Origin of the sequence: Mycolicibacterium wolinskyi, from assembly GCF_002101965.1 — a bacterium.
Lineage (GTDB): Bacteria > Actinomycetota > Actinomycetes > Mycobacteriales > Mycobacteriaceae > Mycobacterium > Mycobacterium wolinskyi.
This window is the reverse complement of the sequence record NZ_LQQA01000005.1, coordinates 169,223-282,961: the sequence shown is the minus strand read 5'-3', so window position 1 is coordinate 282,961 and position 113,739 is coordinate 169,223. Positions and strand designations below refer to the sequence as shown.

Genomic DNA, 113,739 nt, shown 5'->3' with positions numbered 1-113,739 from the left:
GTTTAGTCTCAGCGAGGGGGTTCCAATGACAAACTTCGACAACGTTCTCGGCTCGATATCGCGCGGCGGCCCGGGCGCCATCCGCTACGACGGAGACTCGCTGACCAACGACGAAGAGCACCAGTACCGCATCAACGTGGCCGAAATGCTCGAACACGACACCGAACTGATCAGCTTCCCGTCCGACGTCGGCTCCGGAGCGGCGATCGTCGCCGCCGAAGAGAAGATCAACGAAGTGCGGTCCTTGATGCTCAAGATCGCTGACGGCTTCCGCACTATCGGCGAAGCAGCCAAGGACGCAGCCCCAGCAATCCGCAGCGGAACCGCAGCCGACCCCGAAGTCCAGGACGCGCTACGGAGGTCCTCGGCCGCCTACGAGTCCATCAAGGACATCGTCCCACCCGAAGAAGCTGGCCCCAAGATCGACGGTTTCGAGCCAGATCCCGGCGTAGGCAAGCGCTCGGAACGCTCCCCGGAGCCTGAAGCGAAGCCGAAGGAAGAAGTTTCTCCACGTACGAACGTTTCTGCAGACCAGCCAGCTCAGCCCATGGCGGCCCCCGGACAGGGCCCGATGGCCCCTGGCCCCATGCAGGGCGCACCCGCCGCGCAGGGGCCCATGGCCGGCCCCGCAGGCGGGCCGACGACAGCGCCCAGCGCATTTGTCCCGGGAACTGGCCCTGACGGCCGCCCCTACGGCACGACACCGCGGCCCAATCGCCGCGGCGCTGAACCCGGACCGACCACCTACGGCTCCTCGTTGAGCGACGGTAGCGGCGGTGTCGCACCAATGCCGCTGGTCAACCCCAGCGTCACCGGCGGCCGAGTCGATCCCGCCCAGATCTCCGGGCGCACCGCATCCACCTCGCCATCAGCGGGCCTGCCGCCGCTGAAAACCGGACCGACCGGCTCCACCGGAATGATGGGAGGCATGGGCGCTATGCCGATGGGCGGCGGTATGGGCGGCCCCGGTGGATCAGCGCGCCCCGACCTGCCTCCGCTGCGCCGGGACCGCGCCTCCGAGCGCATCCTCACCGGCGAAGAGGCCCGGGACAAGGCGCTGGTGTCCCACATTCTGCGCGACGACGACCCGCCAGCAGGCGAGTACATCGACAGTGCCGAGCTCGCGGACCTGCTGCCCGACGAACGGCACCCGAGCGCGCCACAGCGCTCCGAGCCTGAACCACCTGCGCTCCGAGACGTGCCACCGCCCGCCCCGGTCGTGATGAACGTTCCACCGCCTGCGTCAGTTGTGATGGATGTGCCGCCGGCACCTGCGCCACCGCGCCTGCCCGGGCGCGACCAACCTGTCCAGTATCCGGGGGAACCTCGCGATGACGAGAAGTGGTAGACGAGCGGGCGTAGTTGTCGCCGCGGCGATCCTGATTGCCGCGGCGATGGTCATGCCGGCCCGCGCGGGCGCCACAGACTCAGACCGGACTTCTTTTCCGGGCGGCATCGCACCAGGAGCCACGATCGCCCAATCCACTGACGGCGGGTCCTTCACGTGCACGCTGGGACTCATCGCGGGAGACCCGGCATCTCACCGGCTGTACGGCATCACAGCGGGACACTGCGACCACACCGCCGAAGCTCGGCCCACCGTGCACTTCAGCGAGGCCGACAGTCCCGATGTCGCCCGGCCGCTCGGCACTTACATCGCATCCCGCGATACCGACGGCAGCACTCCCACCGGAAACGACGAGCTGCCGCTGTATACCGATGCCGGCGTGATCGCCATGCAGGACGGAGTGCGGATCGCCTCATTCAAGATCGCCGGCGTGTACCCCGTGCGCGGGGTCGTCGAGGACCGCAAGGACCTCCCATACGGCACCGAAGTGTGCAAATACGGCATGCGAACAGGCGAGACCTGCGGCCCGATCACGGTGGCGTCGAAGTACACCATCACTGCTGAAGTGCGTGCCATTCATGGTGACTCCGGTTCGGCGTTGTACCGCAAGAACAACGACGGCACAGTGGACATCATCGGCCTGGCCTCCAATGTGGACGACGAGACGGGCACTACCCAGTTCTTCTGGGTGGCGCCGGTCCTCAAAGCGCTCAACCTTCAAGTCTGCGGCTGCGGAGCAAACTGAGGGACCCCATTGCCTGACGACTTCGAGACCGACCCGCACTTCATCAACGTCGAGGGAGACCTGGGCGGTGACGACATGGGCGTGCTGAGCAGGAACGCGCTCAACCTGCACCTGCACGGGTGCCTCAACAGCATCTCGGACGGTCAGCCCGGGTTCGTCAGCGACGAGTACCTGAGTGCCCTCTCTGCCGAGACCACCATTGCCGCTGCCGAGCTTGAGACAGCCGGACTGTGGGAGCGTCGAGAGGGCGGCTACTTCGTGCTGGCTGACGAAGTACTCAAGACGGCCATCGGATACAGCGAACAGACGCGCGCACGGGAAGCAGAGTGCGCCGACCGCGGGCGGCACCTGCCTCACCAACCCGATGGGTCCGGGTGGATCGTCTGCACGCACTGCGGCGTCCCAACTGAACGGCCGGACGGTGGCCCCGTGGCATTGCCCAACGGCGGTCCTCTCGGGCCAGACCCGCGCCATTCGCACTGAGTTCGCCAGTTCCCGCGAACCGGCTTAGCGGCTGACCTTCAGCCGATTGAGCGCCAGCAGGCTGGCAAACGAGGCTGGGTCGGCATTGGTAATTGCGGAACAGAATGGCGCCCCGGCGGGGCATGTTCTAGCTACGCCCGTGTGATGCGGGAATCAGGCACAACGAACAGCGCCACGAAGCATGTGTAGAGATCACTGCGTACGGAGCCGCGATGTTCCGTGAAAACTAGCTTTGAGCAGTGTGTTGTAATGGGCTGTCCATGCCTGACCTGCCGGTCAATGGACGCAACAGATGGCACCATGGAAGACGCAACGAGATATACAACATGTCGTGCAACAGCATGCGCCACGATGCATGCCACATCGGAGAACTCTTGCTCGATTCGGCGGGACCTGCGGGGGATCTCGGCTAACTGGTCCGGGCGTGCGTAGGCAACCGAGCTTGAGCAGGTTTACCAACTCGCGCCCCGCACGTTGGCCGCATATGCCAGCCGTCGCAGGCGCCCCAGTTCCACGGCGGGGCGGTGATCAGCGGTGACGCCTACGCGCGGTCGAGCAGTGCGCGGGCATCTTTGATCAGCAGCAGCTGGTGCAGCTGATCGGTCGGTGAGGGCTCGAAGTCGAAGTGCGCGTAGAACGCCCGGGCCTGTTCGTGCAGGGCGTGCACCAGCAGTGCCCGCACCCCGATGATCTCCGCAGCCGCCACAGCGCGGGAGATCGCGTCGCGCAGCAGCGCAGCGCCTAGGCCCTGGCCTTGTTCCTTGCGGTCGATTGCCAGCCGCGATAACAGGATCACCGGCACCGGATCGGGCATGTTGCGCCTTACCCTCCCCGGCGTGCCAGCGCGCTCCACCGCCGCTGAGGCCAGTGCATAGAACCCGACGACGCGGCCGTCGCGGCACGTCACGAAGCACCGGGAGGCGCCCTCAACGTGGTTGGCCAGGGCGCGGCCTCGCAAGTATTCATCCAGGCTGGGTTCGCCGCTGTCGAACTCGGCGACCACGTCGTGTTCGCTGATCGGCCGTGGCGCGCTGTAGCCGCTCACTCGTCGAAGATCGAGGGCTCCGCGAACAACTTCGCCAGCCGCGGCTTGTGCGACACCGGCCGGTCCAGTACCGACACGAATTCCGACCAGGCCGGTGCGTCGAGCATGAACAGCCTGCGATCAGCGAGCACGTCGCGGGCATGTGCCAGCGTGGCGGTCACCGTGAAGTTGGTCAGATCGGTCCCCTCCACTTCGGCGGCGCGACGAATCAGCGCGTCTTGCTCAGCAGTCAGGCGCACCGCGAACCGTTCCGTCTTCGTAGCCATGCCATCCATTGTGTGCCTATCAGGCACACAACGCAACAGGGGTATTGATCACGCGCAAAATCAGCGCAAAACCTGGTGTGCACTGCCAGTTAGGACACGTTGAACGATGGGGCCACCGCGACGAGATCGTGGTCAAAGGTGGAACCAGCTTGGAAAAGCTACGGATCATCGAACGTATCTCCGAAGCATCCGCGCGGCGGCGAACCGTTGCGGGGGAGGGTGCGAAACCCGTACGCTTGTGTGCGTAGCCAGCCCATTGCGGTGGGTTTGGAAGTGAGCCACAGGATAACTCGCCGTATGGCGAGGCCTGTGGCTCGCGGCTTTCCTAGGGTCAGATTCTGTACGCCGATCGTTGACACCTAACCCGGGGGGATTTTGAGAGAGATCTATTGGCACGGCCTGGGCCCGTGCGCCGACCCGCTTTCAGAGCGAGAAATCCAGACAGCCGCGATGCGCGGCGAGCCTCCAGGTCGTGACCAGCCAGTCGATACGCCGAACTTTGTTTACGCCAGTCGATCCAAGGATGTCGCCGTTGCGTTCACCACACTCGGCGGTGGTCGAGCGGTGTGTCAGGTAGATCCCGGTGACCTGCCGGTAGAGGTGGACCCAGACTTCCCAGAGTTGGGGGTTCGTTTCCGTGGCGCTGTTCAAGTCGTCTCGACGGAGGTGTTCCGTGAAGCCGAACTGCCAACTGCCCGCGAAGTCGTGGAGATACTGGCCCACGGCTACAAATGGCCTGACGGCAGTTCGTGGTACTTGCCGAACGGATTCTTAAGAACTCCGCCGGCTGCCCAAGCTCTCGGCTACGCCGACGCTGATTTTGAGTGGCTGGGTCGTTGGTATCCGATCCATTTTCTGCATTTCGACCATGATGGGCGAATCACCGCGATGACCGACGACGGACACGGCTATGTGATGTTTCCTCCGGATCATCCAATGGCGCACGGCCGGGGTGGTGTGCCCGTCAGTCAACTGCCACATGCGTGGACGCGGCCTGGTTATTTTCCATCCACGGATATTGTCCAGGGGGGCCTAGGCATACGCCTGAAATGGAATCCCGAGCTGGCTGACGAGATTATCCACATGCCGTGGGAGTGGTGATTTTCCGTCCGCGCTTTTGCGGCCTGCCGAAACGGCTTGCGGTAGTCAGACCCGAGCTTGAGCAGGTTTACCAGCTTTCGCCCCGCACGTTGGCCGCATATGCCAGCCGTCGCGGGCGCCCCAGTTCCAACGGCGCCGAGCGGCTTCCTCGTCGAGCTCTTAAACCGCGGTGGGGAGGTGATCGCGGTGCAGGTGACGACCTATGCAGATGTCAGAACCGGCAGTTTCTCGTATCATTTTGCAGAGAAGGAGGTGACTGCCGATGTCCACTCAGTGCGATCGTCGCGCCGCGCAAGACGCTCGTCGAACATTGCTGGATTCCCGCAACCAGTTCTGGAAGACGACCGACATCGACGCACCACCCTCGACAGCGCAGCACCTGCTCGCCGAGCTGGTGCGTCAGGGAGAGCTGCGGCGCGTCCGTAAGGGCCTGTACTGGCGCGGGACTAAGACGCCGCTGGGCATGGCCCCGCCCCCGGAGGCGGCGCTGGCATTACAGCTGACCGGTCAGGCGGGAATCGGGCCGGCGGGGCTGTCAGCGGCGAACGCGCTGAGGCTGTCCACCCAGATTCCTCGCCAAGCCGAGTACGCGGTGCCCGCCCGCCCGCCAACCGATACCGAAACTGTGCGGTTCGTGAACCGTTCGGCTCGCCGCGGCCGTGCTGATTACGAACTGAGCCAGACCGAGGTGGCCGCCCTGGAAGTGCTCGACGGATGGGACCGTGTCATCGAGACCGGACCGCAGCAGGCGATGGGGCGGCTACAAGAACTCATCCGCTCGGGCGGTATCGACGCCGCGAGGTTGGCTGGTGCCGGCGACACCGAGCGCGCCTCGGCCCGGGCTCGGCTGCGTCACCTGCTGCGCCAGACTGGGCTGGCGGAACTGGCCGAGAAGGTACCGGCCGCTGACCCGCGGATCGAAGCGCGCGCGCTGGCGGGTCTGGCTGTCTGATCGTGGCGTTGTGGCGCGCCGAAGACTCTGAGGTCTTCGCCGCGACGATCGCGGCCGCCGCGGAACGCTTGGGCGTGCAGTCGTTGGCGGTGGAGAAGGACTACTGGATCTGCGAAGTACTGCGGACGATGGTGGCCTCTCTCGATCCAGCTGGCGAATTCGCGGCGGATCTGCGGAGGGAGCATGAAACGGCAATGGAGACGCTCTATTACGGGAGCAATCCGCCGTCATTCGACGATGTGATCGATCGGGTGCGCCATCACGCTGAGCTGCTGAATCCCTACCGCTAGAGGTGCCGTGTTGGTCATGCAGTGGCCAATCGCGGCACGGATCAGGAAACGATCACCTACGAGCGAAACGCTCGGAAGTTGTGTAGCGTGGGCACCATGCTCAGCGGGCCCGCCATCCTCAAACTCGACGCCGTGATGTGCCTATGCGCCGCCTGCGGCACAGCAATGCCCGCAGATCATGAGCGCACCGAGACGGATCCCACAGGCCTAGGGTGCAAACACTGCGGCAGCCTCATGCAAGGGCTGAACGGGCCAGAAGAAATCGCCCACCTGGTCGCTGCCAGTGACCCGCGTCAGCTGCGCGCTGAGCGCCTGCGCATCATCAAAGACTCGGCCGCGATCAAACAGGTACGGCTCCGCTCACGTGGCCTGAACCCCGACCAGAAAAACGAGCTCGCAGAGAGTCAGGACGCGCTGCGGGCGGCATTTCTCGCCTCGATCGGAGCGGTCCCCGTGCCCCTGACCTTCTATGCGGTCTGGCTGGACGCCTGGGAGCGTGAAGCCGGCCGCAAAGCTCAGGAATCCGAGCAGCCGTTTCGTGAAAGTGTACTCAACGACTACGGACACGAAGCGGCGCACTCGCGGCGCCGCCGGTTCTGGCTGGCAACCATTCCATTCCGTCGCGACGAAATGCTGCCTCTCTACGGCGCATCTCAAGTCTCCCTATTCCTGCCGCCGGCGGCGTCCGCAGAATTTCTCCAGCACCAGGACGAGCGGAGCGCGCCGCTGCTCGGGCACAGCTCAGTGCAAGGTTTGGTCGGCCGGAGCCGCAACCTGCACGCGTGGGCTCTCGGGGACAAACTCTTCCCGCCGACGGCCTACACCGATGTCGACGAACTCAGGTCGAAGCGACTCCGCATGCGCACGCTGCGACGCGCCTGGGCCCGGCCACTCCTGGCCGCGGCGAAACACCAAATCTCATGACCGACAACAGCGACGGTGAGATGGCCACCACTAGCGGGGATGAACTGTGGCCCATCGAGAAAGTCGCCGAGTTCCTTGGCTGCAGCCAATCCCGGGCCCGCGCCATCATGTCCAGCCGCGGAATCGCCCGCATCAGCGGATACCCCGCCGCGAAAGTGCAACAGGTGCAACGTCGGCAAGGTGCCCGCACCGACCTCACCGCGAGCCTTGACCGCGCCAGCGACTGACCTCGCAACTCAGCAGTACAGCGCGCAACGGGCCACGCCACGAAACCGGCCCGTGACCCCGTGGCGCGTCGCGGGGATATCGTCTGAAAAACAAGTCGTGACCATAGTGTTATCCCCGAGTCTCCGACTCCGGAGATGCGTCACAGACGCGCAACGACAGGCACTACGAAAGATGCAACGAGAGCTCCAACGGTGGAAGCCACAGAGAGGCCCACAGGCCTCACTACAACTTCGAAGTTTCGGCACCCGGATTCATCCGGAATGGAGCAGGGCGACGGCGAGCAGCGCACGAGGATGCGCTACGCAGGAGCCCGGATGACGCCTGCCTGATCGAGAACCCCGCAGCCAGTCAGCCCTTCGGCGGGTGGGGGTCGTGGCCGTAGGAGTTCTTCTCCGCGATGGTGCCGTCGACGTTGCGGATGGTGTGTTCAACCTTGCGGGCCTTGGCCATGTCGCGCCCGATTGCCTGTTGCTGGGCCTTGGTCCCGCCGGCGTGCGCCGCACGGCTGCTGCCCTCGACCTTGGACTTCCACACGCCATCCTCGTGGTAGGTGCTGATATCTCCTTTAGCCATCGTCGTCGCCTCTCAAGATTTGATCCCAGTGGTGAAGACCAGATACCCGGCCGAGGGCGTTTACATTCGCCGGACGGCTGCAGCGTGCGAAAGCTGAGGCGCGTTCGCACGCCTCGCCGAACTTGTCCCAGTAACTTCCGCAGTGTCAGACGTCAATGTCGTACAGGGATGATCTAGTCGGGGGCAACGGTCAGCTGTCGTGGCTGTCCCGCGGTTGCATGCTGTAGGTGTTGATCGGGTCACGCCAAGGCTTCGTGTCACCGCCGCGGTCGTCGCCTCCGCCCCACACGTACGGCATCTGCGGCGCGGCGGCGATCTTCGAGACGAACTCCTTGATCCTCGTGCTCATCTCGGGGAGCTCCACTTCGCCGCTGCGTTCCTCATGCCGGACCTGCGCGCGGTGTCTCATGCTCATCAGCTCGCTGTGCATGAGGTGGTCGGTGAATCCGAGGCCGGTCGCCTCCTCGGTGCCGAGCAGCTTGCCCTGGCCGCGCAGATGAGTAACCGCATCCTCGACGGTCTTCCGGGCCGTGTCGGCGTCGACCGCGGAGGATGTCACTGCGAACACCTTGCCGGTGTCGTTGAGGGTGTCCACTAGCGCTGTCTCCGGATCGAGCCCCGACGGCACCTCAGCGAACACTCCCGACTCTGAGACGGAGACGGTGTCGGTGCGGTGATCCCAGCTCGCCCGGTAGACGACGACGTGCTCAGGCGTGGCGGCACCGTCGATCACTACCTGGGCGGAGGCGGTGTCGCCGTGACCGTAGTCGGCGATGCGGCAGTCGAGTTCCTGGCGAACGTGGGCCCACCGTCGGGCACTGTCTGGGTCGGTGAACACGGCGCCCGGCTCGTCGTCGTTCTCGCTGGACTGCGAGCAGGCAGGGTCGCGGGCCACGAGGGTGAGGCTGTGGCCAGCCAAGATATCGGTGGAGGTCTCGGCGTATCCACCGGAGCGCAGAGCGGCGGCGAGCACGGCACCGTAGGGCAGATCGAGCGCGGTGGCGAGGGCACGGACGGTCTCCGCCCCGGGCATGCGGGAGGACCACCGGCTGAGGGTGCTGGGGGAGACGCTGAGGGTCTTGGCCAGATCCTCGCGGTTCATGCCCCGCGCCGGCAGGTGCCGGTCGATCAGCTCGGACAGATTGTCGAGTGTGTTTGCCACGCATGAACGATAACACGTAGCGTCAAGTGATTGCCTATTGCGTCAAGTGTGCCGGTAGTGGCGGGTACGCGACGCAAAGGACACTGACAGCTCGTTGACCGCCGAATGAATCACCGGGCGGTTCGAAGACGTACTCCGGCTCTACCCGCCGAGGCTTTGGCGCCTGGAGGAGCGGACCGTGTCGCCCTACAGCCGTCTTCACGCCGGGCCGTGTAACCAACGTGGCAGAACGCCACAGCTAGGCCGGTACCCGCACGTCGTAAGGAGACACGGCTCGTAGCCCCTTCCATGAGGCGTGGCGAAGTCCACCGCCCAGCCTGTATTCGCGGTAGGCGACCTCGCCGACATACGCAGGCTTCACCCACCGCAGGCCCGGCGATTCGTCGACGCCGCGGTCGACGACAGGATCTGTGCATTCGATCGCATGGAGCAGCTCGTAGAGATGTTGCCGGGTGGTGGAGCTGAAACCGGTGCCGACCCGTCCGACCACCACCAGTTCGCCGGCGTCGTCGCGACCCGCAAGCAGCAGGGCGCCAACGCTCTTGGAGGTCATAGGCGCCGACGCCGGCCAGTACCCGACGATCGCGAGCTCGGCCGTGGCGCGGACCGGGCACTTCACCCACAACGCCGATCTGCCGGAGCGGTACGGCGAGTCCAGGCGCTTGGCGACGATGCCTTCCATCCGATGGTCGGCGGCGATGCTCAGCATGTCGGCGGGGGAGATGTCGGTCCAGGCTCTGGGCACTGCCAACACAGGCCTGCGGTTATCGGTGGGGGCCAGGGCATCGAGTGCGGCACGGCGCTCGACGTAGGACGCGGCCGTGACGTCGTCGCCGTCGAGGGCGAGCACATCGAAAGCGACTAGTTGAACTGGCACCTGCCGCAGGAGCTCGGGTGTGGGTCGACGGTTCTGCGGCCAGCGCTGCTGTAGTCGCGAGAACGAGGGCAGACCGTCTGCATCAGGGGCGATGATCTCACCGTCGAGCACCGCGCGGCGGTGCCCCAGCGCGGCCGCTACCCCCGAAAGCTCGGGGAAGGCGCGCGTCACATCAGCGCCGGATCGGGAAAAGACCGTGACATCGCAGCCGTCAATGACCACGGTCGCGCGTTGGCCGTCGAACTTCCACTCGACGGCCCAGCCGGCGTCGCGTGGCGGCGACCCGAGGACAGCCAGCATCGGCGCAGGAGCTAAGCGCCGGCCGCGGCTGTCGGTTGTGACCACCTATCGACGGTACGCGCGAACAACAGTGCTATCGCGCCTGGTTGAATCGGTGACTGCGGCCGGGGTGCGCGATAAGACGGGGGCAATACCTTTACGCCGTTTCGGCAGTTTCGTCAAACAACCATAGGCGCGTTTTCTGGAATGCGGTTGTTTGATTTTTCTCTGCCACTAAGGTAATGGAATGCAGTCTATGTCGGTACCGGCGCGTCTGGTCGAAGCGGGAATCCCGGTGCTCACTGGCGACGCCCACAGCATCACCTACCGCCAGGGCGATCGCGCAGTCACCGCCGAAATCATCCTTGCCAAACACGTCACATCGCCGACGGCCGTGTTGGCTCGCGCCAATCGCCGCCCCGGCCGCAGGGTCATCGTCGCCTGCGAATCCATAACGCCGAAGGCGCGCTCGGCTCTCCTGGCAGATCCTGATGTGGACCTCAGCATCGCCAGCACCGGCGAACTGGTGCTGTCCGGAAGGACCTACCACGCCCCAGTGATCGCACGCCCACACCACGCCGCGGGCGAGCGCAACTGGCGGCGCCGCGCAGCCGAACGGGTATGCGTGCTCACCCGCGAGCGCCTGCGCCAGAACGACCTCGCACCGGCCCTCGCCGTGAGCCAGCAGGCGATATCCAAGATGGTGGAGAAGAATCCGTTACCGGAAACTCCTATGCACCAGCACGCACGTCGGAAACTCCTCACCGCGCTCGCCTCGGCGCCGGCCGACGACGGGATAGTCGAAACCTACTGGTACGGCATGGACCCCGTGCCAGAACAGGTCCGCAGCGCCAGTCGGCTCGGCGCAGAGCTGACCATCCGGGTACTGGTCAGCGGCGAAGTAGCCGCCGACGCCCTAGCGCCATGGCGCGTGCCATCACACGGCCTGATCTATGCCGAGGAACTGATCGACCTCACCGACTTGGGTCTGGTGCAAGCCACCGCCGAGGAAGCAACCTTGACCGTGCGCGTCCCCGCCGATCCCACTGTGTGGACCACCGCGGCGTGGTGGAATCAAGTCGCCGATGTGCAGGATCCCGGCATCCTCACCGCAGACCCGGTTGTGGTCTTGCAGGACATGAGTGCAGGCGCCGACGTCGGCGACGGCGCCCCCCAACGGCTCGGTGACTGGATCGCAACCCGGTGACCGCTGAACTATCTATCGTCCTGGCCAGCACCGCCCTGGCCGACGACAACGGGATGCGCGCGCTCAAGGACGTCGCCAGCGTGGCCGGCGGCCTGAACTACCGAGTGATCGGTGGCCACATGGTCCGGCTACTGCGCCATATCTACGACGTCCCGGGTATGCCACGAGTCACATCCGATGCCGATACCGGCATCGAGGAGCAGGTCGCGATCGCCGGCGAATTCCATGACCAACTCACCGCCCTGGGCTACACAGACACCAGCGGAAACCGATACGAACTCGGTGAGCGAGCGGTCGACCTGTTAGTGCCCACCGAGGCCAAAGCGGGCAAGCGGATCTTCGGCAAACGGGCCTTCGATGGGGCACCGGGGCTGCGTCTGGCGCTGGCTTCGCCGCCGATCCTGTTGACGGTCACAGCGCAGCTGACTGATGGCACACATCTGGACTTCGACGTCCCCGTTCCCGACGTCGAGGCCGCCTTCGTGATGAAGATGCTGGCATGGACAGTGCGGCACTCCAGCCGCGACGTACAGGACATCGCAACACTGCTGGAGATCGTTGCCGCCCAACCGGAGTACCGCGCATCGCCGTGGCGGATGAACGATCCCTCTGCCACAAAGATCGGCGAGCGCAAGGACGCCGCCCGAGCGGCGGGGCGGATGATCGCCAGTCCGCCGCGAGAGATTTCTGCGCGAGTGCGCGCTCTGCTGCAACGGTATGTCGCGGCGCCGCGATGACGAGCGCCGCTGCACTAGGCCAGAGCACTTGATGGTCGAGTCATTGTGGTGATTCGGGCACAACGAACCCCACCACGAACTGTGCGGTCAATCGGCATGGCGTCAAGCGATGGGGCATTCGGAAAAGAGCTATTGACCACTGTGTTTTAACGGGTGCAGACGATGGCCTGGCGGGCATTCAGGCACAACGAATAGGAAAACAACAAGCACAACGGCATGCCCGACGGAAGTCCCTACGGAAGGTGCAACATGCACCGCCACGCTGACGTCAGATCACGAGGTAGCCGAGTCGTTGAGCTGCACTGGCGATCCGCCGGGCCAGGCCGGGGTGGGTGAGGGGCAGCGACATTGCGGGCCGGGTGGGCATGGCGGTTGTGGAGGGGGCGAATAAGGCGATGCAGGGTTGGCCGGCGAAGCGGCTGTTGTAGCGCACGCCGTCGAGGTGGGGGAAGGCTTCGGTGATGCGGCGGGCCCAGCGTTGGGTAGTGGCGTGTGGGCCTGTCGATAGTGCGTAGGTGGCGCCGGCCCGGGTGGGCCATGCTCCGGTGCTGTCGGTGGCTAGGTCGAGGAGTTGGAGGTTGCGGGTGAATCGGAGGCCAGTCAAGTACGGGTTGCCGCGGAAGCGGTCGATGGTGCGGGTGGCTTGAAAGGCTTCTGCTAAGGCCGGTGTGGGTCCGGATGCGCCGTACCAGATGCCGACCCCGGGGTGGTCTCGTGCCGGGGGTGGATGGGGATCGAATCGCAAGTGTGGGCCGTGTTCCCGGAAGGCATTCCACGCCAGCACGTGATCCCCGGTGGTGCGGTGCACGCGCCACCACAACTCGTCGGTCGATACGGTGCGGTATTCGGGGTCTCGGATGCCGATCGTGCGCAGTTCTGCCAGGGGTGGCGGGCCGGGAAGCCGTGTGCTCACGTGGTGTACCAGTCGGTGGCCACGGCCGCGGCGACTGCTTGGTCGACGTCTCCGCCCGCACGCAGCCACTCCACGGGGGTCATCGGCCGGTCGTGGACGAGGTCGGGTTGGGGGGTGCGTAGAAATCCTGCGATGGCGACGGGATGCAGACCTTCGGGCAGGGCCTTGATGACTTGGTCGAGCCCTCGGACTTGCCGGGTGGGGCCGCCGTCGGCGTTGATTTCGAATTGCAGTGCCGGGAAGACCCAGCTCTGGCCGTCCGGGATGGCCCAAAGCTCGCCGGCGAGACGCTTCTGCCGCACGCGGGAGTCGCTGACACCGAGGCCTTTGGCGACCTCGTCGGCTGTGAAAGCGGTAACTGCGAGGTGTGCTGTGTGGCCAGCGATTTCGGTGCCAGCGGCGAGGTAGGCGTCGCGGTCTTCAGGGAAGTCAGCGTCGTCGAGGAGTCTGGCTTCGTCCTCGGTGAGGGCCGCGGCCCATGGCCGCAGGGCGGGCAGGACCTTCAAGGCGGCGACGAACTCAGTGGTGGTGATGTCGAAGCGGTCGTGGAGTAGTTGCTCCAGATCGGGATTCGCCTGCATGACACCCTCCTAACGACTATTAACATCATACTATTCGCGTTAGAGCAGAGTGTCGAGGCTGTAGTGCCACCGGGGGGGTGCGAAGCCGCACTGGTATGGCGATTGGGCCACAACGAACAACGCCATGAACTGCACGAGCAATCCCTTTGGCGCCGGGGGCGATGCGTGGTGAAAAACATAGGGTGACCGTGGCGTTTAACGCCGTCACACCACGGTCCGGCGCTGCGATCAGGTTGCAACGAGACGGGCAACGACAGCCACAATGAGATGTACGACAGCGGTCTCTACAGATAGCCCAACGGAGCCCACCACCGTCATGGCACAGTCCGGTCTTTCGGGACATATGTCCCGCGATGCTTGGAGGCGCCTGTTCTCCCTGGCTAAGCGCCAGGCGCCCCCGGTCGGCTACTTGGCCCGCCGCGCGTGATCGTAGATACGGGTCAGCCACACGCCGGGATCACGCATTGCCGACCCCATCTGCGTCGGGTCGACCGCCTGCTGACCGTCGACGTACCGATCGACCTGGTCGTGATACATCGCGACCGCATCGGCCTTCTGGCTCATTCCCGCGGCCCGCAGGGCAGCGGTGATCCGAGCGACCTTGCAGTCGCGTTCCCGCCTTGCACCCGCGGACTGATCGCGTTCAAGCGGACGTTTCTGCCCCGCCGCCAAATCGTTGAGTAGTTCATGCGCCTCGGCCACCAGTGTGTTCATGCTCTCGACCCTTGCAGAAGCGGGTGCACGGCCCATTCGAGCGCGAAAGCGCAGACCGAAATACCTGCTAACACGCCTGGTCAGCGACGTAGCCTTGTCGACCATGAGTAGGCACTCCAAGCGGCAGGGGGCGCCGTTCGTCTCACGAGACGCCGTGCAGTTCAACGAAGCGCTGGCCCGGCGTTTCCGCCTGCTGTCGAAGGCTGCGAGCGAGTACGACGCTGGCGACGACGACCAGGTCGTCATCATGGCCGCAATCCTGCGTGTGCTTCTCGCCGACCGGCTCATCGACCGAGTGACGCCACTCGACCAACTCGCATTCACGGATACATGCGATCGGCTGCCGGCCGACGCTGTCGCTGGTTATGGCTACGGGATCACCCGCATCAAGATTTTCGCCGGTCTGCAGAGCGGCGCGATCGTGGCCCCGCTGGACGGGGGATACCGCGACAAGCAACCTCCTTTGGCGCCGTTCAGTGAATGGTGGTCTAAGGACGCCGCGATATTTCCGACGAACCGACAGTTTCGTACCCGGGAATTCGTCGTATACGAGATGGCGAACACAGACGGGATCCACGTCGACCCCGACTTAGATGCGGACTACGACGCGCTGACCCGCGACAACCACGGATTCCAGATCAACGGGGTGACAGTTACCGGGAATCTGGCCAGCGCCTCCGTGCGCCAGATCGTGTGGGAAACGCAACACACTCTGCACCGGGCGCTCCCGTCACTGTGCGGACCCGATTTTCCGGGTTCGACCGACGACCTAAACGGTGACCAACTATTCCGGGTCGCGGCGAAACAGGAGAACCCCACCTGAACTCCGCAGGCGCCGCATCGGAGTGTTTGGGGGCACGCAACGCGGAAGCCTGAACCAGACAGAGCCGTTGCGTTCCGCAAAGGAACGGGAGCGTCACCGTTCTAGACTGCGAACATGCCTAGAGTCGGCGAGCTGGTCCGCACGACGACCGGGAAGTGGATGGTCTGGGCGCCGAAGCAATGCCCGGCCGGACACGAGCTCGTTCCGGGCCAGATGTCTGTGTTCTACCGGCCATGTACCGCGCACGGCGGACATCAAACGTGGATGTGTCCATGCGGGAAGACTGTGGCGGCCCCGGCAGTCACCGAACTGTGTGACCCACAAGGGCCGGCCCCGGTCCGTGAACTCTGAGCTACTCGCGGGCCAGGAGCCTCCTGTCGCATTCGCACGGGGAGGTGATTGACACCGCCCTCATGGCTGCGCCAGCCAGATCAGATCTCAAGTGGCTGAACCGTTTAGGCCGTCCCGCGGGGCGGGCACGGGGTTTTGCCGTGTCGGTTGCGTGGTCCAATTCGACAGCGGCGCAAGCCCTGCAGCTCATATCTGGCGCCACATCACACTTTGATCAACCGACGAAGAACTAACCCAAGCACCACGAGGAATGCAACCGTGTTTGGAAATGGCTTCTGCTTCAAAGGGTCTTGAGGGGACGGCTTGGCGACCGAGAACGCGAGCAGGACTGATATGGTGCAGGGCCCGAAGAATCCTGCTGTAACTGCTAGCAATCGAACTCCCAGCCCGTCTGCAAGGGCGCCGACGGCCAGCAAGCCGCAGAACACCGTCGCGCCGATTGCGACCGTGGTGATGGTGTAGGTGACGGCGGGGAGAGCGCCCAAAGAGGTTGGGATCTCTTCCTTGGGTGACATGGCCCGCATCGCCCGTGTTCGGCGACAGATTTCTGCCGATGACACAGCTACGACGAACAGGGCGATGCCGAACATCAGTATGGTGTAGTCGTTCCCGAACACGAACCTCAGGTAGTCGATTGTCGTGGCTGCAAGCAGAACCGTTGTCGTGGTGATGATCGCAGCGGTGAGAAATCCAGCCAAGGTGATGAGGTATTTGCGGCGTTCTGTCGCTTTAACGCCTTTCTGGTTGACGTGGTTGACCAGTATCCATCCAAGGCCGCACACGAACACGGACCCACCGACAGCGAGCATTCCGCTGGCCGCCATTCCCTGCGCCCAAACTACTTTGCAGGCATCGTCGCCTGGTGGCGGCGCTCCGGTGATTGCGCTGAATAAGTAGCTGTCCAACGCGTTGTCGGCCGGTGGCGATGCGCCGGTGATTGCGCTGAATAGGTAGCTGTCCAAGCCGAGCGTGAGGGCACCTGCGGAGAAAAGAGCCATGGTGTGCGTATCCAGTCGGTGATCCCGAATAGCTAGTACGGCGATCACAGTCACCATGAAGCCAGCTAACACACCCGCCAACTGTGAGTTCGACGCTGAGGAGGTAATGATGCTCCACCACGCCGTCGACTCAGATACGCACGCTGCCACGTCGCCCCTTCTCGGCAGAAGAGCGGTCAAGCCCCCATGGTTTTCTTGTTCCAATGAAATGTGAGCGGGTCGCTTGAGATCCAGCCAAGCCCGAACGTGTAGTACTCCGCGCGCAGGATCACCTTTTCTCCTTGGACGGGGCCTTTGATGATGGCCGAGTTGTGAGTGCCGCCCGTGGTGGAGGAATCGTTGATGGGGCAGACGAGTACTGGTGTGAGCGCATACAGGTCGACGGTGGCGTCGAAGTTGCCTGCAGCGTCCGACATCCATTTGCCTGCAACATCGCCTTTGCGGTCGTCAGTGCTGATTCGCACTTCAGTCCAGAAAAGGTCCTGCTCTACGACGTACTGGAATTTCAGCTTGAACACTGTAGAGGGCGGGAAATTTGACCCCTTGAGCTTCAGTTTGTCCTGGTCGAAGTCGGAAAGAATGGGTTTCGGAGCGAGTGTGGTGAAGGTTGCATGCGACTGCCCGCCGACCCCAGTCGAGTTACGTCCTTGCACGCTCCAGTGTGCCGATTGCCCGACTGTCAGCTTCCCTGCTGCGATCGTGTAAGTCGTCGAGGCAAGCCAGGTGGCCGCGGCCACTTGGCTTGAGCCCTGGGACACCGCGATGTCGAACGTGTCGGCCTTCCGTTCAGTTTGTGCGCCAGGGTCACTCCATGTGAACGTCGTGTTTGTCGGGACATTCTTGGCTCCGTCCGCGGGGGTGAGCAGCTTGGGCGGTAGGGGCCGTTGCTTGACGACCTCCACTGGTTGTCCTCGCCCGCTGTCGACTTCGCAAAAGTACTGCGCCGCGGCGACTAGTTGCCCAGTCTTGAGCATCCGGTTGAGAGCAACGTGCTCGATCCCGCCGTCTGCAGACTTCTTGGCGCCGGCGAGCTCCCAGGCAACTGCGTCCCGAGTCAAGGCCACATAGATATAGACGTCGGCCGTGGGGATCGCGCCTTCAATCAGGACTGACGTCGATTCGTTTTCGACTGGCTCGGGGAACTTCGGTGCATCAATCGGTGGGTGGGCCTTCACTTTTTCGTGGGGGCTCTCGGGGGCGCTGCCGCAGCCGACGGCCTGCACCCAAACTTCATCATCCTGCTTGAGCACGGGATCGACGTCGATGTTCCCCACGGAAGCGAGGAAGGTTTGGCGCTTCACCTCATTGGTCCAGCCGGTGCTGACAGAGCGTATGAACAGGCGGACCTCGGCACCGACGTGGACATCGGCCACCTTCACTGAACGAGCGCACGAATACAGGGGGCCGATCAACCGCGGAGTCAAGGTCACGGCCGGGTGCTCGTTAATCGTTACCGCCGCCGACTGCGGACTGGACTGACCACAGATCTCCTGAATCGCATACACACTGCCGACATCCAGCGGTGGCTCGACATCGCAGGAATGCACCGATTCCCCCAGAGTAGTGAACGTCCGAAACTCAGCCCCATTCAAAAAGACCCGGACGGTGACAAGACCTCGATCGTTGAGCCCAGCGACCGTGATCTTCGGATTGCCTTTGCAAAGCCCGTACACCGTTGGAGCGCCGGCCTCCGGTGGGCCGACGTTGGCTGTTGTCGGCAGGCCGTATCGCTCGCACGCTGGCATTGTCTGAGTGAGTGTGACAGCCGGCGGATTCTGACTGTCCCAGTGGAGAGGCTCAGGCAGGACGATCGTTGGGTTGGCGACATCAGCGCCAACCGAATAGTTCTGCCCGGTACTCAGATCCAGGGCCACTGTCGACCCGTCATAGATGCCTTTGAGTGATATCCGGTCTTCACAACCGCGTAGGGGCCGGTCCAGTTGCGGCGGCGGCAACGGTGCGCCGCGTTGCAGCGGCAGGGATTTGACCTCGAGGGTGGTTGTTGGACCCGGTCCAATCGGAGTTGTTTGTCGGAACTGGAGAGGTCCTGGGGTCGTCAGCTTGTCTGTCGATGCCACCCGGGCCCAACCAAGGGGAGCTTCGGCCGAACCAATCGGGATTCCGCCGAGAAGCACCTCAACCCTCGCGCCGGGCTCAGCGCCGGTGAACAGAAGATGCTCGCCACACTCCCACGGGTAGGTGTTCAAGGTGATGGCCATCAGCTTTGCCGGGTCAATCTCGCTTTGGTTGACCAGGTAACTCGACGCTTGAGGTGTCCAGTCGCTGCCGTCAGCACCCAACTCTTGTCGCGCTTGAAGCAGGTCTCCCGGGTGCAGCGCGATCCCCGGCAGAAACTCGATCCAGTCCGATCCGCCACCGACTGGAGGAGATTGAGCAATGTCTCTGGGATCCGGGCCGACCGCCCGTATGAATACGGTCGCGCCTGGCAAGGCCCCTGTCACATGCAGTCGCTGTGACCAATCCGAAATCGGCTGACTGATGACCGGTGATGCGAGTGCCATCTCGGTGCTCCCCCACGAAAACGGAACAATCCAAAAGCTCGTCAAGGCACCGAAAGCTCTGTCGCAGAGCGCGACGAATGTCGCTGTTTGATCCCCCAATCAACGGCCCAGCACCCAGTTGCGACGCCCAAAGTCCGGTGCTTCGACAGAGCGATTTTACGCCCGCAAATCAAATCGAAAGCGCGTTTTCCAGCGGCTTGACTGATCATGATCGCGGCCCCTGTTCGCTCGAACGGCGCCGCTGAGACAGGCCGACGCGCTCCGGGACGGTCTATGCCGTGCCAGCGAACGCGTTGCTTTGAACATCGTTTCGACTGGTCCGACGATACGAGCCTGGGTCGCGTTGGGCGCCCGTGCAGTATTTGCCGCACTGAGGACGGCAGCCAGGCGGCAGACCCGGCGCGGTGAGACGTACGGCAGCGCAGGGCTGAGGTCTGCATCTGCACGGAGTGGTGTGGCTCGACGGCCCGGTTACATAAACCTGCCATGGGCGAATCATCGCTTCGACGCTCGCAGGGAACCGCAACGAACTTCGCAACGAACTGGAGGACACCGGCCACCCGTCAGCCTGGGAGGCATCGTGAAAAACCTGCAGTATGCAGGGTGTTTCAACCGAGCACGGCGGGTGGCCGTGTCGTCCCCGCCGCGCAACGAACGTCGCTACACTTCCGACCACAACACGCTCCATGTACCTGACAACGTGCGTCGCTACAGCCATCGCCACGGCGGCACAGAAAAGGCGCCATACACGAAGAAAGGGGCTCCGATGATCATCTATGTGCGAGCCGACGCCGAATCCCCGCTGGCGCATGTAGCCCTCGGTGAAAGTCTTAGCCGGGTTGTCGAGATGCACCTCAAAGGGTTCCTGCCCTACGACGCCACCGTGTGGATCAACAGCGACCTTCCCGAACTCGGAATGTGGGTCTTGGCAGAGAAGTCGACGCACGTGCGCGTGCATCGCAGCGTCTATCCGGGATGGTTCCGGCTCACCCGAACAGCAGCCAAATACGCACGCACCTCGGCGCTTTCAGTGAACCAACCGGAGGCGACCTACTACATCGGAAACGTTCCCGGTTTCGATGAGGTGCATTCGACGATCGTCATCTCACACCCGGATCCGAGCGCCACCGTGGGAATCATCGCGAACTCAAACCACGTCACCGGTCACGGCGGAACCTACACCTTCGATCCGTTCACGGTCGTTGATCTCAACCACTACACGGCGCCGGCGTCGGCATCCAAGAACCCGGTCCAGCGGGCCCACGCCATGATGAACGGGGTCGCTCTGCTGACCTACGGGTACGGCGATAGCCGCAAGGAATTCGTGGCCGACAACATCGACAAGTACGCCGTCGACTTCACCAAAGAGCACATCGATTTCTTCCGAGAACTAAAGGACCGATCCGAGCAGTACGCCCAGGCGCAAGCCCACGAGATCCTCAAGAAGATAGTTGCGGAAACGCAAGATGTTGTCTCCGATGCCCTCGGCATCGGCGCCACGTCGGACGGCTGATAACCATCGCTGTGGGCGCTCGCCCAGGCTCTCCGCCAAACGCCACCGGTGTGCCGCAATGGTGTGTCGCAACTACGGAGTCGCGGCGCTGATGATCATGGGAGGCAGTAAGGGATCCGGCCGGGCGGCGCGGGAGGAATCATGCAGACCAGAATCACGCCACGAATGATCACGTTCGACACCGAGGACGAACTCGAGGACTACGTCGAGAGGATGAACGAAGCAGGCATTCGTCCCGATCTAGGGATCGTTGACGCCAACGGTGTCCAGACGCTCGCATGCCGCACGGCTCCCGGCGGCGACGGGTACGGATTCGTCTACTATGCGCCGAACGAAGACGACGGGAGCTTCCACTGCTGCGGCTGCCGCGAGTGCGATCCAGCGACGTGTGAGTACCGCCATCGCGACTGGCGGCCAACATTTCCGGTGGCGGCGCTGGTTGCGTTTGACGTCGGTGACACCGAGACCACCGACGGCCGAACGCTAGACAACCAGATCACACGATTTGGTGCCGACATCACTTCGACACTGCGGGCGCCCGCCCGCGAGCTGCCGGCGGCCGTCAGCCCCCGCAGCGCTAAAGCCAGCCTGCGCGGGCTTGTACGACGCAACGAGCAAGCACCCGCCGAGGTGATCGCCTTTCGGAAGCCCGGGATCTCCTGACCGCAGACCCGATAAGAACCCGTCCCGGTCTTTTTCGACGGACCAACCTGTCCCGCAACCGATTAGGAGACTCACCGAAATGGCCGCAATAAACCTCTTCGGCGCCGCGGTGAAGATTTCGCTGCTGCGGCACATGCTCACACTGCTTGAGGAGGTCAAGGAGCTCCCTCCCGACCAGGAAGTTCGCTTGTTGGAAATGCTGATCGGCATGTTCGACGCCTACCCAGAGGTGCACGGCACCGAACCAACCATGGCCAAAAACCTCACCGGAGGATTCCGCCACCAGTCGCCTGCACTTCATGCCGATGGTGCCTCGTCAGGCATCGACATGATTGCTCAAGAGATCCGGCGAGGAACTGCCGAACTCCAAGCCGAACACCGCATTCCGGTATTCGTGCAGAAGGCTGCCGATCACCTCGTGGCCTACCGACAGAATCGCCACCGGCGGGCCGAGGCCCGCCGGCCAGTCCCGCCCAGCCTCGATGGACTGGTCGTCGAGACGCGCGTGAGGCTCATCGACAGGGCCGATCGCCGCCGCCGTGGTGGTCCTGTTGTGGCGAGTCGCCTGTAGCCTGCTGGCGTACTCGGCATCCTCGCCGCGCCGATCACGAGACGGGTCCTCGTTCGCTGAACGGGTTATTGCGGTGGATTGCCCCGTCACGGTATCCGGCTGACTCCGCTTAGACCGAGGGCGATCGACGCCAACCGCCGTCTTGCATATGCTTGGCCTATGCGCAAAATAGCTGGTATGGCATCAGCATTCGCCATCGTCTGCTCCGCCATTTCAGCTTGTGGCAGTGAGGGCGGATCTGCGTCCCCCAGCGAGCCACCGCCGTCCACAGGGGCCGCGGCAATCGCTCCAGTCGCGACGTTCAAGCACCAACGAGCAGATGAGCCGATCGAGAACCTCGTCGCCAGCGGTTCGCACTGCTTCGACGCGAGCGCGGAGGCAGTGGCGGCCCAGCTGCGAGCCGTGGCATGGGTGGAGAAAGACAATGCCGAGAAACGTCGCGCGCTCGACGAAAAGGGCATTCTGATGCCGTACGGGTATCCGTTTTACGTGGGTGACGTTGAGCGCACCGACAATGGAACGTGCTACATCGTGGACGACAGCGGGCTACTTTGAATCACGTTCGCCGCGGATGGTCCGACGTAGCGGAAGTCGGTGCCATCTGTCCCCGCGAAGAGTTTGAACCGTAGGCAGATTGTGTCAGCGAGCGAATCGCGCTATCGGGCCTCGCATTGAACGCTGACGCCAGCCGACGCTTCCCGTCGCCGGCTGGGCTGCGACCCGGTGGCGCGCCGGGGGCGGAAACGATGTGGACGACGATGTTGCGCGCCGTGGTGGTGCGTGGCTCGTTCGAGGGTGGGCCCGGCCCTGCAGTGGGCGCTATGCGATCGCGCGGCTGGCAGGTTTGGGGTCCTGTTGGACCCGGGCGCGCGTGGTTACGTTCGTGTCGGCGGGTGGCTTCCAGAGGACCAGGTGTCGGGCTCGGGTCAAGGCGACGTAGAGCAGGCGCAGTTTCTCGTCGTCTTCGTCGTCGATTGGCTGGTCACCCATGTCGACCAGGACGCTGTCCCAGGTGCCGCCTTTGGCTTTGTGGACCGTGGAGACAGTGACATCGGCGTCCTGTGGTTTGGCCTCCAGCGCTGAGGCCAGCTCGGCGATCTGAGCGATGCCGTAGTCCAAGATCACTTTGACTTTGTCGCGCAAATCCTGGTTTTCGGGTTCGTCATCATCTAGCCATTCATTCCACAGGTCGAGGTCAGTGAAGCCCTGCAGGACCGTGTTCTTTGCTTCCTCGGCCCGGCCTGCTTCGACGAGTTGGACGTCCTTTGCGAGTCGTTGCAGCTCTTGGATGTCGATGGTGGAGTACACGCGTCGGCCGGCTTGCAACTGGGTCATGATGCGGTCGATGACCAGCGCGTTGGTGCGGCAGACGATCGCGGTCACCGCGGTGGTGTCAGCATCGGTGTAGCGGTGCCGCACCTGCCCGTTCTTCGGGCCGATACCTACGAGGCGGATTCCGCTGCCCGCGGGGTCGAGCGTATCGAGCACCTTGTTGGCTTCGGCGGCGATCGCCGGCCCGAAGCGCCGCGACTCCGTCAACGGCAGCGCAGTCACACCGGGCAGGGCGACGAATCCTTGCATCGCGTCGACGCTGCCGGTGAAGGTGTAGATCTGTTGGAATTCGTCGCCGACCAAGGCCAGCTGGACGCGGCCGCGTTGAGCGACAACCACCTCGGCGAGAACAGGATTCGCGTCCTGGCACTCGTCGTAGAGGAGGACGTCACCGGGGCTACCGATCGTCGGTCGGGTCAGCGCCCACGCCTTCAGGTAGTGCCCGTGGCCGGTGCCCAGCGGACTGGTCGGTGTGCACAGTTCGTCCCACATTCGTTGGCCGCTGGCGATGAGTTCGCGGCGCACGAGCGGGCGGAGTTGGGGTTGCAGCTCGGCCAGCGACGGCACGTGCTTCCAGGTGACCTCGTCGTCGGCGGACTGGCAGAACTTGTCAACTGTCTTGCGGGTCAAGGTGTAGAACCGACGCTGGACGGTGAACGAGGGGTCGTGGCGCGGAACGCGGATCCCGTCGTCGGTGGGCGTGACCGCATCGACGTCGATGGTGGCGGCCAGGCAACGAGAGGCCCGTCCGATGCCCAGCAGTCGCAGCTCCTCGCCGATTTTGAGATCGCGCCGGTTGAGGCGCTCGACCATGTGCCGAAGCGATGGTTTCGCGCGGCAGGCCCGATTGGCGTACGAGTGCGCGGTGGAGGCCCGGGCGTTGGTCAGCCCGTACTTCTTGAATGTCGCCTGTACCTCTTCGGCGTTGCGCTTGTTGAACGTGAGGTACCAGGCGGTCGCGCCGGGCCTGTGGCGGCGCTGGGCGTCGGCGATGAACGCCAGTGTGGTGCTTTTGCCGGTGCCGGCGCCGGCCTGGACGGCGAGGTCTTCCCCGCGCAGGTACGCATCGATCACAGCCCGCTGCTCAGCGGACGGGGTGAAGAGGACGGGCACGGTGTTCCTCCAGGTTGCCGGTGTGAATTGTTGCGCGTGGGTGTGACAGGTCCGGGTCAGCGGCCAGGCTTGGCGTCTGCGCTCTCGGAGGGAGCCTCAGTCGACGCGCCGTAGCGGGCGTCGGTTTCTAGGTCGTTGGCGACCCACTGGCCCTGGTCGGTGTAGAGCATTTCCAGGGGCAGGGTGATGGTTTGGAACGACGAGTCACTGACGTTGGCTTTGACGCTGGCCAAGACGTGCACGGTGCTCCCGGGTTCCGGATCTGCCGGCGGGACAGCGCTGCCGTAGATCGCGACAGTCTCGGTGCTCTCGTATGGGGATGCTTGGGCGGGTGCGCCGCCGCATTCGCAGTTGTCTCGGAAGCTGCCGGATACGGTGCGCCCGAGGCTCGCGTTGTCGCCCTTCTTGAGGTAGGCGTCTGCGAAGTCTCTGATGGCTTTGCCGAGGGCGCTGGAGGGGTCGATGGTTTCGGGGTAGCCGGTTTCGACGCGGAAGGGTGTCGCTGTGGGGTTGATTGGCAGTGGTGTGCGGGTCGCGCGGTAGGACACTCCGTGCTGAACGAACTGGACGCTGTATCGGCGCTTGGTTGGTGTGAGTTCCCCGGGGGCGGTTCCGATCACGTCGTAGTCGAAGATCCAGTTGCGGTCGCCGTCGGCTTCTTGGGTGTATTTCTCTGGCCCAAGGTCTTTTATGTCGGTGACGCTGAACGGTGTCGGCGGTAGCGGGATGCCGCCGGGGATGCTCGATATCTCGTCGATGCGTGCTTGCAGTTCTTGGCTGTTGGGCGTGGCTGATCCAGCGAGCCAGAGCACGAGAAAGTCGCGGCCGAATCTGGAGGCCTTGTCTGCCAGGGCGGTTTCGGCCGGAACGTCGACCGGGTTCGGAGCTGGCAGAGCGTTGATCCGCTCATTTCCGATGAAGGACATGACCAGCGCTGCCGGTCCGCATAGGACCGCGGCGACGTAGAGCCGCTTCTGCGTTTTCCGATTGAGCTTGCGTGCTTTGTCGAACAACCCCACGACGCGACTCCTTGCGATGGATCGATCCGGCCGGGAAGGTCTTTGTCCCGGCGAGAACTCATCATCACCGGCAATACGTTTGCGTAGTTGTGACACGCCACCGGAAATATCGCGCCACGAACGACGCCACGAACAGTGCCGTCCGGCACGGTCCTCGCCGGGCGCGGTGGGTTCGCCTAAATGGCGACCTATCAGCTTGTTTCGTACTGTCGGCTGGCTTGGTTGCGCGGTCGTTCGGGCGCAACGAAGCCCGCCACAGCTTTGAGTACCTCGCGGACTCCGAGCGGCGCAACAGAATGCGCCACGGTGAATGCCACAGCGGAGCGGTGTTGCGGACTGCTCCGGCGGCCAGCCGTATGGTGTCGCGGGCGGTGGCCGTCGCGCGACACACCCTTGTCGCCCCCAGGATTTGAAGAAAGTGGAGATACTGGCGGCGGGAGTGCCTATGACTACTGAATTTGTTGAGCGGTGGAAGTCCGGGACGTTGAGCGCTGACGAGCTCGACGCCCACTATTCGCGTGTCCTGAGTGAGGCTCGAGAATCGATCAGCGTTTCTGCGGCTCTCAGTGACGATGAGCGCCAGGCGGTCACGTCACGACTGGAGACACTCAAAGACATCGTTGACGGGGGATCGATCGGTGCGCTCATCGAGGGCTTCGCTGCCAAGGGAGGTCGACCAGTCCATGTACATGACGACTCGGTGGCGACGGTGTCCGTCGTCGACGACGACGAGGAGTATCGACGTCACACAGAGCAAGAGGCACGGCGCCGCGGCGTGTTCGCCGCCGAGTCGGCGGCCGACGCAGCCGCCACCATCACCGATTACCAGGGCCACGACGACCCCGCGGTCTTCGCGGTGACACCGGAGACCAGCGACCAGGAACCCGACGATGGCTCCGCAGACCCTGCAGGCTTCGCCCCGTACGAGAACCAGCCGATCGCCCCACCGTTGCCCCCGCAGGTGCCGCCGGCAGAACCAGGCAGCGGCCCGGCGATGCAATATCCCGCCGCCGCGGCCGTCGATGTGGGACAACCCCTCGACGGATCCGACGATTTCCACCTCGGCGAGAAGAAACCGCCTCCCGCGTACGTGCGGGCACCGATGGAACTGGCGCAGAAGGCATGGACACGTTTCCGCCGACTGCCGACGGCGATCCAGGCTGTTGCCGGTCTACTCGTCGCGATCCTGGTGGCCGTTGGACTGTTCGGCCGCGGCAGCACCCCTCCCGAGGCGCCGCCCAACAACGCCGGCCAAGAAATCGTCGTCAATCCCAACGGCCAGCAGCCGGCGGCCGATACCGGACTCGTCGAGCTGCAACCAACCGGGGGAGTCGGATCCAGCTGTGACGTCAAAGGGTTCGAAGCGGCCCGCGCGTTCGGCAAGAACAAGGGCGATGGCTGGGTGTGCACACGTGCCCACGGCATCGACAGTGCCTTCATGGAGATCGACTTCGGTCACGAGGTCACGGTGTGCAGTGTCGAGTTCATCCCGGGTCTGTGGCTGGACCACGCCGGCGGGACGAACGAATGGGACCTCCACAGGGTCGTCACACAGGTCAAAATCCTTGTCCCCGAAGGACAGCCCCAACCTGACCCGATCAAGATCACCGATCTATCGCCCGTGTCAAAGAAGCAGAAGTTCCCGAAATGCTTCAACGCAACGCGCATCAGCTTGATCGTCCAGGCCACTCAACGTCCCGAGCGTTCGACGCAGACGGTCGCAACGCCACAGGACAGCGACGATGTCGACAAGACGTTCGCGCTGTCAGCCCTGAAATTCATGGGGTATGACACCGCCCGACGGTGACCCCGATCTCTACCCGGAAACCCTACTGACAAGGCAGGAGAGCCCTTGATGCAAGCCACATTCCAGATCCCGCGAGTCATGGTCCGGCAGTACGCCGATGCCCTGGAAAAGTGGGTGGACTCCCTCAAATGCAACGTTGCGGGGGACACGGGCCGGGCCAGGGCGCACGCGACTGAGGCGGCAGGCAGATTCGACTACATCGCCCAGCAGCTCACCGTCGACGATGCCGGCACAGATCCGCATCCGGACGCGGTCATCGCACAGTACGCGATCCGCGAATACATGGAGCCCGACATCGCATCGGAGATCAAGACCAGCGAGCTGGAGGCGTTGAACCGCAATCGCAATCTGATCGGCACCCTGTATGAAGAGGCCGCGAAGTTCTACTCCTCCCGCAACGGTGGCCAACCGGTGGAGCGGCCCTATGCGACGTTCGGATGGAAGGACACCGGCACCCGTTGGGCATTGACCAGCCCCGCAGAAGCCAGGGCCGCACTGGCGCTGCGCTACGTCGAGACGAAGGACTTCGCCAAAGCCAGCGATCTTCTCGGGCGATTCGATTCCAACCTGTGCCCAGGCCTCGACGGCGCGCACATGGTCCTGCTCGCCCAAGCCGGACTGTGGGACACCCTGATCAACGTCGCCGGCGCAGTCGGCAGCCGATACAGCAACGAACGCACCCGGTCGCTGCAGCCAGGCGACCCGGACGCCCTGGGTCACACCATGAAACTGAACACCTGGTATCTGGCGATGTACTTCCAAGCCCTCGCCTATGCGTCGCTGGGCGAATTCAGCACTGCCGAGCCCATTTTCACCGAAGTTGAGCGCGCAACCACCATGCCGGTGCTGGTGTCCCTGTCAGCGTTCAACCATGCGCGGATGGCTCAGGCCCAAGGCCGCGACACCCTCGCGTCGGAGCTGCTGTCGGAGTCGCTGCGCATCCATCCGACCCAGCGCGCCCGGGCGGCGATGAGCACGGGGATCTTGCCGCTGCGGGTGACCAGTGCCGACCTGATTTCGCGTCGGCGTGACCGGTGGGACCCCGAGACCGAGCCTGACCCCGAGCTGGAGCGCAAGCAGCAGCGCAAGTCTGAGCAGGCGCGCATGCTTGAGCGCGCTGAGCTGAAGCTGCAGGAAATCATCGGCATGAAAGCGCTCAAAGCCGAGATGGAAGAACTGTCGTTCGCCGCTGCGGAGGAAGGGGTGCAGCGGTCCCGGGGCACGGGAACCAAAGGCGCCAACTTCAATTCGCTGCTGCTCGGCCACCCAGGCACCGGTAAGACAACGATCACTGAATACTTGGCGCTGGTGTTCTGCGCCCACGGCCTGGTCGACGAGCCCGAGCCGGTGGTCCTGTTCCGCGCCGATCTGGTCGCCGGATATCAGGGCCAGTCTGCGAACAAAACTCGTGACGCGCTCACCAAGTACACCGGCCGCTACATTCTGATCGACGAGGCATATGCGTTGGCTCAGCCGCCCGACGCTAGCGGTCAGGGCGTTGATCCATTCGGCGTGGAAGCGCTGGACACGATCGTGGCGATGTCTGAAGGTCTGTACCAGAAGAACACGATCATGGCGCTGGCCGGATATCCGGACAAGATGCGCGCACTGCTGGAGGTCAACCCCGGTTTGGGTGGCCGGTTCCCGCTGCGCTACGAGTTCGCGTCCTACTCCAACGAGGAGCTGTACGAGATCTTCGCTATCCGCGCCAACGAACGCGGAAAGGTCCTTGATCCCGACGTCAAGGACCTGTTCGTCGGAGGCGAGTTCGGAATCCTGCAGCGTGAAGTGACCCCGGGAACGTTGTTCGCCGACAAACTCAACAACGCTCGGCTGATGAGGGACCTGATTGAGACTGCGGGCCGGATCGGATCAACGCGGCGAGGACGAAGCGGTCGCGATGTTCACTCGTTCACCGATGCCGAGATCGCGCAGGTCACGGCCGAGGATGTGAAGGCTGCATTCTGGCGGCTGGTCGAGCCGAAACGGTATCTCCTCACGGGATAGGGAACGGGTAGGTGTTATCGCCGGAAGATTGCTGGATTGGTGTGTCGCAACTGTCGACTCGCACACCTGGGAATCATGAGTGCATGGTTGCGACTAGGGGCCCCAGCGTCCATGCAGGCAAGCATGACGCGGGCAAGATCTGCCCAGCCGTCACCTGAACAACGCGAGTGCACCCGCGGGAGGAGATCATGAAACGACATCCGGCAGAGGTCACAGCCGATCGGCTCGGCGAAGCCTACGAGAAGTGGCACGACAAGTTCGATGGCGCCGAGCTGGACATGATCAGTCAGCTCAAACACGCATTCGACCAGATCGCATCCGGCGAGCGCTGAACGACCGCAAGGAGGCGGCGATGGACGGCTGTAGGGCCGAGTTGTGCCCGATGTGGGGCGGTGATGACTGCCTGTGCGAGGTGTTCGACCTGGACCCTGACAAACCTCCGCGCAACGGAACATTCACGATCAATGTCCCGAACGACCCAACGTAGGGCCCGCCCAGGATGAGAACCAAGGAGTGCTACCTTTGCCACCGGATCGGGCAGCGTGCCTATGTGCCTATGTGCCTATGTGCCGTACGGCAATTCGGCGTGGCGATGCTCCCGAGATGATCTGTGTCGCAGCCGCATGGCGCGCCGCCAAGGGTGATGTACTCACTGAAACTATCGGCTCTTTCGGAGGTATGCCCCGTGGGCGAGTTGGGAAAGCAGATCGCGGAACTGGAAGATATGTGGAAGCACGCCTGCGACGTGGCAACCGCCAGCATCGGCCAGCCGGATCGAGCGCATAACGTGGCATACCGCAATGAGCTTGCAGCGCAACTGGAACGACTGAAAGCCGACCTGGGTGACTTGTAAAGGATGGCCATGGTGATGCGACTCGATGAGCAGGGCAGGTTGTACGCCGAGGTCGAATGTGAAGCGGCCACACGTATGACGTCGCCAGTGCGATGCAGCCACTGTTCCCGGCTCTATGATCTCGGGGCAGTGACGGTGACGGCTCGCTACGCCGACTGCTCGGTATGGAAATCGCCGTGTTGCGGCCGAACGGTTGACGACCGTGGTCGAGGCTTGAAGGCGTTCCCCGACTTCGAGCGGATCACACGGGTCTGCCAGGAGTAGGGGGTTCATCGTGGCTATGCAAAAGGGAACTGATCGGGCGCGGCGCGAGATCGAGACCCACGAGCATGAGGCTTGGCAGCTTCAGGAGAGCGCCCAGGGAGGCTGGTATTGCGCGGCGTGTGGCAGGCCCGTCGACGACGCTGAAGCGCACAAGCTCGCCGGTTCGCCGCTGGGCTCGTCGTAGGGCGCCGGACAGCACTGGACACACCGCCTGGTAAGCATGGTCCGCCACCCCGTCGGAGGATTACGGCTTGGGGCGCGCTTGCTCGATGATCTGGGCTGGTGTGCCGCACGCTTTGGGGTCGCTGATGCTCGGCCATCGGTTGGGCATGTGGTACTGGTCTGGGCGGCCGGGCAGTAGCGTGTGGCTGCCGGCGAAGTCGATCACCCGTTGGATCTGTTCGGGTGTGTAGCCGTTGGCAGCTTGGTTCAGTACGAAGTCGCTGTACGCGATGCAGACCGCTTCGTAGCCCGGTTTGATGGCTCCGGATATGCCCAGTTGGTTGGTCTTGTAGGTGAGCATGGTGTAACCGGCGGCGACGACTGCGGCGATCGCGGCGACGCTGGCTGCGATCGCGGTGATGATGGGCAGGCCGCGGCGACGGGCCGGGGTGTGGTGCGGCCGGTCCTGTAGCGTCAGGGGTTGGGGGAGCTGTGGTTTGGGATCGTCCATGGTTTTCCTTTGTGGTAGTGGGGCTTTGGGGTTCTTGAGGCGCTCATGGAAGGCTGGCGTGCCCTGGGCCCAAGGGGATTGACGAGGGTCGGCGGTTGCGGTGGCGGCTGACGAGTTTGCGTAGTGTTGAGGCCCTGTCAGCGTCGATCACGTCTGTCGGTAGGAGGCCGGCATCGCGGAGGATGTCGTGGAATTCCGGGGGTACCCACACGGTGGGGTCGGCGGAGGTGTAGGCGGTGATCCAGAGCTGGATCGGTCCTTGCTCGATGATCAGCGGGTACGTCGAATGCGGAGTGTCGACGATCCGTACGGCGGCGCGCATCGCCGCGCGTTCGGCGAGGGTTTCATCGGAGAACCCAGCGTCGCCGGCGGCTTGCAGTGAGGTGAAGAGCGTTCCGTGGCGCGTTTCCGGGCCTGGGAGCCAGGCTGGGGGATCATCGAGGTACTTCAGCCAACGCTGCCATAGCGTCAGGTCGTCGGGCGGACTTGGGTAGAAGCCATTGTTGACAACGTCGGGCGCCCGGAACGTTGCTGGTTCGTCGTCATCCGAAGCACCGTCGGTGACCAACATCTTGATGCGAAAACGATCGAGGTTGTCACCAAATGGCTCAGGGGTCGTAAGGCCGAAACGCGGCCACTGCAAACCTTTCTGGCGGAAGTCGGGATTGCCGTCGTCGTCGAAGATGACGTGGGATACCCGGTTGTAGAAGGCGACTTCTTTGGCGATTTCATCGTCGATCCCAACGCTGGAGAGGGCGCGGTGAGCGTTGCCGGGTCCTGTCCCCCCATAGCCCACTGTCGCGTTGGCAACGCCGATCCAGCTGGCCTCTTCGAGGCGCAGCATCAGATGGGGGATATGCATCGCGGACCCCCAGTTCGGGTTGGCGAACCGCGTGAACGGCTCACGGGAAAGGAACATCGTGTCCGAGTCGGCGAACGATGCCGCGATCTCGGTGACCGGGCCGCCGGCTTGAACGGCTTCGACGAGATCGCTGCCTGATAGGACGGGCAGGGGAGGCGCCGGTGCCGCCGCTCCCGCCGGCGTATCTGAGTTCGCTGCGGCGGCCATGAATTCGTTGAGGGTCGGTCGGGGAATGTTCACGCGACGCGCGATCTCGCTTACCGACATGCCGAGATCTTTGAGCGCGAGGGCGTCGCGGCCAATTGCTTCGGCTCCGTGGCGGGCTTTGGCCAGGTAGGCGGCGCGGGCTGCCTGTCGTGACTCAATCCGCGACAAGTATGCGTCTTCGGTTCCCGTCATAACTCTGATGGTACTACGTGACGGATCGCCGTCAGGTAGATCAGTGTGGCTGTGTGTCGGACTTTGCCGGTCAGGGTGCGGGCCGCCGGCGCGTAGACGTCGCGGCTGCCACGGCGGCGCGGCGTCGCCTAGACCTGCAGGGACCGGTCTGGGCGGCCTGGCGGTTAGCCTCCGCGCGGCGTTGGTGGCGAAGGATGTCCCGATTGGCGGTCTTGTCGCGGGGCCGTTGCGCGGCCCGGCGCGGCTGCTGTTGCGCTCGGCGTGGTGACAGCCGTGGTGCGTGTCGTTGTCCGGGGGACCCCCACAAATCCCTATTTTGTCCAGGCCAGCTGTGGGTCCCTGTTGGCCGTGAGCGTTGCTCGTTGTGCACTTCGTCGCACGCGTTGGTGAGGGCTGACTGACGGCCGAGTAGGGCGCGGTTTTCCAAAGGTGTGTCGCAACTACAGCCGCGCAGAGCCGGTGATGATGAGTGCTGCGCTGGATAGCAGCGGCCCGACTCAGTTGGATGGAGGACTTTGCATGACTGCAAATGTGTTGACGGTCAACGCGGTAGCGGCTACACAGTTTGTGGCTGCCCGCATCAGCGATGGGACGTCGAGCAACACAATCGGCAATCTTGTCGCCATGGCGGCGACGGTGATCGCAGCGGTCGTAATGGGGTTCACCCTGTGGTTCGCATTCGGGGCGTTCCGGGAGAAAAAGGGCAACTTCAAACAAGCCATGCCCGAGATCTTGGGAATCACTGCGACCGGCGTAATCCTCGGAGTCTTCGCCCTGAAACTGCCGAACATCTTCGGCTTCGGCAACACCTTTCTTTCCGACTTCCTGCCCTTCTGAACGCATCCCTTCAGACGGAGATACCAAGTGCGCGCGCGTATATGGAACGGGTCACCCAAGTTCGCTGTTGAGCTGGTGATCTTGGGGGTGCGTTTCGGCAGTGTGTGTTTGTCGCTGCTGGGTGCCGGCCTGGCGATAGCGGTTGTCATTGGGCTGCTGGCGCCGGGCCTCCCGGGTGCCATCGCAGCGGGTGTTAGCGCGGCCGTGGCGTTGGTGGTGACGATGCAGGTGGCCTATTGGCTGCACGCGGTGGACCGCAACCACACGCTCACCGAACCGCTCATTGTGGGGGCTCTCATTTCTGGTGCCCGGAACCGGACATGGATCAATCTCGATACGACACTGGAGGATTGAACGCAGTGGCTGACTACCCGATACGAATCGTTCGTCGTGCCGAGAACGTGGTCTACACCGCTGATGGGGCGGTGTATCTGAACTATCTCTTGCTCGGGCCGATGTTCAGTCCATATGACCTGTCGATGTTCATGGCCTGCCACCAACTCAACGCGGAGCTTTTCGCCGGCGTGGCCGAACTCGAACCTCCCGAGTACACCCTCGGCGGATTCAAGACACGGACATCTGCGCAATGTGTCATGAACCGCATCGTCGATGGCCTGCCGGACTACAGCGCCGACAGATACCCAGAGTTGCGCGATCACCTTGAGGCACTGCGTCGTGATATGGAGCAGGCCGGTGACGCCGAGATCGACCGGGTGTTCTGGTTGACGGTGCGGATGCAGACAGCGGTCAGCTTCACCGACCGTCTGGCGTCACGATTTTTCGAGTCCAATCCGCACGAGCATGTTAAGGATCGTGACGTCTTGGAGTTCCGCGCCAAGGTGGAAGCCGCCATTCCGCGGCCAATGCTGCCATGGCGGACGGTCCCCAGCGATCTGGAATGGGTGTACGAGCGCAGCCGGTTGCGTGGTGTCGAGGTCCCGGTGTTCGATTTGCCCACTCAGCCCACGTTGGACCGTCAACCGTACGCGGGTTCCACCACTGGTGATCGATCGTTCCAGCCACTGATTGTTGACGATGCCGCCGATAGCCGTGCGCTGTACACGCAGTTCCTTGACGATATGCGTGCGCTGTTGCCCAAGGACGAGTTCGAGAACCGTATGAAGCAGTACAAGCGTGCGTTCCGGTCCAACTTCAAGTCGCTGCGTGCAGGTGGAGCGTTAGCGGTGTCGCCGCCTGCTTCTCGGCATCCCGAAGCGCCTGATGGGACGGTGTCCTATCAGCAGGTTCTCGCGTTTACAAGCTTCCCGAAGACGCGGACTGCGAGTGTGAATGCGCTAACCGAGGTTGTTAACGAGATCGGCGGTGCGGATGGCGATTTCATGATCCGGATACAGCCAGCCCCAGAGGACACCGACGTTGAGAACCTGGAGGAATTGCTCGAAGATATCAACGTTTACGACTTGGCGAACTCGTCGACAGAGATTCGTGCCAGCCTTTACCAGGCGAAGCGCGAGGATCTGGCGTCCTATGCCGCGAATGCCCTTCATGACGAACAAGATCCATGCGGCCTACGGGTGACTGTGCTGGTGGCCTTCGGGTCGGCCAACCTCAACGATCTCAATGAAAAGGTGTCAACCACCACCAAAGAGGTCTACCGCCGAGGATTCGTCCTGCGCACAGTGCCCGGCGCGCAGCTGTCGTTGTTTAAGTCGATGTTCCCTTGCACACCGCAGACGGCGACTGTGCGGGCACTGCAGAAGAAGACCACGGCGTGGCGGCTGGCCGGGTTCATGCCGGTGCGCCGGATCGCCGCCGGCGATGGCATGGGGCCCCCGATCTTCTGGACAGACGAGAACGCTCTGCGCAAGCTGGCGCACCTGGACGTGTTGACCGCGACAACACGTGGAAACGGCTCAATCATGTTCTCCGGCGCGCAAGGCTCGAGCAAGACGTACACCGGCCACTTGATCCACTCGTGGCTCAACGACTTCAAGATCCCAGCGTGGATCCTCGATCCGCAAGGGGAATGGGCGGTAGCAGTGACCGCCTATGACTCGTATCGGATCGTGGACTTCCTGCATGGCAACGTGTACTGCGACCCGTTCCTGGTTTTCGCCGACGATCCTGACTACGCCGCGCGCGCGTTCATTGAGTGGTTCTCGCTGTTGTTCTCGGTCCGGCCAGGAACAGCTGCATCCTCGGAACTCACACGGATCGCTCAAGCCAGCTATAGACACGATTTCGGACTGCGAACGTCCCGAGATGTGTTGGTCCACATCGTGAAACACTCGAAGTACGAGTGGAAGGATCTCCAGCCAGTTGCCAGTGAGGCGCTGAGCACGCCGATGCTGCGCTGCATGATTCCGACTGACGAGCAGATTGCAGAAGGGAGGGTGTTCAGTCCGTCGGCGCGAAACATCGTTTTCATGGTGCGAGGACTGCGACTGCCCAAGCCTGACAAGCCGCGTGCTGATTTCGATATCGAGGAGCGATACACCTACATGGTCAACACGGCCGTGGCCCGAATGACCAAGTACTTCTTCGACCGGATGCCCGGCCCAGCAAGGTTCTTCGCCGACGAGCTCGCCTCCTACGACGATCAGGATCTGCTGTCGGATTTGATCGGTACCCCTGACCGGGAGGGCCGAAAGTTCGGCAAGGCGGTGTACGGGTTCTCTCAGCTGACCGATGAGCTGTCCAAGCGCCACTATCAGCGCATCAATACCAAACTCGTGTATCGGCAGGAAACGACTGCGAATGGCGCCGCGGCGCTCAAATGGGCAGACTACCCTGTCACCGAGCGGCTGCTCGAACGGCTGATCACTGATACGTCGCCCTTGGATCCAGATCCCAACCGCAAACGTAAGCCGGTGCGGGGCAGGGAAGGGGAGGGGTACTTCTCAACGCGCGGTATGAAGCTGCGGGTTAAGTCGCTCACCGAAGTGATGCCGATTCGCGCACAGAAGGCTGACAGCGACGTCGAGCGGATGGAGCGTTACGATGCGGCGACGATCAACGCGGCGAATTTGAAATCGCCTGCCGGCAAGCGGTAGCGGGCGCACCGTGTTTTTCGACTTCCAGGACTCCGACGGCACACCGCTGTCGCGGTACAAGGTATTCTACGCGGATCTGCTGAGCTTCAATGTGGCCCGCTCGGCGGCCAATGCCACGGTGATGGTCGTCTACAACCAGGCCGACACGTGGCTGGCCAGCGCCGCGCTGGCCGTGCTGTCGCTGATGTCGTCGACCAATACGGTGCTATCGGCGCTGGGCGACGTGTACCACGCTGTGTTCGGCCGGGTCTTCGAGATTGTTCCGCCGGCGGCGGTGATGACGTTGGCGCTGCTGGGCTACATCGCCTGGGCGTTTGTTGACCGGCGGGCCAATATCCGCAGCCTGGGCCAGGACCGTAACCGGATCGCGGTGGCAGTGGTGCTCACCGTGTTCTTCTCGTGGTTGCTGCGCAACCCGTTTTACCTGATGGACCGCGCGCTGACGTGGATTCCGAATCTGGTCACCGATTTCCTGAACGAACAGAGCGCTGCGGCCGCTGGCGCTGACGGGCGCGCTGGGGTTGGCGGTTACCTCATGGACTCGGTGATACGCCCGGTCACCCAATCGCTGATGTACGGTCGTCCGCTGACCGGCGAGTGTGTGCACGAGTTCTCCCGGGCCATGGACCGGGGCAATGCACCCGCGTGCGCGCCCGCTTTGGCGGAGGCGCCCCAAGGCGCAACTGTGGCCGCGGTCGTGCTGGGGCTGTTCTTCCTTGTGCTGCTCATCTACGGGCTGGTGTTGTTCGTGATGTACCTGTATCACGTGACGATGGCAGCGTGGAAATGGTTTGCGCTGCTGTACTTCCTGATCAAGTCACTATTCGACACTAAGGCGCTGGTTATCCCCAGCCGACTGGTAATAGTGGCCGCCGGCCACACGCTCGCTGCAGCAGTTGTCAACGTTTTCGCGGTAGTTGGCCCTGCCCTGTCGATCGCGATCGTCAATGCGATGACGGACGGCGAGCCAACGTTCTCAGTGATCCTGTACATGGTCGCCGTCATTGCGTTGTTCTTCTTCTGCCGAGAAGCTACCGGCGCGATACTACGGAGGACCGGTGCTATTCATGGCAGCCCCACTTCAATCCTCAACCGTGTCGTGACGCCACGGCCACTTCGCGAAACCGTTGCTGACATCGCATCATTCACGTCGCGCGTGGCTTCGCATGTGCCGATGTTTCCCGGCGCAGCGTTACTGGCTGCTGGGGCGGCCGCAGTCGAGGGCAAGCTGCGCCCCGGCAGTGCCGGCGGCCAAGAGGGGGAGGTTGGGCGTATGTCAGCTCTCAGTGATGCCGACCGCGAAACCATTGATGGCGCTATTGATGTGATCACCGTGGGAGGTGCCCGCGAGCGATCCGCGGAAACAGTTACCTGGCCTGCGCCCCCACCGCAGGTGCCGGACCGAAGCGCACCCGTCAACGGCGAGGCCGCACCTACTGACCAACCCCCTGGTCTGTCCCCCGATCTCGCGATCGCCAATTCAGAGCCAGCACCAGGGCGGCATCACGAACCCTCCACAAACAACGTCGATGTAGCCAGCCCAGTTGTGTTCGGAGGGTTGGGACCCCACCGGCTCGCCCCCGAACCTGGCCCTGCTGTGCACAACGGCAGCCCCGTAGGGGAGCCGCCAACCAGCGCCGGGACCGGCGAGGCGTCCGCGCGCGATGGTGACCACAGCGCAGAAATGCGCGCCTCGGATGTTCGCGCTAAAAGCGCAGCAGTGTTCGGTGGCCTCGGGTCGACCAGCGCGGAGGATCATTCTGGCAGCGACAACGACGTCGATGAACTGATAGCCCCCATGGTGCGCTCATACACCCCTGCGCCGCGGATGCGGGTCGCCGCAGCGACCAACTCGACCGAGGCCACGCCGCAGCGCGATGGGCGGGAAGCGGTGCGCCGATCTGCATCGGCTGCGGCCAAGCGGGAACGGGCCCGGTACGTACTAGCTGCCAGCGGAGCCACCGCGATTCCTGTGTCCGCGGACGGCGACCCCGGAATGAAGGTCTACATGTACAACGACGGCACCCGAAACGTCGTGGATCCGGCCGAGGGGGAGTACGTGATGGGCTCGCGGATCTGAGCGTCCGGCGTGTCCGCCCACGCGGGGACATATCGGGAGAAAATTCTGTCAACCCGAAACTCGTTAGGAGGAGCGCCATGTCAGACAAGGTCGATTACCGGGCGCTATACCGGCCCCAGAATCCACCTTCTGACGGCGGGGCGCAGTACCGTCTTCCCGTCTCGCCGCCGGCAGGGCCCGCTCCCGGGCCCGCTCATCCAGTTCCGGCCGCGCCGGTGCCTTCGACTAATGGCAATCATTGGGAGGGTCCGTCGGGCGGTGCTGCTTCGCCGGGGCTGGAATTCGGGGTGGCGCGACGCCCCCACGCCACCACTGGTGTGCGCGGCCGCCTCAACCGGATGCTCGGTACTCGCCTGCCGCCGACGGCTGCCGAGGAAGCCTACGAAGCTGAGCGCCGGTCCATTCAGGCGCCGGTGCCGACGATCAAATACGTCGGTGTGCTGCACGCGAAAGGCGGCGTTGGGTCTTCGTCGGTGTTGCAAATGCTCGGCAACACGCTCACCGACCAGCGTCGTGAACCGGTGTACGCGATCGACGCTGATTACGGGGGCAGTCTGCTTGGGCGAACCCTGGACGCTTCAGGGATGAACTCACCCAAGTCGACGCGGGCGCTGTACCGCTGGGACCCCATGGGTGGTGAGCATTTCGGTTCGATGTTCACGCGTACCCCGCAGGGGCTCATGGTGATCGGCAATCCGAATGACACCGAAGAGGACCGGATGACCGCACCGGAGTTCATGGAGGTGTTCAGGAAGTTTCCGAAAGAGGGACCGCTGCGGCTGATCGACATGCCGCATCGCGACAGTCCGCTGTTCGGGCCTCTGCTATCGGGGTTGAGCAGCATCGTCTTGGTTACCACGCCGGAGAAAGACGCAGTGAGGCTCTCGCAGAAGCTGATTGAGGCCATTCGTGGGCCTATGCGTCGTCCCGATCTGGTGGCATCGATGGTGGTGGTGGTCAACCACCGTAGCCCTGCCGATCCGCTGATCGACGAGGCCAGACTCGAGCCGGTGTTCGAAAGCGGGGATGACCGCGGGGCGGCGGCAGGCCTCAAGCGGGTGCTGTACACCCGCTATGACGAGCATCTCGCAGAAGGCGGCCCGGTGGATCTCACCCTCGTTGATGCCGATACCCGCAAGCGCTATGTGACCATCGCCGCGGCCGTCGTTGCCCGCCTGACCGTATAGAGGAACGGAGACCCAAATTGACTGATACAGCAATGGATACGCACGAGTCTGCGGACCTGAACGAGAATGTTCCGGCGCCGACCAACATTGAAGAGGTGTCCGACTACCTGGCTCGGATTTCGACCGAACTCAACGACCGCAAAGCCGCGGCCGAGCAAGCCGCCCAGCGGTTCGCCGGCGTCGAGCAGCAGGCGCAGGCCGAGATCGATGAGGTGACACGCAGGGCTTTCCGAGAGGTCCGTGAGGTCCAGCAGCGCGCCGAGGCCGAAATACGGGATGCACAAACACGTTTGACCGGTGAGGTTGAATCGGCGAGCAAGGAGCGTGACGAAGCCGCGGCCCGGTACGCCGACGCGATCGACAAGGTCGTTGCGTCCGGCTTGGTGGCGCGCAAGCTGCTGGCGTCCATGGGTTTCGCTGCTCCTCGGAGCAAGCCGAGGCCCAAGCCGGTGGTCTCGAAGATCAAGCCCAAAGACGTGGATGCCTAAATGGCGATCCAAGAGAAGGACAAGGTCCTTGTCAGCGTCGATGCCGACAGCGTCGTGGTCGATATCTCGCTCCCGCTGAATCGCCCGGTCAAGTCGTTGGCCTACACGGTGGCCAACTACTTTGTTCGCGACAAGGGGTACACGATTCCGTTCCTGGCGGATGAGTCCGCCGAACTGATGTTGACCCCAGAAATCGGCAGGCCCTTCCCGCCCGATGCCACATTGGCGGACATGAAGGTGTTCGACGGTGACACCCTGGTGCTGACGTCGACCGATCGCAACGAGTACTACCCAGAATTCACATCGAACCCGGCCCGGGCTGTGGCATCTACCCAGGAGAAGTTCTTTTCCCGGTGGACCAGCGAGTCGTCGCAGCGGTTCTACGGCATCGTGTCGCCGCTCGTGGCGGCGATGGCCGCACTGGTGGGGTTGTGCGGTGTGCTGTACCGAGGGATGGACTACCTGCGTTGGCCTCTGGTGGGCGCGGCCGGCGGCATGCTGGTGTTGTCGCTGTTCATCATGGTTGCGCTCAAACAGCTCTCGCGCGGCGGCATCGCGCCAGTGCTGCTGTCCTACTCGGTCACCGTCTATGTGTGCGCCTTCACCGTGGGCGCCGCGATCGTGCCCGGCGCGCCCGGGCGGTGGCATGTCGCATCCGGTGCGGTGTGCATCATCCTGGCGGCGTTGCTGCTGGCCGGAGCGATACGGGAGCCCTTGTGGCTGCACTACGGGGTGGGGGTGCCGGCCGCGGTCGTCACCGTCGTCATCCTGATCAACCTGGTGTGGTCTGAAAGCGGCAACGTCGTCGCGTCAGAGATCATGCTGCTGGCCTCTGCGTCGGTGTACTTCTGCGACAAGACCGCGATGTCTGGTGCCCGAATCAAGCTGCCCGGCATGCCGGCACCCGGTGAACGACTTCGGCTGACCAGAGCAATGGACGTGGTGGAAATGGCCCGGTCAGCATCCTCGGGGCAGAGTCTGACCAGCGAAGTCAACCAGGAAGCGCGCGCAGTCACGATGCACAACCTCATGGTTTCGGTGGCGGGTGGGTCCTCGGTCCTGGTGGCCGTGTCTGCGTTGGCGGCCACCGTGCTCGTCGACAGCGGCCACATGTGGATGCAGCTGGCATACGTGTCGACGGTGACCGCCTTGCTGTACCTGTTCGGCACGTGGGCCGTCGATCAAGGCCTGCGAGCGACCGTGATGTCGGCGGGTGTGCTGTCCTGGTTCGCCGTCATCGTCGGGCTGCTGTTTTCAGCTCACACGAGCCCGGTGATGATCGGTGCTGCGTTGGGGATCTCGGCGGTGTTGATGTTCGCGTTCGGTGCGCGCACCTGGCGCCAGGCGCCTGAGATGGCAGAGCCGTTGCGGCGCAAACTGCTGCTCTTGGAGGCGTCGCTGTACATTCCGCCGATTGTGCTCCTGTACTTCCTGGTCGACGGATACACGCGTATTCGTCAGTTGCACATCGGATTCTGAAAGTAGTCACGTCAGTGAAACCGTCGATTCAGGCCATGCGATCGCTGGTGGCGTTGGTGGCGGCCGAGCTCATTGTCGCGGTCTCTGCGGTGGCGTGGCCGGCCACGGCAACGGCAGAATTCGACCACCCGGGACAGTGGCAGTCGTCTGACCCCGTTCCGGCCGACGGGGCGCCGATGTCAGCCGTTGATGGGAAGCCGGTTCCGATGCGCCAAACCAAGACCTGCGCCACTTCAGCGGTGCTGCCAGACTCGCAGTTCTCGTCCATCCCGGCGATGAGCAAGGGTGTGTTTGACGTTCGTGAACTGCACAAGTACGCCACCGGTGCCGGGATTCGGGTCGGGGTGATCGATTCGGGGGTCAACCCCAACAAGCGGCTGCGGCATCTGGAGCCGGCCGGCGACTACATCGGCGACACCGACGGCACCTTCGATTGCGACCACCACGGGACGCTGGTAGCCGGCTTGATCGCCGCGGCGCCATCAGACACCGATGCGTTCGTGGGTGTCGCGCCCGATGCCACGATCGTGACAGTGCGACAAACCTCCGGGATGTATACCAAGGCCAACTACTACGATCCTGAGCCGTCGTCGCTGGACCTGCTCGCCAAGGCGATCGTGCACCTGGCCAACCTCGGCGCGAAGGTCATCAACATGTCAGTGACGGCCTGTGTGCCGGCTGGCACACAGATCAAGGAGATGGCCGAGCTGAGGGGCGCAATGCGCTATGCAGCTGTCGATAAGGACGTCGTGCTCGTCACCCCTGCCGGCAACGTCGGTGCCCAAGACTGCAAGCAGAATCCCCGCCCGGACTTGCCCGATCCCACGGACGGCTGGGGAGCGGTCGCGACATGGTCTATTCCGTCGATCGTCGACGAGTTCGTGCTCAGCGTGGGCGGATCGACCTTGGAGGGCGACCAGTACGTGAATACCCTGTGGGGCCCATGGGTTGATGTGAGCGCCCCAGGCATCAACATCATCTCGATTGATCCCGAAGGCCGAGAGAACGGCGGCCTGGTCAACGCCGAACTGACCACTGACGGCACCGGTCCGATATCGGGGACATCGTTCTCATCAGCGTTGGTGGCCGGCCTGGCCGCACTGATCCGCCAGGCGGACCCGTCGCTGAACGCTGCGCAGGTCCGCGAGATCATCGTCAACTCATCGCGGCGCACCGCCAGCACAATGGATCCCGTGTTCGGAATCGGACATGTCGATCCAGTGCGGGCGCTCACTGGGGTCGTCAAGCCCGGTCCGCCGCCCTCGCGCGCCATTCCAGACGTGTTCGCCGAGCCCGAACCGATCAAACCTGCCGTCATCGACAAAGGGCGCGCGGTGGGCCTGACCGTACTGGGTATCGGCATCCTCGCCGCGGTGTGCATGGCCTTGTATGCATACCTGAGAGCGGGTGTCGCAGACGACGAGAGGGGCCAGTAATGTACGGACGCCTGCTAGGAATCCGTTGGGAAACAAGGGTGCTGGTTGCCGCTAGCCTCATCATGCTGGTGCCCTTGATGGCGCTGGGGCACGTGCCCCCAATCGCGTTTCTCGCCATCGCAACCACGGCGATTTGCGTCGTCTTGACAGTGCTGGTGAAGTTTCGGGGCGCCAGCATGTGGCAATGGCGTCGAATCCGGCGCAACGGCAACACGCCAGTAGTGTTCTGCCAGTATGGATCTCACAACGGAATAGGGTGGGCCTGGGACGGCGCCGCGATGAATGTGTGGGTTGAAGTGTCACCAGCGCAACCCTTCGCGCTGACCACCGTCTCCTCATCGGGCGCCATTTCGGGAAAGCACATCGATTTGGAGCGGCTTGCCAAGAAGATGCGCCAGCGTGACATCGTGTGTGAGTCGATCCGAGTCGTCACACACGGGTACCGCACCGCCCTGCCCATCGGTCATTCAGCATCAGCTGCGGTCAGCGACGCGATCGGGCCGGTACCGGTGCACACCGGAGGCCGTACGTTCGCTGTCGTCACCGTGGCCACGATGAGCTCGCTGTCAGCGATTCGGGCACGTGCCAAAGACGGCGGGATCCCTGCCGCGGCGTGGGAAGCAGCGTCCAGGGTTCGGGTGGAGTTGGAAGCCCAGGGATTCACCGCCAGAATCATGTCCGAGAAAGCTCTGCGGGCCCTGGGCAGCGAACAAGCCGCACAGGTGGCCTCAGCGCTGGAACACATCCACTCGAATCGTCTCGGAGACGCATCCTCGGTCAAGGTGTTCAGCGTTGTCGCGCAGGGCAGTTCGTGGTCAGCCAGGTCACAACACTTGGCTCGACAGATCCCTGCGCACCGCATCTACGAGAACCTGGCCATCGTCCGCGAGAATGCCGGCACACTACGTGCCGGATACACCGCCAGCTACGTTTCCCAATCAGACCGGATCGTTCGGTCCCTCAAAGGCGCGGGACTGCGGGCAGCATCCAGGCAACAAGTCGGCGTACTGGCCCAGACGATGCCGCCGGCCGCCGGGCCCGCACCAGCGATCCCGCTGCACCCCATTGCCGATTCCGACATGCCCGTCGCGCACCCCGGAGGTGCCGGCATGTACCTGGGGTCCTCACCGGATCTGGGGCGATGCTTCCTGCGGGTAGATCCGGCGTCCGGGCGTGTCCTGTGGCTCGTCGGATCCCGCACCATGGCCCAGCACATGGTGCTGCGAATGGCGATCGGAACTGCGCCCATCACCGTCGAGATACTCAAACGAGCCGACGGCAGCCAACAATGGGAAGAATTCGTGCGACGCGTGAACTCGCCACTGCTCACGATCGGCGCCGCGGCCAACGCCGGCATCGTGGTCTGCCCAGCAGCAGAAGCAGAACGCCTCGCCGCGACCGGTGCAACGGTCATCGCCTTCGCCGACCACTTCACCGTCCAGCCGGAGTTCTCGATCGTGGAAAACAACGGGAGCCTTGTAGCCACCACCGGGCACAACCAGGTCACCGTGCCGTGGTCGATGACAGCCGAAGAACGGCGATACCTACCGGGAATGGAAGCCCGCGCTCGCAAGGCCGTAGAGGAGCCCAGGACTGAAGTGCGGCGCCCACGACCGGTGGAGGCGCCACGGCAGGACAAACCCGCGCCTGTCGATTCGCCGACGATGTTCATTTCGCGCGATGAACCAACGACGTTCATCAGGCGGGCCGACCCGCAAGACCAGTCGACGAGCCGATCATGAACCAGCCGCCGCGCGGAATGTGGTCCAGGCAGCGCCCGTCGCGCAGAAGCTACGGGCAGGGCAGGAGTGTCGTCGGAACCTACGGCAAGGCGTTTCGGTAGTGGAAACTGTCAAGCGGGCAGACCAGCTCGACGTCGGTGAGGAAATCCAACTGGACAACGGCATGTACGTTCAGGTGCGCGGAGTGCACCTACCGGAAACGGAGTGGAACCCGCATAAGACTGTCGTACGTGTCCTGTTGGGATCGACGGGGTGGCACTCCTGGCCAGCGTCCAAATCGGTCACCGTGATTAGCTAGCTCGGCTCAATGATCTGCATCATAGGCAGCGATGACCGCGGCGGAAATCCGGCCACGCGCCGAGACGGCATGGCCATTGTCCCGCGCCCACTGGCGTATCGCCTTGGCGCGCTGCGGATCCGGCGCCGCTGATTTGAGGGTGGCTTTGCGCGCAGTTGGCTTGCGCGCTGCAGCCTTCGCCTTGGCTCGCGGCGCTGCTTGGGCCTTGGCCGGCCGACGTGCGGGTTGGGCCTTCTTGCGCGCCGCCCGGGCTTCGCGGGCCTGGGCCTTCTTGGCCGCGGTGACCCAGCGAGCCATGTCCTTGTCAAACTCGGCAGCATTTTCGGCGTTAAGGACAAGCGAATAGTCCTTCCCGCGAATTGAGAACTCGACGATGTCAACCACTTCGGGATCGACGGGGACTTCGTCGAGATCATCGACGTACTCGACTGTCACAATTTTGCCCACGCAGCGTCCTTCGAGTCAGGGGTGTGCTATTCGCCGAGCAGCGTAACGCGTGCGGCTTGTTACCGCGGCTGCTGGCGGGATAGGTATTCGTTGAACGCCTGGACGTACATCGTTTGGCACACCCGCCGACGAGGACCTCGGCGAAGCTGCGTCTGCGTGGTGAGCTCGGTGGCGATGCGGTGCGCGCGAGTGGCCAGCCGGACGAGCGCACCGTTGTAGGGCGTTCCCGGGGTGATCTGGGGCCGATCAGGCGGCACACGCAGCGCGGTGGACAGGGCGTCTAAGAACTTGTCCGGTCCAGAGATTGCTAGGTGGCAGTTCCACAGGATCGCGGCCGCGGCCGCTGACCTGCCGAGGACGTCGGCGGTGTGAGTGGGACTGGTCGATTGGGGTGGGGCGAGAACGAATTGCGCAGTCATAGGCCGGCCACTTCTTTCTGGATTTGTGCGTTCGATTCTACGAGGCGGTGTGCGTGGGCGATCGCGTTGCGCATCCCCGAAGTTGTGTATCCGAGCTCCACGGCGACTCTGGACGCTGAAACCCCGGTTTCCCGGACAGTCCTTTCCACATCGAGCCACAATCGGGTGGCGAAAAGGCGAGTCTGAAACTGTGCACGGCTGCCGTCGAGGCACATCGCTGCGTACTGCTCGACGCGTGCCTTGAGATCGTTAAGGCGTTCAACCCCAACGGTTCTGCGAAACTCGAACTCTGTGTCACGGTCTCTCGCGTGAACGCCCTGCTTTGATGTGACCAGAATCGTCGGCGCAGAAGGGATTTGGTCGGCGAATCGGGCCACGGCGGTGTGATCGAGTGTCTTGCGGTCGATGTCGCGTCGGATCAGCGTCTTGGAGCATCCGAACTCATGCGCGATCACTCGGACCGGCCAGCGCTTTTCCCACAGGGCCCGGGCCAGTTCGGCGCGGTGAGAGGTGCGGTGGACCAAGGCTCGGACGTTGTCGGGAAGTGTCGCGTTCTTGTCGACTCGTTCTGTCACACGGGCATCCTGGATGCCTTCGGGAATGTAGGTCAGTCGAAGGGCCGGGACACTTCGGTGTCGGGAGCCGGAGTTGGGGTCGGTGCGTACGAAGTCGACCTCGAGCTTGTCGTATAGCGCTGGAAACACTTCGCCGACGAGTATCGCTGACCTGAGCGCATAGATCTCCAGGTCGGTGGGTTGCTTGACCAGAGGATGATTGCGTAGTGCATCAGGGACGACCAGTAGGTGCGGCTCGCCAGGAAGCAGATTTTTGACCAAACCCATTTGGGACACTTCCTGTTTGATCGCGTCAAGCCTGATCATCGCGGATCCTCCGAAGGGTCGCCCTACGCGGTGAATAGTACACAACAAGCCGTTTGGTGAACACAGTTTGAATGTCGCCCGTTGGAGCCTCTTTTTTTGGCTAGTGTTGGAGTGACCGATATTGATCTAGGCGTGCGGGCGGAGGTGTTGTTGTGACGAATGCGGAGCCGGGCCCAGCGCTAGTCGAGCGTGATGGCGCTTCTGCACAGTTCGATCCCAAAACGCCCGCGGACAAACAGCTCCGCGACTGGGGTTGGGACCCCAACAGCCTGAACCCGGCCCAGCTGGAGGTGATGGCTCGGCGCTACGCGCAACCCGAGACTCCGCTCATGCCGCACGTTGACTTCCTTGGGCGAGAGCTTGCGCCCGAAGAGCTGGGAGCCGACGATCTGGCCAACGCGTGGCTTCATGCGAACCCGGACGTCAACGGGGGCACCAAGTTTCTTGCTCTGATCGGAGATGAAGAGACTCGAAACAAGATCGCCGCGAAAGATGACCAACTCCAGAAGGTGAACGCGGCGACACTGGGTATCCGACCCAACGAGCTGGGGTATCGCACAGCCACGTTGAACGGTGCCGCGCCGGAGATCTCGAACATGGCCTCCGCCGCGGACAAACTCAAAGCCGCAGTAGACAAGGTCATTGCGGTACATGGCCGCGCCCGTGAGCTTTACAACGGCCAGTACATGTCGGACTGCCTGACCAAGACCGGCAAAGCGCGCCTGTCCAAGCTCGACGAGTACGTCAAAGCGCTGACCGCGGATGGCGGCGCAGCGCACAAGGCGATCATCGACACAGGTGCAGGGGCCCAAACTGCGTTTCGAGGATTCCACGACGTCGTCGACAAGTACCGCGAGGACATCGCGCGTTACGCAGTGACCACACGTCACGGCCCACTGCCGACGAGAGCCCCCGGGATGTACGGCCAAACATTCGGCCCAATTTTCGCGGGCACCCACGAGGTCGGCTTCGATGACACCGACCCCAAGACCAGCGTTGCTGCTGGTGCCGCGCAAGCGGCTGCAGCTGGAGACGCTATGGGAAAGCTGTTCGCAACGCCCGTGGAAAGCCACGCGGCGGTAGAGGTTGCCTTACCGCGACCCAACGCGCCGAGCAATCCCGGTGGTGGCGGCACTGCCGGAAGCAACAAAGGCCGATCCGGTGCAAGCCCGGCTGGCCCGAAATTGCCTGGGAATGACGGTAATCCGGGTTCTGGCGGTGCCTCGCTGTCAGACCAAGCGCCTCTTGCCGGGGTGGGAATGCCTCCCGCGCCGGGTGTTCCGCAAGTGCCGCAGATCCCGTCTGTCCCGCAGCCTCCGCAGTTCCCGCAGCTGCCCCTGGCCGGCGGACCGAACACAGAGCTGGCCGCTGACCACGCCGATCAGCCGCAACGTGACTCGTTGGACCCCGGCAAGGAACACGAACGCCGTACGTCCCCTGAAGCCCGGGCGGCCGACGCCGCCTTGGCGTCGCCGCCGGTCCTGCGGCCCGGCGACCCGGTACGGCAGAGCCAGATCGGCGCCGACATGAAGCCGCTGGACAAGGACGGCGACGGGCGAATGGACGCCGACGCGATCGCCCCGACGCAACACAACATGGACAAGGATCGCGACGGGCATCCCGACAAGGTGGCCACCGCGGTGATGATCGGCGGCTCCCCACACGCGGTATCGGTGGACGATCCACGGCTGCTGGAGATGATGAACACTCTCGGCGCCGCCACACCAGAACAACCGGTGGATGTGTTGGACGCGGCAGCCAAAGCAGGCATGCCGCTGTCGGGATACGGCCAGTTTCTCGATGATCCGATGAGCGCCAAGACCGGCGATGTGTTGACCGGCAGCAAAGGCACCGGATTTTACCTGGAAGGCGGCCAGGTCCTCATGGAGGACGGGTCAGTGAAACCGCTGATCGATGTGCTCGAATTCCGGCCGCCGCACTCGGGGTTCTTCCATCTGGACCTTCCCGAACTACCGCCGGGTGACGATGAATCAGACGGGAGCTCCATACCGCCATCGGCACCGCCGGCTGCACCGGTGGCGCCGCCATCATCGACTGTGCCGCCGGCAGCCGAGCATCAAGAACCGGCCGCTGCACCGCCCCCGGCTGAGCAGCCAGCACCGAGCATGCCGGCCCCGCAGTCGCCACCTGATGCAGCCGCAGCGCCGGTGCATCAGCTGAGCGCCCAAGCGCCGCCGCCGGAGTCTGATTTGCCATTCCCAGTCATCACAACCGAGTCCGCACCGAGGAGCTGGTAGGCCAACATGACAACATCGGTCGATCGTCAGCAACTGTTGGCTTACCTCGACATCCTCAATGCCCGACTGTCTGCCGTCGGCGACGTCAAAACCCGAATCCAAGAGTTCCGCAGCAAGGAGCAGCACGAATCATCGAGCGTGGCACTCCCTTTCCGTGGAACATCAGGAGTCCTCGGCGCCGGTGACGTCAAGATGTTGCGTGCCGTCGATGCGTACGCCGACCAAACACAGCAGGTCAGGGACAGTCTGAAGAACTTCCTTGACAGCACCGCAGGAATCGACGACGAGCACGGCGAACAAGTGAGTGAGGAGGGCCGCAATGAGCAGGTGTGGACTATCTGATCTTCACCCACGGCCCGGTGTGTCGCCCCCGCCTACCGGCTGCTCTGTGAGGATCTAACTGATGCGTAGGTCGACGATATTCTCCGGCATAGCCGTCGCCGTCTACTTGGCGGCGGTGTACCTGATGGTGTTCATTGTCGCACCAGCCAACCTGCTGGTAGCCGACTTCGTCGCCACCACTGGTATCGCGATACCGCACCCGTCGGGCTGGAACCGGGCAATGTTCGATAACTCTGGCAACCCCGTGCTGTACATGACCGCCACCGGGCTCGTGGCGCTCGTCGGGTACGGGGCGGTCATCGCAGGCTGCGCCTTCTACATCGGCGAGCACCAAGACGCCCGAGCTGAAGCCGATGGTGCGCAACCCGCGTCAACGGGACACCGGCGGGAGATGGCTTCCCCGCCTACGGCCGCCAGGCGCGAAACAAACACCCAGATATTGGAAGGCGATGGTTCACGTGGCGAATGATCAGCAAGTTCAGGTAGACCACGACGAGGTCAAGGAATGGGCCCGCCGTTCCGACGCCATCCACGACGAGTTCAACGAGGCCTTATCGCTTATTGACGAGGCGGTCGCAGAGATCATCGCAGAGGCCTCCAAGTACACCGAAAATGGTGCTCCTGCACCGATATACGTCAACACCGTCGAGCAGTCCAAGATCGCGGCCGGGCACCTCAAAGAGCAGATCGCCAAGCACCAGCAGAACATGAAGCAAGACAGCGAATCTGTTCTCAACTACTCCGAGAAAGTGAAAGAAGAAGCCGTCGAATCCGGTGCTCGCGTGGCCAGCACCGACACACACGTCACGATCTAGTGGAGGGGAGCAGCGGTGACCACCGACAGGGTTCAGATATCCGAGGAGCTCGACAGTAGGCTGCTGGCGACCGGCATCGGATTCGATGACGCGCAGCATGGACTCACCGGCTCAGGTGCCATGCCGACCGAGGGGATCGACCCCTCCTCAATCGCCGCGGCCGAGCAATCCCAACAGCAGACCAATGACCTGATCAAGCAGGGCAAGTCAGCGACGGAGAAAGGCCGCAACCTCGTCCGTGACGGGGAGGAAGAGGCCAGCGAGTCGGCCAAGGACATCGACTCGGTCGACGCAGCTACAGACAAGGACCTCAAAGACGGGCGCCCTGCGACCGAAACATCTGCCGATGCCGCCCAACCTGGCGGCCCGGCGAACGGCGGCCAACCCAGTCCGCTGGGTTCAATGCCAGGGCAAGGAATGCCGCAAATGGGCATGCCCTCCTACAACCCGGCATCACTGCCCACGCCGCCGATGGCCAGCCAGTTCGATATGAACAACGCGCCCAACCGCGACGCACTCAGGACCGCGGCGCGTGAGGGAGTCCGCGACGGCTCGCTGCCGGGATCGCGCGCAGGCCGCCACGACATCGACACCAGCGCCGGCAACACGGAATTTCAGAAGCGGGTTCTTGCCGCGATCGACGCCGCGCTCAATGCCGAACCCCCAATCCCGTATGCGTGGGGCGGCGGGCACGGTGGCGCACCGGGCCCCTCACAAGGCATCCGCGACGGAGGATGGGCCGACCAGAACGGCGACTACAACAAGATCGGTGTCGACTGCTCGGGCTTCTACCGCTGGATGATTTACGAAGCCACCGGGCAAGACTTGGCCAACGGCACCTCGGAATCGCTGTTCGCCTCCGGTGTTCCGGTCTCGAACCCGCAACCCGGCGATGCCGCATTCCCCGGGGATTCCGGCCGGCCGCCCAGCCACATTCAGATCTACATCGGGAATGGGATGGTCGCCGAAGCGCAGAAATCCGGCACCTTCCTGTTGACCAGTGAAGTGCGGCCGGGCACAGAGTTCCGCCGGTTCGCCTAGGAACACGGTGAGGCTGTTGACGATCGCCGCGCGCGATCCCGGGCGCGGAAGGCGTTCGTCGGCCATAACTGAGCACTGGAAGAAATGATGCAGCTTCCCGTGTTTCGGGCGTTCTGGGGCACCATGACCGGGTGGGTGCGCCGCGTTCCCCACTCCCTCATTCGAGTCCTGGCGGCCACGACCGTGGTCACCGGCATGGTGCTGGGGATAGCGGTCATGGTGACTTTGGCCGTGCAGGCCGGAATGACCGTCTTTGCGGGTGTTTTTTCCTCGCCGTCGATAGCGGTGATGGCCTTCCAGCCCTACGCCGACGGCCCTGTCCACATCGATGCGGACGAAGCGGCGCAGGCCAGGCGAGACATTCTCGCGGACAGCGGAAATCCGCTGCGATGCGTGGCGAGCGCGGACATGAAATCGGGTGCCCGGGCGGTGATGGTCTTCGTCGACGCCAGCGATCCCGGTGCTGCGAGTGGCGGCGGGCCCGCCGGCGCCGAGCCGATTCAGGTGACTGACAGCACGGCGGCTCTGCTGCCGCAGATCGAGCAGGTGATCGCCACTATCCCGACCGGCGCTGAGTTTTTCGAGGCCTACGCGTTCGTCGTCACGGCGCTCAACGGTGGTGTTGATTCCTGGGAACGCTTCGTTTCGGTTACAACCCAAATGTATTTAGGCACACCGAAAGACAGCGCCGCAGCCATGGAGACGGCGAAGGTGTTCTTCACACCGGATTCCGACTTCTCGGTCACAGAGGCGCTCTCGGCGGCTGTGATGCTGCGTTTGGCCTCAAACCGGATGGTCAGCGGTGAGCAGTATGCCGGCGCTCTCCTGGAAGCTGCGGTGAATCGCTGCACGAATGAGTAATGGGCTCCGGCGCGCCCCCCGACATTGTCTGGAACACCGGTACGGTCTGGAATGTGTCTGACGATGGACTTGCAAGCACGCCGATGATGCGTCTGAATCTGCCGGATGACGTGCCGTTTCCGGACAGGTTCACTATGGAGCACTGGCAGTATCTTCACTGGTCAGGCAAAGTGGCGCAGATTCCCTACCGCCTGGCGCCGTTCCCGCCGGTAGTGCACGATCCCGGCGACCTCCATGATCAGCTTGTGGCGTGGAACATCGTCGATCCGGTGACAGGCCGTGTCGCCGAAGACGCCGAACATCTCTTTGCTGATCTGACCCGCAACTACAGCCACGCGGTGTTCGGCCAGGTCACATTTCCGGCCAGAGCCCACGACCGCACCTTCGACTATCCCGCCGAGGCGAAAAACTGGGGTCTGTCGGACAAGGTGCACATCGTCCCGCAGGTCCCTTTCCTGGTCACCGTGTGTGAGAACAAGCGGGTAACCACCGCGGTGTCCACGGCAGCAGCCTTGTCGGTCAACACATCCGACTGTGACGCTCGCGATGTTCCAGACGCGTGCTTTTCCCGCGAAATTCTGCACATGTTGGATCCCACCGGAGTGTGGGGACCACGCAACATTCCGGGGATCCGGATTCCCCGCAGTGCCGCCGACGTTTTCGCGGCGGACCCCGTGCTGGGGCGCATCGACGGCTCTCGCGACGAGAAGGCCTTCGCCGCGGCGGTAGCGCGGGTGGCCAACGAGGCTGGTGTGCCCCGCGCGACGGTGAAGGTACTCGCCGATCTAGCGAAAGCCCCTGTCGTGGCGAGACTGTCGATGGTGGCTGCGCGTATCACCGCGACTGGAGAGGACATATCGATGGGCTCAGCGGTGGAAGTGTGGCTGCTGGGCGACGAGACCGGCGGAATGGTGGCGCGCGGGCCCGCGCGAGATCAAAGCGGGCACCTCATGGTTCGATACAGCCCAGCCACGAGCAAGGATCTGCAGGAGTTGATCAGCGGTCTGTTCGCCGAAACAGCAGTCGATCCCCGCGAGCTGTCCGCAGACTTGCGCAACGCCTGGCGCAACCACCTGACCCTCGGATAATTTACCTGCGCGCGAGGGTCGGTACCTGCCAGCGTAACTCCTCGCTTGCTGGCCGACTGCGCGGATTGGTGTTGATCTCAGCCGGACTGCCTCACGACGCCCGTTTGCAATGGTCAGGCGCGCAATTCGAGACCTGATTGCGGCCCTCAAAAGTCGTCCGCACAGCGGCAATCTGGACCGTATCGTTGGAAACAGGTCAGGAAGACGCAAACCACTCCCAAGGAGGATTCCAGTGCCGCAGCTTACCCAGCAGGACGCGACCCAGACTTTGCCGGCGGTTGCTCACCACCACGACTTGCTCGAACAGTACAAGCAGGGCACCCAGCGCTACTCCGGCCACATCCAGGAGACCATGGCGCTCAAGGGTGAAACCCGACAAGCTCTGCAGCAGAACGGTGAGCAGATCGCCGATGCCGGCCAGCGAGTGCAGGACAAGGCCGGCGAGCGTGTCGACGGTATCCGGCAGGTCACCGAGGTCGGAGCGAACACTGCTTCCGAGGGCGCGGGACACATTAGTTCGGTGGAGATCCCGGAATTCATCTGACACATCGGCTCAACGAAAATTCCTGAAAGGAAGTAGATCTCATGTCTGACGTAACTAGCTGGGACCCCTCCCAGGGGGCGGATCTGGTGTCGAGCCTCACCAATGAGGGCAACACTGTCATGGACCTCGGCGAGCAGCTCTTGCAGAGCATGCATCAGCTCACCGGGGATGGTCTGCTCGGCGCCTCGGGCGAAGGCGCAAACCAACTCGCGGCGGTGATCAATGGCACCGCGACTGCCGTCAAGGAAACCACCAGCGAGGTAGCCCGCCATGTGACCAATTACGGCGACAACATGACGCACATGGACGCCCAGTACGGCAACCAGATCGCCGGCGGCTAACTCGACGTCGCGGCGCCGGATTGATAGGCCGCGCCCCAGGAGCATGTCCCGGGGCGCGGCCTATCTGCATCTACGGCCGCCAAAATTGCGTGTTCACACAACGATTCGGCGTGAAGAGCGCAAAGGTGTGTCGGCCGTGGGAATAGCCGAAAAATCCTAAACTCACGATCAGTTGGGACCGATCGAGCGCATCGCGCTCACAGAGCGCAAGGTGACTTATGGGAAACAAATCAGCATCGGTGCAGGACCTCGAGAAGGTGCAGCGCCACGATCGCGCAGACAGCTGCTCAACGTTGCTCCACAGCGACAGCTACGCCAGAGAAATGTCTGACGCCCCAAGCATCTACACAGAGGTCACCGCAGAAGCACTGGATTCCCTCAATCGCGAATGGATCAACGGTTACGCGGCCGTGGTGTCCTACGTGTGCCGCCACGGCGGGCCACCGGCAACGTCGGCCAGAACCCACGGATTCGCCGTCGGAGCCTGGCTCGACACCCAGCACACAGCGCAACTGGCCAGCGTGCAACGAGCAGCCCTGATGGCCATCCCAGGGATAACCCTGTCCCGGTCACCGAAATCATCGATACGGACACGCTCGGTCGAACGCAACGCCGCCTGGGTCCGCATCCAAGCCTGGGCCCAGGCCCGCTACACCGAGCACCGGTGAGCCCGATGCAACTCGTGTACGTCCGCAACGCCAGGAAAGCGAAGTCGGCCCGCATGATTGCGTGCGGCTTCGCGGCGGTTGCCGTCGCAGCCCTGATGACCGGACCTCCGATGCCCGCACAACTGATACCGCTGGCTGGTATCGGCGCGGCAGCAATGTGGTGGGTTGCGCAGCGGCTGGCGGCGACGCCCGACCCCACCGGCCCTGCCCAGCTACTTGGTGACGAGCCGGCCACAGACGTCAACGACCTGGTATTGCCGTCCCGGTTACGCCACGATCCCACCATCGCCCGCGTTGTCCAGGTGTGCCAGGGAACGCTGCGGGATCAAGTGATCCTCGATGTCGACTCGGTCAAGTTCGACGGACAGCACGTGGTTGAGTTCGCGCTAAAGTGCGTCACCGCAGGCGGATTAGCATCGACCGGGCTGGCGACGAGAGTGCAAAACGCAGTCCGCAAAGCGGTCCCCGTAGCGTCAGGGGCAGCGTCATGGAAGATGACTCCCGACAGCAGAACAGACCGCCTCGTGTTCTCCGGTGTGGAGCAGATACCGCGCAAGGTATATCCCCCCAACTGGAATGTGGTCGGCACCCGCGACGAAGCTGGCAGAGTGGGACGCGACCTCACCTGGCGTCTTGGCGAGGCCGCTGACGGGCCAGTGGAACTGTCTGTCAACAAGTTCCCTCACGGCGTCGTGTTCAGCCCTACCGGCGGCGGCAAATCGATCTTCGTCAAGGCGAACATCGAACGTTTCCTTGCCGCAGGGGGTATATCCCTGCTCGGAGATGGGAAGGGCACTGACTACCCGACGTACCGCAACCGCGCGGGCGTTGTCGCGGTAGGGGCCCGCGGCGCAAACGGCATGGCCTACTTCGGGGTCATTGAGCTTGGCCATCGCATCATGAATCAACGTCTAGATCTCGGGCCGAGCAGAAAAATGGCCAATCCCGAGACCTGGGAGGATGTCCCGAGAGTTCTGCTGGTGCTCGACGAGCTCAAGTCGATGCTCGGCATTTGGGACAGCTCCGACCTCGATGCCGATGAAAAGCGATTCATCCAAAGCCGCGTCGACCAGATCGGGGCGTTGGGCCGCCAACCACGAGTGCACCTCTTGATGGCGACCCAGGACCTGTACGACAAGTCAATTCGCGGCTCGTGGCTCAACAACGCCCAGATGCGGGTATGTCTGGCCAAACCGGCAAAACGCGAGGTGCAGAAGGCTTTCGAACCATCTATCCAAGCGGAGGTGCTGCGCGTAGCGGCAGCGTTTGACGACTCAATCCGAGGGCGCGGCATGGTCGCCGCATACGACAGTGACTCAGGGGCCACGGCCATCAAGGAGTTCCAGGGTTACTACGGCTACGCGCCGGGCGAGGATCTCCCGAATGACCCAGAAGGCAACGCGAAGTGGCGTGACTTCAAATCATCGGTATCCGACCGGATCCCACGACTGCACCCACGCATCTGGTTCCGCCTGGACGAGCCGTCCATTCGGCAACAAGAGCTGGAGGCAAAGGAAGGCTCGAAACCGCTGGGGTACATCGATTTCGAACTGTTCACCCCGTCAGAGATCAGCAGGCTCGAAGTGGTGAACCTCGACCGCCAGGACGAATCGGGCGCATGGGTGCCAGATCCAGCGATGCTGCCCTACGATCCCCACCCTCTCAACACCGACTACGTCGGGCATCCACCGGCCGGCGCCGCGGCCGCCTTGCTGCCCCAGGAGATGTGACCGCGATGCTGTCCCGCACGTACGCCGCATCATCCTCAGGATCGTCCCCGCACCTCCAGGTGAGCATGCCCCCAGAAAGGACCGGTGTTTCATGACTTTCCCCAACTTCACGTCCAACGACAACACAGTGGTGTCCAGTACGGGTGTTCAGGTCGCCACTGAGCCGATGTTCGGTGGTCGGGACCTATCGGACGTGTCCGGCCCCAACGGGCTGTCCGGCCCAGATCTGTCGGATTTCGCATTCGTGGCCGGCTCAACGGCAGCCGGCGGATGGGCGGCGATCCCACGCGAAGCCAGTGGGGGCTCAGGTCGGCTCACCGACATGAAAGAGCAAGCGGTGCAGAACCTCACGGAACGGCATCAGCAAGCGACAACCGACCGTGACGATGCCCGCAAGTGGAGTCAGGCTGAAAAAGACGGCACTCTCGATGCCAAGGTGCGACAGCAGACCGCCGACGAGATCAAGCCGATCGCCGAACAGGCACGCAAGGACGCCGTCGCAGACCACTTGAAGGCGGCCGGGCCCAACGCCGCGAATCCAGAGGTGCAAAAGGAAGCGGACAAGGCAGGCAAGCTCGCTGCGAAGAAGGCCGCCGCGGACGCGGAAAAGGCACTGGGCAAGAAGATCGCCACCCGGGCCGCGGAGATGGCCGCGAAAAAGAGCGCCATGCTCGTGGCCAAACAAGCAGGACTTCGGGCAGCCGCACTGGCCGCAGGCGCTGCGATTCCCGGGCCGGGATGGCTCGTCGCTGCAGGATTCCTGGTCGGATCGCTGATGATCGATCCCCAGATGCGCAACATGATCACCGGGATCTTCTCATCGGGAATGGACGCCAATCAGCCCCCGGCGCCGCCGACCACTACATGGCTTCCCGCCACAGATGACAACCGCCAGAACGACATCAGACAGGCAGACGTCAAGCTCGCCGCGCTCAACGAGCACATCTCGGGGATCGATCCGGGCAGTCACCGCCTGTGGCATCTGCAGGATTCTCAAGTGCCCGCGCTGACCAACATGAGCGCGGGCGTGGCCAAGCTCAACGCAGCCACGGCCAAGGCAGCCGAAGCATCGGGCAACTACGAGGCGCTCCTCAACAGCGCCCCCGATCAATGGGGCGAAAAGCTGAAGGCGGCGCGTCGCAGTTCAGCTCAGGTGATCGCTGACTTCGGCCCCAAAGCTGGAGTTCCCATGGCCGCGGCGCTGACGGCGGCGGCCTCGGCCGGCAACGACGCCTACCAGCAGGTGCGCGAAGGAAACGCCAAAGCGCGCCAACAGCTGGCGAACTCGCACGGTCGATTCCTGGGATTCATCGGTGGCGGATACGGCGCCGACAACCTCTCAGCCAACATTCCTGCGATCGAGGACGCTGCGCGGGGAGTTGCCGAGGCCGACAACAGGATCGCCGAGGCGGTCAAGGACTGGAACACCGCGGCCGTGCGCGCCAACCGCGACGATGTGGTCGCCGCCGACGGCTTTGCCGCCGACCGCAAGGCGTCTCAGGTCAACGGCAAGCCCGAAGAGGAGCCACGCCTGGAGCCCAACCCGATCACCACGCCGTCCAAGGGCGACATCGACGATCCATTGCCCAAACCAGACCCGACGCCGCCGCAAGGTCTCAACAACCCGCTGGCGCCGTTGGCCAGCCCGCCGAACATGGGCGGCATGGGGCCGCTGGGGGGCAACCCGTTCGGCGGTGGCGGGCCTGCGGCCGGGCCCAAGCCGCTGGCCGACATCATGTCGAATCTGCCTGAGCCGCCGAAGAAAAAGGACGCCGGCGAGATCCGCGACGACGTCCTCCCCAAAGACACAGAGAAAGACGGCAAGAAAGGAAAGCTGGATGGCGAACTGCCTGGCGAATCGAAGCCCGGGCCGAAAATCGTGCCCGCCGCCGACACCCCGCCCGAACAGCGCCCGGGTCTCGGACGTCCTGGACCGGTGCCACCCACCACGCCGTCAGCAGTGGTGAACATCCCCGGTGTGGGTCCCGTCGACTTCAAGGACCCCAAGATCGCCGAACTGGTCCAGAAAATCACGGGCGCCGAAGACGGCGCACCGGTGACCGTGCGCGCCGGCGCACAGGAGCTGGGCATTCCGATTGGCGAGCCTGGAAAGGACATTGGCCCCGTCGTTCAGCCCGGCGAGCTGAAGCCGGGCCACATCGTGTCCAGCGCCGATGGCAAGGACTACATCTACATCGGCGAAGACCAAGTGCTGGGGGAGGACAAGAAGGTGTATCCCCTGTCCAAGGTGGCCGTCTTCGACAGCAACACCGATGGACTGTTCCGCCTTGACACCGGATTTCAGCCCGATCAGCCGGCTCCGCCGGCCGATGCAGCTGCACAGCCCAATCTGGCCGCCGCGGCACCAGCACCGGCCGGCGGGGCGGCGCCAGCTGAGCCCCAGCCTGTGATCGTGCCGGCTGACCCAGGCCCGTCCGGGACGCCCCCTGTCGACCCGCCGCCGCCCGGGTCGGTTCCCGGGCAGGCGCCGATCGACCCGAAGAACATTCTCCCGTAGGAGGTTTGAATGTCTGGCGATGATCGTCAATCCACTGCTGATCTTGCAGACGTTCTGCTCGATCTCGGGGCGGCGTTCAGGCGTGCCGTCGACGGTCTGACCGACCACGTTCGCCCTGACGGTATCGACCCGAGCACCCATGCGGCGCTGGGTGACTCCAAGGCCAAGACACAGGAGGCGTTGGACGACGGGGCGAAGGTGTCGGACAAGGGCCGCAAATTCACCAAAGACGTCGAAGAGCAGGCGCGCGAATCTGCCGAGGACATTAATGGTGTCGACGCGAAGACCGAGCTGTCATCGGGCCATGTTCCCGGCGGGGCGCCGGCCGGACAGCTGGCACCACCGGCGCCGTCGATGACGCCCCAGCCTCAGGTGTGGGGAATGGCTGCCCCATCGCAGCAGATGCCGATGCCGGCGATGGGTGGCGGTATGGGTGGTGGCGGCACAGGTATGGGCGGCGGCGGTGGCGGCTTCTCGTTCCCGAGCTTTTCCAGCGGCACCGGGTCAGTAGGCGGCGGTGGCAGTCAAAGTGGTTCTGGGGTGCGAGAAGCGGCGGCCCACACCCGGGTGGGAGGACCCGCCGTCTTTCAGAACCTCGATGCGCAGCAGGTGCAGAACGCCAAGGAGATCGTCAACGCCGGCTTGCGTCGCGGTGATGTGAGCCGCGATGACATTCAGATCGCGCTCATGACTGCACTCACTGAATCCGGGATCAGGCGCTTGGCGAACCCCGCAGTGCCAGAGTCGTTGCTGATCGAGAATGACGGTGAAGGGTACGACCACGACTCGACTGGCCCGTTTCAGCAGCGTCAGACCTGGGGTGACACAGCTGATTTGATGGATCCGGCGAGTTCGGCTGACAAGTTCTTCGACAAGCTCGTGACGATCCCCAACCGCGACCAGATGAGCATGGGCGCCGTCGCCCAGGCTGTGCAGGTCTCGGCGTTCCCCGACGCCTACGCCAAGCATGAAAAGCAGGCAGGGCAATTGCTCGACGCCATCTTCGCCAGCTAAGTGATGACGCAGTCGACACGGTGTGGAGGACGTTGATGAGTACAGACAACAACAGCGAGGCTGTCTCCGATGACGCCGCATTCGTGCACGATGTTGCCGACCGTTTGATCCTTGGCGGTGCGTGGACATGGGCGGATCACGGACTGCGGAACCAAGGCCCAGCTCCGGTTGACGGCGGCCGATGATGTCTAACCCGAGCAGCCCGACATGGCGCTAACGCCAGGCAAGCTGTGGGCGGTGTATGTCATCGCCGCCGTCCTGCTGTGTGGCGGGGTCACCGCAGGGGTTCTCATGAACCACAAAACCGAGACGCCCCCGGCTAGCCAGCCGCCTCCGCCGCCGAGCTCTGCAATCCGCGTCGGCACCCCGGCCACCCCCAGCTCGGTCTACCCGCAGCCCCAACAGCCGGCCGCGCCGTCATGTAGGTCCGTGACCGCAGTCGACGCACAAAACGTCTCGCGCCAGTTTGTGCTCGCTGTCGGCAACGCCTACGCGGAAACCCCAGAGGCGCGCCAATGCCAGGCAGCGACCGTGGTCGCACACTCCGATGTGAAAGACCAGGACTACACGATGACCTGCGTACCGGAATCGTCGCTGGTCAAGTGCACCGGAGGGCAGTCAGCGGTGATCGTTTTCCGCCCGGGCGCGTAAGTCGGCCAAACACGCCTGGGTGATTCCCGCGGCGCGTGCCCGCCCGTGGGTCAGCCGGTGCCCACAGACGAAACAGATTCCTGTCTGGCGGCCCCAGTCGGCGAGGTCACCCAGCGTGGCGACCGAGGCCTCCAGATAGACGCGGTACATGCTGACCTTCAGGTACTGCCAACTGTAATCCGATGTCGGATCGCGGAACGTGGCATAGAGGTCACCTTCGGGCGGCTGTATCACGCGGATGAGCTGGCCCTCATAGACGTAGAAGCCAGCATCTACATTCGCCCCACGGTCCCTCAATGCCTTTCCCGCGCGGGCAATTTCGCGCTGAGCCGCATAGACCCCGATAGTGCCGTCCCCACCTCGGGCGATATCGAGCTGGGTTGCAAGCAGCTGGATGGACTCCTCGATCTGCTCGGGTGTGGCCATCGGCGGTAGGGCGGGGATCGCCGAGACGTCGGCGCCGGTCTGCGCCAGCAGCCGCATCGCAGACACCCACTGGGAACGCAGGCGGGGCAGCTCAGCTCGCGCGCTGACCAGTGACGTCAGATGTGTGATGTGTCGCTCGGCCTTCACCGCAGGCCACGTGGCAAGAACCTCGGCCGGCGTCGACTCGGTGCCCAAGTCATGTTGAAGCGCGATGATTGCTTCGATTTGTTCCGGTGTGGCGCTCGATGCATTCACGATTGCACAAGGCTATCCGCCGGGGTTGGGCTCCTCTGCGGGCGGTGGCGGCGGTGGGGGTGGGGCGGTGACCGTCGCGGTGGCGGTCTGCGTGGCCGTCGCGGTGGCGGTAACCGTGGGCAGCGGTGGCGGGGGCAGATCGATCGTTTGACCGCCTGGAGCCCGTGTTGGGGTGGTGGCCGGAGCATCGTCGTTGGTGGCCGGTTGCACGGATTCGCGCAGCGCGGCGGTCAGCGACAGATCGGGACCTGTAAGCAGGAGGCTGGCAACGGACTCGGGAATGAGGTTGGGCGCCCCGGACAGGCCCAATGCACTGGCCGTCGGGGTGTAATTGCCGTCGGGGTCCGGGACGATGGCGTAAAAGATGCCCGAGTCGCTGATATAGCCGATTTGTTCTCGGGCTTCGCTGTAGGGCCCGTCTGCGGTCAAGCGGACGAACCATCCCTTGCCGGGGGTGGAGATGTACTTGCTGGCAAGTTCGGCGTTAGCCGGTCGCAGCAGACTCACGGTCGCAGCGCGGGCCTTGTCCGTGACCGGGATCGATGGCGCGGTGAGGATGTCGAGGGTGGCCGTGTTGGAACCGGCGGCCCGGTTCCACGAGTAGCACAGCGTGTCGGGGGTGATGATCGAAGGAACGGCTGGCGGGTAGTGATCCAGGGGGATCTCGGCTGCCCGGGTCATGTGGGCCACGGCTGCGGAGTCTTCGATGTTCTTCTGCGCGCCGCCGGCCGCGATGAGCATCCTGGCCACCGGTAGCGGGACATCTTGAATCCCAGCGTCTTCCACGGCGGCGTATCGGTCAGATCCATCAAGGTCCTTGTAGGCCAAGACATCTGCGTTGACAAAGCCTGGGACTGCCGCCGAAGGGCGGCCGGCTTGGGCGATGACGGGAAGCGTGAGCGCGGGCACTGGGGGAATGGCGTTGAGCAGGCCTGCAGAGACCACCATGGGCGCCTCGACGGACGTTGTGGGGATGCCAAGGGCTGAGTGCATTGTGTAGTCGGTGGCGCCGATTGCAGCGCGGGTGTTGCGGAACAACAGCCAGGGCTGCGGATCGCTTGGTGCTCGGACGATGACAGCCTTGTCCTGCCCCAACGAGGTTCCGCCCTGTCGGGTATCGGTTCCGGCGATCACTGTTGTCTGCAGAGATCCGGCTTTTGTCAGCGACAGGTTGGCCCGGCTGTCGTGCCAATCGCATACCTGCCACGCCGAATCAGACTCGGTGCGCTGCAGCAGCGAGTTGGGGGCGCCAGCGATACCCATGGGCATTCCCTTGGGGTACTTGCCGAGAATCTCGTCTTTGACGATCTTGGGGCGTTCGGCGGACTTGGCGATCAGATAGCCCGAGGCGGCGTTGGGCACTGGGTGGAGACGTTCAACATTGTCCGGCCCGGTGTAGAGGACGAACAGGCCACCCTCTTGGCCCATGAGGAACTTCCCAATCCCGGTGTCGGGCTGAGGTTTAATCCACGCCAAGAGCACGGCGATGAGGCTGGCGACGATGATGGTCGCGAAGCCGAACATGACCGAGATTTTGACCATCGCGAACGGGCTGGTGAGCGCCACTTCGTCTCGGCGGAACGCGGCCAGTCGCGTCATGCGAGCGATGTAGTTGCGCGCGTTGGCTTGCCCGGCGGTGGTGACCTTGCGGTGTGCGTCCTGGTCCGGCAATGGTGATGTCACACGGGCAGAATATGGGCGATTCGTGTTGTGTCGGGCGCCGCGCCGTAGAGTCTGAGAAACCCGCGCCTCAATTCCCAGTTATTCTTTAAGCCAGGTGAAGTGGAGGACGAATGTCCTCGGCGAGCAAAACTGAGGGGACGCCGCTATGCCTGTGGAACCGTGGGGTGCCTATCCTCCGGAAATGAATGCTGGCCGCTACGAAGGGCCGGGACCCGGTGGATGGATGGGCGCGGCCGGCGCCTGGACTGGAATGGCGGTCAACGCCGCAGCGGCCCTGGGGACGTTTTTCGCTCAGAAGTCAGATCTAGCCGCCCAGGTTTTCGGAGTCTCTTCTGCAGCTCAGCTCACCGCGGCCGCCGGCTACGGCGGCTGGCTGGGCATCATGCATGGACTGGCAGATGGGCAAGCGCTGGCACTGCAAGGTGCGGCTGCTGCCTATAGCCAGGGAAAAACCACCATGGTGCCGCTGGAAGCCGTGTTGGCTAACCGATCGGCGTACGCCGCGGCAGTAAGTTCGTCGATCCTTGGGCCCGCCGACCCGACAGCAGTCGCGCTGCAGGTGCAGTACGGGCAGATGCACGCCGAAAACGCGGCCACGATGATGGGCTATGACACCGCCGCTACGACCGCGACGTTGTATAAGCCATCGCCGCCGCCCCCGCCGCTGGTGACAGCGATGCCGGGGTCGCAATCCGCAGAAACCGCCGCGCAGACAGCGCAGGAACTTTCGGCCAAGAACGCCGCCGGTAAGCCCGCCGACATGATGACCAAGATGCTTCCCATGGCGCTTCAGGCGTTACCGCAGGCAGCCCAGATGCCGGCGCAGTTCGTTCAGATGATGTCTTCGCAGCTAGGGCAGGCATTCCAACCTGTCCAACAGATCATGAGTCAGATGGTGTCGCCGCTGGCTGGGGCTTTGGGCAACGGACTCGGTACCGGCGGCGCCGGCTTGGGATCCACCCCTGCGCAGACACGTGGCGGTGCGCCAGTGCGTGGAGGCCTTCCCCTGGGCAGCGGAACCGGCGCGATGGGCGGACTTGGGTCTCGCCTTGCCACCGGGGGAGCCGGTGGCCTCACCGGCGAGCTGCCCAAACCGACATCGACGGCAGTGCGGACCGGGCCCTCGTTCACAGGCATCCCACTGGAGAAGATGGCAGGAACCACCTTGTCGTCTGGCGCGGGCGCCGGCGGAATGGGTGGGGCAGTGCCGCCGCGGCGTCACCGCGACAAAACTGACAGTGGTGCCGAATACCAAGGTGGAGAGCACGTCTACCGCGCGAAGTCGCGCGACGGCCAGAACGAAAACCTCTCAAACCCCGAAGAAGACGCCCTCTTCGACTAACGCGGCCTTAGTTGCCAGGGATCAGGGAGAAGTCTGTCGGCGGGTGCGTGGGGACACCGAGACCGACCTCGGGATGCTCGGTCGGGCGGTCAGTTCTCGGGTATTCGATCCCCGACGGCGCAGATACTTGCTGACGCTGCTGGCTATGCGTCCCCGGGTTCTGCTGGCCCGCAGCCGGCATCGGGTCGTGGACGGCTTGGCCACCGACGACGCGCGGGGCACACCCTGACAGGCACACCACGGCTACGGCGATAGCGACAACCCGCGTACGCGCGCTGCGTTGAGTGGTGTGCATGGCCGTTATGTTACGCCAGCATCAGCTACGGCGTGTCACACCGAGGTTGCCGATCCGGCCATACAGTCAGCAACCGTGAGCACTGTGGAGTACAACCCTCGCGAAGCGAAACCGTTGCGGCCGCCGAGCAGCACCATTGTGATTGCATCGCCGATCAAGCGAGAAGAAAAAGGCAAGATCAGCCCTCTGAAGATCGTGCTCGGTGTAGCGGTCGGCGTGCTGATGCTCTTCTTCTTGTTCCTGATCGTTTCCGTCATGGGGCGTCAACCAAACCCCATGATGCTCATGGGCTACATGATGATGTTTGGGATGATGGTCAGCGCGGCCGTCGCTGGCCTGATGCAGATGTTGGGTGGCGGCGATGGTGATCTGGACCGCAAGCGCCAGAACATCGATCTGCAGTTGGCTGAATCCGCGGTCGATGTACATGAGACCGCCGGGGCCCAGCACGCGGCTGCGCTGCACTTTCACCCCAACCCCAGGAACATTCGCCGATTGGTCGAGCAGCGCGCGGCGACCTTCTGGTCAGGCGACGTCACCGCAGAAGTTGAGCAGGCGGTTCTGCGGATTGGCGTGGGAACCGAGCGGCTCAAGGTCGAACTCAAACCTGCCGAGTCCAGCGGTATCGATGAAGCCCAGGAGCACCTCTACGAGGAATACAGCGCTGTAGCCGTCAGCCGGTTCCGATCGCTGATGTCGGTCGTTCCGGAGGTGCCGTTGGCGCGTGAAATGAGCTCCCCTGCATACGGGTTCAGGGGCCCTGATCAGGAACGCATCAACGGACTCATCCGTTCGATGCTGCTTTCGGCCGCGTTCAAGTACTCGCCGAACAAGATCCTCATCGGTGTCATTTCACGGGACACCAAAGAGTGGGGCTGGACAAAGTGGCTGCCCCACAGTAGGAACCGGCTGCGTGAGCCGGGACCAGCCGGATACCGGCAGCTCGCCTGGCGCAACTACGAAGAATTCCTTGACGACATGTCAAGCCAATTCGACACGCTATACACCACAGGCACTCGGATGTATGTCATTGTCGATGACCCCGATCTGACTTTGCGGTTCCCGACCGGATACTCCGAAGGGATCCCGGGGGTGACTTTCCTTGCCGCCAACGTTCATTCGGACGCTGAGGTCACCCAACGCAGACACCGCATGCGTGTCGACGGGGACAGGCTCAGACTGCACCAGGCCGGCGCGGCGCGCGCCGACTACGTCTCGCGATTCGATGCCGAACTGGCTGCGCGTGCTATGGCCCCAATCCGGCCGCGCGGCTTCGGGTTCGACTCCGGCCAGCAGGAGACAGCAACTCCCGAAGCGCAGCCGATTGACGTGTCGTCGCTGCCCACGATCATGGATTATCTGGGCATCGGTAACGTCGAGGAATTCGACCTCAAAAGCCGGGTGTGGGATCCGGCCGAGTACACCGAAACATTGGAATCGATGTTCGGGTACGTCCTGGACGAAAACAACGAGCCGACAGGGGAGCTGGCCAAGCTCGACCTCTTCGAGGTGGCAGCTGGTGGCACCGGCCCGCACGGCATGGTGTCTGGCGGCACGGGTACGGGCAAGTCCTTTTTGATGACTGCGATCGTGCTCGGGCTGATCCTGGCGAATTCGCCGTCGAAACTGCGCATGATCCTGGCCGACTTCAAGGGCGGGGCGACGTGGAAGAAGTTCCAGGGCCGGATCGGCCACGAGGTCGCCACGATCACAAACCTGGAAAATGCGCTTGATCTGCTCGAACGCACCAAGGATGTGCTCGAGGGTGAACTGGAGTACCGGCAGAAGCTGATTAACAGGTACCCCGATGTGGAGAACATTCGGGAATACCGGGCGCGGGCCCGGACGCACCCGGAGATGGAACCGCTGCCGTTCCTGCTGTTCATCGCTGACGAGGTCCACGAGTTCCTTGAGAAGCATAACGAGTATCGCGCGATTTTCGAGAGGCTCGGTCGTGTTGGCCGTTCCCTTGGATTGTTGGTGGTCTTGGCATCGCAGTACCTCGACGAGAGAACTGTCGGAGATTTCGTCAAGCACGCCATGTTCGGCATCTCGCTTAAGGTCACCAAGCCGTCGGAATCGAAGACAGTCCTCAATGGGGAAGAGGGTGCCATTCGGCTGCCCTCGTCAATGATCGCGCTGTTCTACAAGACAGTGAACAAGCAGGACTCGATCTGGCAGCGGGTCATGGCGTGGAACTGGCAGAAGAGCTACATGCGGCCGCTAGTGGACACCGCTGCGCCCACTCCACCGGGTGAGACGGCGCCGGTCAGGCGCGGCGCCGAAGTCCATACCGAAGACGTCGCGGAGTTTGGCATGTACCACCGCCCCACCGTGGCCACCACCGAAGACGACCCCGAGCCGCAGCCGGTGCGTGCCGCACGCACCGAAGAGTCGGGCATGACCTTGGTGGAGGCCGGGATACGGCTAGTGGAACGGTGCAGCCAGTCGTATCAGATGCGGGAACTCTGGACAGAACCGTTACGTCACCCGCTGTCCATCCCGCACGTCGAAACGGGGTGGGCGCCCGAGCCGGGCAAGCTGCAGCTGCGAATCGGCGACGTTGATGTCCCTCTGGAGCACAGGCGTGAACCGATGGTTGTGGATTTCACCGGGTCGCTGTCAAACGCATACATCGCAGGTGGCACCCGGACCGGCAAGACCAACACGTTGCGCGCCATGATTGCGGCATCGGCCGCGACGTATTCGGCGGATCACGCGTCCTGGTACATCTACGACTACGCCGGCACCGATATGGCGTGCATGGCTACGTGGCCAAATGTGGGTGGTTACGCGTCAAAGACCGACGAGGACATGTTCTCCAGGCTTTGGGGTGAGATTAACCGGATCATCGATCTGCGGACCAAAGTCATTGGCAACAACAAACACATCCGGACCGTCGACCAGTACCTGGCGAGCAAGGACGAGTTGGGTGTGACAGGGGATCCCTATGGGCATATCTTCTTCGCGGTCGACGGCCTGGATCTGATTCTCGACGACTGTGGCCAGGACTACATGGACGCACGCGACGAGTGGTCGCAGCTGCTTTCGCACGCGCCGGCCGCTGGCGTGCACGTCGTGTACACCACTCGTGTGGTCACGGGGAGGATGCCGAAACTCGTTGAGAAAACAGATGTTTGCGTTTACCACAACATGAAGGACCCCCAAGTCGTTGATTCTGTGGTTCGCGCCGCGATCAAGTCGATCCCGGTCACGATGCCCGGCGGCTCGATCAACACTGAGCGTGTGGATTCCAACAACCGCCCACAGATCCTTCGAGCCCGTGTATTCATCCCGATACCGGAGCGCATCCAACCCGACTCAGAGCAAGATGGGATGCCCGTATTCACGGTCCGCGACTACAGCGCTCGGATCGAGGAAGTCGGCACCCAGAAGCGCACCAGCGCCCGGACCGTCGCACCACGGATCGACCAGGTGCCCACCGTCGTTCCGTACGCGAACCTGATTGCGGCATACCAGCACATCGAGTTCGCCAAGGTGCATCGCGGAGCTCGCGTGCTGCCGATGGGGGTCGACCGTTCCACTGGGCAAGCCTTGGCGATGAATCTGGCAGAAACCCGCCACATGTTCGTGGCCGGGGCCGGCCACGCCGGCGTCACCACCACGCTTCGGACAGCGATCAACTCGATCACCACGGTGTATGGCCCTGACGAAGCGACGATCCTGATTATAGATGGCCGAATGGGGCTGGCCGACATGATCGAGTCGCTGCAATCCAGCGGCTACATGCAGCCAGGCCGGTCTGCCTCCAACGTCGAAAGCGCACAGCCCATCATCGCCAATCTTGATCAGCTGATGAGCAGCCGGAAACCCCAGGGGAATGAATCGCCGGCACAGATCCGTGACCGCGAGTACGTCAAGGGCAAGGAAGTATTCGTGATCATCGACGGATTCGAGTCGCTGCGTTCCTTGCAAGCGGGCAACGCTGCACCGGGATCGCTCGAATGGCTCGGGCCGCGAATCCCGGTCATGGATGTCGGCGTCCATCTGCTTGTCGGAACTGACGGCGCCGGCCTGTCGCGCTGGGTCGGTATGAACAAGTTCACCGCAGCGCTGACATCCGGATCGAGTGTGCGGAACGTGTTCCTCAACGGAAATCCCGGCGAGGGCAAGATCCTTGTGCACGAGAAGGTGAAGTTCCGCAAGCTACCCGTTGGCCGGGCGATCTGGCACAAAGCCGGTGGGTCAGATGACCAGATCATCCAAATCGCCAACTCGGAGGCGGTGTACGAATGATGGCGCCAGTAGCCGCGGAACTCGCACGAGGTCTCGACGGCGAGCCGGGGCGAAATGCCCTGGGACGGAAAGAAAATCTGCGCGTGCCGTCACCGGAAAATGCTCAAGGTTGAAATGATGGCTATTACGTCGAAGAACCGATCAGACAAGGACGGCCGTTGATGACGACCCGTGAGTATCGTGGGGGCGCCTACGCACCGCCAAAGACGCACAAGCACATTAAGCGCACCAGGCTCGCGATCGCGACCGTGGTGATCGCGCTGCTGGCGGCCGCGGCCGTCGCAGTAGCTCTGTTCTGGCACACCCCTCCCCCCGACCACAGCGGCCGCGGCGCTGAAGCGGTCCATCGCCTGCTGAGTGCACAGGTGATCACAGCCTCGGGGACAGCACGCACCAAAGACGGTGTGCAACACCCATTCACAGTGGACATCAACACCCGCACGGGCGACGCGTTGGGTACCTGGGCATCGGGCACCGGCACCGCAGTCACCTACACGGTGGCGCGGCGGGCGCTGTTCGCTCAGGTCAACCCCGGAGCATGGACAGCGCTGGGAATCGATGCCACCTACCAAGGATGGGCTCTGGTGCCAGCGGCCCTCCTGGGCGAGACCCCGATCGTTTTCGACCCCACGGCATTGGGCGAAGCGGTGGATGCTGGGCCGTCCAGCTATGCCGGCAGCGAGTACACCTACCCAGGAGGAACCACAGTCCGGCTCCGCGACGGCGACGTCGAATCGGTGACATTCAAAGGCTCGGACTTCACTTTGGTTGTCCGCAATGATGAGACCGCGACAAAGCGGATCGCTGACAGCGCGCGGGAAGCGGCAGCAGCCCGGGTGGCCACGGTGAACGACACGCCGGCCGGATTCACTGTCACCTTGCCGGCCGGGGTGCCCGAACCGGCCCAGGAGCCGCCCGCCCCCGTCCCGCCGACGCCCACGACATCACCCGTCGCAGCGCCATGACCCCCCGTTTGAGGATGAGGAACACATGACCAGCCAAGGCAGGAATCTGGATGACCTTCTGGCCCTTCTTGAACAGCTGAAGGTCGACGAGCTTGCAGCCGAGTACGCCTACCACATGGCGGTTGGTAGATGGTCTGATAACCCTGGTGAGCCCAGCGACGGCGACTGCACTGCAGTGGTGTTGGAAGGAAAGCTGTTCTCGCTGTCGTTGACGGACACATATGCACGCGCACGTGATACGGAGTTCGTCAGCTTCACCGTGAACGCAGTGATCATGAACGCTTATCGGGTGTGGCGCCTCGATTACGACCGGCTTGTGAAGGAAGCGCAGACGCGACTGGCGACCGACCCCGAGGCGCGACAGTGGATACGCCAGGTTCTCGAAGCGAACGCGCAGAACTGATGAGCAGCCGCGCATCCCCTTGGCCGAAAAACGGGGTGCGTGTCGCAACACGCGCTTCCCCGTTGGCGATAGTTTCGGCATTCAACGGATTCCTACAGTGGGAGGCGCACTTTCATGGCAACACCAGGATATGTTGACGTCGAGTCGACAATCGAAAACAAGTTGGGCGACGGACGGATCAGCGTTGAGGCGCCGCCGCTGTCTACCGGAAAGCCCGAAACCTACGTGTTCCAGCGGTATCCGGTGGCGGTGCTCAAACCGATTTACATCCCCGCGACCACCGATTCCACCTCCTGCGTGAACGAAGACACAGCCAAACGGATGATCTCCTGGATCTCGGCGATATCTGTGGAAGTCAAGGCTCGGCAGCCCTACGACGTGTGGTCCACAGGCATCATGCGCCACAACCTCAACGGCGAGACCTATGACAGCCTGATGGTGTTCGCCGCGTTCGAGAACATCAAGTACGCCGATCTGGTTGACATGGCCGCGGTGTTCAAACGGTACGAACCCGACAACCTGATTCTTGACGACGGCCGGTACCCGGCGCTGGATGCCTTCATCCCCACCCCGGAGCTGGTGTCTGAAGTGTTCCGGTACGCAACGAAAATCCAGGCCGCCAAAGCCAAGAACCCGGACCTGAAGTCGTGGAAGTTCGACGACAATGCCCCGCAGCGGGCGCGGCACGCCGCCCCTGAACCGGCGCAAACAGCACCGGCTGCAACGCCTTCGGCGCACTCGGCGCCGAGTGGCGATATCGAGGCGTGGTTTTCCTGATTCATCGTCCTTAAGGACACCTGACTCCGAACAGCCACTAGAATTAGAGCCGTTGCTATCGGCGGGGCGTTCTCCCCGAAACCCATCACCCCCCAATGGGTTCCATGTCCCGGCGCCCCGCCGAAGCAACCTCTGCCCGGAGCGGTCGAAACGCGAAATGCGGCCCGTATGTACCGGTCGACCCGTCTCGTGCGGAGGGTAGGAGAAACGGAGGCTGACGTTGGCTACTCACAATGAGAGCCGTTTGCGCCGACGAAGGGGTTCGCAGCGATGTGTGGTGTGGATTGCTGCGGTATGGGCTGCGTTAGCGCTCGCCGCGTCGGCGGGGGCGGACCCCGTAGTAACTGTCAGATGCGTGGCGTACGAACACCAATCGCCTGATGCAGAAGGCGACGCAGTGTTCCTGGGAGTCTTCTACGCATCGGGGGCCAGCTATATGGAGGCCTTCGAGCGCGCAGATTACAACGCGTTTCGAGGACATCCCGCGCTCCCGCGACACATCACATGCAAGGAACTCACGAGAGGACCGTCATGGCAGACGGACCCTGAAACAGCACTCTGAGCGCGACGTTCGGGCTGCCACGTGCCTCGATGAAGTTTCGGCACAGGCGCCCACAATGCGCAAAATTATCGGCTTAGGAGGGACTGCGGCGTGAAGGAGCGCAAATAATGCTGACCCGAATACTCGTGAGCCCGTACAGGGTCCGAATGTTGGCATTCGGTGCAGTGTCGGCGGCGGTTCTGGTGACAGCGTTCATTGCGCTGGCCTGCGCCGGCGTCGTCTTCCCCGTGTGGGCTGTAGCGATCGCGATCCCCGCGTCCGGGGCGATTATGGGCGCGGTGCTGGCCTCCGTGACCCGCAGGCTAGCTGACCAGTACCGTGCAGCCTTCGGTGACGTGGCATCCCGCGCAGATCACGCTGCGGCCGTCCGCGCATCCATGAGTGGCCCCATCCCTGCCGAGGGCGACGTGTTGACGGCAGCTCGCCGCCTCGCGTGGTTGTCGGTGCGGCTATACCGTCAGGCCGGGATCTGGATGATCACCGGCGCCTGGCTGTGTGCGGCGTCGATCTTCGGCCTTGGTGTGATACCGGGAATCGCCACAGCCGATACCTCACTCGGCGCCATCGCAATCCTGTGGCTGCTCGCCGTGGTGTACGCGGGCGTCGCGGTGTGGATCCACTTCGATCGGCGTCGGGCAACGCGTCGTGCTACGCGGTTGGAATTGGACGCTGCATTCAAGACGGTGACTTATGAGACGTCGTAGATCGCTGCTGCTAAGCGCCGTCGCTGCCGCGGTGGTAGCCGCTGGCGGATGGGCCGGGTTGGACGCTGCTGTCGAGGGCGCGGCGGTCAGCGCAAGCCCGGAGGCGGCGCCGGCGAGCGTGGCTGTTGTCGACGACCTGCTATCGACTATCGCGGTTGTGCCCGAACGCTCCCGCAGTGGCGATTACCGTCGCGCAGCGTTCGGGGAAGCCTGGACTGATGACAACGACGCTCCTGGCGGCCGCAACCAATGTGACACCCGCAACGATATTCTGAATCGCGACTTGGTCGACAAGACCTTCGTGTCGATCAGCCGGTGTCCACGCGCTGTTGCGACCGGGGTGCTGCACGATCCTTACACGGGCACCACCATCAACTTTGTGCGCGGCAACAAGACGGGTGCAGCTGTACAGATCGAGCACGTCGTGCCATTGGCGTATGCATGGGACCAAGGGGCCCGGTCGTGGCCTCAATCGCTGCGTGTTCGGTTCGCCAATGATCCTGCGAATCTTCTTGCCGTAGAAGGTCAGGTGAACCAGGACAAACGCGATAGAGAGCCCGCGCGCTGGATGCCTCCGAACGTCGGTTTCCATTGTCAGTACGCGACGCGGTTCATTTCTGTGATGCGCACCTACGGGCTGGCCGTCGATGCGCCGTCGCTGCCGGTCTTGCGTGAGGCCGCGTTGACTTGTCCGACTAGCTGATGAGCGGTCCACTACTCGTACACAGCGCGTCTGGCCTGCGAATAGTATGAAGCGAATGGGAGATTGATCAGGATGACGGAATCCGCTGGGCCCCTGGGCGAATGCAAGTTTGCGGTTGAGGATCGCGTGAAGATCGACACTGGAGGGTTCGGCAAGGTCACTAAGACGATCCGCGGCGCCGACGGCTGGACGTGCATCATCTCGGTCCCCGGCCAGCGGCAGCGTACAGAGATCTTCGTTCACGAGTCTCGACTGACGCTGTGGACCCCATGACCTTGACGCGTGACCGGGTGCCCGCACGCACTGACGTGAACTGGCCAGCATGATGAATTCCCTTCCTGCAGGCTTGGCAGACCTGCTCCAGACCAACCCTGCAGCGACCGCTGTTGTCGGAGGAATTGGAGTCGCAGCCGCCACGTCACTGCTGCGGTTGATCCGCCGAATCCGACGCATCCTTTGGACCGTCACCGCGGTCGCAGCGACCGGCACACTGGGGCTGGGCGGAGCAGCGATGCTCCTTTCCAGCCTGAACACCACGCTCCTACAGTGAAATTGCCTCCAGACCCGGCAAGGACGACACGAATGCGAAATGCCACCATCAGCGCGCAAGCTCCGAGCTACGCCCCCGACGGTTCGCAGGGATATTGCCTGACCGTCACCGGTGAACGACCTGCCAGTGGCTGGACTGTCAGCGGTTGGATCCACGTCGGAGACGACGGCCGCACGGTGTACGCATCGATCGACGGCGCGCCGTCGCAGTCGGTAGGCACTGTGGCCTCACCCGCGGAACTGACCATTGACTGGATTGACCGGCACGCCGACGAGATCCAACGACCGTTCTGATGAGCCGCGCGCTTCCCTTGGTATGTTGCGCAGCGCCGCACCAGATTTGAGAACTCCGGATTAGCGTGCGGGCTGGTACGCGGTGGTCCGACTGTCCGGATGAAAGTAGGGTGGCCGCAGCGCACCGGTACCACGTGGCCCCGTGGTGGTTGTGACGTTTGTCAGGCAGCGCGGTGGTGTGGTTCGCCCGAGAACGCCAGGCTCATGTTCGTGGCCGGCTGACCAAACGTCCACGTCTGGAGTTTCGGTGACTTCCCAACTGCGAACCAAGCCTTCACCCACGGCGGTGTGCTTGCCGATGGACGACAGATCGTCGAGCAGATCGCGAATCGCCTCGGGATCACCGACTGCGCGCCAGGTCAAGTGTGTGGCGGCGTGCGCTGGTACGGGCACCATGCGGCGCTGGTAGCGGCCGGTGGTGTCAGAGACGGCCTTGCTGATTGTGGGTGCGAGCTGCTGGAGCCGGTGATGGTCGGTTCGGGAAACGCGCCAACGGATGTCAGGTTCGGTGACATCTTGTGTTCTGGGGTGCAGGTCAGCGAAGGTGGCCATCCAGTGCCAGTCGCTGTCGTGGTCGGGGTCGCCGCAAGTGGCCAGCGGCAACTGGAGTGTTTCTTGGGGCCCGTCAGACCTGTATGCGACGTGGTGGCCAGCTTCGCGAGCAGCCCATTTGCGTCGGTCCCACAGGACAGAGGCGAGCAATCCGTCAAGGGCGACGCCCCATGGCCGCGAAAGAACGATTCCATGCGGCATGGTGGCGGTGATCTGCAACGCAATCATGCGCGGTTCACGAGAGATTCGATAGTGCGGCAATCGCCTCGTCGCGGCGCTTCTTGAGCTCAGCACGCCAGTCGACCGTTTCGTCGGGGAACTGTCCACGTTTGACTTCGTGGCTCAGGTTGACGATGACGCGACCGTGGCCGGCAGACGCGCGACCGCCGAGATGGCCATCGCTGGCGAACGCGTCGAGGACATCGCGCATAAACGCGGCCTGGCAACTGGTCGCGTTGTTGAGGAGCACCCATGTCTGCAGACGGGTGCCCGCCGGTAGGGTTTCGACACCGAATCGCGTAAGGGGACTTGTCTTTTCGTCACGATCTTCGCAGGGTGGCTGGTCGAAGTTGGTGCGGTGATCAGAGAGATGGCCAAACCACTCGGCGCCCATCACCCGCACAGCAGGAAGGGGATCGGACTGGGGCGAGCGGTCCAAGATATGGGCGGTTTCGGCTACCTCCGGCACTACCTTGCCGACCTTCAGCAGCCCGGACATCATCCGGCCTGAAGCCGCACCGCCGAACACCGCGACGAGTGGCAGGAGATCTCTGAGCTGACGTATGCCCTCGTTGTCCAGTGGGGTTTTCGATTTGGCGAGCCGACCACCATTAGTGAGCAGATGGGCGGCGGGAACAGGTAGGGCGGCGTCCTCGTAATCGAGGGCCTCTGCGGTGAGCTCCTCACCGATACGGCGAAGGGCACCGCGGAAGCCGCCGCCGGAGACCATTGGAACCTGCAGTGCGATGTTGTCGGGGTCAATGCTCTTCTCGCGGCGAAACAAGGCGAAATTGCCGCTGGCGGCGGTGATGACCTCACGGTGCACGATCGAGGACTGGGCCACCATGTCGATCTTCCACTTGATTTTGGACAAACGGCTCATCGGTTTTGTGCCTTGCGTTCGGCGGAGACAGCCTCGGTGATGATCCGTACCCTCAGCAGCAAAGCGGGCAGGCTGGTTTGAAGGATGCTGAGCACAGGCAGCGGTGGCTCCTGCAGCAGTTGTGCTAGTTCTCGGCGTCGGTCGCTGTGTCGGGGCGCTGTCGCATCGAGCAATGATGAGGCGGTAGACCACCATTCGTGGAGTGTGGCCGAACGGTAGGACGCCACACGTACCCGAGAAACCAGTACATCGTCCCAGTAGGTTTTGCGGTGCTTTTCCTCGCCGATCCAGGTGTTGTCCCAGTCGATGCTGTAGTGCAACAGCAACAGCAACCGCTCTGCGGTATCGGCAGCCCGGTCCGCGGCCGCTGGAGATGGCACCGGTGCAGTTGAACCTGTTGGAGTGGTCATGGACTGCAACTCGGGCACCAGCGCCTGCCACCTACGAGTCGGGGTGAGCTCGACGTCGATCATGCGCGTCAGCGTATCCGCGGTGTGTCAGGCGTAGGGCCGAGAGTTCCGGCGGGTCTTATTTGCCGCGGCCTTTGTCGGCGTGTGCGTGAGTGTCCTGGCCGCAGCCCACAAAGGTTCGACTTTCCGCCATGGCTGCAGCGACGCCCAAGCGTCTAGGAACTGCGTCCAGCTGTCCCGGGGTTGGGTGGCCAATACGGGATAGGGCGGCATTTCCCGCATCAGGGTGCGGTCGATCTTCATCGCGATCTGCCGCTCACTCATCGAATCGGTCGCGTGCGCGTGCACCCATGCGGTAACGGCGCGGCGCACCAAGGCAAAATCGGCAAGGCGGCCGGCTGCAGTCGCGTTCCACATGGTGACCAGACCGTCGGTAGCCAGATGACCCCATTCGGCGGTCGCCAAGACGTGCCGACGCCGCGAGGACGGAAGTACCACGGCATGGGTATTCGGAAGAGCGCCAGCCGTCAGTAGGGGAGCCAGGCCAGCACCCTCGGAGTACTCAGTGACGGTGTCTGCGGTGATCACCATGGCCGGCACGACTATGGGTGAGCGGCTGTAGGCCCAGGCGCACGGCACGCACAGCCGGCGGGATCCGAAAGGCCATGCGTCGAAGCCGGTGAATTTCTCGGAGATGATGTGCGAGCTGGTCACCGTGGGGCCGTCCTCGCCGCACCGGCCGCAGCGGCCGGGTATGGGCGCGGGTGCGTTGACCGGAGGTTGTCCGGCAACAACCCACGCGGCGGCGGCAGGATCGGAAAGCATGCTGGCGGCCACAATACGGGCAGCGATTGCTACCGTAGGCAACACGAAACGCACATAGGGTTTGGGAGATGGTGTCCCAGGGGCGGCTTCGGAACGGCTGATGTCAGCCGCGCCGGGGCCGCCCCTCCTCGCTTTCGCCGACCACCAGCGCTGCTCGTTGATGATTCGCCCGGCGACCGGGGGCGGCGTGTCGCGCCATGCGAAACGGTGGATGGGTTGAATGGGGAAGTCCCCGGGCTGCGGCCGCACGGGAGGACATCAAGCCACGAGGATTGTGCAGTGAACGACGGAGCCTGAGACCATATGGGTGCCAAGACCGCCAGACCAAACCAGGAACCGGTGAAGCTCGACATCGAGGGCGGTTCGATCAGCGCGAGGGACATCAAGGCAGCCCGCGAGGTTGCCGAGTCGGCGATGACTGATGCGGCGTTTCACCGATTGGCCAGCCGTGTCCGCGACGAGATGCGCGATGCTGACTCATCGCTGACCCGTGCCACGCGCGACCGAGATCGAGCGACGCCCCGCGATGTCAGCCATGTGGATTCTCCACGTTTGCGAACGCAGTTGCCCTCACCCGAGGGATTCCGCTACTCGTTGAGCGGCCGGCAGCGCAAGATCCGTTCTGCCACAAAGAACAAAGTCATGGCCGCGGCTCCGAAATCGCAGCGCCGAGCGATACGCAGCATGCTGACCGAAGACGACCCTGGTGAGTGGCGACGGGTGAACAGTGCGCTGCATCGTGCCGCCGGCGATGTCCAGGAGCTCTCCGACGCCGACCGTGCCACAGTGCAGCGCCTCGACCGCGTCATACAGAGCTACGAGCAAGAAAACGACCGGATGCACACGGTGTATGTGGCGGTCAAACTGCCCGACACCCATCGTGACGTCGGTGACCCCGACGAAGTGCCCGACAACCTTCAGCCGGGCTCGACGGTGAGCTTTGACCAGTTCACGATCGCGCGGCACAACATGCATGAAACGCCCGGCCATGACAGTGACCGGTACCTCATGTTCGAGATAACGACCAGCCGGGGAATGTACTTCGGGCATTCCGACACCGTGGAAGACACCACTCACCTGTTGCCGCGCGGCATGACCTGTGAAGTGGTGTCCGCCGCGGAGTCGATCTACCAGGTTGGCAACAGCTACGGAAACCGACTCGTCCTGCAACTGAGGGAGCTGACGTGAGCAACAGGGAATGGGTGGTCCATCCGAATCGGTCAGAACTCGGACCCGATGAACCGGGGCGCAACGGCCACTTCCGGTCGGTGAGTCGTCCGCCGCGGCGCAAAACCACCAAAAAGAACAAGTGCCTGGCACGAGTGGTGTTGCCCGACAGTCTGTCCGATCTGGCGGATGAGGACGGGTCAAGGACCTTCGGCGGCTACGACTGGCTGTTCGTCGTCGGCGCGGCCCGCACATTCGCCCGCATCCACACCGACGTTGAGGTCCCCCTGCCGTTCGGATACAAAGATCGTGGCGTGTGGTGGTGGTGGGATGGCACCACCACCGAAGAGTCGATCCTGGACGGGCCAGACGCAGTGGGCTACGTCGAGGAGTATCTCGAACGACTCTTCCCGGGCATGCCAATCACGGTCACTGACGGGCGGGTCGCTAACGACGACACCGACAAGCCGTGAATGCAGCCCCCGGCCTCGACATGGCCGCTCTCCGTGCGATCGCGGCGCGCCGGCGCGGCACAGCCTCTCACCGGCATCTGCTCGATCGAATCGCCGAGCACCTCGACAAGCACGACGGATTCGTATCGTGGTCTGGCGGTAAAGATTCCACTGTCGTGGTCGACCTTGCCCGCCAGGTCGACCCAAACATTCCGGTCGTGTTCTTCGACTCCGGGTTGCAGTTCCCTGAGACGCTGAACTACCTCGCAGACCTCTCCGAGGCGTGGCGGCTGAACTTCGAGGTGATCCCGGCCGAACCAGACCTGCTGACCGTGATGATCGCCCTGGGCGGCTTCGACCACCACGCACCAGACAAACAACTGGGGGTCGAGCTGGCCGAGCTCATGATCACCGGGCCGGCATCAGCGGCGCACCGCCGCCACGGCCGCGGCTCGCTGTGGGGTGTGCGCGGGCAAGAAGCCCCAGGCAGGCGGGCACTGTATCGGCAACGCCTGGCCTCTGAAACCCGGGCACAGCCAGGGCAATCACGCGACGAGGTGCGGGCCGGCGCCGGTGGAGTCATTCGGCGCAATGACGGCACCGTGACCTACGGGCCGATCTGGGACTGGCAGCCCAGTCAGGTGTTTGAGTATCTGGCGGGCCGCGGTATCAAACCCAACCCGCTCTACGACAAGCTCGCCAAACTGGGCGCGCCAGAGCACCTGATCAGGGTCGACTCCATCATCGACGCATCGAAACTGTCCAACGGGCACATCGCCTGGTTTCAAAAAGGCTGGCCGGATCTGTTCGATCGGTTGGCGATCGCCCTGCCACGCCTGCCCGAATGGGCCTAACCGCTTGGCATCGCTGATAGCATTTGACCTGTAGGGCAGGCCACCAAGGCAGGTCCCCGTTCTCGCACAGAGGACCATGATGAGCATCGAATCGCCAGTAGCGACCCCATTCGCCGCTGGCCGCGAGGAGGGTGGCATCGCTATCACTGAGCAGCCGTTTGTTGAATACCTGTGGTCGGACCTGAAAGCTCGCCGCAACGCACTGAGCCTGTGGCCTGAAGATCTTGCCCCGCTGCTGGGCCTCGATCCTGCCCTCTACCTGACCTACGAATACGACAACCCGCAGGATGTACCTGATGCAGCCGCAGGCCGGCGCGGTGCGATGAAGGCCATACGCGCAGGAGCGGGAAGCCCGGACAACGTCCCAGCTCAGTTCATCGACGAACTGGCCGACATGGAAGAGTTCGTTGCCGACGAAGCAGAACGGCTGATCGAAACCGCACCAGACTCCGGCGTAGTGATACTCCAAGTTGCCATCGACCAGGAAACGTTCGCATCCGACTACCCAGACGCCTGCACACGACTACTCGAACATCCCTACCCGGTCACGCTGCAGCACGTCGCGGTCGGGCGAGCCGCGGCCGAACTAAGGCGCCGCGGCCGCGACGTCGAGGTCTACCGCGGCTTGCGGCGTTTCGATCTGGCCGCGGCGCGGGCCGCTGTCGGCCTCGGCAAGACCGAGACCGCCTACTTGCTGGGCATCAACGTGAAGTCCTACTTCGCGACTGAGCGAAAAGGCACGATACGCCAGGCCTCGCTCAACGATCTACAGAAGATCGACGACTTCATCACCGATACGGCCAGCCGGCTCGAAGTCAAGGAAGCGAACGGGGCCAGCACGATATGGGCCACCGATGACCAGAAGGAATTCGAGAAGGCCTACCCGACGGCCCTCATCGAACGCTCCGCAAATCCGTACCCGGTCCGCATGCTGTGGGTGGCCGCCGGCCGGCGCGCCGGCGAACTCGACGCGGCCGGCCAAGCCGTGCGGGTCGCCGCCATTGACTAGATGCGTTGGCCTACCAGTCTTACCGCTCAAGGCTGTTGCGAGAGCGTGAGAGTGTCGCCGTGGCCGAACTGACATATCCCGAGCCTGGGGTCACTGTTCCAGCCGCCGACGTATGGGCAGCAACTCCGGAGGGGTTTGACCGGTACGACCACACTGTGGCCATTGGGCGCGGCGAAGACGCGTGGGCGTTCGCCAGTGGCGAAGTACTTCAGTGGGGCGTGAAGCGGCGCAGCGGGTTCCGCATCAATCCCGATGTAACCGTGTCCGATGGTGTGGAGTACCAGATTTCAATTGGGCGTTGGCCATTCGTGGTACACGAACCAGTACGGGTGGTGGCCGTGGTGTCGCGTACTGATCGGTGCGGGTTCGCCTACGGAACCTTGCGCGGGCACCCGGTCTGCGGGGAGGAAGCATTCATCGTGCACCGCGATCGCGCCGGCACGGTGTTCTTGACGCTGCGCTCACTAACCCGCCCAGCTCCGTCAGGGGTATGGCGCGCGGTCTTCCCGGCGCTGCTGGTCGCGCAGCGGTTCTTTCGTCGTCGCTATGTGCGCAGTTTGAGGTAGGGCCCGGAGTGAGCCCGGGCCCTTGCGCCCGGCGAAAGCTGGTCGGATTACCGACAGCGGGCTGAACGCCCCGCTTAGCCGTTTCTCAAGGTGGCAATCAGCGCAGAACGGACCGCAGCGTTCTCGTCCGACGCCAAATCGACCAGGGCGCGCATGATGTCGGCCTTGCTCAGTGTTCGGCGGCCGGTTTCCCGGCGAAGGCTGTACTGCAGCTCGTCCCATTGGCCGATTTCGTCTTTTTCGAGCCTGATCGACCAGTTCGCCTTCTTGGGGTCCGCATCGGGCGTCGTCACGGTACAGATTCTAGAGGCTCGCACGCATGCGCGCAATCAGTATTGCGCGCATGCGCGCATGCATGTATCTTGATGCTAAGCGGCGGGAACGCTCAGCGTCATCCCCGCCAAGCAGGGAAGGGTTGGCCCATGAGTGCGACTGCGAGTCCGAATCGTTACCCGCGCAACTTCGTCACGAAGCGGGACATCGAACGCGGCTCGGGGCAGGAGCGCATCGTGGCCGCCGCGGCGCTCTATGGCTGGTCCGAGGTCGACTACCGCGCAATTGACAACATCCCTTCCAGCGAGCGCGCATGGACGAAAGGCGATCACGTCTTCTACGTCCGTCTCGGTGAGGCGGGACAGGTGCTAGCGGCGTGGGCCTACCGCGGCGCTGTCGAGGACCGGGCCGCGCGCTCTCGCGCCTCAGTCATCGGTGCCGTGACCGACGGGCAGCAGAAGGCCAGCCGAGCCGTCAACCTGCTTGCGGAGGCTGCGCGATGAGCGCGACAGCGTCGGGCATGACGTCATCAACCGCCAGAGCGGGGATCGGACGATCCGGGCAGCCCACCGCGGTCGATAAGTCGCCCGCACCTGTCAGAACCCAGGAGCATGATCGGACCAGGGCAACACCCGCGCACCTCGCGCTGCGGAACTGCTTCGTCTGCGGCGGCGCCGAGCACGCCGATACCGGCCACAAAGTGGCACGACAAGTTCGACGGGGCGGAACTAGACATGATCAGCCAGCTCAAACACGCCTTCGACCAGATCGCTTCGGGCGAACGCTGAGCCGACATAAGGAATTGCCTTCCGGCGCAAAGCCGCAACGCGAAATTATCGGCGAAGGGAATCAGCGGTGAAGCTGACCAAGAAGGCGTACGAGGAGCACCTGAACGAGTTGTATGGCGTCACAACTGAGCGCTGGGGTAACGGTAGATACGGTGCAAGTTCACGCCCGTATGGCACCTACTTTCGCAACGCTGACCCCGAGAAATTCAATATCGAGTACGAGGACTGGTGCGAGCAGCATCGCTCGTCGAACCCGACATAGGGGCTTCAACGAGCGCAAGGACGGGCACTTCGTCATCTGCGAGTGCGACAACTGCATATAGGCGAAAAGCGGTGAACCGCAGCGGATCACAACGCACAATTATCGGCAGACAAGGAGTACGGACATGAAGGTGCTTAACAAAGTCGAGTCAACCAATTTGTTGGGGTTGGCGCTCGTGGGCGTACGCCTTGACCAGGGAGATTATGCCATAGCCGCCGATATTCAGCGTGGGCTGGATGAAATGGGCTACGGGATTCACCGCAAGCCCGAGGCGACGTAAGGGAATGGCCGTGCGCGTGAAGGCATGTGGACACGTCTACTGCCCGGATTCCTGCGAAGCGGTAGAGCGCGAGTCTCGAATAAACGGTATTGATAATCAACAGATAAACGGTATCGTTAATCGCATGACCGAGAATCTGAATGTCACCCTCGTCGAGGGGCACCCCGTCCTCCGGTACAAATGCAACGGTTGTGGAAGCGCATTCAATGAGCGCGGCATCCGCGCCCATCAGTCCCACCGCCATCAGTGCATGGCATGCCGCCCAATCTGGAAGTCACTCAGGATCGGCGATCAGGTCCGCCATGCCGACCGTGCTGAGGCTGGCAGCATCGTGCAACGCGTCGCAGCATGGACGCCGAACGAGCTCACCACCCACGCGCCCGACGCGGGCATGGTGCAAGTGAAGTGGAATGGCGAGTGCCAGGCGCACTGGGAGTACTACGCAGAGTTGGTCCGCGCGTGACCCCGGCAGGCCGCCCTGAGGTGGGCAAGCCCATCAACATTCGCCTGGGTGATGAGTTGCTGGCCGAGGTTGATGCTTGGGCCGAAGGTCAGGGCATCAAGCGAGCCGAGGCGATCAGGAGACTGGTGGAGCGGGGACTAAGAAGGAACAGGCGATGAGCCGTAGGGAATCGTTGCAGTTCGAGAATCTGTCTCCAGGGTTCGGGCGCGCACTGGCGGACCTGGAACTCGCCAGGCTGACGTGAGGAGGAGTTATGACCCTGAGTGAGGCCCGCTACATCTGCGCGCACAGCGACCGTTACCACTATTTCGACGTGCATTACGCGATCAGAATGCTTGAGTTGGCAGGCGAGCGACCTGTCGTAAGGAGATGAAGATGAGCACACGGTATGAGCCGCCGATGATGACCTACGAGCAGTGGCTAGAAAAGTTGAGCGACGATGGAAAGTGGCCCGTCGAATCCACACCGGCAATCGCTGAGTCGTACCGCCTGTATGTAGCCCGATTCAATGCCGACAACCCGTCATCGGCGAAGTGAGGCAACTACATATAGGCGAAAAGCGTTGAACCGCAACACACAATTATCGGCACGATCAAAGGAGAAGGCGATGCCAGTATCGAGCCACCCATGTCCCGCCAATCGACTTCAAGCGATGGAGGCGGCACAGGAACATGAGGATCAACTGGACACGGCCATTCGGGAATCGGGATCGAACCCGCCAGGCCGTACATAGGGAAATGCGTTCAGGCGCAATGACCAAACGAGTCGTCATGAGCGATACACCCAACATCTACGCCCTGGGCGCCGAACAGGCCCGTCGCGATGCCAAAGAGTTCGCCCGGTTGGCCAAGTTGACAGAGAACGACAACGTGAAGGTTTGGCTCATCGCCGCCGTGTCGAAGGCGCTCGTCGCGGCGAAAGTGATGGACGACAACCCGGGCCTACGCACCGTACCCGCCGAGCCTGAACTGACATAGGGAGATCCACTGTGCCGCGAGTGATCCAATACGACCTCTTCGGCGAGGTCGAAGCCGCTGAGAAGGCAGCAGAGTCGGCCGCTCGCAGTGCGTCCATGTCGGCCATCGTATTCCTCACACAGACTCCGTGGCCCGACCTGATCGGCTGGTGGCTGCACCCCGACGCAATCGAATCACGAACCGATGGCGGGGCCAGCTACCGCAGCGGACCAAACAACACGCCTGGCTGGGCCTGGGCGAAACAACGTCGTGGGTTGCTATTCGAATCAAATACCACCTGGCCGGGATTCGACAAACGGCCACGCTGGTGCATCCCATGGACCGAGCTACGCACTCTCCGCGCCGAGCACCCCGATGTCACCGAAAGACTCCAGGCTCTTGCCGCCGGCCGCGGTCACCCTTGCTCACTGGGTTGGCTCTGGTGGACAGACCCACATGCCCTGCGGCCCGAAGGCTGGCACCCAAGCCGCCTGGACAGTGAACAGCAAGCGGACTACTACCACGGTTGCGCACGACCAGAAACCGCCTACACCGACCGACTCGATGCATGGCACCTGGTGCTCGACGTTGTGCGCAGCGCGACTCTCGCCGTGACCAAAAGACAGCCGACATAGGGGGAGATGAGATGACCCAGAGATACACCTCTGAGACGGCTCGCGCTCGCATGGCGGTAGACACCTGCCCGGAGTGTGGCCAAGGGCCGGAACGACATCTCGCGTCGAGCGCCTTCTGGCTGCCACGGAACTGCGACCTGACGAAGGCCGGAGTGGCAGACCGTATCGCCGCGTTCCGAGACGACGTGGTCAATTCTGAGCCGACATAAGGGCTTCAATGAGCGCAAGGACGGGCACTTCGTTCTAGGCAACAGCAGGCGATTCTAGGTCGACGTACCGGGCGTTTCGGTGACGATCCGAGCTGGCGAAGAGATGGCCGGTCAGGTTTGTCGGTGCGTCCTGAGAAGGTGAACGAGTGACGATGACGATGCTCGAACTGGTGGAGTTACGAGAAGCCGCGACCGCGCAGGCCGGTGAACACGGCGCAGATGAGAGCCATGTCGCATACCACCAGGGAGCTGCAGACGCGGTCCGTAGCGTTCTATTCGTCGTGGCCGCAGGGGAAGTCGTCACAATCGCCGACATCGAGGACCGCCTGGCCAAACTGCGGATACGAATCCAGCAGCCGTGGAGCATGCGCTATTGCGCCTACTGGGAAGGTGCAGCGTGGTCGTTGAAACACATTCTCGGCCGCTGGAAGACCAGCGCAGCGCAAGAGAGGTAAGCAATGGCACGGAACTACCGACGTGTTGAAGAAACCAGGGACACCGCTGGATACGCCGCGTGGGACTGCGATCACTGTGGAAAGGAAGTACGCAGGTATCGCGGTAGCGCGAATGCGGACTGCAGTAACTGTGGCTCATGCTACAACGCCAGCGGTCAAAGACTGCGCGCCGACTGGCGTGGCAATCCATCGAACCACGACGACTCGATCTCGGACTTGGATGGATTCGAGATCCAGCACTCCCGTCAGTAGTGCCCTGGCCAGGACGCCTGACCGGGGCACAACACACCTCACCGGTGGACCGGGGTGTGCCGCGACGGCGATTACCGACTCTTACACGCCCAGTGGATCGCACTGGCCAGGAGCGTTGACTGTGATGCCATGAAGCTCACGTTTGGGGTGTAGGTAGGTATTGCTTGCACATATGCGCGCATGTATTGAGCTGCGAACACCGCGAAATCTTCCCAGACCGGATTGCCACTTCCCCGACCTAACCGCTCCATATTGTTGGCGTAGCTGGTCATTATCGGCGCTACCGCATCCATGACTGCTTTCTGGTCAGTCGTCCATTCTGTGGCCGGAATCCGCGAGTCAATGCTGCGCCACCCTTTGGCTTCGGCGTTGAACTGCTCGACCATGGCTATCCAGTCGGCGCACGTCCCATCGTCACTGTGTAGGAACTGTTCCGGGACTGGGCTGCTGCCGGCGCCGGGTGCCTGAGCCCCTGTAGGGGGCGACGCCAACGCCACTACCGGCGAAGTCTGTTGTGCAGCCCGGTAGTAGATGGCATCGCAGACCCTGGTCAGTGCGCCGGTGAATTGGTTGGAGGCAGCGACGATCTCATTGTCATTGGCCGAGTAGGTCGGGATAGAGTCGATCACCGCTTGGGCATACGCGTTGAACTGGCCGTAAAGTTCCCACATCACTCGGCGAGGTGTCCGCTGAGCAAGGTTGGCCACCTTGGGAATCGCTTCCTTGAGCGAGACGCTTTGCTTCTCAAACACCGCACGCTGAGCGGGGCTCCATTCTGTAGCCGGCACCGAGTAGTCTTGCTTGTTCCATTCGGGCACAGCCACTTCCAGACTGTGAGCGACCTTTGTCCACGCCTCACATGTCGGGTCCTCCGTGACGATGTTGGCGGGTCCAGTGTCATTAGCGCTGGCGTACCCGGGGTTGGGGCTCGGCGCGTCTGCTTTTGCAGGACCGTTGGCGTCGTCGGGCCGCACGACCAGGACCGTGACAGCTACGGCGAGGGCCAGCGACAAGACGGCCACTAGTGCGCCCAGGATCCATTTGGCTTTCCCGCCGCCTTTGTTCGGCCCGGTCGGTCCCGGGACCCACTGCGGTGGGGGTTGCCATTGCCCGATCGGCGGCGTCGGTGAGTTCTGGTGCTGGCCCCAACGTTGACCTCTACCACCGGCGGGCGGCGTTGAACCGAACGGATCCGGCCTGGGAGGCACGCTCATCAGCGCACACCTTTCTACTGCGGTCAGTCGAGAAGAGTTCGGCACTGCCGAAAGCAGCACAGTCCATTGATTATCACGCCGCACGAGGTCGCTTCGGTCACCAATACCTAGGTATCTCCCACCGCGCTGCTCCACCACCGCCACGTCTGTGGTAGGCCCGGCCTGCTTCGGGCCAACCCTACTCATGCTTATTCGGTGCCTCGCCGATTGAGCGGAGGCTTACGAGCTCGCTCGGCTCACGCACGACGCCGGCAATGCGCCGGGCCGGCGGCTGATCCGATCCTGACAAACCCGCTAATGCGGCAGTGGCCCCCGCTCGGGGTGGCCGCTCAGTGAACTTTCTCGCCACCTCCCATACCCATGCCGGGTGGGGAGGGCGCGGCGTTGAAATCGTCTGTGGGAGCGCGTATTTCGGGCTGTTTGGCGGGGCTTTTTGTCGGTGGGGCGCTGTACAGTTTGTGGTGAAGGGCAAGCCAGTCAGGCGGGCCCACAAACTCCCGGGAGGGAATCGTTATGTCGTCGTCTGGAATTCGGCATGCCAAAAACCGTGCAAGCGGCAGGGGCGTCAAGCTGGCCACGCGGGCGATCTGCGCCGCGCAAACTGCCGCTGGGCTAGAGGCCGGCGGTGTTGCCGATGATCGGCAGCGCAAGGCGTTGGCGGCGTTTCCGGGTTGGGGTCCGGTCTCGAAGCTGTTTGACGCGCAACCTTGCGGGACGTGGGCTGCGTTGGCTGATGAGCTTGACGATGCGGTCGGTGAGGCGATGGCGAAGGCGGCACGCGTCGTCGACACCTCATTTTTCACCCCGGCGGAGCTAGTGGCTCATATCTGGGGACTGCTGCGTACCGCGGGGTTCACAGGTGGATCTGTGCTCGACCTGGGTTGCGGATCCGGCAACTTCCTCACACATGCGCCAACCGACCTGTCTATTGCGCTGACCGGAGTGGAGGCTGACCCGATCTCGGCGCAAATCGCACGTGCGTTGCATCCCAGCGCGAACATCATCACAGGTGATCTGCAGACGGTATCGCTGCCGCACAAGCGGTTTGACGCGTGCGTTGGCAATGTGCCGTTCTCGGCCGCACGAGTGCACGACAGCGCCATCGGCTTCTACGGGTCGCTGCACGGGTATTTCGTGACCCGAGCCGTAGCGGCGGTTCGCCCGGGCGGCTACGTCGTCGTAGTGACCTCGCGCCACGCAGTTGATGCAGCACAAGTACTGTCGGCAGACATCGGCCGCCACGCTGACCTCATCGCGGCGGTGCGATTGCCCTCGGGATACTTCCGCGAGTTCGGTACCGAGGTCGTCGCCGACGTGGTGGTCCTGCGTGTACGTGACGGTGATGACGATGTGCACGGCTGGCACCCAGCAGACGGGCAAGGGCGCACGCTGCTCACGGGCGAGGTGGGCAACCGCCACGTACACGAGTGGGTGAGTTCGTTCTGGGATGAACACCCGGAGTTGGTGGCCGGCACAATGCGCCTGACCGGATTTGACCGCCTTCCGTTGGCAGTCGACACGGACAATCCCAGCGCTGCGGTCGCCGCGGCATTCGCCGCCGTGGGGCCCCTGTTGGTGCCGTACGCCGCCGACGATTCGGCGGCGGTGGATCTATCCGACATACGGCTGACCGACGACCAGGGCCGCAAAGAGGGCTCATTGCACGTCGTTGACGGCCAGGTGGTGCGGGTTGTTGACGGCGACTTGGCGGTGCTGTCTCGCCCCAGCGCCGAGCTGCGCGCGCTGATCGGGTTGCGCGACGCGGCGGTCGCACTGGTGGAGGCAGAATCGGACCGGGACCGACCCGACGAGGCGGTCGAACCGCTGCGCGTCGCCTGCCGCGAGGCCTACGAAGCGTATGTAGCCCGTTACGGAGCACTCAATCGGGGCACCGTCACCGAGGGCAAACCGGACCCGGACACAGGGATGCCGCGCCTGGGATGGCGCACCCCACCGATGGGTGGGTTCCGGCGTGATCCGGACGCACCGATCGTGTTCGCTTTGGAGCTGTTCGACCAAGACACCGGCGAAGCGTGCCCGGCACCGATTCTGACCCGGAGGGTCAACAAACGCCCTGAACCTGTCACCCGTGCCGAAACGCCCGGTGAGGCGTTGGCGATCTGCTTGGGGGAGGGTCGGGGCCTGGATCTCGACCGCATCGGCGGGCTGCTCGGGGTGACCGACCGTGAAGAGGCGTTCGACGAACTCGGCGACCTGGTCTATCGGGATCCCCGCGACGGCCGGGCGCTGATCGCCCGTGACTACTTGTGCGGGGACGTGCGCGAAAAGCTGCGGGAGGCAATGGCGGCGGCCGCGGTGGACCCTCGCTATGAGCGCAACGTCACCGCACTGGAAGCGGTCCAGCCGCCGTGGCTGGGCCGTACCGAGATCCGTATCGAGTTGGGATCTCCGTGGATCACTGCCAGTGACGTCGCGGCGTTTTGTGAGGAGGTGTTTGGTGCGAAGGCCCGCGTGGAACACGTTGCGCCGCTGGCGGCATGGGAGATCACCGGTCGTGGTCGGCTTGCGCCCGAAGCGCGTATTGCATATTGCATCCCGCGCATGGACGCGTTCGACCTGTTGCAAACCGGTCTTAACGGTGCGGCTTCTATCTCTAGACAGAACTGTTGTTAGCGTGCTCCGACAGAGACGCATACACAGTGGTGATCGGGCAATTGTCTGATCGCGCTGTCAACAACAGCTCCGGTCGTACGTGTGTCGCTTCAATCGGGCGGGGTTTGCCTTTGGTGAAGGTGTGACATCCATCGCTTCGGATGGGAGCTACGGGGTCGACGTCAACGCCTTGGGTAGCGCACACTTTGGATTCCCTCACCGGCGACACGGCACTCTGGTGGTCGGCCAGCGATCCCGTCTGCACATCCACACAGGGTGTCGCGATAAGTATGTGCGCCTCGACAATGCTGAAATTGACCACCGCACCCTGAACGCGCGACGGCGGTCGAGCACAACGACACCACCGGAATGCGTGACGGGACAGTCAAATTCGCCAGGCGGCGAGCCGACACTAAGCAGGCACGGACGGCACGGTTGATGGTTATGGTCGTGCTGCTGCGCATCTGACTTGGACAAGTCTGGTGTTGGTCGCGATTCAGCGGGGCGATTACAGGCCTGCCGCCCGGTTCGGCTGATAGATCTTGGCCACGTAGGCATCGATGCTGAGAGCCGCGACAGTGCATGTGGCGTTGTTCGGGGATCGGCCGAGGCGTATGCCGGGGGATTGCCTGGCTATGCACCTATGCATTCCATGTCCACCCTGGCAGCGCCTCAAGCTGGGTAACTCTTTGCCGTGGCATGCGGCTACGGTCATAGGAGTCACGTTGGGCGCGTGCCCAGTCTCCGACGGGATAGCCGTCGACGGTGTAGCCCCGTGGCGGGTTGGCGTGTCCATGCTGTTCGGTGTAGCGGCGCAGCGTGTTTAGTCCGCGCTGCCATTGATCGTCGAGTGGTGACCACTGCCAGCCCGGCAACGCCTCCAGCGCGGTGATCTGTTCGTCGGTCAGGCTGCCCTGCCGGTATTGGTGGCGTTTGCGGGTGACCCACCACCCGAGCCGGAAGCCGTCGATGACGGTGTGTTGGCTCGGGGCTGCGTGACGGTTGTCCGCGGCATAGTGTGTGAGTGCTTCATAGCCGTGGGTCCACTGGTCGTGTTGTCGCCCCCAGCTGAAACCGGCGAGTTCTTCGAGTGCGGTGACGCGCTCGGCCGGCAATGCGTCGGCTCGGAAGTCTTCTCGGCAGCGCTGCAGCCACTGACCCAACGGATAGTCGTCGATCCGGGTGTCGCGGTCGACGTCATCGAGGCTGCCGTGACGCTCGATGAAGCGGTGAGCGGCCAGAATGCCGTGCCGCCATCGGATTTCGTCCTGATCCCAGGTCCAGTCCCGAAGCGTGCCCAGGAGCTCGATCTGTGTCTTGGTCAGTTGACCGTTGAGGTAGGCGCTGCGTTGTGCGGCCGTCCACGCCTGCAGATCGAGGCCGTCGATGACGGTCGTGTCGAAGACATGGGTGGTGCGATGGCTTCGGGCATAGGCTTGCAGGATGTCAAAGCCGTGGCGCCAGCTGCCGTGTCGGGAGAATCCCCAGTGCCAGCCCTCGATGCGCTGCAGTGCTTTGACCCGATCGGCGTCCAGTTCGCCGTTCCAGTAGGCGTCACGGCATTGCGCCACCCACTTTCCGAGGTCGACCCCGAATGCGCGGACCCGCTGTCCCACCTCAGCGTTGCCGCGCAGCTCACGGTAGGACTGAAGCGCCCGCAGGGACTTCGTCCATTCAGCCGTACCGGACGGGGTCTGGGCGGAACTCACGCGTAGATCGACGGCGCCAACCGGTATCCAGCGCCGCGGATCGTGCGGATGAACTCGCCGTGTTCGGAGTCGACGCCGAGCTTTTCGCGTAGCCGTTTGACGTGGACGGCCACGGTGTTGGTGTCAGAGACGCGACCCCAGACCGCGTCACTGATCTCCTCCGAGCTCACCACACGACCATGCTGTCCGATGAGAAACACCAACAGTTCCAGTTCACGCTGGGTGAGCTGGATGTCGCGGCCACGGACCCTGGTCTCGTACTTGTCGGAGTCGACATGAATGGGACCGGCGATGTGAATGTGGGCTTCGTCGCCGCGCTTGTCGCCGTTGAGCGCGAACGGCGCGATCGCGGCGATGTCGTAGGGCCGTGCGATGACCGCCGACGCGCCCGCTGCCAGCACCTGACGCACCAGGTCGTCGTCGCCGGGATCGGAACCGACGAGGATCGGCAAGTGCCAGCGGCTGCGCACCGCGCTGGCGATCGCCACCGCGTCCACGGTGTCGGTGTGGGCATGCAGCACCAGGGCGTCAGGCGGCTCGGCACCGACAGCGAGCAGCGCCTCGGCGCCGTCGCTGCACCACGTGGTAGCGATGCCGGCCCGGGCCGCATCGTCCATGAGCCGGGCCGCGATCGCCGGATCGGTATCGACGAGCACCATGCTGCCGCGTGTCGGCCCTACGGCCGCACGGAAGTTCGCTGACCCCGTTGTCGCGTCAGCGCGCCGCACCTCGATCGTCAACTCGTGTCGCCCACCCTTCTTGTCACGCTCCCCATGCCCCCTGCGCGTGACGTGCATGCGCTTGGATTGCTTAGCCGAAGCGGCCTGAGATGTAATCCTCGGTCGCCTTCTGGTTGGGGTTGGAGAAGATCTTCTCAGTGTCGTCGACCTCGATGAGCCTGCCCGGCTTACCGGTGGCTTCGAGGTTGAAGAACGCCGTCTGATCACTCACCCGCGCGGCCTGCTGCATGTTATGCGTGACGATGACAATCGTGTAGTCCAGCTTGAGCGTGGAGATCAGATCCTCGATCGCCAGCGTCGAGATCGGATCGAGCGCCGAGCACGGCTCATCCATCAGCAGCACGTCAGGCTGCACCGCGATGGCACGGGCGATGCACAACCGCTGCTGCTGACCACCGGACAGCCCACCGCCCGGCTTGTCCAGACGGTCCTTGACCTCGTTCCACAGGTTCGCGCCTTTGAGCGAACGCTCCGCGACCTCGTCGAGGGTCTTCTTGTTGCGCACGCCCTGCAACTTCAGGCCGGCCACCACGTTGTCGCGAATTGACATGGTGGGGAAGGGATTCGGACGCTGGAACACCATGCCGATGGTCTTACGCACACCCACCGGGTCGACCCCGGCACCGTAGATGTCCTCACCGTCGAGCAGCACCGAACCCTCGACACGGGCCCCGGGAATGGCTTCGTGCATACGGTTGAGCGTGCGCAGCACAGTCGACTTGCCGCAACCCGACGGACCGATGAACGCGGTCACACTGCGCGGCTGCACCGACAGCGCGACGTCGGCCACCGCATGGAACGACCCGTAGTAGATGTTGAGATCTTTGAGATCCAGCCGCTTGGCCATATCAGTGAACTCCTAAACCCTGTTACGCGTCAGGTATCGGTTGACGAGCGCAGCAGCCAGGTAGAGCGCTGCGACGATGAGTATCAGTGTGAGCGCCGCGCCCCAAACCCTAAGCACGCCCGCTTCTTCCGGGTTGATGAGTTCGGTGTAGATCAGCAGCGGCAGCGAGGCCATGTTGCCGTCGAATGCGTCGAAGTTGATTGACCTGCTGTAGCCCACCAACACGAGCACCGGCGCGGTCTCACCCATCACCCGCGCCAGCGCCAGCAGGATCCCGCTGAGCATGCCGGGCAGGGCTGTCGGGACGACGATCCGCACAATCGTCTTCCACTTCGGAACGCCAAGCGCATAGGAAGCCTCGCGAAGTTCGTCGGGCACCAGCTTGAGCATCTCTTCGGTATTGCGCACCACCACCGGCAGCATGAGCAGCACCAAGGCCAGCGACACGGCGAACGCGCTCTGCGGCAACCCGAGCGTGCTGATCCACAACGCGAAGATGAAGAGCGCGGCCACAATCGAGGGCACACCCGCCAGGATGTCGACCATGAAGGTAGTGACCCTGGCAAATGTTCCCCGACCGTACTCCACCAGATACACAGCAGCCATGACCCCGAGCGGAACCGACAACACGGCCGCGATCAGAGCCTGGATCAGGGTGCCGTAGATCGCGTGGTAGACACCACCGGCGAACTCTTCGGGCAGCACACCAGCCAGTGAGTTGGTCCACCAGGTCGACAAGGTCATCGCCCTGAAGCCCTTGGCCACCACGGTGTAGAGCAACCAGCCCAGAGGAATGACGGCAATCAGAAAGCACGCCGCGAACAGAGCGGTTGCGATGTTGTTCTTTAACTTGCGAGCAGTGCTGACCGGATGGAACGTGGGGGTTTTTACCGGCTGTTCCAGAGTTGCTGTTGTCATCCTCCGCTGACCCTTCCTCCTGCTGCCAACCGGGCCAGCGCATTGACGACAAACGTCAGCGCAAATAACACGAATCCGGCGGCGATGTAGGCGCCGGTCGGCAGCGGTGCGCTGAATTCCGCTGCCGCCGAAGCGATCTTGGATGCGAATGTGTAGCCGCCGTCGAACAGTGACCAGTGGCCGGCTTGAGCGGCGGTCCGCAGGATGATGAGGATCGCGATCGTCTCCCCGAGCGCGCGACCCAGACCCAGCATCGATGCGGCGATCATTCCGCTGCGCCCGTAGGGGAAGACGGTCATCCGGATCACTTCCCACTTGGTGGCGCCCAAAGCCTGGGCAGCCTCGATATGGCCACGCGGAGTGAGCGCGAAGACCTCACGGGTGACCGAGGTGATGATCGGCAGGATCATGACCGCCAACACGATGCCCGCGGTGAAGATGGTGCCGCCGCCGGCCAGCGACACGTTGCCCTCGGAGAACAGGAAGAACCAGCCGAGGTTGTCGTTGAGGAAGGTCGCGACCGGGGTGAGCCAGGGGGCGAGGACGAAGATGCCCCACAGGCCGAAGACGATCGAGGGCACCGCCGCCAGCAGGTCCACCAGCATGGCGAATGGACGGGCGAGGCGCTTGGGCGCGTAGTTGGTGAGGAACGCGGCGATACCGATGGCGATCGGCACCGCGATCACCAGCGCGAAGATCGAACTGAGCACCGTGACCTGGAACAGATCGCGGATGCCGAATCTCAGATTGTCAGCGTCGGTAGTGAGGAACTCGGCGCTGGTGATGAAGTTGGCTTGATTGGCTTGAAGCGATGGGATCGCCTTGATCAGCAGGAACAGCGCCATCAGCACGATCATGCCGATGATCGTCGCACCCGCCGCGATGGCGATCGATCTGAATATCCTGTCGCCCCAACGGTTGTGGCTGCGGTGCGGCACGGTGGTGCGGCCAGGTTCAGTGGGCATTGCGGGAGTATCCCCGATCTGCCGTGGGCTCGTCGGGGTTGCCGACGAGCCCACAGCGGTCGAGTCTGGTGTGACGGCCATGGAACTAGGAGTTGCTAGGTCGTCGCGTTGATGGCGTCGACGGCGGTGGTCAACCGTGTCTTGAAGGCCTCGGGGACCGGAATGTATCCGTTCTCCTCAAGGCCGGTCTGGCCGTTGCCCAACGCCGAGTGCATGAACGCCTTGACCGCCGTCGCCACCTCGGCGTCCGGGTACTTCGAGCACACGATCTCGTATGCGGCGAGCATGATCGGGTAGGAACCCGCCTCGGTCGGCTTGTAGAACGACGCGGTGTCGAGCACCAGGTCGTTGCCCTCGCCCTTGAACTTGACGCCGTCGATCGCCTTGCCGGCTGACTCCACGCTCAGCTTGACCGGCTCGGGCCCGGCGGAGGTGATGATGTCGGCGATCGACAGGCCCTGGGCCTTGGCGAACGACCATTCGTTGTAGGTGATGGAGCCCGGGGTGCTCTTGATGGCCGCGGACGTGCCCTCGTTGCCCTTGGCGCCCTCGCCGACCCCGCCGGCGAATGACTTGCCCGCACCCTTGCCCCACGCCCCGTCAGAGGCTGCGTCGAGGTATTTCTGGAAGTTATCGGTGGTGCCCGACTCGTCGCTGCGGAAGATCACGTTGATGGGCTCGGCCGGCAGGGCGGCGCCCTCATTGAGTGCCTTGATCTCAGGGGCGTCCCACGTCTTGACGGTGCCGTTGAAGATCTTGCCCAGCGTCGGGCCGTCAAGCACCAGGGCATCGACACCAGCCACGTTGTAGGTGACGGCGATCGGCCCGAACACCGCGGGCAGGTTCCATGCCTCACTGCCCCCGCAACGTTCTTTGGCCTTGTCGACTTCACCCTTCTCGGCGCTCAGCGGTGAATCCGAACCACCGAAATCGGTCTGTCCACCCAGGAACTCCGACACACCGGCACCCGATCCGCTGGAGGTGTAGTTCAGGGTGAAGCCGGGGCAATCCTTCTCATAAGCGTTGATGAAGCGCGTCATGGCGTTGGCCTGCGCGGTGGAACCGCTCGCCTTGAGCGCTTCTTTGCCTCCGCAGTCGCCGGCCGCGGCCGAGCCACCGGTCTCGCCAGATCCCGAGGAGGTGGTGTTGTTGTCACTGCCACACGCCGACAGCATCAGGGCGCCAGCGGCCAACAGGCTCAGCGCAGCGCCAGATCGTTTGGCCTTCACGAAGCTCCTTCAATACGAATGCGGGTTGACGCGGTGATCGAGCAGAGATCGCGCCAAGCAGGCCATTGCTGCTCGGCTGTGAACCTAGGGGCTCTCAGTGAACCCACAGCGCTACTCAGATGAACGGTAGATGAACCACCTCTGCGACACCTGACACCCAGGCAGGAGCGAGTTGACAAGACGGATTTAACTCAACAAATATTGAGTCAATAATGACTGACTCAAATTCGTCGTTCGGACGCACTTCGCGGCGCGCTGCGATCCACGCGGCGCTCGCCGACCCGGCACGGCTGGCCATCGTGGACCTATTGCTGCCGGCAGACGCCTCGCCGAGTGAGTTGCGGGCCGGTCTGAACATGCGGTCGAACTTGATGGCCCATCACCTGAAGGTGCTTGAGGAAGCCGGCGTGGTGACGCGCACCCGCTCAGAGGCTGACCGCAGGCGAACCTATCTTCGCCTCAATCACGATGCCCTGGAACAGCTGGTTCCCTGCACCCACCGCACCGCTGCCCGGGTGGTGTTCGTCTGCACCCAGAACTCAGCGCGCAGTCAGATCGCGGCCGCCATCTGGAATCGGCGCAGCCCCATTGCGGCCACGTCGGCGGGCACGCACCCGGTGGGAGCCGTGCACCCAGGCGCACTGGCCGCCGCGCGCCGCCACAACGTGCCCATCACGCCCTGCCATCCCCGACATCTCGACGACGTCCTCGCCCCCGACGATCTGGTAATCGCGGTGTGCGACAACGCCCATGAAGAGCTACCGGCCAACCTGGTTCGGATGCACTGGTCTGTCGCCGACCCAGCGCGCTCCTCGACGCCCGACGCCTTCGACGCCACCGTCGAAGAGCTGTCCACACGCATTGAGCACTTCTTGCCATCACTGCAACCCGCCTGAACAGAAACGAGCCGCCATGTCCGACAACACCGCCACCCACCTGCGTTCCGACCTTTCCATCAACCAGAAGCTGGCACTCAAGACCGCTGCGACACGTCTGGAATCCGAGTTCGTCGAATCCTTCGGCGTAGAGACGATCGAGCGCTTCCTGCACTCCTCCTACGACCAGTTCGCCACCCGCGCATCAGTCGTGAACTTCCTCCCGCTGCTGGCCGAACGCTTCGCCCGCCAGCGACTTCACGCGCTGGCAAAAGTGGAGGGCAAAAGCCATGACGGCAGGCCGACGGTGCTGTTCTTGTGCACCCACAACGCCGGCCGCTCGCAAATGGCCCTGGGATTTTTCACCCACCTCGCGGCCGATGCCGCCGTGGCCTGGTCGGGCGGATCGGAACCGGGCAACGAGATCAACCCCGCCGCAGTGGCCGCGATGGCTGAGCGCGGCATCGACATCTCCGGCGAATATCCCAAGCCGTGGACCGACGAGATCGTGCAGGCCGCCGACGTGGTGATCACCATGGGATGCGGTGATGCCTGCCCGGTCTTTCCGGGCCGCCGCTACGAGGAGTGGAAGCTCGACGACCCGGCCGGCATGGGCGTCGATGCCGTCCGCCCCATCCGCGACGACATCGAACGCCGAGTCCGCACCCTGCTGACCGAACTCGGCCTGCCCACCCATGCGTAACCGACTGCGCACCGCACCACCTTCGCCCGTTCGTGCCGCGACATCCGATATCGGCAGTGTCCCAACCCAATCCGGCGGGCGCCTGCGGGGTGCCTTCGCGAAAGCGATCGGCTGGTTGCGCACCGGCTACGCCGAGCAGGCACCGACGGGCCACTCGCCTTTGATAGCGCTCTGCGGTCCGGTCACGTTGAGCGAGGGCGAGATCGGCCGCGCGGTCACGATGGTCGGCGACGGCCCGGCGTCAGGCGCTGATATCGACGTGGCAATCGCCAAGGTCACCAATCGGTTACCGACACCGCATCAGCGCGATGCAGTCAACCGGGCACTGCACAGAGGTCGCTATCGTCACAGTTGATGGCATTGATTCCGGCACGCTGCTGATCATTCGGCGAGCGCGTCGCCATGCCGCGCCACCCGGTTCTATCGCGCGGCGATCAACGCCGCAACGCGGTTGAGCGCGGTGTCGTTGACGCGGTAGTAGGCCCATTTGCCGCGCTGCTCGCGGCTCACCAAACCGGTATCGACGAGCAGTTTCATGTGATGGGACACCGTCGACTGCGACAGCCCTACCGGGTCGGTGAGATCGCACACGCATGCTTCACCCCCGGCCGAGGCACCGATCAGCGACAGCAGTTTCACCCGGGCGGGATCGGCCAGCGCCTTGAACACGGCGGCGAGCCGTTCGGCCGCCGCGGTGTCGATGACGCCGCCGGTCAACGGCGAGCAGCACGCCGCGATGTCGGCGGGAGTCACCGCGGCGCTTGCGCTGGTCATGAGCCCAGTATGACACACCCATTGACAAACATCGATGTATCGAGCATTGTCGATGCATCGATGGTTGTCGATTTGAGGAGTGGAGATGTCCGACCTACCCGTTGTTGTGATCGGTGCCGGCCCGCAGGGCCTGTCTGCCGCCGTGCATCTGCTCGAACGTGGCCTGGAACCGGTGGTCTTTGAAGCCGGTGGCGGCCCCGGTGCCGCGGTCGAGCAGTGGTCACATGTGCGGACCTTTTCGCCGTGGCCCGAGCTTGTCGATCCCGCTGCTGCCCGGCTGCTGGCGCCCACCGGTTGGGTTGCACCGGGGGCCGGATATCCCACCGGGCGCGAGTGGATCGACGGCTATCTGTCCCCGCTCGGTCAGGTGCTCGGTGATCGGGTGCGCTACCGCACCAGGGTCGTGGGCGTCTCGCGCCAGGGCCATGACCGGGTGCTCAGCGCCGGCCGTGCCGAGGCCCCGTTCGCCGTGCGAATCGCCGATCGCGACGGGAACGAATCGCGTGTGATCGCCCGCGCGGTGATCGACGCATCGGGTACCTGGTCACAGCCCAATCCCGCTGGCGCCGACGGCCTTCCGGCGATCGGAGAACAGGCGGCAACGGAAGCCGGGCTGGTGAGCTACATCCCGGCAGCCCGCAGCCAGGCCGCCGAGTTGTCCGGCCGCCATGTCGTCGTCGTGGGCAGTGGCCACTCGGCGATGACCGCGGTGATCGAGTTGGCCGAGGTGGTGCGCGGCGATCCTTCGACGCGGGTGTCGTGGCTGTGGCGTCGCGGCACTGTCGACGACACCTTCGGCGGCGGCGAAGCTGACGCGTTGCCGCAGCGCGGCGTGTTGGGCGTTCGGGCCCGTGAGGCCGTCGACGCCGGACTGGTCAGCCTGCACACCGGCTTTCGCACTGACCGCATCGATCTCGTTGAGGACCGAGCCGTGCTGGTCGCCGATGACGGCCGTACGCTTCCGCCGGCCGACCAGGTGGTGGTGCTGACCGGGTTCCGCCCCGACCTGTCGTTCCTGTCCGAGATGCGCCTGGAACTCGATCCGGTGCTGCAGGCCCCGGCCAAGCTGGCCCCCGAGATCGACCCGAACGTGCACTCCTGCGGCAGCGTGCCCCCGCACGGCGCGGCCGAACTGTCCCATCCCGACGAACCTGGGCTGTATCTGGTGGGCATGAAGTCCTACGGGCGGGCACCGACGTTCTTGGCGCTGACCGGGTTCGAGCAGGTCCGCAGTGTGGCCGCCGAACTGGCCGGCGATCATGACGCGGCGCGACGCGTGGAGTTGGTGTTGCCCGAGACCGGGGTGTGCAGCGGCGGCGGTCTGGCTGATGACGCCGATGCCGCCAATGTCGGGGGCTGCTGTAGCGCTGCAGCCGCAGCGCAGCCGTTGACGCTGGACCCGATCGGCGGATGAGCTCACCAACCGGTGTACACCCGCGGGCGCGGCCGCCCGGCCCGCGCTCCGTGCTGGTGACGCTGTGTGTCACTGAGATCGTCAGTTGGGGTGTGCTGTATTACGCCTTTCCCGTGCTGTTGACCCAGATCTGCCGCGACACCGGGTGGCCGGCCTTCTCGGTCACCGCCGCGTTCTCGGCCGGGCTGGTCACTTCGGCGGTGGCGGGCATGGTGGTGGGCCCGCTGCTGGACCGCCACGGTCCCCGGTGGATCATGACCGGCGGCTCGGTGCTGGCGGTGGCCGCACTGCTCGCGGTGATCGCCGCCCCCAACTACGGGTGTTTTGTGGCGGCGTGGGTGGTGGCGGGCGTGGCGATGAGCGGCGTGTTCTATGCGCCGGCGTTCGCAGCGCTCACGCGGTTTTTCGCCCCCAATGCGGTGCGGGCATTGACGGTGCTGACGTTGGTGGCCGGGTTCGCCAGTACGGTGTTCGCTCCGCTGACCGCCGCGTTGGCGTCCCATTTGGATTGGCGCAGCACCTATCTCGCACTTGCGGTACTGCTGGCGGTGATCACGATACCGGCCCACTTGCTGGGGCTGCGCCGCCCGTGGCCGGCCGTAGCCCACCACCCCCACCCGGTGCAAGCACCCACCCTTACCGCGCGCACCCGATCTTTCCTGGCCCTGACGGCAGCGTTCGCGCTCTCCGCGTTGGCGTCGTATGCCGTGGTCGTCAACCTGGTCCCGTTGATGGCCCAGCGCGGGATCAGCACGCAGGCCGCCGCGGTGGCCCTAGGCCTGGGCGGGGTGGGCCAGGTGCTGGGCCGCCTGGCCTATCAGTACCTGGTGCGGCGTTTCGGTGTCGTGACCCGCACGGTGCTGATCATGGCCGTCGTGGCGGCGAGCACCGTGTTACTGGGAGTGTTCACGTCGCTGGCCGCGCTCATCGCGGTGGCGATTGTGGCCGGCATGGTGCGCGGCGTTATGACCCTGCTGCAGGCCACCGCGGTCACCGAACGGTGGGGCGTAACCCATTACGGCTACCTGAGCGGGATTCTGTCGGCACCAGTGATGTTCGCTACCGCACTCGGGCCGTTCATCGGCGCCGCGCTCGCAACTGTTCTGCACGGCTACGCCGCCATGTTTGTGGCCCTCGGCGCGGTCGCGGGCTTGGCCGCGGTGCTGGCCGCCGCCACGAGTGTGCCCGCCCCGTACCCAACCCGCGTCTCTGTAACGCCAAAGGAGCCGTCACCGCGATGAACACTGGGGCTTCCCATGCCGCAATCGTCATCGGGGCGGGCCAATCCGGCCTGGCCGCCGCCGCAGCGCTGCAACATCGCGGCCTGCGGCCCATCGTGGTGGACGCGCGCCCCGACCCGGGTGGATCCTGGCCCGACTACTACCACAGCCTGACCTTGTTCAGCCCGGCCCGCTACAGTGCGCTGCCCGGCATGTCCTTTCCCGGTGACCCAGACCGCTATCCCCGCCGCGACGACGTCATCGACTATCTGCGCCGCTACGCCGCGACACTGCAGCTCGACATCCACACCAATACCCTCGTGACCACGGTCACCCATGACGGTGAGGGGTTCACCGTCACCACCGCCACCGGCCATCACTGGCATGCCCCGATCGTGATCGCCGCGACCGGCTCCTTCGCCAAGCCCTACATACCAGCCTTGCCGGGAGCCGAGACTTTCACCGGCCGGTTGCTACACGCCAGCGACTACCGTGCCTCCGACCCGTGGGCAGGTCAACGGATTGTGATTGTGGGAGGCGGCAATTCGGCGATCCAGATCGGAGCCGAGCTGGCCACGCTCGCCCACGTCACCCTCGCCACGCGACGCCAGGTTCGGTTGGTGCCGCAGCGCCCGCTGGGCCGTGACATCCACGTCTGGTTGACCCGAACCGGCCTCGACACCGCCCCGGTCGGACCCTGGCTGGCCCGACCGCCCACGGTCCCGGTGTTCGATCAGGGCCGCTATCGGCGTGCTCTCGGCGCCGGCCGACCCGATCGGCGTCCGATGTTTCGCCGCCTTGACGGGGATACGGTGGTGTGGCGGGACGAAACCCGCGAGCAGGTCGATGTCGTGCTGTGCGCGACGGGTTATCGACCGGCGCTGGACTACCTCTCGGGACTGGGGGCACTCGATAACCACGGTGCACCCCGACAGCGACGCGGCTTGTCGACCACCCACCCCGGCCTGGGGTTCGTGGGCGTGGAGTGGCAACGCTCATTGTCCTCGGCGTCGCTGCGGGGCGTCGGCCGCGACGCAATCTATGTCGTCGACAAACTCTTGGCACACAACACTTCCAAGCGTCCGGTGCACCGATGACCAGCAACCGAGGCTGGGTGCGCGGCGGTATGGTGACCTCAGCCGACGGGACCGAAATCACCTATCTGACGCGGGGCCGCGGCCCAGTCATCGTCGGGCTGCACGGCGGGCTGGGCACCGCGCTCAGCCTCATGCCGCTGGCCGGCCACCTCGCCGATCGGTTCACCGTTGCGCTGGTTAACCTGCGCGGCCACGGCACGAGCCAACGCGGCTGTTCGGCTCCGCACATTGATCGCTACACCGAGGATGTCGGGGCGGTCATCAATACCGTGGGCCCGATCGAGGCGCTGTTCGGCTACTCGTTCGGCGCGGTGATCGCCCTCGAAACCGCGCTATCCGCACCAGAACTGGTGCCACGATTGGCACTCTACGAGCCACCGCTGCCGGCCACCTATCCCACACCGGACCGGGCCTGGATGGCCCGGATGCTCGACCAAGGACGCTACGAAGAACTGGTCCTGCACGCCCTGGCGCAGGGCGGCGGCGGCCTGTCACCGGCTGAGGTGGCAGGTGCGCGGGACAACCCGCTGTGGCTGTCGAATGTGGCACATGCCCCCACCCTGCTGCCCACCATGCAGGTACTGGCCGAGATCCCCGCCGACGTGCACCGCTACGCCACGCTCACGACTCCGACCACACTGATATCGGGCACCACGAGCGCGACATTCCTCCACGACGCCATCGGGCTTCTCGCCGAAGTGTTGCCGCACTCGCGCCGCGTGCAGCTGGCCCGGCAAGGCCATCACGTGGATCCTGCCCAACTCGCCGTCGTGCTGGCCGCTCTCACCGACGGCCCTACCGGCCGGCCAGTGCGGTGAGGCAGCCAACCAGGCGCCCCTAGCGACCCGAACCCCGCCGCTGCGCCGCGCGTGGTGCACGCGGTGTCGGTGTTGGCTGCCACACTGGCCGGTAACGCCCGTACGGCGCCAACCAGCGCCGTGCTCACCGGCACTGGTCAGACCGGCACCCGATCCACACAGCGATCGGCGCGGGGAAATGGTGCGGCTCAATGCCAGGTGGGTTATGGACAGTGCCGTGATCGAGGGAACCATGCCGGCCGTAGTGGTCTCGGCGCAAGAGTTGCGGGCCTGGCCGACCGCCGAGGTGGCTGCCACGAGGTTTCGGTCCTGTGGGTGCAGCGTCGAGATGTTTCCGCGCGCCCACCGGCCCAACCGCAGGGTGCAAGCACATTTCGCCACCAAACGGTTGCGACAACACACCAACTGCACGCTGGTCGAGGAGACCGCCGCCGCCGGTGTCATCACCGCGGCGGCCCGCCCGGCCGGCTGCCCGTGCTGCACCCGACCCCCGCCACACCTCACGCGGGACACCACCGCCAGCACACCCCGATATCGCACGCACCTCGGGCAGTGCGGTGGCCCGATCGATCCGCGTTCGCGGCGGCTTTTTTGGCCATGAGCGACGAGCAACGCCGACAGGCACCGATCGAGTTGCCTGGCGTCAACGCCGATCGCTACCAGTTCGCGTTCAAGGGATTACCCCGATGGGACATCGTCAGGCTGGCGCATCGGCGGGTGTTTCACGCCCAGCTGCGCTGGACCGGCCACATCACCGATGTCGACGGGTTTTTTTGGATCGAGCTCTACGCCGGCGGCGGCTACGACCGCGACACCCGCCGGTTCGCACAGCCCTGGACGTTGGCCCTCAATCACCGTGACTGGACATCGGGACAGCGCAGCCATTTCCGCGACGAGTTCGCCTCGGTAGCCGGCGCCGCGCGTGAGCGCGCCGTGACACCGTGGGCATTTGCACTTGCCGACCAGCACCCCAGCGACCACCCGCAATTATGGGTCGCACGCCGCGCCCATGTCGCGTTCTTGCCCGGCGATTAACGTGGCGCTACCCGGTCGCTGACGTCGCCGTTTCCCGGCCGCCGCCTGCCTGCACCCGGCGATCACCGAACGCGATGGCGCCCAACGCGTTTCACCGCCGGGAACGTGTCCGATACCGCCGATGCGCGACCCGGACTCGTTCATCGAAACTGGCTAATATTATTAATAATCTTGGTAGCGTGAGGCTATGAGGCTGTTGCGTCCGGTGTGGGGGCCCCGCACGATCACGACGGTGTACCAGGTGTCGGTGCCCAAGAAGCTGCTCGATAAGGTCAATTTGGGTAAGCACGACGAGGTGCGTTTCGCCGTTTCGGCCGAGGATCCCAACATCATCTGTATGTTCTCCGACCGGAGGGCGACCTTGACACCGGCCGGCGAGGACGAAGTACATGCGGTGGTGAGCTGAATGGCACGGGCAGATCTGCTCTCGGTCGGCAGCGCCCAGGACGACCTGGGTGCCGCGGCTGCCGTCGCTGCCGGATGGAGCGGGCTGGTGTTGCCGCACCTGACGCTCAGCGGTTTTTCGGTGTTGCCGGTCGTCGACCTCGACGAGCAGGTGGTGGGGCAACGTCTGCGCGACGGGCAACCGCCGCAAACCGACGCCTCGACGTTGGCGGTGTGGGAAGGGTGGGACGCCGATCTCGGTCCGATGCCGCCGCGTTCACCGCTGTCGATCGTCGGGTTCATCAGTACCGCATCGCCCCGTCGGGCGATCTATGCGTTGGACGTGTTGGCCGGTTACGGCGCGGGCTTGGTGGTGTTCGACGGTGTGCGCGGGCCCGCGGCCTGGACGGTACGCGAATGCGAGATGGCCGGACTGGCGGTGGTCTGGCACCACGACGGCGAGAGCACCTGCGTGATGCCGGGACGCCCCGGGCCGATTGCCACCGCCCGCCGCACCGTGGCGACCCGCCAGAAAGAAGAGCTTGTGTTCGCCCACGCGCTGCGGGCCGGAGTCCTGGGTTTAGCGGTGGATGGGCTGCGGGGTGGCGCGTACCCACGCGCGTAGCGCCGGCGGGTAGCGGCGCGGCCGCCCCGACGGGGTCGGGATCTCGTCATAGCGCAACTGCGCTTGGGCGCACAGCGTCTGCCAGCGCGTCGCCGGGTCGGGGTCAGCCATCAGCCCGGCGGCGATGGCGGCCAAGGCGGCCACCGAATGCTCGAAAGCCGCCGCCGGCGCATCGACTGCCGTGGTGATCCAGTCCAGGGTGCGCCCGGCGCAGATCACGCAGCTGCAGTGCCACAGGGTGCTGTCGGGATGGCGGGTGTGCAAGTCGGCGATCAGCTCAAGGTGCTTGTAGGACATAAGGGCGGGCACGAACGCCGAGGGAGGCGGTGTGAAGCCGCCATCCTCGTCGCCGGGAGCCGGTCGCGGATAAATATGGCGATAGCGTGCTTGGGTCCCCACCGATACCGCCGCGGCGCCATGGGCCAGCGCCCCCAACGTCGAGATGTCGGACAGCAACAGCAGCACCGCAACGTCGGCGCGCAGGACCTCGATGAGGCCGGCGACGGCCGCCTCGCTGCCCAGCGGATCGTTTTTGTGTTCGAGCATCACCGCCACCGGCCGCCCCGCGGCAGTGATGGCATCCAGCAGCGCGCCGCGGTCATCGGTCAACCAGCTCAGCGCCAGCGGCAACGCGGTGATGACCTGGTCGGTGCCGGCGGCGAACCCCAGCACCGCCGCGAGCGCAGCGGGGTCAGCGGCGGGGATGTATCCCGAATCGGTCAGCGCCCATTGGCACCCGGCCTGAAACTGCATGTTGATCCAGCCGGGATCCATCCCGGCCGCGCCGATGCTGCGGTTGCGGCCGCTGTAGCGGTGGGCATCGGCCAGGACGCTGGCATCGGCGTTGACCGCGCGGATGGCGCGGATGGCGGTCTTGGCGGCCGCCGCGTTGCGCGAGGTCAGCACCGCCCCGACGCCGGCCTGCTGGGTCAGCGGCGCCAACCGCGCGGCCATCGATGCGGGGCCGTGAGCCATAAATCCCGGCCCGAAACCGGGCAGGCGTCCGGCGAAGTCCAAGTTCAAGGGCTCAGCGATCGGTTGCACGTTAAGACACCTCACGTTGTTGGTAGGTCGTGCGGTCACCGCTGCCCAGTAACGTCTCGGCAGTCAGCAATGCCAGCCCCGGACCGGCCGCGTCAATGGTGTCGCCGCGGCGATGGGCCGCCAGGATCGAATCGAGCAACCGTGCGCGACCGTGCGGGATCGGCACCGGTTCCACTGTGTGCCAGCCCAGCTGCGACAGTTTGATCCGGAACTCGCGGAACTGGCGGTCACTGATCAACTCCAGTGTCTTGGCCCGCTGAATCAGCGCCGCGATCGAGATCTTCCACTGCACCTTCAGCTCCATCAGACGGCTGAAATCCCGGGTGGTCAGCCCGGCCAATTGGGGAGCGATCTCGGCGGCCGGCACCAGAAACTCCGCGGCAAACGCATCGGCTTGCTGTTCTTGATCCTCGCCGGGCAGCACGTGCATCAGGACATGGCCTAGTTCGTGGGCGATGGAGAAGCGTTCCCGGTCAGCCGACATCCCGGCGCGCACCACCATGACCGGGGCCTTTCCGGCCGGCCAGGTGCTGAAGGCGTCTTGAGCGACGGTGTCGAACTCGCGTATCACCACGACCACCCCGGCCCGATCCATCAGCGCGTGCAGATCCTCGATCGGGCCGACGGGTACCCGCCAGCGGCGGCGCAACATCTGTGCGACGCGTACCGGGTCGCCATCGTAGGCATCGATATCCATGCGCTCGATGTCGCAGGCCAAGTCCATCCCAGCGGTCAGCGCGTCCACACTGATCCGGGTCAGGTGACTGACCGCCTCCACCCGTTTGGCCGCCCCGGCCGTCATCCGGCTGCGGCGGCGCCGGTGAAACATGCACGACACCTCGGGTTGCTGTTGCGGGTCGTGATTGGTCAGCACCACCGCCGGACATCCCAAGGCCTCGGCCACCGCCTGCAGGCGCTCGCCGCCCAGGTCGACCCGCCCGTTTTCGACCTTGGAGATATAACCCTGCGTCACATCGGCCGCGGCGGCCAGATCAGCCTGCGACCACGACTTCGACTCCCGCAGCAGGGTGACCATGCGGGGATTGGCCGACCCCGGCGCTACCACACCATCACCAGATGCATAGTTCGAGACGATAGCCCGCGGCACCGACACCGAACCGGACGACACGCCCGGCAAATACTCTCCAAAATATTCACGCGATCGGTCGGAGTGACTCGTCGGCGGGGGCGGCCACCGAGGACCTATCGTTGCGGGCGCGCGGCAACCTGGGGCTTCGGCCCGACCGAAGAAGCGAGCGCGGCGCGGCATCCCCCGGGGCTCAGCCGCCGGCAGGATCATCAAGGAGTTCGCCGGCCGATACTGCGAGCACCTCGGCGAGGTCATAGAGGCGCTCGAACAACAGTCCGCGTTTGCCGTGCTCAACGTGGATCAGTACGTTACGGGTCACCCCGGGCTCCAAGGCCAGAGCCTCCGGGGTGAGCCCGCGCTCCAGGCCCAGCATCCGGATTCTGCGGCCCACCGCGCGTCGGCGCCGGGCCCACAGGGCGGCTCGTTCGGGGTCGGTCTGACTGGGTCGGGTCGGCACGCCACCAGTAGCAAGCCACGCGACACAAGCCTCTGCCCTACTAGTAGTGCTAACACGATCCCGATCGGCGCTCGGCCCACCTCCGACGAGCAATGCCGCTGGTGACGCCGAGGCGAAGGGGCCACGCCGTCTTCAGTAGCGGCGCCACACGCGCCGGCGGCTCGGCCGACGGTCACACCCCCAACCGGCACGTGCGCACCGGACTGAACGAGCCCAACGGAGGTATCGCTAGTGGCACATTGGAGCAGGCGGGGTTCCCGGGGTGGCTGTACCGAAGTGCCGGTTTGCGGGGACTGTGGCCGGCCGCGCAGGATGTGGGTGACCGCCAACTAGACGCCAACTAGACGCCCTCCATTGCCCCCTTGGGGCTTCGCCCGCAACTGTCGGCCGGGTGCTACGTTGCTCCCCGTACGGGCCCTATCAGCTACCCCAGTACTAGGTGGTGGGCTGATGAGCACAAGCGATCGACCGTGTTTTACGCGTCCACGCTTGTGCGGCGATCTGCGTTGCGTCCCATGGCGATCCAAGCGGCGGGGTGTAGGAGAGGTCTAGCTCGCTAAGGGCGTCGACAGTCATGGAATGAAACAGGGCGGTGGCGTAGGTGTCGACCCGTTTGGCAACTTCTGCGCTGCGCTGCCCGACAAGTTGGGCGCCCAACAGCGTGCCGGTGTTCTGGTCGCCGGTAATGCGGATGTGGATCGGAGTGGCGCCCGGGTAATAGGCCTTGTGGTCATCGGCGGCGGATGCGGTGGTCACTGGGACCCAGTCGCGGTGCGCGGCGAGCGCTTCATGGTCGCGCAGCCCGGTGCGGGCCGCGACCAGGTCGAAGACTTTGACCACTTGGGTGCCCAGGCTGCCGGCGAACCGCGCCGCGCCGCCGATGGCGTTCTCCCCGGCGACGCGGCCCTGTTTGTGGGCGGTGGTGCCCAGCGGCAACCATGTCAGGCCAAGGAGCCGGTGGTGGGTGTGCACACAGTCGCCGGCGGCGTAGACGTCGGGCAGGTTGGTGCGCATGGCCTCATCGACCACGATCGCGCCTTTGACCCCGAGTTCGGCGCCGGCGTCGGCGGCCAACTCGACGTCAGGGCGAACGCCGACCACGACGAGAACGAAATCCACGGTGCGGTCGAAAGTTTCGCCCTCGTGGGTGGCAGTCACCGTCAGCCCACCAGTGCTGTCGAGGGCGATGGCGTTGACGGTGGTTGTGGTGAGGACCTCGACGCCATGACGCTCGAGTTCGGTGTGGATCAGGGCGCCCAACTCTGGGTCGACGGTCGGCAAGACTTCGGGTAGGGCTTCGATCTGGGTGACCTGGATGCCGCGCAGGGTGAGGGCTTCGGCCATTTCCAGGCCGATGTAGCCCGCGCCGATGATGACCGCGGTTTTCGGATCCCGCTGTCGCAGCGATTCCATCACGGCGAAGGTGTCGCCCATGGAATGCAGCAGGTGCACCCCGTCGGCCGGACCGAGCGCCTCGGCGCCGGTGAGTCCGGTGAGAGGTGGGCGGGCAGAGACGGCACCGGTACCCACAATCAGTGCGTCGTAGCCGAGTTGTTGGGGGGTGCCAGTGGGGTCGAGGACATCGAGGGTGTGCTCGTGTGCGTTGATCTTGGTGGCGGTGGTGTCGGTGAGCACGCGCATGCCGGTGGCGGCCAGGTCGGCCGCGGTGCGATGGGCGAGGTTGGACCAGTGGGTGACTTCCCCGGAGACGTAGTACGGGATGCCGCAGATGGAGAAGTTGGGGTAGGCGTCGGCGACCACCACGGTGACCTCGGTGGCCGGGTCGAGTTCGCGGATGCGCAAGGCCGCCGAGATTCCGGCGTCACTTCCGCCGATGGCAACAACGTGTTTGGGCATGGCTCGTCGCTCCTGAGGCACGGTGGGATGCGTGGTCTAGAAAAGTGCGGCGCGGGGGCACTCGGCGGTGAATGCTGCGCGGACCGTACGGCTAGTTGCGGTCCGGGTTCTGTAGCCGGGAGGCGAGTTCGGTGACCCGCGCAGCGATGTCGTCGCGGATCAGACGCATCCGCTCGATGCCGTCGATGCCGCGCTCGGAAGGCTCATCAGTGGCCCAGTTCTCAAACTGAGTGCCGGGCACCGGATCAACCTCGGCTTCGCGGCCCAGGGTGACGACCAGATCGACGTTGTTGATGAGGTCGAGGTCGATCGGTTTGGGTGTTTCGCCGGTGATGTCAACACCGACCTCGTTGAGCACCTCGGCAGACAGCGCGTTGATGGCACTGCCAGGTCTGGTTCCGGCCGAATAGATGTCGACCGTGTCACCGGCAACCTGGCGCATCAACCCGGCCGCCATTTGCGACTTGCCGCCGTTTTTCACACACACAAACAGCACGGACGGCTTTATCCGCTCCGTCATGGGCTACGACTCCTTCACATCGGCCGGTGACGGCGGGTCGGCGGGGAGGTGTTGTGACGTGTGGTGGGTGAAGCGGCGCCGCAGCGCCAGGGAGACATAGACGAGGGCGACGAGTACCGGTACCTCGATGAGCGGGCCGACGACACCGGCCAGCGCTTGTCCGGAGGTGGCGCCGTAGGTGGCGATGGCGACCGCGATCGCGAGTTCGAAGTTGTTGCCCGCCGCGGTGAACGCGAGGGTGGTGGTGCGCTCATATCCGAGGTCGAGCACGGTGCCGAGCAGGTAGCCCCCGCCCCACATGAGCGCGAAGTAGGCGAGCAGGGGCAGCGCGATCCGGGCGACGTCGAACGGGTTGTTGGTGATCTGTTCTCCTTGCAGGGCAAAGAGAATGACGATGGTGAACAGCAGCCCGTAGAGTGCCCACGGCCCAATCCGGGGCAGGAACCTGGACTCGTACCAGTCGCGGCCCTTGGCTTTCTCGCCGAGGCGGCGGGACAGGTAGCCGGCCAGCAGGGGGATGCCCAGGAAGATCAGCACGGATTTGGCGATCTGCCAGGGTGACGTGTCGATGGTGGTCTGTTCCAGACCCAGCCAGCCGGGCAGCACCGACAGGTAGAACCAGCCCAAGACCGCGAACATGACCACCTGGAAGATCGAGTTCAGCGCGACCAGCACGGCGGCGGCCTCGCGGTCACCGCAGGCCAGGTCGTTCCAGATGATGACCATGGCGATGCAGCGGGCGAGTCCGACGATGATCAGCCCGGTGCGGTACTCGGGCAGGTCGGGCAGCAACAACCACGCCAGGGCGAACATCAACGCCGGCCCCAAGACCCAGTTCAACACCAACGACGACACCAGCAGTCTGCGGTCGCCGGTGACGGTGTCGAGACGGTCATAGCGCACCTTGGCCAGCACCGGATACATCATGATCAGCAGGCCGAGCGCGATCGGCAGTGAAATCCCGTCGATCTCAATGCTTTCCAGCGCGGTGTTCAGACCGGGCAGCCAGCGGCCCAACAAGAGCCCGATGACCATCGCCGCGCCGATCCACAACGGCAGGAACCGGTCCAAGGTGGAGAGCTTGCCGACGACCGGCGGTGCGGCCGACGTCGCAGTCTCGGTCATGCCGGCACCCCTGCCGTGTTGTGGGCGGTGCCCCCGAGCAGGACGGCCAGGCCGGCCAGCGCTTCGGGCACCACCGCGTAATACACCCACGACGCCCGACGCTGCGAAGTCACCAGGCCGGCATCGCGCAACACCTTGAGGTGATGCGACACCGTCGGCTGCGACACATCCAGTCCGACGGAGATGTCGCAGACACACGCCTCACCGCCGGAATGGCTGGCAACCGCGGAAAACAATTGCAGGCGAACCGGATCGGCCAGTGCCTTGAGCTTTACCGCCATATCCGCCGCCGCGGCGGCAGACAGGGGCTCCCGCAGGAGCGCCCCCGGAGGGCAACATGCCTCGGTCGGCACCGCCGACAATGAATTCGACATACATCAATATTGACAGACATCGATATCGGTTTACAAGTGAACAGTTACCTAACTCCGCGGCGGCCTTGCCCGTGGGTGTCGCTGCCCCACGTTTCGTCAGCGAGGGCTCGGCGAGCGGCCGGCGCTTGACGACGGTTCGGCGCTATCCGGCGTCGGGTGATGCCCGTGCCCGCAGGAAGGCGTTGTATTCGGTTCGGATCCTGTCGTAGGTTTCGTCGGCGAGCGACGCGAGGTAGCTGACAGCCTCACCCGACCACACATGCGACGCGCCGTTGCTGTGCTTCCAGGCCAATGCCGGGTTGTCACGGAGGTTTTCCTTCCACGACAGCGCTTGGTGGTCATATGTGGTCAGCGCTCTGCCGGTGCGTTTGGCGTTCACCTTCGCCAGCAGCTCCTTCTGGTTGTAGGGGTGGGTCTGATTGGGGTCGGTTTTGCGTACCACGACCTGCCCGCTGGCTGTGGGTGAGACGGCGACGACCAGATCAGCGCTGGTCATTTTCTTCACTGACTGCAGATTGATGTCGTAGATGGTGGCCACCCGGGCCAGATCGCCGCCCGCGGCCTCGGCTTCGTTCATCAACCGGCGCAGGTCCTCGATGAACTGCTGCACCTCGGCGATCATCGTGGCGTTGTTGTCTACGCGCATGAACTGCACAACGTCAGCCGGGGCCGTCGCGCCCAGCGGCAGTAGTTGCCAGGTCATGGAATCGGCGAGGTCCTTCTTGAACTTGGCCAGCATGAAATCTCGATAGTTCAAGACGTTTTGCTGCAGGAACGGATAGATGACCGCGCCCAATCCCTGCGCGTTGTAGAGGTGGATGGCCCGATCGCGATACTCGGTGAGCGCCTTGACGTTGGCTGCCACCGCGGGCCCGTCTATCCCTGCCGGCCACAGCGAGTGCCCTCCAACCCGGCCCAACGCGTCGTCGAGCCCGATCGATCGATACTTCTCACCGCGTTGTTTGGGATAGAAGATCGTACGGCCGCTTCGGCGCAGGGTCGCCTTGAGCGCGAGTTCCCAGGCATTGACGACCAGCATCACGGCAAGTTCATCGCGATAGGTCATCTGCGGTTTGTTGTATACCTCGATTGCGGCCAGCATCGCGGCCAGCGAGTTGTCCACCAGTCGCTTGATCGACACGTACGGCGCACCCATCGACGTTCCCTCCAGAGCTCGTGCACTATGTAGTGCCCACCCAGCCCGACAGTGTCGGTCACCACAAGCGCGTCCCGCATGCAGAATCTCGAAATTGCCTGCAACACCGCCTACACCGAGCAAAGGGCGATTCGTCAGGCAGGCGAACGGTGGCCGAGGACTACGGCGCCAACCGGTGATCGGGGCCGGTTGGCGCCCGTGGGTTGGGACGGCGGTGGCGCCGCCACACCGCCGCGGTCGCGCCGGATCGTGTAGCCGATGCCGGCCAGAGCGCGTGCGGGAACCCCAATAGGGGTGATCCACACCAGGATAGCCGCGACTCGTGTGTCGTGGAGAGTATCCGCGGGGCATGGTCGGTGAGGCCTTGGTAATGGCCGCTGGCATCGATCTACATCGGCACGCGGTGTTCGCCCGCGCGCGGCGGGGCCGGCTATGTCGTGTCGTCGTGGTTTCTTCGCGGTCCCGGCTTTGGGTCGGGTGAGCCGATCCGTCGGCGCGTCCGGATGTTGGTGACGGGGCGTTGATTGTGTGCGGTGTCTCGTTCGAGCGCGAGCACATTGATGACGGTGGCGTAGAGCTGAAGTCGTTGCTCAAGCTCGGCACAGTGCGCGATCAGCTTGGCGTGATCAGCCTTGAGTTTGGCGTAGTCGCTGAGGTGGCGGGAGAACGCTGCGGGAGCGCCGTCGGCGTTGCGCACCTTGGCTTGAAAGAGCTCTTTAAGATCAACGTGCTGATGGGTGAGATGCCAGCGTGGGATGTCGGCTTCGACGGCTAGCTGTGACACCGACAGTCTTCCCGTGGATCGCAGTGGCTGGCCGGCGAGCAGGCGATCCATTGCGGCGAGGATCTGGGCGCGGACCGGGTCGTCGTGTGTGGCAGTGGAAGTCATTGGTGTCTTTCCAGGATCTTGTCGAGGCGTTGAAGTTCGCGGTGCTCGCGTTGATGCCTGATAGGTGGCGCGAGTGGGTCATTGACGATCTCGTGAAGCTCATCGCGGTGTTGTTGGATGGCGGCGACGTCACGGTCGGTGTGCGCGATACAGCGGCAGTTTGGTTGGCAGTCATCGATGTCGGGGGTGAGCATCGGATCGTCGACACTGCCGCGCAGCTGGCATGCGGCTTCCTGTGCCTTGAACACGCAGGTCATTCCGTCGCCGTGATAGATCTGCAGCAATGAGTTGCCCAGCAGGTCGCGTGCTTGTCGGGGGGTGGTCAGCACGTGGCCTGCAAACGTGCGCTCGGCGGCGTGGACCCGCTGACGGTATTCGTCGGCAGCGGGCCCGGAGACGTGTTCGCCGTCTTCGAGTGCCTTATGGTCGATGGCCATTTCTTCCAGGCGTGCCAGGAAGTCTTCGTAGGCGTACTCGTCGGGAAAACCCGAGCTGTAGTCACCGGCGTATCCCTGGATCAATCGTGTGTGCACGTGTCCGTATTGGATGGCGCCGGCGACCAGGCCGCGGGGTCGTCGCCGGATGAACCAGGCCAACGTACGCCGGAACCGCGAGAGGTTGATCGGGTGCGGGTCGATGGGTATGCCTGGCCGGCCGTGGTGAGTGCAGTAGTCATTGACCCAGTCGATGAACTCGGCAATGGTCGCGATGGCTCTGGTGCTGCTGCGGGCCTGGCCTATGCGGGCGAAGTTCGTGGCTTCCTTGTAGGGCTGGATTCTGGCCGGAAACAACAGGGGGTGGGTGTGCAGGCGCTCTAAGACCGCCACCGCGTCGGCGACGGGTTTCACCACTACCCACGGATCACGGCGTTGTTGTCCTGTCGGGAGCTTGTTGCCGTCATCGTCGACGACGTTTTTGAACACCAGCCCGGACATCAGCCACATATCG

The 113,739-nt window shown here is 63.9% G+C and carries 120 protein-coding genes and 1 pseudogene (1 of these 121 running past the window's edge); 79 read left to right on the top strand and 42 right to left on the bottom strand.

All coding sequences use genetic code 11. The features are described from left to right. Window positions 1–25: 25 nt before the first annotated feature. From AWC31_RS03295 to AWC31_RS03285, 3 genes are read left to right on the top strand one after another with little or no spacing between them, the layout of a single operon-like run. A complete protein-coding gene (locus AWC31_RS03295) occupies window positions 26–1,348 on the top strand; it encodes a hypothetical protein (RefSeq protein ID WP_085142663.1) in 1,323 nt (440 codons plus the stop codon). Beyond that, the gene (locus AWC31_RS03290; protein ID WP_133060086.1) at window positions 1,332–2,093 is read left to right on the top strand and encodes a chymotrypsin family serine protease; all 762 of its coding nucleotides are present in this window, start codon (window positions 1,332–1,334) and stop codon (window positions 2,091–2,093) included. Before AWC31_RS03295 ends, AWC31_RS03290 begins: the two co-directional genes overlap by 17 nt. Before the next feature lie 9 nt (window positions 2,094–2,102). Continuing rightward, window positions 2,103–2,576 carry a hypothetical protein gene (locus AWC31_RS03285; protein ID WP_085142659.1) on the top strand — a complete coding sequence of 158 codons (474 nt, stop codon included), beginning with the start codon at window positions 2,103–2,105 and terminating at the stop codon, window positions 2,574–2,576. Between the two features lie 541 nt (window positions 2,577–3,117). Here the strand turns inward: AWC31_RS03285 and AWC31_RS03280 are convergent. Continuing rightward, window positions 3,118–3,621, bottom strand: coding sequence for a GNAT family N-acetyltransferase (locus AWC31_RS03280; RefSeq protein ID WP_085142657.1), 504 nt, complete (start codon window positions 3,619–3,621; stop codon window positions 3,118–3,120). Beyond that, window positions 3,618–3,932: pseudogene (locus AWC31_RS03275) on the bottom strand (type II toxin-antitoxin system TacA family antitoxin); the annotation flags it as partial. The pseudogene AWC31_RS03275 and the gene AWC31_RS03280, both read right to left, overlap by 4 nt. A gap of 405 nt (window positions 3,933–4,337) precedes the next feature. Between AWC31_RS03275 and AWC31_RS03270 the strand changes: the two are divergent. The 5 genes from AWC31_RS03270 (at window position 4,338) to AWC31_RS03250 (ending at window position 7,381) form a co-directional block, all read left to right on the top strand. Beyond that, window positions 4,338–4,988, top strand: coding sequence for a hypothetical protein (locus AWC31_RS03270; RefSeq protein ID WP_234816696.1), 651 nt, complete (start codon window positions 4,338–4,340; stop codon window positions 4,986–4,988). A 262-nt stretch (window positions 4,989–5,250) separates the two neighbouring features. Further along, window positions 5,251–5,940, top strand: a complete 690-nt coding sequence (locus AWC31_RS03265; RefSeq protein ID WP_085142652.1) for a hypothetical protein — start codon at window positions 5,251–5,253, stop codon at window positions 5,938–5,940. Between the two features lie 2 nt (window positions 5,941–5,942). Continuing rightward, window positions 5,943–6,230: a hypothetical protein gene (locus AWC31_RS37620; RefSeq protein ID WP_085142650.1), complete on the top strand. Its 288-nt coding sequence runs from the start codon at window positions 5,943–5,945 to the stop codon at window positions 6,228–6,230. Window positions 6,231–6,317: 87 nt separating this feature from the next. Continuing rightward, a complete protein-coding gene (locus AWC31_RS03255; RefSeq protein ID WP_133060084.1) occupies window positions 6,318–7,154 on the top strand; it encodes a hypothetical protein in 837 nt (278 codons plus the stop codon). Then, on the top strand, window positions 7,151–7,381 hold the full coding sequence (locus AWC31_RS03250; protein ID WP_085142646.1) for a hypothetical protein: 231 nt from the start codon (window positions 7,151–7,153) through the stop codon (window positions 7,379–7,381). Before AWC31_RS03255 ends, AWC31_RS03250 begins: the two co-directional genes overlap by 4 nt. Window positions 7,382–7,730: 349 nt before the next feature. On the opposite strand, the gene AWC31_RS03245 is transcribed toward AWC31_RS03250, so the two are convergent. The 3 genes from AWC31_RS03245 to ligD all read right to left on the bottom strand — a co-directional run bounded on the left by AWC31_RS03245 (window position 7,731) and on the right by ligD (window position 10,339). Continuing rightward, window positions 7,731–7,955: a DUF2188 domain-containing protein gene (locus tag AWC31_RS03245; RefSeq protein ID WP_076202784.1), complete on the bottom strand. Its 225-nt coding sequence runs from the start codon at window positions 7,953–7,955 to the stop codon at window positions 7,731–7,733. A gap of 190 nt (window positions 7,956–8,145) precedes the next feature. Next, window positions 8,146–9,117 (bottom strand): helix-turn-helix domain-containing protein, encoded by a 972-nt coding sequence (locus tag AWC31_RS03240; protein WP_085142644.1) that lies wholly within the window; start codon window positions 9,115–9,117, stop codon window positions 8,146–8,148. Window positions 9,118–9,355: 238 nt separating this feature from the next. Further along, window positions 9,356–10,339 (bottom strand): non-homologous end-joining DNA ligase, encoded by a 984-nt coding sequence (ligD, locus tag AWC31_RS03235; RefSeq protein WP_234816695.1) that lies wholly within the window; start codon window positions 10,337–10,339, stop codon window positions 9,356–9,358. Between the two features lie 181 nt (window positions 10,340–10,520). On the opposite strand from ligD, the gene AWC31_RS37615 reads away from it, so the two are divergent. After that, on the top strand, window positions 10,521–11,480 hold the full coding sequence (locus tag AWC31_RS37615; protein ID WP_234816694.1) for a hypothetical protein: 960 nt from the start codon (window positions 10,521–10,523) through the stop codon (window positions 11,478–11,480). Next, window positions 11,477–12,217 carry a hypothetical protein gene (locus AWC31_RS03225; protein ID WP_085142640.1) on the top strand — a complete coding sequence of 247 codons (741 nt, stop codon included), beginning with the start codon at window positions 11,477–11,479 and terminating at the stop codon, window positions 12,215–12,217. The genes AWC31_RS37615 and AWC31_RS03225 overlap by 4 nt, the downstream gene beginning before the upstream one ends. A gap of 268 nt (window positions 12,218–12,485) precedes the next feature. Here AWC31_RS03225 and AWC31_RS03220 read toward each other — a convergent pair whose 3' ends face one another. The 3 genes from AWC31_RS03220 to AWC31_RS03210 all read right to left on the bottom strand — a co-directional run bounded on the left by AWC31_RS03220 (window position 12,486) and on the right by AWC31_RS03210 (window position 14,425). Continuing rightward, entirely contained in the window at window positions 12,486–13,130 is a 645-nt protein-coding gene (locus AWC31_RS03220; protein ID WP_085142638.1) for an RES family NAD+ phosphorylase, read from the bottom strand. After that, a complete protein-coding gene (locus tag AWC31_RS03215; RefSeq protein WP_085142636.1) occupies window positions 13,127–13,711 on the bottom strand; it encodes a helix-turn-helix domain-containing protein in 585 nt (194 codons plus the stop codon). The genes AWC31_RS03220 and AWC31_RS03215 overlap by 4 nt, the downstream gene beginning before the upstream one ends. A 405-nt stretch (window positions 13,712–14,116) precedes the next feature. Beyond that, window positions 14,117–14,425: a hypothetical protein gene (locus AWC31_RS03210; RefSeq protein ID WP_085142634.1), complete on the bottom strand. Its 309-nt coding sequence runs from the start codon at window positions 14,423–14,425 to the stop codon at window positions 14,117–14,119. A 103-nt stretch (window positions 14,426–14,528) separates the two neighbouring features. On the opposite strand from AWC31_RS03210, the gene AWC31_RS03205 reads away from it, so the two are divergent. Further along, complete coding sequence (locus AWC31_RS03205; RefSeq protein WP_133060083.1) at window positions 14,529–15,248, top strand: hypothetical protein; 720 nt, start codon at window positions 14,529–14,531, stop codon at window positions 15,246–15,248. Window positions 15,249–15,802: 554 nt separating this feature from the next. Here the strand turns inward: AWC31_RS03205 and AWC31_RS03200 are convergent. After that, the gene (locus AWC31_RS03200) at window positions 15,803–16,777 is read right to left on the bottom strand and encodes a hypothetical protein (protein ID WP_133060082.1); all 975 of its coding nucleotides are present in this window, start codon (window positions 16,775–16,777) and stop codon (window positions 15,803–15,805) included. Next, window positions 16,774–19,119: a hypothetical protein gene (locus tag AWC31_RS37065; protein WP_133060081.1), complete on the bottom strand. Its 2,346-nt coding sequence runs from the start codon at window positions 19,117–19,119 to the stop codon at window positions 16,774–16,776. The genes AWC31_RS03200 and AWC31_RS37065 overlap by 4 nt, the downstream gene beginning before the upstream one ends. Before the next feature lie 454 nt (window positions 19,120–19,573). Here AWC31_RS37065 and AWC31_RS03190 point away from each other — a divergent pair, with 454 nt between their 5' ends. The 4 genes from AWC31_RS03190 to AWC31_RS37060 all read left to right on the top strand — a co-directional run bounded on the left by AWC31_RS03190 (window position 19,574) and on the right by AWC31_RS37060 (window position 22,421). Next, window positions 19,574–20,632: a hypothetical protein gene (locus AWC31_RS03190; protein WP_133060080.1), complete on the top strand. Its 1,059-nt coding sequence runs from the start codon at window positions 19,574–19,576 to the stop codon at window positions 20,630–20,632. Between the two features lie 165 nt (window positions 20,633–20,797). Continuing rightward, on the top strand, window positions 20,798–21,295 hold the full coding sequence (locus tag AWC31_RS37610) for a hypothetical protein (RefSeq protein WP_207626282.1): 498 nt from the start codon (window positions 20,798–20,800) through the stop codon (window positions 21,293–21,295). Between the two features lie 79 nt (window positions 21,296–21,374). Next, window positions 21,375–21,866, top strand: coding sequence for a hypothetical protein (locus AWC31_RS03180; RefSeq protein ID WP_085142625.1), 492 nt, complete (start codon window positions 21,375–21,377; stop codon window positions 21,864–21,866). Between the two features lie 177 nt (window positions 21,867–22,043). Beyond that, window positions 22,044–22,421: a hypothetical protein gene (locus AWC31_RS37060; protein WP_133060079.1), complete on the top strand. Its 378-nt coding sequence runs from the start codon at window positions 22,044–22,046 to the stop codon at window positions 22,419–22,421. Window positions 22,422–22,685: 264 nt separating this feature from the next. On the opposite strand, the gene AWC31_RS03175 is transcribed toward AWC31_RS37060, so the two are convergent. Next, on the bottom strand, window positions 22,686–24,311 hold the full coding sequence (locus AWC31_RS03175; protein WP_085142623.1) for an ATP-binding domain-containing protein: 1,626 nt from the start codon (window positions 24,309–24,311) through the stop codon (window positions 22,686–22,688). A gap of 56 nt (window positions 24,312–24,367) precedes the next feature. Then, window positions 24,368–25,330, bottom strand: coding sequence for a hypothetical protein (locus tag AWC31_RS03170; protein ID WP_085142621.1), 963 nt, complete (start codon window positions 25,328–25,330; stop codon window positions 24,368–24,370). Window positions 25,331–25,775: 445 nt separating this feature from the next. On the opposite strand from AWC31_RS03170, the gene AWC31_RS03165 reads away from it, so the two are divergent. The 5 genes from AWC31_RS03165 to AWC31_RS37285 all read left to right on the top strand — a co-directional run bounded on the left by AWC31_RS03165 (window position 25,776) and on the right by AWC31_RS37285 (window position 30,445). Further along, window positions 25,776–27,137, top strand: a complete 1,362-nt coding sequence (locus AWC31_RS03165; protein ID WP_133060078.1) for a hypothetical protein — start codon at window positions 25,776–25,778, stop codon at window positions 27,135–27,137. A 48-nt stretch (window positions 27,138–27,185) separates the two neighbouring features. Continuing rightward, window positions 27,186–29,144, top strand: coding sequence for an AAA family ATPase (locus tag AWC31_RS03160; RefSeq protein WP_085142617.1), 1,959 nt, complete (start codon window positions 27,186–27,188; stop codon window positions 29,142–29,144). Between the two features lie 188 nt (window positions 29,145–29,332). Further along, the gene (locus AWC31_RS37295; protein WP_165765898.1) at window positions 29,333–29,476 is read left to right on the top strand and encodes a hypothetical protein; all 144 of its coding nucleotides are present in this window, start codon (window positions 29,333–29,335) and stop codon (window positions 29,474–29,476) included. Between the two features lie 353 nt (window positions 29,477–29,829). Continuing rightward, the gene (locus AWC31_RS37290) at window positions 29,830–29,997 is read left to right on the top strand and encodes a DUF7461 family protein (protein ID WP_165765880.1); all 168 of its coding nucleotides are present in this window, start codon (window positions 29,830–29,832) and stop codon (window positions 29,995–29,997) included. A 274-nt stretch (window positions 29,998–30,271) separates the two neighbouring features. Continuing rightward, window positions 30,272–30,445, top strand: coding sequence for a hypothetical protein (locus tag AWC31_RS37285; RefSeq protein ID WP_165765897.1), 174 nt, complete (start codon window positions 30,272–30,274; stop codon window positions 30,443–30,445). 60 nt (window positions 30,446–30,505) lie between these two features. Here the strand turns inward: AWC31_RS37285 and AWC31_RS03155 are convergent, their stop codons facing one another. After that, on the bottom strand, window positions 30,506–30,934 hold the full coding sequence (locus AWC31_RS03155; RefSeq protein ID WP_085142614.1) for a hypothetical protein: 429 nt from the start codon (window positions 30,932–30,934) through the stop codon (window positions 30,506–30,508). 43 nt (window positions 30,935–30,977) lie between these two features. Then, window positions 30,978–32,195: a hypothetical protein gene (locus AWC31_RS03150; RefSeq protein ID WP_085142612.1), complete on the bottom strand. Its 1,218-nt coding sequence runs from the start codon at window positions 32,193–32,195 to the stop codon at window positions 30,978–30,980. 519 nt (window positions 32,196–32,714) lie between these two features. On the opposite strand from AWC31_RS03150, the gene AWC31_RS03145 reads away from it, so the two are divergent. The 9 genes from AWC31_RS03145 (at window position 32,715) to AWC31_RS03105 (ending at window position 44,458) form a co-directional block, all read left to right on the top strand. Further along, window positions 32,715–33,032, top strand: a complete 318-nt coding sequence (locus AWC31_RS03145) for a hypothetical protein (protein WP_133060077.1) — start codon at window positions 32,715–32,717, stop codon at window positions 33,030–33,032. Window positions 33,033–33,059: 27 nt separating this feature from the next. Further along, window positions 33,060–33,386 (top strand): hypothetical protein, encoded by a 327-nt coding sequence (locus AWC31_RS03140; RefSeq protein ID WP_085142607.1) that lies wholly within the window; start codon window positions 33,060–33,062, stop codon window positions 33,384–33,386. A 5-nt stretch (window positions 33,387–33,391) separates the two neighbouring features. Further along, window positions 33,392–36,046, top strand: a complete 2,655-nt coding sequence (locus AWC31_RS03135; protein ID WP_165765896.1) for an ATP-binding protein — start codon at window positions 33,392–33,394, stop codon at window positions 36,044–36,046. 10 nt (window positions 36,047–36,056) lie between these two features. Next, entirely contained in the window at window positions 36,057–38,126 is a 2,070-nt protein-coding gene (locus AWC31_RS03130; RefSeq protein ID WP_085142603.1) for a hypothetical protein, read from the top strand. Between the two features lie 77 nt (window positions 38,127–38,203). Further along, a complete protein-coding gene (locus tag AWC31_RS03125) occupies window positions 38,204–39,313 on the top strand; it encodes a CpaE/TadZ family protein (protein ID WP_133060076.1) in 1,110 nt (369 codons plus the stop codon). A gap of 17 nt (window positions 39,314–39,330) precedes the next feature. Then, window positions 39,331–39,801: a hypothetical protein gene (locus AWC31_RS03120; RefSeq protein ID WP_133060075.1), complete on the top strand. Its 471-nt coding sequence runs from the start codon at window positions 39,331–39,333 to the stop codon at window positions 39,799–39,801. Further along, a complete protein-coding gene (eccD, locus tag AWC31_RS03115) occupies window positions 39,802–41,280 on the top strand; it encodes a type VII secretion integral membrane protein EccD (RefSeq protein ID WP_085142595.1) in 1,479 nt (492 codons plus the stop codon). It abuts the gene before it with no gap. 14 nt (window positions 41,281–41,294) lie between these two features. Next, window positions 41,295–42,716 (top strand): type VII secretion-associated serine protease mycosin, encoded by a 1,422-nt coding sequence (gene mycP, locus AWC31_RS03110; protein ID WP_085142593.1) that lies wholly within the window; start codon window positions 41,295–41,297, stop codon window positions 42,714–42,716. A 296-nt stretch (window positions 42,717–43,012) separates the two neighbouring features. Continuing rightward, entirely contained in the window at window positions 43,013–44,458 is a 1,446-nt protein-coding gene (locus AWC31_RS03105) for a hypothetical protein (RefSeq protein ID WP_165765895.1), read from the top strand. Window positions 44,459–44,762: 304 nt separating this feature from the next. Here AWC31_RS03105 and AWC31_RS03095 read toward each other — a convergent pair whose 3' ends face one another. The 3 genes from AWC31_RS03095 to AWC31_RS03085 are packed head-to-tail and all read right to left on the bottom strand — an operon-like array spanning window position 44,763 to window position 46,503. Then, complete coding sequence (locus tag AWC31_RS03095; protein WP_085142587.1) at window positions 44,763–45,203, bottom strand: histone-like nucleoid-structuring protein Lsr2; 441 nt, start codon at window positions 45,201–45,203, stop codon at window positions 44,763–44,765. 59 nt (window positions 45,204–45,262) lie between these two features. Further along, window positions 45,263–45,622, bottom strand: a complete 360-nt coding sequence (locus AWC31_RS03090) for a hypothetical protein (RefSeq protein WP_085142585.1) — start codon at window positions 45,620–45,622, stop codon at window positions 45,263–45,265. Continuing rightward, window positions 45,619–46,503 (bottom strand): hypothetical protein, encoded by an 885-nt coding sequence (locus AWC31_RS03085; protein WP_085142582.1) that lies wholly within the window; start codon window positions 46,501–46,503, stop codon window positions 45,619–45,621. Before AWC31_RS03085 ends, AWC31_RS03090 begins: the two co-directional genes overlap by 4 nt. 152 nt (window positions 46,504–46,655) lie before the next feature. On the opposite strand from AWC31_RS03085, the gene AWC31_RS03080 reads away from it, so the two are divergent. The 14 genes from AWC31_RS03080 to AWC31_RS03015 all read left to right on the top strand — a co-directional run bounded on the left by AWC31_RS03080 (window position 46,656) and on the right by AWC31_RS03015 (window position 60,374). Next, window positions 46,656–48,761, top strand: coding sequence for a hypothetical protein (locus AWC31_RS03080; protein WP_085142580.1), 2,106 nt, complete (start codon window positions 46,656–46,658; stop codon window positions 48,759–48,761). Between the two features lie 6 nt (window positions 48,762–48,767). Then, a complete protein-coding gene (locus AWC31_RS03075; protein ID WP_085142578.1) occupies window positions 48,768–49,103 on the top strand; it encodes a hypothetical protein in 336 nt (111 codons plus the stop codon). Window positions 49,104–49,227: 124 nt separating this feature from the next. Next, the gene (locus AWC31_RS03070) at window positions 49,228–49,572 is read left to right on the top strand and encodes a hypothetical protein (protein ID WP_133060074.1); all 345 of its coding nucleotides are present in this window, start codon (window positions 49,228–49,230) and stop codon (window positions 49,570–49,572) included. After that, window positions 49,562–49,918 (top strand): hypothetical protein, encoded by a 357-nt coding sequence (locus AWC31_RS03065; RefSeq protein ID WP_085142574.1) that lies wholly within the window; start codon window positions 49,562–49,564, stop codon window positions 49,916–49,918. Before AWC31_RS03070 ends, AWC31_RS03065 begins: the two co-directional genes overlap by 11 nt. Before the next feature lie 15 nt (window positions 49,919–49,933). Next, window positions 49,934–50,959: an NlpC/P60 family protein gene (locus tag AWC31_RS03060; protein WP_085142571.1), complete on the top strand. Its 1,026-nt coding sequence runs from the start codon at window positions 49,934–49,936 to the stop codon at window positions 50,957–50,959. A gap of 84 nt (window positions 50,960–51,043) precedes the next feature. Further along, entirely contained in the window at window positions 51,044–51,820 is a 777-nt protein-coding gene (locus AWC31_RS03055; RefSeq protein WP_085142568.1) for a hypothetical protein, read from the top strand. Then, window positions 51,820–52,908 (top strand): hypothetical protein, encoded by a 1,089-nt coding sequence (locus AWC31_RS03050; protein ID WP_085142565.1) that lies wholly within the window; start codon window positions 51,820–51,822, stop codon window positions 52,906–52,908. Before AWC31_RS03055 ends, AWC31_RS03050 begins: the two co-directional genes overlap by 1 nt. Before the next feature lie 232 nt (window positions 52,909–53,140). Next, window positions 53,141–53,452, top strand: coding sequence for a hypothetical protein (locus AWC31_RS03045; protein WP_085142562.1), 312 nt, complete (start codon window positions 53,141–53,143; stop codon window positions 53,450–53,452). A 41-nt stretch (window positions 53,453–53,493) separates the two neighbouring features. Beyond that, window positions 53,494–53,793: a hypothetical protein gene (locus AWC31_RS03040; protein ID WP_133060073.1), complete on the top strand. Its 300-nt coding sequence runs from the start codon at window positions 53,494–53,496 to the stop codon at window positions 53,791–53,793. Between the two features lie 323 nt (window positions 53,794–54,116). Then, on the top strand, window positions 54,117–54,461 hold the full coding sequence (locus AWC31_RS03035) for a hypothetical protein (RefSeq protein WP_133060072.1): 345 nt from the start codon (window positions 54,117–54,119) through the stop codon (window positions 54,459–54,461). Beyond that, window positions 54,458–56,191 carry a P-loop NTPase family protein gene (locus tag AWC31_RS03030; RefSeq protein WP_133060071.1) on the top strand — a complete coding sequence of 578 codons (1,734 nt, stop codon included), beginning with the start codon at window positions 54,458–54,460 and terminating at the stop codon, window positions 56,189–56,191. Before AWC31_RS03035 ends, AWC31_RS03030 begins: the two co-directional genes overlap by 4 nt. 91 nt (window positions 56,192–56,282) lie before the next feature. Further along, a complete protein-coding gene (locus tag AWC31_RS03025) occupies window positions 56,283–58,709 on the top strand; it encodes a hypothetical protein (RefSeq protein WP_085142552.1) in 2,427 nt (808 codons plus the stop codon). Window positions 58,710–58,718: 9 nt separating this feature from the next. Further along, on the top strand, window positions 58,719–59,723 hold the full coding sequence (locus AWC31_RS36700; protein WP_110774885.1) for a hypothetical protein: 1,005 nt from the start codon (window positions 58,719–58,721) through the stop codon (window positions 59,721–59,723). Window positions 59,724–59,930: 207 nt separating this feature from the next. Further along, entirely contained in the window at window positions 59,931–60,374 is a 444-nt protein-coding gene (locus AWC31_RS03015) for a hypothetical protein (RefSeq protein WP_085142550.1), read from the top strand. Here AWC31_RS03015 and AWC31_RS03010 read toward each other — a convergent pair. Together AWC31_RS03010 and eccB are read right to left on the bottom strand one after the other, a co-directional pair. Beyond that, window positions 60,342–61,055 carry a hypothetical protein gene (locus AWC31_RS03010; protein WP_133060070.1) on the bottom strand — a complete coding sequence of 238 codons (714 nt, stop codon included), beginning with the start codon at window positions 61,053–61,055 and terminating at the stop codon, window positions 60,342–60,344. The two genes, AWC31_RS03015 and AWC31_RS03010, sit on opposite strands and share 33 nt — an antisense overlap. A 12-nt stretch (window positions 61,056–61,067) precedes the next feature. Beyond that, a complete protein-coding gene (eccB, locus tag AWC31_RS03005; RefSeq protein ID WP_110774884.1) occupies window positions 61,068–62,738 on the bottom strand; it encodes a type VII secretion protein EccB in 1,671 nt (556 codons plus the stop codon). 145 nt (window positions 62,739–62,883) lie between these two features. Between eccB and AWC31_RS03000 the strand changes: the two genes are divergently transcribed. The 10 genes from AWC31_RS03000 (at window position 62,884) to AWC31_RS02955 (ending at window position 73,589) form a co-directional block, all read left to right on the top strand. Next, window positions 62,884–64,080, top strand: a complete 1,197-nt coding sequence (locus tag AWC31_RS03000) for a PPE domain-containing protein (protein WP_085142543.1) — start codon at window positions 62,884–62,886, stop codon at window positions 64,078–64,080. A 43-nt stretch (window positions 64,081–64,123) separates the two neighbouring features. Beyond that, window positions 64,124–64,309 carry a hypothetical protein gene (locus AWC31_RS02995; RefSeq protein ID WP_085142542.1) on the top strand — a complete coding sequence of 62 codons (186 nt, stop codon included), beginning with the start codon at window positions 64,124–64,126 and terminating at the stop codon, window positions 64,307–64,309. Window positions 64,310–64,450: 141 nt separating this feature from the next. After that, window positions 64,451–68,632 carry an FtsK/SpoIIIE domain-containing protein gene (locus tag AWC31_RS02990; RefSeq protein ID WP_133060069.1) on the top strand — a complete coding sequence of 1,394 codons (4,182 nt, stop codon included), beginning with the start codon at window positions 64,451–64,453 and terminating at the stop codon, window positions 68,630–68,632. Window positions 68,633–68,793: 161 nt separating this feature from the next. Further along, entirely contained in the window at window positions 68,794–69,597 is an 804-nt protein-coding gene (locus AWC31_RS02985) for a hypothetical protein (protein WP_085142538.1), read from the top strand. Window positions 69,598–69,622: 25 nt separating this feature from the next. Next, a complete protein-coding gene (locus AWC31_RS02980; RefSeq protein ID WP_085142536.1) occupies window positions 69,623–70,000 on the top strand; it encodes a hypothetical protein in 378 nt (125 codons plus the stop codon). Window positions 70,001–70,243: 243 nt separating this feature from the next. Continuing rightward, a complete protein-coding gene (locus tag AWC31_RS02975; RefSeq protein WP_133060068.1) occupies window positions 70,244–70,777 on the top strand; it encodes a S1 domain-containing protein in 534 nt (177 codons plus the stop codon). Window positions 70,778–71,521: 744 nt separating this feature from the next. Next, complete coding sequence (locus AWC31_RS37280; RefSeq protein ID WP_165765893.1) at window positions 71,522–72,043, top strand: hypothetical protein; 522 nt, start codon at window positions 71,522–71,524, stop codon at window positions 72,041–72,043. Beyond that, window positions 72,030–72,746, top strand: a complete 717-nt coding sequence (locus AWC31_RS02965) for an HNH endonuclease family protein (protein WP_085142530.1) — start codon at window positions 72,030–72,032, stop codon at window positions 72,744–72,746. The genes AWC31_RS37280 and AWC31_RS02965 overlap by 14 nt, the downstream gene beginning before the upstream one ends. A gap of 126 nt (window positions 72,747–72,872) precedes the next feature. Further along, window positions 72,873–73,019, top strand: coding sequence for a hypothetical protein (locus tag AWC31_RS37275; protein WP_165765892.1), 147 nt, complete (start codon window positions 72,873–72,875; stop codon window positions 73,017–73,019). Between the two features lie 309 nt (window positions 73,020–73,328). After that, window positions 73,329–73,589, top strand: a complete 261-nt coding sequence (locus tag AWC31_RS02955) for a hypothetical protein (protein ID WP_085142526.1) — start codon at window positions 73,329–73,331, stop codon at window positions 73,587–73,589. Between the two features lie 60 nt (window positions 73,590–73,649). On the opposite strand, the gene AWC31_RS02950 is transcribed toward AWC31_RS02955, so the two are convergent. The 4 genes from AWC31_RS02950 to AWC31_RS02935 are packed head-to-tail and all read right to left on the bottom strand — an operon-like array spanning window position 73,650 to window position 76,727. Beyond that, window positions 73,650–74,369: a Csf3-related protein gene (locus AWC31_RS02950; protein WP_085142524.1), complete on the bottom strand. Its 720-nt coding sequence runs from the start codon at window positions 74,367–74,369 to the stop codon at window positions 73,650–73,652. A 7-nt stretch (window positions 74,370–74,376) separates the two neighbouring features. Continuing rightward, window positions 74,377–75,243 carry an RAMP superfamily CRISPR-associated protein gene (locus AWC31_RS02945; protein WP_085142522.1) on the bottom strand — a complete coding sequence of 289 codons (867 nt, stop codon included), beginning with the start codon at window positions 75,241–75,243 and terminating at the stop codon, window positions 74,377–74,379. Next, window positions 75,240–75,716 carry a hypothetical protein gene (locus tag AWC31_RS02940; RefSeq protein WP_085142519.1) on the bottom strand — a complete coding sequence of 159 codons (477 nt, stop codon included), beginning with the start codon at window positions 75,714–75,716 and terminating at the stop codon, window positions 75,240–75,242. Before AWC31_RS02940 ends, AWC31_RS02945 begins: the two co-directional genes overlap by 4 nt. Window positions 75,717–75,740: 24 nt before the next feature. Beyond that, complete coding sequence (locus AWC31_RS02935) at window positions 75,741–76,727, bottom strand: hypothetical protein (RefSeq protein WP_234816693.1); 987 nt, start codon at window positions 76,725–76,727, stop codon at window positions 75,741–75,743. 54 nt (window positions 76,728–76,781) lie between these two features. On the opposite strand from AWC31_RS02935, the gene AWC31_RS02930 reads away from it, so the two are divergent. The 5 genes from AWC31_RS02930 (at window position 76,782) to AWC31_RS02910 (ending at window position 80,526) form a co-directional block, all read left to right on the top strand. Beyond that, window positions 76,782–77,666: a hypothetical protein gene (locus tag AWC31_RS02930; protein ID WP_085142517.1), complete on the top strand. Its 885-nt coding sequence runs from the start codon at window positions 76,782–76,784 to the stop codon at window positions 77,664–77,666. Next, window positions 77,663–78,118, top strand: a complete 456-nt coding sequence (locus AWC31_RS02925) for a hypothetical protein (RefSeq protein ID WP_085142515.1) — start codon at window positions 77,663–77,665, stop codon at window positions 78,116–78,118. The genes AWC31_RS02930 and AWC31_RS02925 overlap by 4 nt, the downstream gene beginning before the upstream one ends. Then, window positions 78,115–78,951 (top strand): phosphoadenosine phosphosulfate reductase domain-containing protein, encoded by an 837-nt coding sequence (locus AWC31_RS02920; protein ID WP_085142512.1) that lies wholly within the window; start codon window positions 78,115–78,117, stop codon window positions 78,949–78,951. The genes AWC31_RS02925 and AWC31_RS02920 overlap by 4 nt, the downstream gene beginning before the upstream one ends. A gap of 76 nt (window positions 78,952–79,027) precedes the next feature. Next, a complete protein-coding gene (locus AWC31_RS02915) occupies window positions 79,028–79,960 on the top strand; it encodes a hypothetical protein (protein WP_234816692.1) in 933 nt (310 codons plus the stop codon). 59 nt (window positions 79,961–80,019) lie between these two features. Further along, window positions 80,020–80,526: a DUF1990 domain-containing protein gene (locus AWC31_RS02910; protein ID WP_165765891.1), complete on the top strand. Its 507-nt coding sequence runs from the start codon at window positions 80,020–80,022 to the stop codon at window positions 80,524–80,526. Between the two features lie 74 nt (window positions 80,527–80,600). Here the strand turns inward: AWC31_RS02910 and AWC31_RS02905 are convergent, their stop codons facing one another. Then, a complete protein-coding gene (locus AWC31_RS02905) occupies window positions 80,601–80,819 on the bottom strand; it encodes a hypothetical protein (protein WP_085142509.1) in 219 nt (72 codons plus the stop codon). Between the two features lie 129 nt (window positions 80,820–80,948). On the opposite strand from AWC31_RS02905, the gene AWC31_RS02900 reads away from it, so the two are divergent. From AWC31_RS02900 to AWC31_RS02875, 9 genes are all read left to right on the top strand, one after another. Further along, on the top strand, window positions 80,949–81,302 hold the full coding sequence (locus tag AWC31_RS02900) for a hypothetical protein (RefSeq protein WP_085142506.1): 354 nt from the start codon (window positions 80,949–80,951) through the stop codon (window positions 81,300–81,302). Between the two features lie 352 nt (window positions 81,303–81,654). Continuing rightward, on the top strand, window positions 81,655–81,849 hold the full coding sequence (locus tag AWC31_RS02895) for a hypothetical protein (RefSeq protein WP_085142504.1): 195 nt from the start codon (window positions 81,655–81,657) through the stop codon (window positions 81,847–81,849). A gap of 124 nt (window positions 81,850–81,973) precedes the next feature. Beyond that, on the top strand, window positions 81,974–82,129 hold the full coding sequence (locus AWC31_RS37270; protein ID WP_165765890.1) for a hypothetical protein: 156 nt from the start codon (window positions 81,974–81,976) through the stop codon (window positions 82,127–82,129). A gap of 124 nt (window positions 82,130–82,253) precedes the next feature. Further along, window positions 82,254–82,592 (top strand): hypothetical protein, encoded by a 339-nt coding sequence (locus AWC31_RS37265; protein WP_165765879.1) that lies wholly within the window; start codon window positions 82,254–82,256, stop codon window positions 82,590–82,592. Then, window positions 82,478–82,750, top strand: coding sequence for a ribbon-helix-helix domain-containing protein (locus AWC31_RS38240; protein ID WP_085142501.1), 273 nt, complete (start codon window positions 82,478–82,480; stop codon window positions 82,748–82,750). The genes AWC31_RS37265 and AWC31_RS38240 overlap by 115 nt, the downstream gene beginning before the upstream one ends. 217 nt (window positions 82,751–82,967) lie before the next feature. After that, entirely contained in the window at window positions 82,968–83,129 is a 162-nt protein-coding gene (locus AWC31_RS37260) for a hypothetical protein (RefSeq protein ID WP_165765889.1), read from the top strand. A 233-nt stretch (window positions 83,130–83,362) separates the two neighbouring features. After that, complete coding sequence (locus AWC31_RS02885) at window positions 83,363–83,569, top strand: hypothetical protein (RefSeq protein WP_133060067.1); 207 nt, start codon at window positions 83,363–83,365, stop codon at window positions 83,567–83,569. Window positions 83,570–83,589: 20 nt separating this feature from the next. Continuing rightward, window positions 83,590–84,183 (top strand): hypothetical protein, encoded by a 594-nt coding sequence (locus AWC31_RS02880; RefSeq protein WP_234816691.1) that lies wholly within the window; start codon window positions 83,590–83,592, stop codon window positions 84,181–84,183. A gap of 361 nt (window positions 84,184–84,544) precedes the next feature. Beyond that, window positions 84,545–84,847 carry a hypothetical protein gene (locus AWC31_RS02875; RefSeq protein ID WP_085142494.1) on the top strand — a complete coding sequence of 101 codons (303 nt, stop codon included), beginning with the start codon at window positions 84,545–84,547 and terminating at the stop codon, window positions 84,845–84,847. Between the two features lie 323 nt (window positions 84,848–85,170). Here the strand turns inward: AWC31_RS02875 and AWC31_RS02865 are convergent, their stop codons facing one another. Continuing rightward, a complete protein-coding gene (locus AWC31_RS02865; RefSeq protein WP_133060066.1) occupies window positions 85,171–85,923 on the bottom strand; it encodes an ESX-1 system-associated protein in 753 nt (250 codons plus the stop codon). Between the two features lie 1,116 nt (window positions 85,924–87,039). Here AWC31_RS02865 and AWC31_RS02860 point away from each other — a divergent pair. Continuing rightward, complete coding sequence (locus AWC31_RS02860; protein ID WP_234816690.1) at window positions 87,040–88,947, top strand: winged helix domain-containing protein; 1,908 nt, start codon at window positions 87,040–87,042, stop codon at window positions 88,945–88,947. 620 nt (window positions 88,948–89,567) lie between these two features. Here the strand turns inward: AWC31_RS02860 and AWC31_RS02855 are convergent. From AWC31_RS02855 to pstS, 6 genes are all read right to left on the bottom strand, one after another. Continuing rightward, window positions 89,568–90,635 (bottom strand): helicase associated domain-containing protein, encoded by a 1,068-nt coding sequence (locus tag AWC31_RS02855; RefSeq protein WP_085142485.1) that lies wholly within the window; start codon window positions 90,633–90,635, stop codon window positions 89,568–89,570. Beyond that, complete coding sequence (locus AWC31_RS02850) at window positions 90,632–91,375, bottom strand: response regulator transcription factor (RefSeq protein WP_085142823.1); 744 nt, start codon at window positions 91,373–91,375, stop codon at window positions 90,632–90,634. The genes AWC31_RS02855 and AWC31_RS02850 overlap by 4 nt, the downstream gene beginning before the upstream one ends. A 70-nt stretch (window positions 91,376–91,445) precedes the next feature. Continuing rightward, window positions 91,446–92,222 carry a phosphate ABC transporter ATP-binding protein PstB gene (gene pstB / locus AWC31_RS02845; protein WP_085142483.1) on the bottom strand — a complete coding sequence of 259 codons (777 nt, stop codon included), beginning with the start codon at window positions 92,220–92,222 and terminating at the stop codon, window positions 91,446–91,448. A 12-nt stretch (window positions 92,223–92,234) separates the two neighbouring features. After that, complete coding sequence (gene pstA / locus AWC31_RS02840; RefSeq protein ID WP_085142481.1) at window positions 92,235–93,140, bottom strand: phosphate ABC transporter permease PstA; 906 nt, start codon at window positions 93,138–93,140, stop codon at window positions 92,235–92,237. Next, window positions 93,137–94,105: a phosphate ABC transporter permease subunit PstC gene (pstC, locus tag AWC31_RS02835; protein WP_085142479.1), complete on the bottom strand. Its 969-nt coding sequence runs from the start codon at window positions 94,103–94,105 to the stop codon at window positions 93,137–93,139. The genes pstA and pstC overlap by 4 nt, the downstream gene beginning before the upstream one ends. Window positions 94,106–94,200: 95 nt before the next feature. Next, the gene (gene pstS, locus AWC31_RS02830) at window positions 94,201–95,334 is read right to left on the bottom strand and encodes a phosphate ABC transporter substrate-binding protein PstS (RefSeq protein ID WP_085142477.1); all 1,134 of its coding nucleotides are present in this window, start codon (window positions 95,332–95,334) and stop codon (window positions 94,201–94,203) included. Between the two features lie 212 nt (window positions 95,335–95,546). On the opposite strand from pstS, the gene AWC31_RS02825 reads away from it, so the two are divergent. Genes AWC31_RS02825 through AWC31_RS02815 form a run of 3 tightly spaced genes read left to right on the top strand, consistent with a single transcriptional unit; the run spans window position 95,547 to window position 97,267 of the window. Continuing rightward, window positions 95,547–96,230, top strand: a complete 684-nt coding sequence (locus AWC31_RS02825) for an arsenate reductase/protein-tyrosine-phosphatase family protein (protein ID WP_085142475.1) — start codon at window positions 95,547–95,549, stop codon at window positions 96,228–96,230. A 16-nt stretch (window positions 96,231–96,246) separates the two neighbouring features. Then, window positions 96,247–96,912, top strand: a complete 666-nt coding sequence (locus AWC31_RS02820) for an arsenate reductase ArsC (protein ID WP_085142473.1) — start codon at window positions 96,247–96,249, stop codon at window positions 96,910–96,912. Next, complete coding sequence (locus AWC31_RS02815) at window positions 96,905–97,267, top strand: DUF3349 domain-containing protein (protein WP_085142471.1); 363 nt, start codon at window positions 96,905–96,907, stop codon at window positions 97,265–97,267. Before AWC31_RS02820 ends, AWC31_RS02815 begins: the two co-directional genes overlap by 8 nt. Window positions 97,268–97,332: 65 nt before the next feature. Here AWC31_RS02815 and AWC31_RS02810 read toward each other — a convergent pair whose 3' ends face one another. Next, window positions 97,333–97,686, bottom strand: a complete 354-nt coding sequence (locus tag AWC31_RS02810; RefSeq protein WP_085142469.1) for an ArsR/SmtB family transcription factor — start codon at window positions 97,684–97,686, stop codon at window positions 97,333–97,335. 85 nt (window positions 97,687–97,771) lie between these two features. Between AWC31_RS02810 and AWC31_RS02805 the strand changes: the two genes are divergently transcribed. From AWC31_RS02805 to AWC31_RS02775, 8 genes are all read left to right on the top strand, one after another. Continuing rightward, window positions 97,772–99,100 (top strand): NAD(P)-binding domain-containing protein, encoded by a 1,329-nt coding sequence (locus tag AWC31_RS02805; protein WP_085142821.1) that lies wholly within the window; start codon window positions 97,772–97,774, stop codon window positions 99,098–99,100. After that, complete coding sequence (locus AWC31_RS02800) at window positions 99,097–100,341, top strand: MFS transporter (RefSeq protein WP_085142466.1); 1,245 nt, start codon at window positions 99,097–99,099, stop codon at window positions 100,339–100,341. Before AWC31_RS02805 ends, AWC31_RS02800 begins: the two co-directional genes overlap by 4 nt. Next, window positions 100,338–101,417, top strand: coding sequence for a flavin-containing monooxygenase (locus AWC31_RS02795; RefSeq protein ID WP_085142464.1), 1,080 nt, complete (start codon window positions 100,338–100,340; stop codon window positions 101,415–101,417). Before AWC31_RS02800 ends, AWC31_RS02795 begins: the two co-directional genes overlap by 4 nt. Beyond that, the gene (locus tag AWC31_RS02790; RefSeq protein WP_085142462.1) at window positions 101,414–102,235 is read left to right on the top strand and encodes an alpha/beta fold hydrolase; all 822 of its coding nucleotides are present in this window, start codon (window positions 101,414–101,416) and stop codon (window positions 102,233–102,235) included. Before AWC31_RS02795 ends, AWC31_RS02790 begins: the two co-directional genes overlap by 4 nt. Before the next feature lie 205 nt (window positions 102,236–102,440). Beyond that, the gene (locus tag AWC31_RS37730) at window positions 102,441–102,836 is read left to right on the top strand and encodes a hypothetical protein (RefSeq protein ID WP_234816689.1); all 396 of its coding nucleotides are present in this window, start codon (window positions 102,441–102,443) and stop codon (window positions 102,834–102,836) included. Then, entirely contained in the window at window positions 102,833–103,270 is a 438-nt protein-coding gene (locus AWC31_RS37725) for a hypothetical protein (RefSeq protein WP_234816688.1), read from the top strand. Before AWC31_RS37730 ends, AWC31_RS37725 begins: the two co-directional genes overlap by 4 nt. A 187-nt stretch (window positions 103,271–103,457) precedes the next feature. After that, window positions 103,458–103,676: a hypothetical protein gene (locus AWC31_RS02780; protein ID WP_085142460.1), complete on the top strand. Its 219-nt coding sequence runs from the start codon at window positions 103,458–103,460 to the stop codon at window positions 103,674–103,676. Beyond that, a complete protein-coding gene (locus AWC31_RS02775; RefSeq protein WP_085142458.1) occupies window positions 103,677–104,279 on the top strand; it encodes a hypothetical protein in 603 nt (200 codons plus the stop codon). Here AWC31_RS02775 and AWC31_RS02770 read toward each other — a convergent pair. The 10 genes from AWC31_RS02770 to AWC31_RS02725 form a co-directional block, all read right to left on the bottom strand. Continuing rightward, window positions 104,235–105,323, bottom strand: coding sequence for a hypothetical protein (locus tag AWC31_RS02770; protein ID WP_085142457.1), 1,089 nt, complete (start codon window positions 105,321–105,323; stop codon window positions 104,235–104,237). The genes AWC31_RS02775 and AWC31_RS02770 overlap by 45 nt on opposite strands. Window position 105,324: 1 nt before the next feature. Then, on the bottom strand, window positions 105,325–106,389 hold the full coding sequence (locus tag AWC31_RS02765) for a type II toxin-antitoxin system RelB family anti-toxin (protein WP_165765888.1): 1,065 nt from the start codon (window positions 106,387–106,389) through the stop codon (window positions 105,325–105,327). 214 nt (window positions 106,390–106,603) lie between these two features. After that, window positions 106,604–106,870 carry a helix-turn-helix domain-containing protein gene (locus AWC31_RS02760; RefSeq protein ID WP_085142454.1) on the bottom strand — a complete coding sequence of 89 codons (267 nt, stop codon included), beginning with the start codon at window positions 106,868–106,870 and terminating at the stop codon, window positions 106,604–106,606. A 435-nt stretch (window positions 106,871–107,305) separates the two neighbouring features. Beyond that, window positions 107,306–108,727, bottom strand: coding sequence for an FAD-dependent oxidoreductase (locus AWC31_RS02755; RefSeq protein WP_085142452.1), 1,422 nt, complete (start codon window positions 108,725–108,727; stop codon window positions 107,306–107,308). Between the two features lie 91 nt (window positions 108,728–108,818). Continuing rightward, window positions 108,819–109,247 carry an arsenate-mycothiol transferase ArsC gene (locus AWC31_RS02750; RefSeq protein ID WP_085142450.1) on the bottom strand — a complete coding sequence of 143 codons (429 nt, stop codon included), beginning with the start codon at window positions 109,245–109,247 and terminating at the stop codon, window positions 108,819–108,821. Between the two features lie 3 nt (window positions 109,248–109,250). Beyond that, window positions 109,251–110,372: an ACR3 family arsenite efflux transporter gene (arsB, locus tag AWC31_RS02745; RefSeq protein ID WP_085142448.1), complete on the bottom strand. Its 1,122-nt coding sequence runs from the start codon at window positions 110,370–110,372 to the stop codon at window positions 109,251–109,253. After that, window positions 110,369–110,746 carry an ArsR/SmtB family transcription factor gene (locus AWC31_RS02740; protein WP_085142446.1) on the bottom strand — a complete coding sequence of 126 codons (378 nt, stop codon included), beginning with the start codon at window positions 110,744–110,746 and terminating at the stop codon, window positions 110,369–110,371. Before AWC31_RS02740 ends, arsB begins: the two co-directional genes overlap by 4 nt. A gap of 142 nt (window positions 110,747–110,888) precedes the next feature. Next, window positions 110,889–111,902 (bottom strand): DUF3644 domain-containing protein, encoded by a 1,014-nt coding sequence (locus AWC31_RS02735; protein WP_085142444.1) that lies wholly within the window; start codon window positions 111,900–111,902, stop codon window positions 110,889–110,891. A gap of 430 nt (window positions 111,903–112,332) precedes the next feature. After that, window positions 112,333–112,791: a hypothetical protein gene (locus tag AWC31_RS02730; RefSeq protein ID WP_085142442.1), complete on the bottom strand. Its 459-nt coding sequence runs from the start codon at window positions 112,789–112,791 to the stop codon at window positions 112,333–112,335. After that, window positions 112,788–113,739 carry the 3' end of a site-specific integrase gene (locus AWC31_RS02725; RefSeq protein ID WP_085142440.1) on the bottom strand. The gene runs 1,187 nt beyond the window's last position, so the window shows 952 of its 2,139 coding nt (coding positions 1,188–2,139); its start codon lies beyond the right edge, outside the window — the gene reads right to left on this strand; the stop codon is at window positions 112,788–112,790. The genes AWC31_RS02730 and AWC31_RS02725 overlap by 4 nt, the downstream gene beginning before the upstream one ends.

What these genes read in the sequence shown, in the direction of transcription:
- AWC31_RS03295 (WP_085142663.1), top strand. Translation starts at nt 26, where the DNA reads ATGACAAACTTCGACAACGTTCTCGGCTCGATATCGCGCGGCGGCCCG.
- AWC31_RS03290 (WP_133060086.1), top strand. Translation starts at nt 1,332, where the DNA reads ATGACGAGAAGTGGTAGACGAGCGGGCGTAGTTGTCGCCGCGGCGATC.
- AWC31_RS03270 (WP_234816696.1), top strand. Translation starts at nt 4,338, where the DNA reads ATGCGCGGCGAGCCTCCAGGTCGTGACCAGCCAGTCGATACGCCGAAC.
- AWC31_RS03265 (WP_085142652.1), top strand. Translation starts at nt 5,251, where the DNA reads ATGTCCACTCAGTGCGATCGTCGCGCCGCGCAAGACGCTCGTCGAACA.
- AWC31_RS03250 (WP_085142646.1), top strand. Translation starts at nt 7,151, where the DNA reads ATGACCGACAACAGCGACGGTGAGATGGCCACCACTAGCGGGGATGAA.
- AWC31_RS03245 (WP_076202784.1), bottom strand. Translation starts at nt 7,955, where the DNA reads ATGGCTAAAGGAGATATCAGCACCTACCACGAGGATGGCGTGTGGAAG.
- AWC31_RS37615 (WP_234816694.1), top strand. Translation starts at nt 10,521, where the DNA reads ATGCAGTCTATGTCGGTACCGGCGCGTCTGGTCGAAGCGGGAATCCCG.
- AWC31_RS03215 (WP_085142636.1), bottom strand. Translation starts at nt 13,711, where the DNA reads ATGCAGGCGAATCCCGATCTGGAGCAACTACTCCACGACCGCTTCGAC.
- AWC31_RS03210 (WP_085142634.1), bottom strand. Translation starts at nt 14,425, where the DNA reads ATGAACACACTGGTGGCCGAGGCGCATGAACTACTCAACGATTTGGCG.
- AWC31_RS03205 (WP_133060083.1), top strand. Translation starts at nt 14,529, where the DNA reads ATGAGTAGGCACTCCAAGCGGCAGGGGGCGCCGTTCGTCTCACGAGAC.
- AWC31_RS37065 (WP_133060081.1), bottom strand. Translation starts at nt 19,119, where the DNA reads ATGGCACTCGCATCACCGGTCATCAGTCAGCCGATTTCGGATTGGTCA.
- AWC31_RS37610 (WP_207626282.1), top strand. Translation starts at nt 20,798, where the DNA reads ATGATCACGTTCGACACCGAGGACGAACTCGAGGACTACGTCGAGAGG.
- AWC31_RS03180 (WP_085142625.1), top strand. Translation starts at nt 21,375, where the DNA reads ATGGCCGCAATAAACCTCTTCGGCGCCGCGGTGAAGATTTCGCTGCTG.
- AWC31_RS37060 (WP_133060079.1), top strand. Translation starts at nt 22,044, where the DNA reads ATGGCATCAGCATTCGCCATCGTCTGCTCCGCCATTTCAGCTTGTGGC.
- AWC31_RS03165 (WP_133060078.1), top strand. Translation starts at nt 25,776, where the DNA reads ATGACTACTGAATTTGTTGAGCGGTGGAAGTCCGGGACGTTGAGCGCT.
- AWC31_RS03160 (WP_085142617.1), top strand. Translation starts at nt 27,186, where the DNA reads ATGCAAGCCACATTCCAGATCCCGCGAGTCATGGTCCGGCAGTACGCC.
- AWC31_RS37295 (WP_165765898.1), top strand. Translation starts at nt 29,333, where the DNA reads ATGAAACGACATCCGGCAGAGGTCACAGCCGATCGGCTCGGCGAAGCC.
- AWC31_RS03155 (WP_085142614.1), bottom strand. Translation starts at nt 30,934, where the DNA reads ATGGACGATCCCAAACCACAGCTCCCCCAACCCCTGACGCTACAGGAC.
- AWC31_RS03150 (WP_085142612.1), bottom strand. Translation starts at nt 32,195, where the DNA reads ATGACGGGAACCGAAGACGCATACTTGTCGCGGATTGAGTCACGACAG.
- AWC31_RS03145 (WP_133060077.1), top strand. Translation starts at nt 32,715, where the DNA reads ATGACTGCAAATGTGTTGACGGTCAACGCGGTAGCGGCTACACAGTTT.
- AWC31_RS03125 (WP_133060076.1), top strand. Translation starts at nt 38,204, where the DNA reads ATGTCAGACAAGGTCGATTACCGGGCGCTATACCGGCCCCAGAATCCA.
- eccD (WP_085142595.1), top strand. Translation starts at nt 39,802, where the DNA reads ATGGCGATCCAAGAGAAGGACAAGGTCCTTGTCAGCGTCGATGCCGAC.
- AWC31_RS03090 (WP_085142585.1), bottom strand. Translation starts at nt 45,622, where the DNA reads ATGACTGCGCAATTCGTTCTCGCCCCACCCCAATCGACCAGTCCCACT.
- AWC31_RS03085 (WP_085142582.1), bottom strand. Translation starts at nt 46,503, where the DNA reads ATGATCAGGCTTGACGCGATCAAACAGGAAGTGTCCCAAATGGGTTTG.
- AWC31_RS03075 (WP_085142578.1), top strand. Translation starts at nt 48,768, where the DNA reads ATGACAACATCGGTCGATCGTCAGCAACTGTTGGCTTACCTCGACATC.
- AWC31_RS03070 (WP_133060074.1), top strand. Translation starts at nt 49,228, where the DNA reads ATGGTGTTCATTGTCGCACCAGCCAACCTGCTGGTAGCCGACTTCGTC.
- AWC31_RS03055 (WP_085142568.1), top strand. Translation starts at nt 51,044, where the DNA reads ATGATGCAGCTTCCCGTGTTTCGGGCGTTCTGGGGCACCATGACCGGG.
- AWC31_RS03050 (WP_085142565.1), top strand. Translation starts at nt 51,820, where the DNA reads ATGGGCTCCGGCGCGCCCCCCGACATTGTCTGGAACACCGGTACGGTC.
- AWC31_RS03040 (WP_133060073.1), top strand. Translation starts at nt 53,494, where the DNA reads ATGTCTGACGTAACTAGCTGGGACCCCTCCCAGGGGGCGGATCTGGTG.
- AWC31_RS03035 (WP_133060072.1), top strand. Translation starts at nt 54,117, where the DNA reads ATGTCTGACGCCCCAAGCATCTACACAGAGGTCACCGCAGAAGCACTG.
- AWC31_RS03025 (WP_085142552.1), top strand. Translation starts at nt 56,283, where the DNA reads ATGACTTTCCCCAACTTCACGTCCAACGACAACACAGTGGTGTCCAGT.
- AWC31_RS36700 (WP_110774885.1), top strand. Translation starts at nt 58,719, where the DNA reads ATGTCTGGCGATGATCGTCAATCCACTGCTGATCTTGCAGACGTTCTG.
- AWC31_RS03015 (WP_085142550.1), top strand. Translation starts at nt 59,931, where the DNA reads ATGGCGCTAACGCCAGGCAAGCTGTGGGCGGTGTATGTCATCGCCGCC.
- AWC31_RS03000 (WP_085142543.1), top strand. Translation starts at nt 62,884, where the DNA reads ATGCCTGTGGAACCGTGGGGTGCCTATCCTCCGGAAATGAATGCTGGC.
- AWC31_RS02985 (WP_085142538.1), top strand. Translation starts at nt 68,794, where the DNA reads ATGACGACCCGTGAGTATCGTGGGGGCGCCTACGCACCGCCAAAGACG.
- AWC31_RS02980 (WP_085142536.1), top strand. Translation starts at nt 69,623, where the DNA reads ATGACCAGCCAAGGCAGGAATCTGGATGACCTTCTGGCCCTTCTTGAA.
- AWC31_RS02965 (WP_085142530.1), top strand. Translation starts at nt 72,030, where the DNA reads ATGAGACGTCGTAGATCGCTGCTGCTAAGCGCCGTCGCTGCCGCGGTG.
- AWC31_RS02955 (WP_085142526.1), top strand. Translation starts at nt 73,329, where the DNA reads ATGCGAAATGCCACCATCAGCGCGCAAGCTCCGAGCTACGCCCCCGAC.
- AWC31_RS02950 (WP_085142524.1), bottom strand. Translation starts at nt 74,369, where the DNA reads ATGATTGCGTTGCAGATCACCGCCACCATGCCGCATGGAATCGTTCTT.
- AWC31_RS02945 (WP_085142522.1), bottom strand. Translation starts at nt 75,243, where the DNA reads ATGAGCCGTTTGTCCAAAATCAAGTGGAAGATCGACATGGTGGCCCAG.
- AWC31_RS02940 (WP_085142519.1), bottom strand. Translation starts at nt 75,716, where the DNA reads ATGATCGACGTCGAGCTCACCCCGACTCGTAGGTGGCAGGCGCTGGTG.
- AWC31_RS02930 (WP_085142517.1), top strand. Translation starts at nt 76,782, where the DNA reads ATGGGTGCCAAGACCGCCAGACCAAACCAGGAACCGGTGAAGCTCGAC.
- AWC31_RS02915 (WP_234816692.1), top strand. Translation starts at nt 79,028, where the DNA reads ATGATGAGCATCGAATCGCCAGTAGCGACCCCATTCGCCGCTGGCCGC.
- AWC31_RS02900 (WP_085142506.1), top strand. Translation starts at nt 80,949, where the DNA reads ATGAGTGCGACTGCGAGTCCGAATCGTTACCCGCGCAACTTCGTCACG.
- AWC31_RS37270 (WP_165765890.1), top strand. Translation starts at nt 81,974, where the DNA reads ATGAAGGTGCTTAACAAAGTCGAGTCAACCAATTTGTTGGGGTTGGCG.
- AWC31_RS37265 (WP_165765879.1), top strand. Translation starts at nt 82,254, where the DNA reads ATGACCGAGAATCTGAATGTCACCCTCGTCGAGGGGCACCCCGTCCTC.
- AWC31_RS38240 (WP_085142501.1), top strand. Translation starts at nt 82,478, where the DNA reads ATGGACGCCGAACGAGCTCACCACCCACGCGCCCGACGCGGGCATGGT.
- AWC31_RS37260 (WP_165765889.1), top strand. Translation starts at nt 82,968, where the DNA reads ATGAGCACACGGTATGAGCCGCCGATGATGACCTACGAGCAGTGGCTA.
- AWC31_RS02885 (WP_133060067.1), top strand. Translation starts at nt 83,363, where the DNA reads ATGAGCGATACACCCAACATCTACGCCCTGGGCGCCGAACAGGCCCGT.
- AWC31_RS02875 (WP_085142494.1), top strand. Translation starts at nt 84,545, where the DNA reads ATGACGATGCTCGAACTGGTGGAGTTACGAGAAGCCGCGACCGCGCAG.
- pstB (WP_085142483.1), bottom strand. Translation starts at nt 92,222, where the DNA reads ATGGCCAAGCGGCTGGATCTCAAAGATCTCAACATCTACTACGGGTCG.
- pstA (WP_085142481.1), bottom strand. Translation starts at nt 93,140, where the DNA reads ATGACAACAGCAACTCTGGAACAGCCGGTAAAAACCCCCACGTTCCAT.
- pstC (WP_085142479.1), bottom strand. Translation starts at nt 94,105, where the DNA reads ATGCCCACTGAACCTGGCCGCACCACCGTGCCGCACCGCAGCCACAAC.
- AWC31_RS02825 (WP_085142475.1), top strand. Translation starts at nt 95,547, where the DNA reads ATGACTGACTCAAATTCGTCGTTCGGACGCACTTCGCGGCGCGCTGCG.
- AWC31_RS02820 (WP_085142473.1), top strand. Translation starts at nt 96,247, where the DNA reads ATGTCCGACAACACCGCCACCCACCTGCGTTCCGACCTTTCCATCAAC.
- AWC31_RS02815 (WP_085142471.1), top strand. Translation starts at nt 96,905, where the DNA reads ATGCGTAACCGACTGCGCACCGCACCACCTTCGCCCGTTCGTGCCGCG.
- AWC31_RS02810 (WP_085142469.1), bottom strand. Translation starts at nt 97,686, where the DNA reads ATGACCAGCGCAAGCGCCGCGGTGACTCCCGCCGACATCGCGGCGTGC.
- AWC31_RS02805 (WP_085142821.1), top strand. Translation starts at nt 97,772, where the DNA reads ATGTCCGACCTACCCGTTGTTGTGATCGGTGCCGGCCCGCAGGGCCTG.
- AWC31_RS02800 (WP_085142466.1), top strand. Translation starts at nt 99,097, where the DNA reads ATGAGCTCACCAACCGGTGTACACCCGCGGGCGCGGCCGCCCGGCCCG.
- AWC31_RS02795 (WP_085142464.1), top strand. Translation starts at nt 100,338, where the DNA reads ATGAACACTGGGGCTTCCCATGCCGCAATCGTCATCGGGGCGGGCCAA.
- AWC31_RS02790 (WP_085142462.1), top strand. Translation starts at nt 101,414, where the DNA reads ATGACCAGCAACCGAGGCTGGGTGCGCGGCGGTATGGTGACCTCAGCC.
- AWC31_RS37730 (WP_234816689.1), top strand. Translation starts at nt 102,441, where the DNA reads ATGGACAGTGCCGTGATCGAGGGAACCATGCCGGCCGTAGTGGTCTCG.
- AWC31_RS37725 (WP_234816688.1), top strand. Translation starts at nt 102,833, where the DNA reads ATGAGCGACGAGCAACGCCGACAGGCACCGATCGAGTTGCCTGGCGTC.
- AWC31_RS02780 (WP_085142460.1), top strand. Translation starts at nt 103,458, where the DNA reads ATGAGGCTGTTGCGTCCGGTGTGGGGGCCCCGCACGATCACGACGGTG.
- AWC31_RS02775 (WP_085142458.1), top strand. Translation starts at nt 103,677, where the DNA reads ATGGCACGGGCAGATCTGCTCTCGGTCGGCAGCGCCCAGGACGACCTG.
- AWC31_RS02755 (WP_085142452.1), bottom strand. Translation starts at nt 108,727, where the DNA reads ATGCCCAAACACGTTGTTGCCATCGGCGGAAGTGACGCCGGAATCTCG.
- AWC31_RS02750 (WP_085142450.1), bottom strand. Translation starts at nt 109,247, where the DNA reads ATGACGGAGCGGATAAAGCCGTCCGTGCTGTTTGTGTGTGTGAAAAAC.
- arsB (WP_085142448.1), bottom strand. Translation starts at nt 110,372, where the DNA reads ATGACCGAGACTGCGACGTCGGCCGCACCGCCGGTCGTCGGCAAGCTC.
- AWC31_RS02740 (WP_085142446.1), bottom strand. Translation starts at nt 110,746, where the DNA reads ATGTCGAATTCATTGTCGGCGGTGCCGACCGAGGCATGTTGCCCTCCG.
- AWC31_RS02735 (WP_085142444.1), bottom strand. Translation starts at nt 111,902, where the DNA reads ATGGGTGCGCCGTACGTGTCGATCAAGCGACTGGTGGACAACTCGCTG.
- AWC31_RS02730 (WP_085142442.1), bottom strand. Translation starts at nt 112,791, where the DNA reads ATGACTTCCACTGCCACACACGACGACCCGGTCCGCGCCCAGATCCTC.